We start from the raw sequence: 115,343 nt of genomic DNA, 5'->3' as shown, positions 1-115,343 counted from the left end.
TCTGCGCTATAACCTGTGCCACGAAGACCAATTTGCACAACACGATTACAATCTAAAAGTCCCTCTTCTACCGCTCGTCTAAACGGCGTTCCATGAGCAATTTTTTCACCAAACATCGTATCGTTAATATCCGCATGCGCATCCACGTGAATTAATCCTACAGGACCATATTTCTCTTTCATCGCTCTTAAAATTGGCAATACGATGGTATGATCTCCGCCCAATGTGAGCGGTGTTGCACCGTGCGCTAAGATATTGTCACGATAATATTCTGTGATAATGTCCATGCTTTTGAGAATATTAAAGGTATTAATCGGCACATCTCCGATATCTGCAATTTGTAAGCTCTCAAATGGCGCCGCTTTTGTCGCAACGTTATAAGGACGAAGCATTCTTGATTCATCACGAATCTGTCTTGGTCCTAAACGGGTGCCCGGTCTATTTGAAGCACCAATATCAAATGGCACTCCCACAAACGCAACATCTAATCCTTCGGCATTTGCTTGTGTTGGAAGACGCATCATTGTTGCAATACCGCCACAACGTGGCATTTCATTACCGCCTAATGGCTGATTAAATTTCTGGCTCATAAAGTTTTCCCCTTTCCGTGTGATTAATAATATGGATATTGAATATCGGTTTTTGTTATTTATTATTTACTGTTTATTGCTTGTTGTTTGTTGTTTGTTGTTTGTTATTTTTGCGAAGCAATACTCAATGTCCTGCTTCGGTATTGGCATATATTCGGCGACCTTGTTTGTGGATCATTTGATCGTTTCTTATTGGTGGGATGAATCGCCTTAAGCTCATCTTCATACTAAGCAGATTTATTTCATTCTTCTATAACTAAAATCTTAACTATACATATGGTTTTTTATATACATTCAGAAAATGCCCTCTAACAACATGAAATCGCATTAATAACCCTCTTTTTCCAGATCTACAGTTATAAAAAAACTCCCTTATTAGAAGGGAGTTTCCGAGCATTGCATCTATTCTTATGCCCGATATTTGAGGCGACTTTAGATCAAATTACAATCCTGCTTGTGCATATAATGATGCTTCATCAAGCATAATAATCGTCGGAACATCCCTTTGGTAAGCTTTCTGTAACTCTTCTGCTAAGGTATCAAGACTCGTCAAACTAATCGCTTGGCAACCATATCCTGTGGCAATTTCCATAAAATTCGGCGTATAAATATCCACGCCAATGGCAGAAATACCGGCATTTAACATGCCTCGCTTAATCTCTTGATAACCAAAGTTATTCCAAAGAATCACGGCAATTCCTAGCTTTTCTTCAACCGCCGTTGCAAGCTCCGTTAAGCTAAATTGAATCCCACCATCGCCCATAAGTGACACAACAGGTTGAGCTTCATTTGCCAATTTTGCACCCATAGCTGCCGGCAATCCATAACCTAACGTGCCGTAACCCGTTGCCGAGTTAAACCATTTACGCACCTTATCTGGTTCAAATATAAAGTTACCGGAATAGACGATCTGCGTGGAATCCCCCACAAATACCGTTTCATCATTTTGCGCTTGAATAATATTGAGCACTTCATGTTGCACATTCCATTCAGGCGGAAAACTACCATCAATGCGTGATTTAATACTCTGTGCTAATAACGCGCCGCGACTATCACTACTAAAAGTATTCGATGCCGATTGGCCCGCAATAAAGTTGGAGAGCGAATTCACAAAACTCTTCGCATCACTCACAATTCCGATATTTGATAAATAGTTTGAATGAAGTTGTGCCGGATCGATATCCACACGAATAATGTTCGCATTTAACTTAAATCCTCCATCAAATGCCACGTCATAATCGGTTTCTCCAAGTTCTGTACCAATAGCAAGAATCACATCTGCTTTTGCAATCTCTTCTCGCATTACATCTGTAGTTTGTAATGATCCGATCGACAAAGGATGTTTTGGTGGAAATGCCCCTTTTGCATTAATCGTATTTAATACCGGCATATCGAAGCTTTCAGCAATATGGACTAATTGCGCTTGATCGGCATTAATCACACCACCGCCAATAAAGAGATAAGGATTTTTAGCGCTTTGTAATTGCGCATAGACGTCTTCAATGCCCTGATCGCACACTCGTGATCGATAGATTGTTGCCGGCGGATAGATCGGCATCTCTACAAGTTTTGTAATCACATCCGTTGGAATTTCAATATGCACAGGTCTTGGTCTTTCACTACTAAACACCGCAAATGCTTTTGCTAAGACTTCCGGCAATTCACTGGGACACAATATCGTATGACTGAAAGCACTCACGCCGGAAACCATTTCACGTTGGCTATAAAGCTCGTGAAGTCTTCCCTGTCTCATGCCTAATGTCGAAACTTTATTCACACTTGATATTACGAGCATCGGAATAGAATCTGCATACGCTTGCCCCATCGCCGTTAAGATGTTTGTCATCCCTGGGCCTGTAATAATAAAACATGCCGCTGGCTTCCCTTTCACTCTTGCATAGCCATCTGCCATGAATCCCGCACCTTGTTCATGCCTTGGCGTAATATGGCGCATTGAGGTACGCTCAAGTCCTCGATACAGCTCAATAGTGTGAACGCCGGGAATCCCAAAAATCATCTCAATGCCGTAAGCTTCTAACTGTCTTACTAAATATTCCCCACAAGTTTCAGATCTATTGACCATCATTTCCTCCTAATTCTATTGTTATATCCCTAGAGATTTCTATTCTAGAGTTTGTTTTTTATGATTGATGATTGAATGAGCTTGATTGCTTTACTTATTACAACTTCGTATCTCTAATACAAAAACCCCTTCTATTAAATAAAAGGAGTTTTGTAAATTTTATTAGAAATAAATCTTCCTAAAAAATTCCTAAAAAATTCCTAAAAAATAATATATTTTGTAATGAGAACAATAATCGGTAATCCAATCAGTGTTCTCAATATGAATATCATAAATAACTCTAAGAGATTCAATTTAATTTTCGACTTCAAAACTAATACACCGATTTCTGTCATGTAAATTACTTGAATCACAGAAGTACACGCAATGATGAAACGGGTCATTTCACTCTCAATAGATGCGCCTAATACTGCCGGCAAGAAGATATCTGCAAACCCAACCAATAACGTAGGTGCCGCTTCCTTCGCTTCTGGAACATTAAGCCATTCTAATAAATAATAAAACGGTAATGAAAGGTAGTTAAAGATCTGCGTATATTCAGATAATGCTAAAGCGATCGTTCCAATCGCAAATACCACCGGCATTAATCCCAAATAGACATCCATTAAAACAAATACGCTATTTTTAATCGCATCTTTTAGTGGTAGTGCTGTTTCTGATTTATGAATCGCGCGATCTACGGCATAACGATAGGTAGAGATATCTTTAGGAGCCATTTCAGGAGCCGGCGCTTTACCTGTTAAATACGTATTTTTCTTCAAACTCAGTGGCGGGATTCTCGGCAAAATAATTGCGATAATAATCGCCGTGACAACAACAACGGCATAAAACTGAATAAAATAATGCGGGATTTTCAGCACCGTTGCAATTAAGAAGCTAAAAACCACAGAAGAGATCGCAAAGTTAGTGGCAATGGTTGCTGCTTCTTTTTCAGAGTAAAAGCCTTCCTCATATTGCTGTGCTGTGATAATGACACCCACTGCGGTAGATCCTAACCAAGAAGCAGCCGCATCTACTGCTGATCTTCCCGGTAATTTAAAGAGCTTACTGAAAGGTTTTGCCAGCATCGAACCAATAAATTCCATTAAGCCATATTCCACTAAAAAAGGCATTAAGAGAATGGCAAAGAAGAAGAAAGGCAATAACGTTGGGTTTAAATCATTTAAGATTGTACCACCGGTATTTTTATTGAAAACCCACTCCGGCCCTATTTTGAAATAGATCATCACAATAAACACAGATCCAATCATCCGCAAGATAATCCAAATTTTGGAAGGTAGAAAAATTTCCTGTAACCTACGATTCGTTTGGAAGATTTTGGGTTTAAAAATTAATGCAAATCCGGTGACAAGTGATGAAAATACCACAATAAAGAGCGCTACCGTCGGTAACGTATTTGCCGGCAAAAAGGATTTTAAGATGCCTGCTAAAATTCCAACGCCAACGCCCCATTCGCCATTCCACGGAATTGGGGTAATAAAAAGTAGTAGTCCTATTAATGAAAAAAACAAAAATCGTTTTTTCGCACGATTATCTGTTGGTACAACAACTTCACTCTGTGTATACATATTTCCTCCTAACTTCGATATGAATAAATTATTTTTTTGGCATCGAAGCATCTAATTTGTATTTTGATTATATTTTATGTTTAAAATCAATTATTTAATTTTAAAGTACTCCTTGAAAACATCTCTATAATTCATTGATTCTCACAAACTATGTGTGAGATGAGTTGCGAAATAAATATATTAATTCTTGTAAATAGCCTCTACATTTATAACGTTGGTATCGTAGAGGGAATCAAAATTCGCTGATCCACATCATTAATATCTGTCACTCCGGTAAAAGAGAGACTGGTTTCTAATTCATTTTTCATAATCTCCAATACTTTCGTAACACCTTGCTCTCCAAAAGCACCCAAGCCATATAGATGCGCTCTACCAATCATCGCGCCTTGAGCGCCAAGAGCTACGCTTTTTAAAATATCTTGTCCTGAGCGAATCCCGCTATCTAATATCACTTCGGTGGAGCTTCCTTGAAGCGCTCCCACAATGGAAGGTAATACTCGAATTGTAGAAGGTGCGCCATCTTGTTGCCTGCCTCCATGATTACTCACAATAATGGCGTCAGCGCCTAAATTGCTCGCAATCTTAGCATCGTCTTTATCTAAGATACCTTTGATAATCAATTTCCCATCCCATGCTTTTTGAATCCATTCAATATCTTTCCAATTTAAAGTGAGATCAAATGTCTGTAAGCCATTAGAAATAGAACTTTTTTGATCTGTCACGCCTTCCATATGTCCGACAATATTGCCAAACTGCCGACGTTTCGTTTTTAACATCTGCCAACACCATCTCTGCTTTGTCAGTAAATTCATCCAATTTTTCAATGTTGGCTTTGGAGGAACCGTGAGACCATTCTTAAGATCTTTATGTCGTTGCCCCACCATTTGTGAATCTAACGTTACGACTAAAGCATCACAGCCGGCCGCTTTTGCTCGATCAATGAGCCGATAGGTAAAATCTCGATTTCCTAACAGATAGAGCTGAAACCAAAATGGTGCATTCACTTCTGCTTTAATATCTTCAAGAGAAGCAATACTCATTGTTGATAAGGTATAACGCACACCAAAACTCTTCGCAGCTCTCACAGCTAGTATTTCTCCATCGGGATGCACCATGCCGGCAAGCCCAGTGGGTGAAATAGCTAGCGGAATTGTAGAAGGAATCCCGATCAACTCTCTTGCTACATTTTGGGAAGAAACATCAATTCCCACACGATGGGTTAATTCAATATTCTGAAAATCAATTTCATTCGCTCGATACGTTTTTTCAGTCCAAGCACCAGAATCCACATAATCATAAATCATCTTTGGCACGCGCTTTTTTGCAACCACTCTTAAGTCTTCAATATTTGTCATAATCGCCATTGTATAAATCCTTTTAATCAATGCCAGATAACGGCTCTCTTTAACTAATATTTAACTAATCTGTTTCATATCAAATGATTTTGAGAATAATAGAGATATCTACATAGTAATCACGGATCACCTTTCTGTTCTATAACAGAATGATTATCTATACATATCTAAATTGATATGTATAAAGCATTAGCACCTGTTTTATTTCATATTCTCCGATAGTTAAGACTACTTCTAAGGTGTTTTTATGAAAGGAATAGAAGAATATCTGCTAGATGATTGGATTGAATTAAAAATCGGCTCAAAATATCTCAGGAACATTTTATGAATTAGATAAGAGCTTTTTCATAAAAATTTTAATTAAGGGTGAATTCGGATTTTTCGTAATAAAATGATGGGGGACAGAGTAAGAAAACTCTTCAAAAATCGGCACGATCACGCCTTTTTCCACATAAGGAGTCGCATAATCTAAAGGCAAATATCCGATATGTGTACCCGCCATAATAAAGAGCAATGTTGTTTCCATCTGCTTTGCCGTTGCGGTTAGCTTCAGAGGACGAACGGGAACTATCTCTGGATCTATATTATATCCTCGACGTACCCATGCATATTGCTTCAATAGTTCTTCAACGCTGATCGTAGAATTTTCTGCGAGCGCATGATCTTGACTACAATAGATATATTGACGCTCATCTATGAGCTTTTTATACAAAATTTCTTTCAAATGCTGACTAAAATATCCTATGCCAATATCCACCCGATTATTTAAAATCCTTGATTCAATCTCATGGGGCGATAATATTTCAATATTCAGCGTTACCTGAGAATGCTCTTCATAAAATTTCGCAATCGTATGAGAAATCTGCTTCTTTAACATTAAGGGTAATTCATCAATCAGCGCAATATTCAGCTCTCCGGTAAGGGTGCTACTTGCTTGCTGAATCTGCATAATTTCATCATAAAATTGATCCAAATCTTCTGATAATACCGTGCAAGCATCATAAACTTCTTGCCCTTCTTTCGTTAGAGAGAAGCCACTTCTACCTCGAATACACAGTACAAAACCAAATTGATCTTCTAAATATTTGAGATGATTACTGATAGCAGGTTGTGCCATATCTAAAATGGTTTGTGCGGCGGAAACACCTTGACAATCGGCCACTACCACAAACACATATAATGCGCGTAAATCCCGATAACTTAGCCTTTTCAACATCCCTCTTTACTCTCATTTAGTGATTCTTAATAATAACTTTTATATATTTTTATAATGAGATCACTGTAGATGCTTTTAGAGGATGTTGCACGAAGATTTTATTGAAGGTTATAGATCACTATCGCTGATAGTGAAATATTCAATCTGCGCTATTTTCATATTGCCACTTTATGCTTTTGCCTTACAACAATAGACATACGCCGGCGGAAAGTTTTTCATCACACGTTTTCTTTCCCAATCAAAATAGCGGGAAAGCACTTTTTCCATCTTTTGCGTATATTGAAAGAGAATGAAACTTCCGCCTGTTTCTTGAAGGATTTTAGAGACCGATTGTAAGATTTTTAAGGTCACTTTAATCGGCAACGAGAGAAATGGTAAGCAGGAAAAGATCACATTAAAAGGCGCTTCTAGCTCTTCTGCAGATCGTTTGCAAATCTCTAAACGCTCGTCTCGAATCGTTTCTAAAAGTTTATAAAAACAGGGATTAATCTCATATGCTAAAAGCTTAGAATCTTCCGGCATCACTTTTAAAATATGCCTTGTCAAAACGCCATCGCCGGCACCTAATTCTGCAATTTGTAGATGATGTTGCGACCAATTCATCTCGGCAATCATCGCTTTACAGAGCGAAGATGAGGAAGGAATCAACGTTCCAACGCTTCGAGGAGAATGGATAAAACTATTTAGATACGTCAGATGCTTCTTATAATTGGGCATCATAATGTTGGTTCCCTATGATTTTAAGAGAAATATTACAGCTCTTGTAAAAGCTGTCAGGTATGTATTATAAAATACTTTGGAAAATTGGATCTAAAAATTCTAATAATATTTAACATTATTGATCTTTTCCATACATATCATCGCACATTTTTACTGATATCTATTAAAACATATAATTAGCTCAATACTATAACAATCCACAAAATAGATATTAAAAAACTCGCAATCCCCCAAATTCCGCTTGATTAAACTCTGCTCGGCCTCATGTAGTTAAAACGTAGTTTCAAAGCATAATTTATGGCATTATAGTCAGATTGTTAAAATTCAAGTTTCAGGATTCAAGTGGCTTTACCCAAGATTGAGAGATCTTTCACTTGAATTCACTTAGAGAATTAAAAGTATCCCAATAAGAATTAACGATTAATTTCATACTAAAAGGAGTATTTATGACAACGGATTTCCGTATTGAAAAAGACACCATGGGCGATATGCAAGTTCCAAATAATCAACTTTGGGGCGCACAAACTCAACGTTCTTTACAAAACTTCCGTATCTCAAATGAAAAAATGCCGGTGGCATTAATCGAAGCTTTAGCGATCGTTAAAAGATCAGCAGCGAAAGTAAATATGGATCTTGGTCATCTTGATCCTGCGAAAGCAAAAGCGATCATCGCTGCCGCTGATGAAGTTTTAGCAGGCGTGCACAGCACAGAATTCCCGCTTTCACTTTGGCAAACAGGTTCAGGCACACAAACGAACATGAACATGAATGAAGTCCTTGCAAACCGTGCAAGTGAAATTCTTGGTGGCGTTCGTGGCGAAGAGCGTTTAGTGCATCCGAATGATGATGTGAACAAAGCGCAAAGCTCAAACGATACATTCCCAACAGCGATGCATATTGCTGCGGTTCTTGAGATCAAACGCCTTCTTCTTCCTGAATTAACACGTCTTCGTACGACTTTAGGTAACAAAGCAGAAAGCTTTAAAGACATCGTGAAAATCGGCCGTACGCATCTTCAAGATGCAACGCCATTAACACTTGGTCAAGAGATCTCAGGTTGGGAAGCTATGCTTGGTTACAACTTAGATCACGTCAATAACGCACTTCCACATCTTTGCGAGTTGGCGCTTGGCGGAACAGCTGTTGGAACAGGCTTAAATACACATCCTGAATATGCAGTTCGTGTTGCAAAAGAGATTGCTGATTTCACAAAAGTACCGTTCGTTTCTGCACCAAACAAATTTGAAGCATTAGCAACAACGGATGCGCTTGTGCAAGCTCACGGTTCATTAAAAGGCTTAGCAGCATCATTAAACAAGATTGCGAATGACGTTCGTTGGTTATCTTCAGGCCCACGTTCTGGTATTGGCGAAATCACCATTCCTGAAAATGAGCCAGGTAGCTCAATCATGCCAGGAAAAGTAAACCCAACACAATCTGAAGCATTAACAATGGGTTGCGCGCAGGTATTTGGTAATGACGTTGCAATTAACATCGGCGGCGCTTCTGGTAACTTCGAATTGAACGTTTTCCGCCCGATGATCATCAACAACTTCCTTCAATCTGTTCGCATTTTAGGCGGCGGAATGGAGAGCTTCAATGACAACTGTGCTGTTGGTATCGAGCCAAATCATGATCGTATTACAGAATTAGTGAATAACTCACTCATGCTTGTAACGGCGCTCAACACGCATATTGGTTATGATAAATCAGCGGCAATTGCTAAAAATGCACATGCAAAAGGAACAACATTAAAAGAATCAGCTCTTGAACTTGGCTTCTTAACAGAAGAAGAGTTTGATGCATGGGTTGTTCCAGGCGAAATGGTGGGTTCTTTAAAATAAGTATCTTTCAGATCGAACTTCATTCATGAATGAAGTTTGAAATATACAGTACATACAAAAGCTATCTTTCGAGATAGCTTTTTTTATTGCCGGCAGTTTTTATAGATTTTTTTATGGCTTCTTATATAGGCTGATGCATCGCTGGGTCGAATGCTTGCATGCTTTTATATATCTCGCGCCAGCAATTTGGATTCTTTTGATATTTAAAATCTGAAATCACTATAGAAACCTTCTCAGCGGGCGAGTGGTTTTTCTATGAGTGCAGGCTTTCTATCCCGCACTGATTCAGATTTTCTTAGAGCTGATTTTTCAAAAAAACTCATTTTTTTAATCTTTTCAAATCATATTCAGATAGTAAAAGGATCTTTTTTGAGATCTAGAATCTTCATATCTTCTAATACATAAAATCTATCAATATCACTCAAACTGATCTCGTTAATATCCTCTGCAGATGATGCTCAATAATTGAACTTCTATTATTGTAATCCCATGCTTTCAGTGCTATATCTCGTTCATGTATATCCATCACGAATGTTAAACCATAATGTTCGTCATACATTTAGATATTACAAATATTTATAAAAGAACTGATAAAAACAATTTATTAAAAACCACAATAATAAATGGAGGATCAATTTATGCTCTCACGCATTTTGTCTGAAAAAACACTTCCCGATATCACGCCGGAAGCCTTTTTTCCGCTCATTAGTGAAACCTATTTAGAAGATGAAGCTGTTACTTTACAAAGATTATTAGATTCCCTACAAATCTCGCCTGATCAAGCAGAAAAGATCGAAAAAGCGACTCATGATGTGATTCAAACGATTCGTAATAAGCCCGATATTGAAAGCTCGCTCGATGCACTTCTTCGAGAATATAATCTTTCCACGCAAGAAGGTTTAATCCTGATGTGCTTGGCGGAAGCGTATCTTCGAATTCCCGATAAGGAATCTGCCGATGCCTTTATTCAGGATAAAATTGCCGGTATTGATTGGAAAAGTCATAAAGGTAATAGCGATAAATCCTTAGTGAATTTTGCCACTTGGGGTTTAATTCTCACCGGCAATATTATGGATACGAATGAAGAGAGTTCGATCTTTAAGAAAATGACGCATAAACTCAGCGAGCCCGTGATTCGTAAAGCCGTATATCAGGCGATGAAGATTATGGGCAAACAATTTGTGCTCGGCGAAACCATTCAAGAAGCTCTGAAAAATGGGCAGAAACTTCGGCAAAAAGGTTATACCTATACCTTTGATATGCTCGGGGAAGCGGCGCTTACGGAGCAAGATGCCGAGCGCTATTTTGAAGATTACAGAGCGGCGCTCATCAATGTTGGCAAAGAATCTACGCTTGCCAATAGCCCAAAACCTTCTCTTTCCATTAAGCTCTCTGCCCTGCATTCTCGTTATAATGCCGCAAATGAAGCACTCGTGATGACGGAACTTTTTGAAAGAGTAAAAGCTTTAGCACTATTGGGTGCTGAATTAGATGTAGAAATCAGTATTGATGCCGAAGAAGCCGATCGCTTAGAAATCTCCCTGCAACTTTTTGAAAAACTTCTCAATATCGAAGAGATTCGCCAATGGGGCGGACTTGGGCTTGTGGTTCAAGGCTATGCTAAACATGCAATGCCGGCGCTCATATGGGCGACACTTCTTGCGAAATCTCACAATACTACGATTCCGATTCGCCTCGTAAAAGGCGCTTATTGGGATACGGAAATCAAGGATTCTCAAGTTCGAGGGCTGAATAACTTCCCGGTATTTACCCGCAAAGAGAATACGGATATCTCTTATCTTGCCTGCGCGCAATATATGTTATCTCCCATGGCGCAAGGTGCATTAAAACCGCAATTTGCCACACATAATGCGCAGACTGTCGCTTCGATTTTGAGCTTTGCTGAAGAGATGGAGAATGATCAATTTGAGTTTCAGCGCCTTCACGGCATGGGCGAAGCGCTTTATGATGAAATCATTACTAATACCAACAAAAGTATTCGCATCTATGCGCCCGTTGGGAAACATCAAGACCTTCTACCCTATTTAGTACGAAGATTACTGGAAAATGGTGCGAACTCTTCTTTCGTCCATCAACTCGTCGATCCCAAAGTGCCCATTGATTCATTAACGCAATCGCCAATGGCGCTTCTTGCAGAACAAGATTCTTACAAAAATCCGGCGATTATCTATTCAGACCATCTCTATCAAAATCATAAAAACTCGCGTGGCTTAAATACCAATATCAGCGCCACTTGGAAACCTTTTGCAGCGCAATATCAGCACTTTTTACAAAAAACATGGCACGCAAGTCCCATTATTAATGGTAAAACCATTCATCATCATACCGGTCAAAATGCGGATGCAAACAGTGTCCAAACGCTAGAGATTGCCGAAACCTTTGATCTCATCTCACCGACAGATCTCACAACCATTGTTGGAACCGTGACAACGGCAACGCCGGATGATATTGAAATAGCGATTTCAAGCTTACAAAATGCATGGTTTGATTGGAATAAACAAGGCTTTACAAAACGAGCGTTGATATTTGAAAAAATGGCTGATCTGCTCGAAGAAAACCGAACCGAACTCATCGCTCTTTGTAGCTTGGAAGCCGGAAAAACCATTCAAGATGGTATTGATGAAGTACGAGAAGCCGCCGATTTCTGTCGTTATTATGCCAGTGAAGCAAAAAAATATGATGCTGAGATTATCTTTCCAAGTGCGAGTGGAGAACGTAACAGCTTCTTCTATAGTGGAAAAGGCGTGATTGCGTGCATTAGCCCTTGGAATTTCCCGTTAGCGATCTTTTTAGGACAAATCACGGCAGCGCTTGTGAGTGGAAACACGGTGTTAGCAAAGCCCGCAGAAACAACGCCGCTCATTGCATTTCGTGCCGTTGAGCTCCTATTTGAAGCCGGTTTACCCGCTGATGTCATTGCGCTACTTCCCGGCAGTGGCAAATTACTCGGCGATATTTTCACGAAAGATCCGAGAGTTGCTGGCGTTTGCTTTACAGGTTCTACTCAAACGGCAAAGCATATCAATCTGAACCTTGCTCAAAGAGAAGGAGCAATCCCGATGCTCATTGCCGAAACCGGCGGACAAAATGTGATGTTTGTGGAAGCAACAGCGCTTCCGGAACAAGTGGTCAGAGATACATTGCAATCTGCGTTTGTAAGCGCCGGTCAAAGATGTTCTGCCCTTCGAGTGCTCTATCTGCAAGAGGAGATTGCCGATCGTATTATCGAGCTACTGCAAGGCGCTTTAGAGAATTATGTCGTCGGATTGCCCTTTAATTTGGAAACCGATGTCAGTACCGTGATTGATGTTCGCTCAAAAGAAGCGCTTAATTCTCATATTCAAGCACTCAAATCTACAAACCGCGTATTAGCGGAAGCGCCCTTAAATAGTACGCTTACGGGAAATTATATTGCGCCGATTGTATGCGAGATTGATTCTATCTCTGATCTAAAAAAAGAGCATTTCGGCCCAATTCTACACGTCATTCGCTACAATAGACGCGATCTTCATAAATTGATCCAAGAAGTGAATGAGTCCGGCTACGGTTTAACCATGGGAATCCATACGCGCAATGATACGATTATTGATGAAATTATCGCCAATGCTCGTATCGGCAACTTCTATGTGAATCGTAATCAGGTGGGCGCGGTTGTTGGCGTTCAGCCATTTGGCGGACTTGGGCTTTCCGGCACAGGACCAAAAGCCGGTGGACCTAACTACTTGCCTCGCTTTATGAATGAACATGTTATTTCACTGAACACAGCAGCGATTGGCGGCGATGCGGCACTTTTTAAAAATGCCTATCAAAAACATGAACCACACGATAATTCTCTTGAAACTAAGCTTTAAAGGCTTTGAAGGATTTAAAGGATTTAAAGGATTTAAAGGATTTAAAGAACAATAATTACATACGATTTATTTTGGTTTAATCATCTCGAAAGAATCAATACTGCTGGCACGGGATATTTGGAAGAATGCAAGCATTCGAACCCGCTAGCTTTAAGCCTATATTGATATAATTGACATCTTTTAAACCGATTCCACGATACAAACTCTTGAAATCAAAAATACAAATCAACAATTAAAAATTACAATTTAAGGAAGTAAGGAGATTCATTATGGGTTCATTGCAACCGATACATATTACGTTTTTCATCTATATTCTTGCCATGATTGGCATTGGCTTTTATGCCTATAAATCGACAAAAGATTTATCGGATTATATTCTCGGCGGACGAAGCCTAGGGAGCGTTGTCACAGCGCTTTCTGCCGGCGCTTCTGATATGAGTGGTTGGTTACTCATGGGACTTCCCGGCGCGATTTTTGTTGCCGGTATTTCTGAATCATGGATTGCCATTGGTTTAACGCTCGGTGCATATCTTAACTGGCTTTTTGTTGCCGGCAGATTACGCATGTTTACCGAAAAAGCTAATGATGCACTTACGCTTCCGGACTATTTTTACGGCCGATTTGATGACAAAAGCAAGCTTCTCAAAATCTTTGCGGCAATCATCATTCTCTTTTTCTTTGTGATCTACTGTGCTTCCGGCGTTGTCGCAAGTGCGCGCCTGTTTGAATCCACGTTTGATATGAATTACGATACGGCGATTTGGGTCGGTGCTTTCGCAACAATTGCCTATGTATTTATCGGCGGATTCTTGGCAGTGAGCTGGACCGATACCGTTCAAGCAACGCTCATGATCTTTGCCCTTCTCCTTGTGCCAACCGTTGTGATTTTAAAGATGAATAACGTTGGAGAATTTGATGTTGCCGGCGCTATTGAAACTGTACGAAATGCAAGCCCGTCACATCTCAACTTTACCCATGGTTTAACATGGATTGCAATTGTTTCTCTCATTGCTTGGGGCTTAGGTTACTGCGGTCAGCCACATATTTTAGTTAGATTTATGGCGGCAGATTCTGTAAAAACCATTCCTAACGCTCGCCGTATTTCTATCGCTTGGATGGCGCTCTGTTTACTCGGTGCGGTATTAGTGGGTTTCTTCGGTTACGCTTACTTTATCGAAAATCCAGAGGAAGGCATTAATGTTCTCGGCGGTATCACGGCAACTGGTGAAGTTGTGAAAGGAAACCCTGAATCTGTCTTTATGGAACTTGCGAAAGTGCTCCTCAATCCTTGGATTGCCGGCATTGTGCTTTCTGGGGTTTTAGCGGCCGTGATGAGTACATTGAGCTGTCAATTACTTGTATCATCCAGTGCTTTAACGGAAGATCTCTATAAAGGATTTCTTCGCCCGAAAGCCACAGATGGGGAACTTGTATGGATTGGACGCGCAATGGTATTTGTTGTTGCAGCAATCTCTATCTTCATCGCTTATGATCCAAACAGTAAAGTTTTAAGCCTTGTATCTTACGCTTGGGCTGGTTTTGGGGCGGCATTTGGTCCTGTTGTGATCTTCTCTATTTTCTGGAAAAGAACTACAAGAAACGGCGCGCTTTTAGGCATGATTACCGGTGCACTTACTGTGATTATCTTCCCGAAAATCAAAGATTGGTTAGCAGCAAGTAACGGCGTTGAAGTGTCTGAAATATTAGCAAACTTCCCGCTCTTAGGGCTTTATGAAATTATTCCAGGCTTCATTTTGGCATGTTTCATGATTGTAGTTGTGAGCTTACTTGGCAAACCTTCACAATCGATTATGGATAAATTCGAAGCAACGTCTGCGGAATATAAAAAGGCGATGAAGTCTTAATAAAATTAAGATGTTATTGAGATATTTATATAAAATCATAGTATAAAAACAATATAAAAGCGATCGGAACAATACAATGACCGATCGCTTTTTTGTTGATTGTTTGTTGATTAAAAATCAATCTTAATCCCTAAAACAGGGCCTTTATGTTTGATATCATAAGTAAAGCCTCGTCGATGCAGATCGACTTTACTCATTCTGTAACCTGCCATTAATGAAACATCTCTGGAAATAGACCAATTGGCAGCAAGAGATACATCCCAATCAGATTTAGCCGCACCTTTCCCCCACATTCCCCAACCATCTATGGCGAACTTATCATTAAATCGATATTGCGCTTTGAGTCCTGCAAGTCCATCGACCCACGTTCCATTCTCTTTTCCGTGCCCTGCTAATCGATTATTCGCATAAATATCAAAATCAATATTAGCATGCCAGATTTTTGCACCACCTACGATCTGTAAGCTAAGATTTTGAGTTTCATAAAAGGTATATCCCAATCCAAAAAATGCAGAAGAAACACTCCCTTTTGTATGTAGTTTTTTAGATACAAACTTAGAAGATGGCAAATTGTAATTCAGTTTACTGCCGATATACGTCAAGTCAGTATGTAAACTAAAATTTCCTTTTCGTGCTTCGGCTTGTAACATGCCCATAAAGCGAACGTTATCCCATATTTTTGAAAAATCCGCCTTCACAGCATGCGTTCCTACGTGGCGATGCCCTAAATTCCCATTAAGACTGGCAGCCCAGAAATAAGGAGTAATGCTAAACCGCCATTCATCTTGAGCATTATGCGAGATACTTCTAGCTTTCAATTCATCCGCTTGAGTAATTGCGGAACATCCTAAGGCTAAAAAACATATAAAAATTAGCTTCTTGCCACTCTTCTGCTCGATCATATTGGAATCCTTGCCCATTAAATATTATCAGATATGCAAATAATAAATGAATTTAAATAACTCATATTTTATTTATAATAATTTAATTGATATATTTTTATATGTAAATAAATATAAATAAAACAACTTTATTAAAATGTAATTTATTTAAAATTCACAGGAAATTGAAGCTCAAAAAAAGCTCGCTGAAGCGAGCTTTAACTTTTTTAAGTATTAGTTGTATTCAAAGATTATTTGAAGCTTTCTGTATCTATTACAATACTTTTGTAAGATCGTATCTAACAGTTGTTACAAAACTCTTGAGAGAACAATGGATTATTTTAATTCTCTTTTTTCATCAAATAATCTACATCAATATCTGTTGGGCGATGACGATGATGATCTACTTCCCCGAAAATAATCACGGTATCTTCTGGTCCTACTTGAACGCCGCGCCAATCTTTACGACCAATTTCTACTTCGATCTCACCTGTTGCATCTTTAAAGAGATATTGTTTTCCACCTAAGTGCTTCACAATATTTCCTTCTAACGTCACTTTTGTATCATCTCTTAATGTTTTTGCATCTGTAACAGTCGTGATTGTTTTTTCGCCTGTAAAACCCCCTGTTGCTGTATCTCCAGTGAATTGTGCAAAGGCTACTGAAGAACCTAAAACTAATGTCGTCACTAATAATAATTTTTTCATATATAAATATCCTTTTTCTAATTGAAGAGACCTACTTTTTAACTATGGCTATTTAATCATTAAAATCTTAATAGAATCTTAAGATCAAAAAATAGAGAGATAACATTTTTAAAATAAAAGATGTTTACTTAAAAACACCAATAAAAATATTAACAACAATATTAATAGAAATACTTACACTAAATCATACACTAAAAATCCCATATGTCATTTAATAACTTTACGATCAATATGTTAAAAATATAATGTAGTTTTTATCAAGCATACAAAGGAATGATAGATGCGCTCCGAGATTCAACACAACATTACACAAAAAATCCTAGAATTTAAGACTAATAACCCAATTCTTACGAAACAAATCCACTCTATTTCAAAAGAAGATGAGTCCCAGCTCTTCACTCTGATCGCAGATATTTTATGTTATAAGCTCAATCCCTACATCCCTGCCGTGATTGACGACATTAGATTACTTTTTTATCAAACTTATTCTCAAGATGATATTCAACAGCTCATCATTCAAGATATTGTCGCCATTAAAGATCGAGATCCTGCTTCCAAGCATTTTTTGAATATTATACTGAATTATAAAGGATTTCATGCGGCCTGTTTACATCGGATTTCTCATACTCTTTGGCAGAAAGGAAATGCCGACTTAGCACGCTTTCTATCGAACTTATCATCTTCTATATTTGCAGTTGATATTCATCCTTCTGCCACAATAGCGCGTGGTTTTATGATGGATCACGGCACTGGCATTGTGATTGGAGAAACAGCTGTGATCGATGAAAATGTCTCTATTTTACAAAATGTCACATTAGGTGGCACCGGAAAAGAGCAAGGAGATCGTCATCCCAAGATTAAAAGTGGCGTTTTAATTGGCGCAGGCGCTAAAATATTAGGCAATATCACTATTCATAAAAACTGCAAAATCGGGGCTGGAAGTATTGTACTGCAAGATATTCCGCCCTATTCCACCGCTGTAGGAATTCCTGCTAAAGTCGTTTCACACAATGCACCAGAAATTATCCCCGCAGTTGTGATTGACCAATCTTACTAAAAACACAATACTATCCACCGTAGTACTACGATAGACCATCTTTAATGGAAAGGAGCTTTTATGACAATCCGGCAAGCTTCGCCGAGTTTCTTCATGCGTTGTTTAAATAAAATCGAATTTTGGGGAAACAAACTACCTGATCCCGTCATGATCTTTGTCGGATTATGTGTGATTACCATTCTTGCATCAGCTTTACTGAGTGCACTCGGTGTTTCCGCATATAATCCGGTCACAAAAGAATCTGTCCATGTCATTAATCTTTTAACAATTGATGGTTTAACACAGATTATTACCAAAGCAACCACCAACTTTACCCAGTTTCCGGCATTAGGCGTTGTCCTTGTTGTGATGTTTGGAATCGGCGTTGCGGAACAAAGTGGCTACTTTAAAGCACTGATGATTTCTACTGTCGAAAAAGCGCCTGTGAAGCTCATCATGCCGGTGATCATCTTAGTCGCCATGCTAGGAACTGTTGCGGGAGATGCATCGCAAATAGTTGTACCTCCCCTTGCAGCAATGATCTTTCTACGCTTAGGCTATCATCCTATTGCCGGCTTAGTGATGGCATATGCCGCAGCGCTCGGCGCTTTTGCCGCGAATACCGTTATCGGTATGGCAGATGCTTTAGCACTCTCATTTACAGAAGCCGGTCTAAAAACCATTGATGTTGATATTCCTCTAAATATCGCCATGAACTGGTACTTTATGACCGCTTCCATGTTTGTACTTCTTTTCGTGATTCTCTTTGTGACACAAAAAATTATTATTCCCCGTTTAGGTGTCTATCAGCCCAATCATCAAGAAGAATCTGTGAATGATCTCACGCAAATTGAGCGAAAAGGCTTAAAATGGGCGAATCTTTCTCTTCTTCTGATCTTAGTGTCCATCGCTCTTTTAGCGATTCCCTCTTCAAGTTTTCTTCGTAATCCTGAAACCGGTAGTTTAATTGATGGTCCACTGATTCAAGGCGTTGCCGTTGTCATTGCGCTCATCTTCTTTATCCCGGGATTAATCTACGCCATGATTACAAAAAGTGCGAGATCCTCCAAAGATATTGTCAATATGATGAACACGTCTATGGCGGGCATGAGTACCTTTATCGTCATCGTATTCTTTTCAGCGCAAATGATTGCGCTCTTCTCTTGGAGTAATTTAGGATTAATTATTGCCATTAAAGGTGCTTCTCTATTAGAAAATCAGAGCGGATTTACCTTGATCATTGGCTTTATTTTCCTAACGAGTGTGATCAATATCTTTATCGGAAGTGCATCTGCAAAATGGGCGTTACTTGCGCCGATATTTGTACCCATGTTTCTCTTCTTGGGATATCACCCGGCATTCACGCAAATGCTCTATCGCATCGGGGATTCCATTACCAATCCTATTACGCCGATGATGCCTTATTTGCCACTTCTTCTCACTTTTGCTAAAAAGTATGATAAGGATATGGGATTGGGCACGTTGATTTCAAATCTCTTCCCGTACACGTTAGCGCTAGGAATTGTTTGGACAATTTTTGCATTAATATGGTATTGGATTGGATTCCCTGTAGGTCCCGGCGGTCCGATTCATTTAGATCAAAGTTATTTTTAATGACTCTAATATCAATCATTTCGTAAAGGATGACATTCATGGATATTATTACTCGAGAGCAATTACAGGCTTATGAGCCACAATTATTAAAATATCGCCGTTACCTTCATGCGCATCCGGAATTGTCATTCCAAGAGTATGAAACGGCGAAATATATCGTGGAAAATATGAGCCAATTAGCACATGCCGAGATTATTCGCCCTGTTGGCACTAGTGTACTTGTGAAATTTACAACAGGAAAACCGGGTCCTAAAATTGGTCTTCGTGCAGATTTTGATGCATTAGCGATTCATGAGGAACGTCCTGAACTTCCTTTCCAATCTGAAAATGACGGCGTGATGCATGCTTGTGGCCATGATATTCATACGGCAATGCTCATGACGGCTTGTCACTATTTTAATGATCATTTTGATTCATTAACGGGAGAAGTCTGGGCAATCTTCCAACATGCCGAAGAGCTATTGCCGGGTGGCGCGCAGGAAATGGTAAAAACGGGGCTTTTTAATGAGCTCGATTTTATTTATGGACAACATATTGCTTCAGGACTTCCTGTGGGAGTGGTTGATATTAAAGAAGGTCCTGCGAGCTCTAACTCTGATACTTATATCATTAAGATTCAGGGAAAAGGTGGTCATGCTTCTGAGCCGAATGACACGATCGATCCGATTATCATCGGTTCTATGATCGTTCAAAAATTACAAACCATCGTTTCTCGTATGGTTTCACCACAAGATCCGGCGGTATTAAGTAATACGGTATTTGAAGCCGGCAGAACAAGTGCACTGAACGTGATACCTGATGTCTGTACATTAGGCGGAAGCGTGCGTTCATCAAGTGATGAAGTGCGAGAAATTCTGAAAAGTAATATTGAAAAAATGGCTCATTCTACTTGCGCTGAATATGGTGCAACCTGCGAAATTAACTACACCGTCGGTTATGGCGTGACCTTTAATAACCCACAAAAAACGGCATTTGTAAAAAGCGTAGCAGAAGAGATGAGCGATACCACGATTATTACTGAAAAATGCATGCTCGGCGGAGAAGATTTCAGTGCATTCTCTAAAATCGTTCCTTCCACATTTGTCTTTGTGGGCGGTAGAAATGAAGAGTTAGGATTTACCTATCCGCATCATCATCCAAAATTTGGCATTGATGAAGATGGTATGCTCTACGGCTTGCAATTACTCACAAATGTTGTGGAACAATATCCCGCTTATTTCCAATAAGTGCGAATAAGTACCATAAATCTTGTAATTATTTCAACTAATTCATAGTGAAGGCATTATCTAAAAAATAATGCCTTTTTTATTGAACTCTCATCTTGGGAAGTTTTCTTGCAAAACAGAGGCAGATTCATAGCTGATTCGAATACTTGCATGCTTCTAAATATTTCGCACCAGCAATCTCAATCCTTTTTAGATTTTGCAACCTAAATTTGTTATCGTTCTAAGAACATTGAAAAATGATTAAAACTATTTACAAGCCTAAAATAGCGATCACAACAATAATAAAATGATTCAAAATCATAAAGGATTTCTTGGTGCAACCTTCTAATCAGACGCTTAAATTGGCGCTTCCCATTTTACTCATTATCGGTAGTACACACTTACTGAACGATTTTATTCAATCGATGCTGACAGCGATCTATCCAATGCTTCAGCATAGCTTTGCGTTAGATTTTGCTAAGATTGGATTAATCAGTCTTGTCTATCAAATGACGGCATCGATTTTACAACCTTGCATTGGCTTTTGGACAGATAAACACCCAAAACCACTACTTTTGCCACTTGGAATGTTGATGACCACAAGTGGCGTTGTACTTTTGAGCTTCGCAACGAGTTATACGCATCTTTTAATCGCTGCTGGCATGATGGGAATTGGCTCTTCCATCTTCCATCCTGAAGCGGTTCGTTTAACCCGCATAGCTTCCGGCGGAAAATATGGTTTAGCACAATCTATTTTCCAAGTAGGCGGCAATATGGGATCAGCATTCGGTCCTCTTGTTGCCGGCATTCTGATTGTGAAATATTCCAATCAAGGCAATATCCTGTGGTTCGCATTAGCAGGATTAATCGCTGCAAGCTTACTGTTATATCTTGGTCTTTGGGGGAAGAAATACCAGACAGGAAACCGTAAAAAACCAGCGGGATTTGTCACATTTCCCTATGGCAAACGCCAAACTATTTGGGCGCTCACGATTTTAGCGACTTTAATCTTTGCGAAATATTTCTATATGTCGAACTTCACAAACTATTTTAGCTTCTATCTCATTGAAAAGTTCAAAGTCGAACCTTCCAATGCCGTGATTTTAGTCTTTGTGTTTTTGGCAGCAATTGCTGTTGGAACCTTTGCCGGCGGACCGATCGGCGATAAGATCGGGCGCAGAACCGTGATCTGGTTCTCCATGATTGGCGCGATTCCCTTCTCTTTAGCGCTACCGCATTTACCCTTTATCGGCGTGATTATTGCCTCCGTATTTATCGGATTAATTCTCGCTTCGGCATTCTCAGCCATTGTAGTATTTGCGCAAGAACTCGTGCCGGGAAATGTGGGAATGATTGCCGGCATTTTCTTTGGTTTAATGTTTGGAATGAGCGGGATTGGCGCACTCTTTTTAGGATGGCTTGCGGATGTTACGAGTTTACAAACCGTGTTTATCTTAACGTCATTTTTACCGTTTTTTGGCTTTCTAACATTTTTACTGCCCAAAGAAGAAGATAAATCCTAAGCCTAATCTCCTTATCAAGGCTTTCTTATTCCAGAAATCCCCTCAAATCAAAGTGATTGCCGTATAATGTCGTGATAAATATTTAAAATATATTCATAAATAAAATATATTCAGAACACCAATTCTGAAATTTGATTGGAGAACTATGCAAAATTTCCCGCCTATCTTTGCAACGATTAAAGCAGGATTACAAAAACTTGGCGCGCGGATGCTACAAAATAGACGTACGCGCCGACTCAGCGCACAACTACTCGCACTGATTCCAACCGTTTTATGGCTTGCGATCCATTCGCCTATTACAAATAGCATCTCGTTTTTAAGCCTCGTTTTCGCCATTCCTATTGCCTATTTTATCTTTACGATGCTCTACGTGGCGCTTCTCTCCTTTATTAAGCGCACATTGGTCTATCGCAAAAGAACCCGCAATATCTCCCCAATCTATAAACGCTTAACCACAAAACAGAGCCTATTTGTCATGGCCATTTTAGCCGTGCCCATGCTTCTGATTTTGTCGCTCCTCTTTATTGATCTTATCTCGCTAGTCGCACAAGTTCCGCCCTCTAAACTTTACGGCGGAGAATATACTTTCCTAACCTCGCTCTACTTTGGCGCTTTTGTGGTGCTCGGTTTTGGCGTTTCTGCATATGTGGCTTCTGTTCGTCATCGCTCCCTTCGTCAATCAGAGAAACGCTTAGAATATACCCAGCAAAAAGATCGGGAAAGTGAAGTGGATCGCCGAATGCTAGAAGGCATTAAGCTCCTTGGCGATAAGAATGAATCGGTACGTTTAGGCGGAATCTATATCTTATGGGAAATCGTTAAAGATGCCTCAAAAGCATTGCCATATCTTGATCAGCGCCATTACAATGTTTACTTTCATCGCTATAAAGATCATCCCATTATTCCTTATCGAACCTCAAAACCGCTTCCTCCTGCGGAAATGAAAGGTCAAAAACACCTTCGTGAACTCTATCTAAAAAGCAATCGAACCGATCTTGCGCAGATCAAAGCGTATCACAAGGCGTTCTCTCTTCATGAGCAAGTGCTCAGTATTCTCTGCGGACATATTCGTACGCTGACAAATTCTGAAGAGTATCTTCTTACATACTATCCATCCCTTGCCATTTCTCGTTTCTCAAAAGCGTATGCCGAACGTTACGATGATGATTCAAAAGTGATTCGTCCACATGAAGAAGAGCCCGGCAATGAGATTCAGATTCTATTTCGCCTCTTAAGTAAAAAAGAGTATTCCCAAGATAAAACATTAGTGCGTGCGCTCAATTTTAAGATGAATTTAGCCAGTGCCATTTTAAAAGGGGCTTATAGCGATCATGCCGATCTTTCTGATGCCAATCTTAGAAATGTAAATTTTTCCTATGCGCAGGCGAACTACGCCACATTTGATAACAGTAGCTGTATTCATGCCAATTTCGATAATGCCACGCTCAATATCTCCAGCTTTACCATGACAGATTGCACTTCCGCTTCTTTTCGCAATGCGCAAATAACCAATACAAGCTTTAAATATGCCAACTGTATTCGTGCCAAGTTTAATAACATCTTCCATAGAGCGAGTTTCTACGGTACCACAATGCTTCATACTAAATTTTCGTATGAAGATTTCATCAATAACCGCATTGAATTTGCCGGCATTAATGGTTTACCTGGGTTTGCAAACTCCTCGAGCTTAGAGCAAGAAGCCATTATTGAGCTGAATAAAGATGAGGAAACTATCTATATTAATCCTAGTCATTTAGAAGCGATTGAAGCTGATCCTGTTCTCTATCAAAAATATTTGGAGCTGATCGAGCAACCCACTTGGCGCATTCCGATTGTGGAAGCAAAGCTCGCACATGAAACACTCATGCGAAGTGGCTCAAACCAACAGCCCGGCGAAGCATATCACGGTCATCGCACGTTAGAGCAGATTAAAACGCGCGATAATCTCGCAGTTTTCCATCGAATGTTTAAAGAGAAAAATCGAAACTCGCCGGCATTTTATGAATCTCTAAGCGATAAAGAGAAAGATTTAGTGACGAAGATGTTCTCCGATTTTGATCTCTTAAAAAAGCGTGAAGAGCTCGGCGGAAAAGTTGATCAATCGGATAAGATTCTTTAACAATCCTCTAAAATTTTCCTAGAACATTTTCCTCGAATATTTTTCATACTATAAACCACTCTCAGATCGTTCTCTAATATCACAGAATCGGTTTAAAACTTTCAAAAGTCCTCAAAAATGACACAAGAACTTCTCTTAATTGGCGACTTTGCCGGCGTTGGTAAAGTCTCATTTTCGGTAATCTCCCCGATTTTAACCAAACAAAATCGCACGTTAAATTACCTTCCCACAGCCGTTGTTTCCAATAGCTTTGATTACGGCGATGCCGTTGTCCATGAATTAACAGAATTTATGGATCAGAGCGTCAAAATGTGGCAAACCCACGATTTTCAATTTGATTTAGTAACAACTGGATTTATCTTTTCACCCAAACAAGTGGAGATTATTCAAGATCTTTTACGCTCGCAAAAACAAAAGCCATTTCTCATTGCCGATCCGATTATGGGCGACTTAGGCGAACTTTATGCAGGATTAAGCTTAGACCTTGTTGCCGGTGTTCGAGCGATGCTTCCACTGGCCGATCTGATGATTCCCAATCTCACAGAAGCCCTACTGATTCTCGGCGAAGAAGATCAATATCAGGATGTGACCGAAGAAAAAGTGCATGATTGGTTACGAAAGCTCCATCATCTCGGCGCAAAGTCCATTCTTATCACAAGCGTTGCGCTCCATGGCGAATTTTTCATCTACGGCTTTAGCAATGATGAACAGCGGATTTTCAAAGTAGCCTATACAATGATTCCCATCCACTTTGGTGGTGCCGGCGATATCTTTACGGCATTAATGGCCAATGAATTCTTAGAAAACCCTAAAGCATCTTTGCAATCCATGGTGGAACGCTCGGCAAAAACCATTAGCGACATCCTCACAGAAGAAGCCAAACGCCCAAGAGAAACCATTGATGAAGTCTATGTGCAGAATTATTTAGAAGTGTTGCAGAAATCCTATCAATGATCTCTGATCCCTCCTCTATTAAAAGCCTTATAAACACGATCAGTAAAAACTACGCCATAAAAAATCCCAATATTTTCTACTGAAATATTGGGATTGATACTATATATCATCTTTCTTATATAAAGATTTCTATATAAAGATCGACTTCATCTTTTGATACGGTTAATTATTGATATACCGTACAACTAATGGCGTAAGGTCCTGATTGAATTGTCTTGAGAGAGCGCATATATACATGCCCGTGAGCGCCTTCCGGCAAATAGAAGCTTGCACCGATAATTTGCAATGTCGCATTCCCCTTAATAGAACAATTCTGATTATAATCATGCAATCTCGGATCTTGCAGGTTTTGATTAAATTCTAAAAAGTAATCTGCATCTTCTAACGCTTCCATCGTCATGCTGTGATATTCATTCAATACAAAAGGATAATTGGGTTCAATACCAATCTTTTGACTGCTTGCAACATTTGGTGTGAATGAAATTTGAAAGCCTTCATCCATCTCATTATAGAAAACGTTTATCTCGCCTTCTAATATTTGTGATCCTACAAAATAGGCATAATCTGCTTCTTGATATGCCACTGTCAAAGGAATCTCTTGAATACCTAAAGGTGCTTGTGGCGCTGATACCGGCGTTTGAGTATTCCCTGTTTGGAATTCTTCACATCCAAATTGAAGCTGTTTTCGTGCTTCCAAGTTATAACCAATCGTAATCTGATCGATCTTTTCCCCTTTTAGCGCATTGGAAGCAACATCACTATATTTATACGGCTCACAATTATAACGCCCTTCCAATACCCAATCTTCACCCTCTTTGGTCATCATCGTATCGCGCCATTTCGATCTCGCTTCATACGAATCACTGACTGAACTCAAGAGCAATTCTCTAAAACCTTCCGCTCTAGAACCTTGATAGAGCTCATGCACGGCAGGATCATAAGCATTTCCGCAAAGATATAGGCAATCAGCGTAATATGTTCCCATTCCTGTCATGCCAAACACAACTTTATTACTAGGAATCGTTTCATCATAGGAAATAATATCTTTTAACGGGAATTGACAACGATCTGTTAAATCAACCGATAAAGTTTCGATAGATTGCCCGTTATAACCTACTTCTAGATGACAACCATTTACAACATATTCTTTTGTATCGTTATAGGTATTCGTTTTGCGTGCAATGCCGATAATACTCTCTAAATACGCAAGATCTGTACCAATCATATCGTATGAGAATACTTCCTCAATTTTGCTATTTGCCACAGCAAAAGGCATGCTCATTACCATTCCTGTACCGACTATCCATTTTAATAATCTCTTCATTATTCCATCATACCTTCTGAAAAAATACGTTAAAGTCACTAAAAATATCTATGAAGATTGAAGTTTATCATTAATAAAAACTGATATTAATTTAATAGTAAAAATAAATATTTAAATTTAACAAGAGATATAATCAATAATCGATACCTATTGAAATATCCTTTATGATGTCAAAAATAATGTTAAAAAAGAATGCTCAATGTTTTCTATCTAAATATTAATCCGATCTGGCTTAATATACATAGTTCAAAACTCAAAAAGACAACAATTCAGATTATGACAAACCACGATGATTTCGCACACCAAGTTTACGCAATTATTGCGAGTATTCCCGAAGGAAAAGTCACAACATACGGCGCAATCGCAAGATTAGCCGGCGTTCCCACTTACGTTCGGCAAGTATGTGCCGTTCTTCGCACCATTCCAAAAGATAGCATTCTTCCTTGTCATCGTATTATCAGCGGACAAGGAAAAATCACGGTTACCGGCGAAAGTTATCTGCGCCATAAAAAGAAACTTCTCAAAGAAGGCATTGTTTTCAATGAGCGAGATAAAGTCGATTTTAAGGTGTTTGGGTGGAATTATCCGTATTAGATTCTCTTTATTCCTACTCTATTTAAATAAGCACCGACTAAATATTCATTCCATACTTTGAATGCTATCGCTCATAAGAGAGCTACAATCATTTTTAAACCTTGACTATCTACCTACTAGTAGATAAGTTATCTTTATTATTGATTTATAGAGGTATATATATGTCGAGACATAAAGAGATTTTACATTTAACAAGCCGATATATTCGATCATACGGGTATAGTAACTTTAGCTATGCAGATCTTGCCAAAGAAATTGGTATTACAAAGGCAAGCCTACATTACCATTTCCCGACTAAAGAAAATTTAGTGATAACTTTATGCCAAAGTATTCAAGAATCCTGGGAAAAAAAACTCCATGAGATCATCTCAGAAAACAGTCAACGCTCCCATCTAGATCAAATGTCTCTGTTTATTACAGCCAATACTGATTCTCTTGAATGCAATCAAACTTGTGCCTTAGTTGCTCTACTGAATAATTATGAAACGCTCCCTGAAGATCTAAAAAAACAGGTCACTGAGCTCTCTCAGTATGAGTATGCGCTTTATCTCTCCTTTATCCAGAAAGCGATTCAAGCCAAAGAGCTCAAAAGCTCTTTAAATGCTGATCTTTGCGTCGTCGAGCTGATCTCTTTGATAAAAGGTTCGTTAATCTATAAACGATTATATTCAGATATTGGAGAAAAATTTAATTGTGTAGACCTCATTCTACAAAACCTACTTCGAACATGGAGGAATCAATAGTATGACTCTTAAGAAAAAACGTATTGTAATCACAGGTACCGGTCTTGTGACCCCATTGGGTTCCGATGTTGATACCGTTTGGCAGCGACTCATTAATGGAGAATCAGGCATTGACTACTTACCACCTTTGTATGATGGCTGCGGGGTAAATATTGCAGGGATTGTCAAAAATATCCACCAAGATCCTATCGCTGGGTTTAATCCAGATATTTCTATCTCTCCAAGAGACCAAAAGCGCATGGAACGCTTTATTTTATTTGCGCTTGTTGCTACAGAACAAGCGCTTAAAGAGGCTAATTGGCTGCCTGAAACAGACAATGAAAAATTGCGTACAGCAACCATTATTGCATCAGGAATTGGTGGTCTAAAAACCATTCAAGAAAGTGCTATTTCTCTTTACGAAACACCTACTAAAAAGTTATCTCCCTTCACAGTCCCTTCCTTTTTAGCAAATTTAGCAGCTGGACAAGTTTCCATTAAATATCAATTTAAAGGCTCGCTAGGAACTCCTGTAACTGCCTGTTCAGCGGGGATTCAAGCCATAGGAGATGCTGTTAGAATCATTCAAAATAGTGAAGCTGATATCGCTATTTGTGGTGGAGCTGAATCATGTATCGATTCTGTGGCGCTTGCAGGATTCCACGCAGCTAGAGCTTTAACCACAGAATTCAATTCTCAGCCTCATCGTGCATCCCGCCCTTTTGATACTGATCGTTCAGGTTTTGTAATTGCTGAAGGATCTGGAATTTTAGTCATAGAATCTTTAGAGCATGCACTCAATAGAGGCGCAAAACCCATTGCTGAAATAGTTGGTTACGCAACAACAGCTGATGCATTTCATATTACCGCTTCTTCTGACGATGCTGATGGGGCTTATCGTTCTATGAAAAATGCCATTCATATGGCAGATATCTCTCCAAATCAAATTGATTATATCAATGCTCATGCGACCTCAACTCCTCTTGGGGATATCAGTGAAATAACAGCTATCAAAAGATTATTCAAAAATCATAAAGTTGCCATTTCTTCTACAAAATCCTCAACAGGACATCTGCTTGGTGCCGCCGGAGGGATAGCGGCTATTTTTACAGCGCTCTCTCTAAAAAACCAAATAGCTCCGATTTCTTTAAACTGTGACAATATCGATCCTATCGCTCAGGATCTCAATATTATTCATGAAAGATCTATGCCTATGCCAATACAATATGCCTTGTGTAATGGCTTTGGATTTGGTGGCGTCAATGCATCTTTAGTGATGAAAAAATGGATTGATGCATAAAATGACTCGTCATGAAAAAAGCCAGCAATTGCTGGCTTTCTCATTCGTGACATTCATCACAACTAAAATAATGATTAAAATGATTAAAGGAATCGATCTAATGATCGTTTTCCAAATATTCTGGTTCTTTCGGCAATGCAAAACTACAGAAGAAACAAACGACAAGCATAATGGAAACATAGATAAAGAAGTATTCCGCATGCCCAATATTTTTAAACTCTGTGGCAATCGATACTGCCGTTCCTCCAAACATCGCATTTCCAAAGGCATAAGATAATCCAACACCTAAGGCTCTTACCTCTGTCGGGAACATTTCTGCTTTTACTAAACCACTAATTGAGGTGTAAAAGCTTAAGATAAAGAGCATTAACACTAAAAGAATTCCAAGCATCCATACGGAGTCTTTCATTGCCGGCATTGCTAAACCCATAATCGGAAAAATTGCGAGAAATCCTAATGCACTGAAAAGAAGCATCGAAGCTCTACGCCCGATTCTATCGCCAATCGCTCCAAATAGTGGCTGACTAATCATAAAGACAAATAAACCTGCCGTCATAATATATCCCACCACTTTATGATCCACGCCCATTCCAATCATGTAGTTTCTAGAATAAACCGTAATTGTATAGAACGCTAATGATCCTCCGGCAGTGTAACCCACGACTAATAAAAACTGCTTCCAATAGCCTCTAAAGAGCGCAATTAAACTTCCCGATTCTTTAGATTCTCGTTGCTCTGCTGTCGTAGTTTCATCAATCGTTCGGCGAACCCAAAGAGAAACTAGTGCGGCTAATCCTCCGATAAAAAATGGAATTCTCCATGCGCCGGCTTCCAATTGCTCAGTTGAAAGGAACGTCAAAAGTACAACGCCCAATAAGCTTGCAAGTAATTGTCCACCTGAAAGCGTGACATATTGGAAAGAAGCATAAAAACCTCGACGACCCCGAAGTGCAACTTCACTCATATAAGTTGCAACGGCACCATATTCTCCGCCAACGGATAATCCTTGGAACATTCTGACTAAGAGCAATAATATCGGCGCCCAAATCCCTACTTGTTCATAGGTTGGTAAAATTGCAAAGCAGAAAGATCCTGCTCCCATCATCACGATTGAAATCAACATCGATTTTTTGCGTCCATATTTATCCGCAATCCAACCAAATAACCAACTACCTAATGGGCGCATAAAAAAACTAAGCGCAAAAGCACCCCAAACTAAAAAGGAACCTTTCGTTCCATCTTGTGGGCCTGTTAGAGCAACCGTAAAGTAAGTGGCAAAAACGGCATAAATATAGAAATCAAACCATTCAACGAGATTTCCTGATGCGGCTCCCACGATTCCAAAGATTCTCTTACGGCGCTCTTCCGGCGTATATTGTGCAACTGTTTTATTCATAACAATGATCCTAAAAAATAAATATTGCTATGAATATACAAGAAGTTATTTATAGAAAAGTAAATGACCAGAATCAAAATGTACTCGGCTAATAAATCGATAACACATCAATCTAAAACAACATAACTAATTGATATAAGATAATTAAATAAAATCATATTCTGTTAATATCCTCCTATTAAAAATAGGATTCTTGATTAAAAAATCAGAATTAAAACCCTAACCATTTTTATTAACTCCAAAATTACTAAGTTCGTGAATCCTTTTTTAGAGATATTTATAAACTATGAATCCATCAAACAATTCTCAATCCTCTTCACGTTTTTTCCTATTATTTAGGATTGTGCTTTTCGTTGCGGCAATTCCTGTCGCAATAGGCGCTATGTTGATAACTCTCTTAGCCGCTATCTGGAAAGAATCTGAGCCGCTTTTAATCGTCATTATCCCAATTGTCATTGCATTAACCTATTTACTCTATTGTTTGTTATTCCATAAAGGCGTTGCGAAATTTGTGAAGGTTTTCATCTCAATTGTACTCACAATCATTCTGAGCTTTATATATATCCAGTTGTATTATCACTACTATTAATGCCGGCGAATGAACCACTATTTTCAAAAAACGAGAAACTTAGGAATTCCCATGGATCAATCTCAAAAAAACACTTCCCCATCAGCCTCAGTGCAGTTATTCAATATTTTTCTCTTTATCGGTGCAATATTTGGTATTGGCTCTGTCGCTTTTGTAATCTCGTTTATCGCGCTTTATTATCAAAATATAACGATTGTTTTTGCCATTATCCCAATCTATCTCGCCATAATATATGGGTTATTTCTCTTACTGTTTAATGCAAAAGTTCCTGCCTTCGTCCGAACTACTACTTCTGTTTTACTGACGATTATTCTGATTTTGATTGCGATTAGTTGGAAATTTATCGTAGATTAGTTTTATTTTCAAAAAGTTACTAATAACATACTAATACACCTAAGAAGGATTAAAAAGACACTATGAACTCCAATAATAATGATAAAACCATCTGGGCATGGATTCGAGTTTTAAGAATCTTCATATTTATCATGATTGCGATTCCTGCAGGATTTTTTAGCGTGATATTAGGAATGATTTCTATATCAACCCCATTCATTATCGCGATTGTTATTTTTTACCTGCTTTTCTTGGCGTTGTTATGGGTTTCTCTGTCTTCTCAGGAAATATCTCTAGATAGGAAAGTTATTTTATGGTTCCTTTATATTGGTTTCGCCATCTTCACAGCTTTAGTCTTATAATTTGCGAAGTATTGACTCATGCTCATTCTTGGAATTATCTCTCTGTTTCTTTGCTTAATCGTTATTCTCTATTTTACAATTTTCAATAAAGAAATTTCGCTCATCATAAAAGTCCTCATATTGATTTGGTTCAGCATTCCCATAATCGTACTTTGTAGCCTATTGATTGAATAGTAGTATTAAAAAACACATCTACTATCGTCATCTCGTTATCAGTAATTGAATCTGCACTTCTAAACCAATTTCAAGAAAACTCTAAATACTCTACTTTTAAACGGCACTAAAAATAGGAGAATTACAACAACCTATGAAACATTCAAAAAAAATTATAGCCGAAAAAGTAGGTATTTTTATCATGGCCACTTTTTTTTCCGCTGTTATCGCTTATGTTTTACTATTTCTCGCTGCTCTTGCAGGTAACAAAGAACTTTTGATTACCATTCTTATAGGCTTTGGGATACAAACTTTATTGCTCTTCATTTCCTTGTTTATAAAAAGGATCTCTAGAAGGATAAAACTATATTTATGGCTAATCTTTATGATTGCCATTGTGATCGCTCCGTTTATCGATATTCAGCAGAAAAAACATTATTACAATTTAGCAACTATTAATGAACAAGCCTTTGAAATTATGGCTTATAGCCCTTTTAAAAAGGGGAATATTACAGCAAAACTTGATCAACCGAGTACGCTTTCTCTGAAAGAAAACTTACCCATTTTAGATGGTGCAAGAGCGTTATATCCTGTGTATGCGGCATTTGCACAAGCGGTTTATCCTAAGGGAAATTATGATTTCAAAAATAGTGCAGTCAGCTATTACAATACAATTGAAGCTTATCAGCGACTGATCTCCCATCAAGCCGATATGATATTTGTTGTAGAACCTTCGAGTGCCCAAATTCAAGATGCAAAAGATGCCAATGTGGCCTTCGATTTAACGCCCATTGGTAAAGATGCTTTTGTCTTTTTTGTGAATAAAAACAATCCTATCCAAAATCTCACAAGCGAACAAATTCGAGATATCTACTCAGGGAAAATTACGAATTGGCAACAACTAGGCGGCAATAAAGAACCCATTCGAGCATTTCAGCGTAATGAAGGAAGTGGTAGTCAAACTGCTTTTTTAAAATTTATGCAAAACACTCAACCAGTAGAAGCACTACAAGAGGATATTTCCAAAGGAATGGGAAGTATCATCCAACAAACGGCAAATTATCGTAACCACGGCAATGCCATTGGGTTTTCATTTAGATTTTTCGCCCAAACGTTAATCGCTAATGGAGAGATTCGTTTTTTAAGTATTGATGGTGTTGCACCTTCTGTTGAAACCATTCAAACCGGAGAATACCCTTTAACAGCAAACTTCTACAGCGCTGTTTTAGAAGAGAATACAAAACCGCATATTCAAGAATTACTGGATTGGATTCTCTCAGAACAAGGGCAAGAATTAATTGAAAAAACCGGATATGTACCAATTCAGTAACGAAATAATTAAAGGATGTCATGACCAATGTCTAAAAACAGATCTCGAAAAAAGCATAATAAAATCATCTCTTTCCTCATTTTTACGCTAATAAGTAGCTTTTACGTCATGCTGCTTATTTCAATCGTTGGCTGGCATCAAAATACGACTTTTCAAGTCTTACTGTTAATCTACTATCCTATTTTTCTTCTGCTAATTTTGTGCTCGTTATATACAAAGATTATTAGTAGGCATCAAAAATTTTGGATGTGGTTATTGATTATATTGATATTAGTCGCACTACCATTTTTGATAAATTAATCTGAAATACTCATCAATTAAATTACGCATAGCTCAAAATGAAAATCCCCGTAAATACTCTATTTACGGGGATTTTCTATGAGTTTGTAATCATTGATTCACGATCTCTAGTCTATTAATATTTCTCTACTATTTCTCAAGTACTTTTTAAAAACTACTTCAACATCAAATCATAAATCAAAATGCCGGCAGCAACGCCTACATTTAAGGATTCTGCTTGTCCGAGCATCGGGATTTTCACTTTGGTGGTCGCTAGCTTTTGAATATTCGGATGAACGCCTTGCCCTTCATTCCCCATGATTAATGCGCATTTTTGAGGTTTTGGAAGCTCATTGTAAAAGGTGGCTTCTTCTAAAGTTGTTACCCATGATTCATAACCGGCAGCATGCAGTTCCGGCAAAATATCGGCGAGGTTTCCTCGCAAAATCGGTAACTGAAAGAGCGCACCTTGTGTTGCGCGAATCGTTTTATCGTTAAAGAGATCCGCGGATCCTTCGCCGAGAATCACTGCCGTAAATCCCGCCGCTTCAGCGGTGCGAATCATAGTGCCCACATTGCCGGGATCTTGCACATTATCAAGTAGTAACAGATGCGGTAATGCTCTTTTTAGATTTGCTCTATTATCTGAGTTTTCAAGATGAAAGGATTCCTTCGAGCCTTTACTAGATGCTGTTTCTGCAATCTGTAATATAGTTTCCAAAGAGTGTTTTGGTTGTTTTAATACCGCAATAATCCCTTGTGGCGCCGGCGTTTGGGAAAGGGTTGTTACTATACTTTCCGTAATCATGATCATCTTAATAGCGTTTGGGAAAGCATCTGCATTTTGCTGTAATAATGCTTCAATGCCGGCAAGTGCGGATTTGTCGCAATTGTCCGCAAACAAAATAGCTTCAATCTCTCCGTGATGTTGAATCGCTTCAATGACTAAATGAAACCCTTCAATCACAAAGCGCCCTTCTTTATCTCTTTGACGCTTCTGCTCAAGCTTTTTAATCGCCTTAATCTTAGAATTTACGGCAGAAGTGATTTCTGAATAATTGATCTTCATAAAGGATAATCCGGTGCTCTATCTGATAAGTGGAATGCCGGCAATTATAGCGCGAAAGCGAATCAATGTCGGCATTATTCCATTGTTTGTTCATTAGGATTAATTTGCTCACTTCTAAATCAAAGCTGATTCACGGCGGGAGAGAATGTTTGCATGCTTTTCACAACTTCTCGCCCGCAAGTAAGATCACTATTTCTGAAGTTTAATGCCGGAAAAATGACAGATTCCATATTTCAGCAAGCAACAAAAGAGCTTAAGCAAAGCCAACAATGTCGGCGCACGAACTTGTGAAAGCACAAGAATCGTTATATCCGACATCATGCAAGTGCTTTAGAATCCAGATTACAATCCGAGTTTGCATCTTTTATAACGCTGAAAGAAAGCTGATTCATGGCGGGAGAGAATGTTCGCGTGCTTTTCGCAACTTCTCGCCCGCAAATGAGATCACTATTTCTAAAATTTTAATGCTGGTATTTGATCATAAAATCTTAAAATTCAATATTCAAAATTTAAAATGCCGGAAAATGATAAATCCCAAATTTCAACAAGCAACAAGAGAGCTTAAGCAAAGCCAACAATGTCGGCGCACGAACTTATGGAAGCGCAAGGATCGTTATATCCGACATCATGCAAATGCTTTAGAATCCATTCTTTCATCTTTGATAATGCGGAATAAAAGCTGATTCACGGCGGGAGAGAATGTTTGCGTGCTTTTCACAACTGCTCGCCCGCAAGTAAAATCCCTATTTCTGAAACTTCACGCCCACAATGTCGGCGCACGAACTTATAGAAGCGCAAGAATCGTTATATCCGACATCGTGCAAGTGCTTTAGAATCCGTGACGAAAATTCCTAAAACTCCTCTTCCACAAATTCCATCGCATCTTTGAGGTTTACCGATACTAAACGGGAAACGCCGGGTTCTGCCATTGTGACGCCGATGAGAGAATCAGAAATCGTCATGGTTGCTTTATTGTGCGTGATGAAGATGAATTGTACTTTTTCACTCATTTCATCAATGAGTTCACCGAGTCTTCGAACGTTGGCTTCATCTAACGGCGCATCGACTTCATCGAGCATACAGAACGGCGCTGGGTTTAAATTGAAAATCCCAAATACGAGTGCCATTGCCGTTAAGGCTTTTTCTCCGCCAGAAAGAAGATGGATCGTTCCCGGTTTTTTGCCCGGCGGATGGGCGATAATATTGACGCCACTTGTAAGCGCATCATCATCAGTGAGTTTGAGGTATGCTTCTCCGCCACCAAACAGACGTGGGAATAATCTTGAGAAGTCGGCATTCACGGCATTAAAGGTTTCCATAAAGCGCATACGAGTTTCATCATCAATCTCTTTAATGGCTTTTTCGAGCATTTGTAGCGCTTCTTCCAAATCGCTATTTTGCGTATCTAAATACTCTTTTCGCTCACGAAGTTCTTCCGCCTCCGTAATCGCCACTAAGTTTACGGCGCCGATTTTCTGAATGGCAAATTGCTTCTCTTCAAGCTCAGCTTCTAACATCGCAATGGATTTATCAGCATGATTGGTTTCTGCTTCCAAAATCTCTTCTTGGCTAATTTCAACGAGTAATCCGCCCCATTGTTCTAGAATCATCGCTTGCTTGGTTTTAAGCTCCGCTTCTTTAATGGAGAATTGATTGAGCTGATCTTTCTGTACGCTAAGCGCTGATTCATATTGCCCTTTCTCCGTTTCAAGCGCATTCAACAACTCTTTCGAAGTTTCAAATTCTGCCCGAATTTCAATTAAACTTGATTCAAATTGCGATAAATTCTCTTCGGCAATGAGCTTTGATTCTTCCGTTTCTCTGATTTGCTTTGCATAGTTGGTTTTATCTTGTTGCAATGCCATGCGCTGACGTAAAATCGTTAATTCTGATTCCGCACGGAGCTTTCGTTCTTTCACTTGCAATAAAGAGCGTTCCACCGCATCTTGATGACGTTTTTTCTCTAAATGAAGATTTCGCTGATGATCGAGCTGTTTTTTATCGGTTTCATAGCGAAGCTTCAAAGATTCATAACGCTCTTGAATGGCTTCCCAACGCTCATTTTCGGCAATGAGCGTGAATTCTTTGGTTTCGATTTCCGCTTTAAGATCCGTCAATAAGGTTTGCGTGATTTCATCTTCTTTTAAAAGCTCATGTAATCTACTTTCAATACGATGTTGCTCTTTTTCCTGATGGGATTTCGCTTGCATGAAAAGGCTCAATTTTTTCTCTAATTCAAAGAGTTCTCGTGAACTTTTTTGAACTGTTTTTTGCGCTGTTTCAATCTCTGCTTGAAGCGCCGTTAATGCTTCATCTTTCTCATAGAGCGTTTCATCTAAAATCTCTAAACGCGCATCAATATCCGCCATTTCTAAAATGGCATTTTCTAAAGAGCGCTGTCTTGCAAGAATCCCAAAGTTTGCATCTTCGCTACTGTAAATCGCCCAATCGAGTCCAAAAATAAAGCCCGATTTTGTAACGATGATTTCATGCAACCCAAGGGATTCACGAAGCTCGATAAATGCCGGCTGTTTCTCAATCGCAAGCGGATCAATCTCGGCATCATCAAACACATAAATATGCGATAAAAGCGAGCCTAAACCTAAATCACTCTCAAGGTAAAACCCTAAATGTTTGGAACTAAATTCAAAGGTTTTTTGCCCCAAAATATAGCTTTTGCCGGCACGTTTTTTGGTATCCATTAAGAGCTGTTGATTCAAAATAGAATCCACCGCACCATTCCAACCATCTTTTACCTGAATATGCTCAAATAGCGGAGATTGGTTCACTTTCTCCTCTGAAACCACCATCTTTTCCAGCATGCTGACTTCGCCGGCAAGCTGATTGCGAGATGCCGATAATTGACGCTGTTCCACTTCTAGAGATTGTAATTCTCGCTTCAAGATCAGATGCGATGCTTCTTTCGTTTCAATGGTTTGATTGAGTTGTTCTACTTCGCTTGTTTTGAGAATCAGCGTTTCTTCCAAAATCATCGCTTCGCTATCGTCATCGGATGAAATCGTGAAAGCGCCGGCACTTGCTTGTAAACGAGTGCGTTCATCAAGGGATCTTTCCGCTTTCTCTTCCTGATATTGCAAACTATGACGATTAAGTTCGAGTTTCTGTTCAAGGGTTTTCAGGCGATCTTTCACTTCTGAATACTCTTTCTGCGCTGAATCTACGGAAGTTTGAAGTTCTGTAATGTTCTCTTCGCCTTGCCAAATAATATCCGCTTCCGATTCGAGGATAAATGCCGATTCATCGAACGTGGTTTGCAATGTTTCAAGCTCTAAACTGCTTGTTTTAAATTCTTCTTCTAAACGAATGCCGTTCTCTTGCCATTCCGCTTGCGATTCTAAATCCCGCTGTTCAAGGGCTTTAATGCGAATGAGCTCATGGGCTAAATGATCTACCGCTTTTTTATAGGGATAGAGCTCTTCATTTTTCTTCGCAACCACTTGCTCTAAGGCTTCAAAAACTTTCTTCTGATCAAAAAGTTTTTCCGTGACCTGATTTAAGCTTTCTACCCGCTGTTGAAAGATTTCATATTCCGATTCATGGCTATCGAGCAAGCTCTGAATTTCCAGCTCCATTTCTGACTTTTGCAGATGCAATTCGGCATAAAACAGCGTGCGCTCTTCTCGGCGTAAGAATTGATATTTGCGAGCCGTTGCCGCTTGTTTTTCAAGCTTTGAAAGTTGTTTTCCAAGCTCTAAACGAATATCCGTTAAGCGCTCTAAATTCGTTCTTGTATGATCAATGCGAAGCTCGGTTTCATGCCGGCGTTCTTTATATTTGGAAATATTCGCTGCTTCCTCAAAAAAGGTGCGAAGCTCTTCCGGTTTCGATTCCACAATGCGGGAAATCATACCTTGCTCAATAATCGCATAAGAACGTGGCCCAAGCCCTGTTCCTAAGAAGATATCAGTAATATCTCGTCGGCGACAACGCGCGCCATTTAAGAAGTATTGGCTTTTGCCATCTCGATCGAGCACTCTGCGAACGCTAATCTCACGATATTCCGCCCATTTACCGCCAAGCTTGCCCTCATCATTATCAAAAATCAGTTCAATGGATGCCATTCCTGCAGGTTTCCGGCGCTCTGATCCATTAAAGATCACATCCGACATGGATTCGCCGCGAAGTTGCTTCGCCGAAGATTCTCCCATCACCCAACGCACGGCATCAATGATATTAGATTTACCGCAACCATTGGGGCCGACAATGCCGTTGAGCTTTCCTGTCAGCACAAAGGTTGTTTGATCCACAAATGATTTAAATCCTGAGAGCTTTACTTTACTTAATCGCATATTTCTTCTTTTAACGGCTTTTGATTTGATGATTTTTTGATAAAGATTTCGGCTAATTCACGCCTTATTGAACGCTGAATGCTTACGAATGACGAGCCTTTTATCGAGTATTTTATGAACGCTATAAAATAGCATAGATTCTCTATTCTAAGAACGGTAATGATTAATCGCTTCTCTCTTTTCCTAGAGTTTTCTCTTTCAATGAAAATAGAGAATAAGACCTCAAAACTCTAAATCTAACTCTGAATCCGAACCTGAACCTCATCAAATAGCACGTATCAAATAATGCTTGTTAAAAACTGTTGAAGATTGCCTCTTTTTAACACGAGCATGGATTTTTATCATACATAACATATATACTATCGATGCAAATTTACATTCATAGTTTAAAACCGTCTTGCCAAGCTGTCTTAGGAGCCGAAATATGCCGGATACAGATACCTCAAACGCCCTTTTTAGCGGCGCTTTTTTTGAGAACTTTTTAGCCATTTCAAGATATGAAACCATTCTATCTTTAGTGGTATTACTCGTTGCCTTTTTTGTGATCTATCAATTACAGAAACGCAAAGTGAGCTTTTTTATCAGAATGTTCGCAGGGCTCATTTTAGGAGCCGGCATTGGGCTTGGTATTCAGGCTTTGGCAGGATTTCCGGATGGTTCAACCGTTGTGTTAAAAGAAACGAGCACTTGGTACGGCTTATTTGGACGCACGTTTATTGCCTTTATTCGTATGCTCGTGATTCCCCTTGTATTTGTGTCGATCGTGAAAGTGATTTTAGATTTTGGTGGCGACAAACAGCTGACGAAAGTGACGCGCCGAGGGATTTTCTGGCTTCTATTTACCACCGGCATTGCGGCGATTCTTGGCATGATTTTAGCATCGATTATGGGCTTAGGAAAAGGCGATGAAATCATTGAAACCGCTGCAACCCAAAGAGAATACACAACGCTTGTCGATACTTTCGTAAATCTTGTGCCGAACAACATTATTAGCGCCATGAATAGTAATAATATTATCGGGCTTGTGATTTTCTCAGCGCTGATCGGTATAGCCGCAAATCGCATGGCACCGAAAGTGCCGGAAGCAATGAATATCTTTAAACTCTTTATTGATGCGCTTCACAAAATCGTGATGAGTATTACGATGACCATTATCAAATATATGCCGTATGCCGTGATTGCACTCCTTGCCGGCACGATTATTTCTAATGGGATTCCGGCACTGAAAAAGGTATCGAGCTTTGTGCTTGCAATCTATATTGCGTCTTTTGTGATGATCCTCATTCATCTCATTATTATTGCGGCGCACGGTTTATCGCCGATGATGTTCCTGAAAAAATCTCGTGATACGTTAGTAATGGCATTCTCTAGTAGATCCTCTGTGGGAACGCTTCCATTAACAATCTCTACGCTGACAGAACGCATGGGCGTTTCCGGCGGTACGGCCAACCTCATTCCATCGCTTGGCACTACAATGGGCATGAATGGTTGTGCAGGCTTCTTCCCGGCACTTCTCGTGATGATGGTGGCGAATATGGTGGGGATTGAGATGAATTTACAGTTCTACATTATGCTGCTTATTGTGATTGTGATCGGTTCAATCGGCATTGCCGGCGTTCCGGGAACCGCAACGATTGCGGCAACTATTGCCCTTTCAGGAATGGGAATGGGCGAATATTTCCCACTGATTGGCATGGTACTCGCTATTGATCCTGTGATTGATATGGCAAGAACGATGACGAATATCTCCGGCGCAATGACTTCGGCAGTTGCAACGGATAAAGAGCTTGGATTACTCGATCAAGCTAAATTCAAAGATGGCAATGCAATGCTTGAGGATAGAGTTTCGTAATCTAATCAGTCATATCTTTAGTCACATCTTATAAGTCATATTTCTTGGGATATCATGACTTGTAGAAGGTTTCTAGGGACTTTTACCACACATAGTTGACACTTTTCACAATAGTCATAATAATCGGCAATATAAGTAAATGGATAAATGGATTCATTACATTATATTGCCGATTTTTACATTCTGAATGAGCCTTTCGGGTATTTCATTCTATGAATCCATCATCAATATTCAGTATTCATGCATCACTTAATGCATCACTTAATGCATTAAAAATAAAAGATCAGAAAAATAAAAAATAAGAGTTAATACTCTACCCCTTGATTTTACTCGTGACTGACGAAAAAGGATTTTCTTCATGCGCATAAAAAAAATAGAAAACAAAGAACAACAACGATTCAGTTGGACATTTGCGATCACTATTAGCTTTATTTTTGTAACTTGGATTGTGGCTATTTATCTCACTTTCAAAAGCCCAGATAACGAAAGTATATTTTTTGATGCCATTGTGGCGCTCTTTACCGGCGTGGCATTTACCGGTGTAATCTATTCTCTTCATTTACAGCGTCAAGATTTACAGCTCAATCGAGAAGAATTACAAATTAATCGTAGTGAGATTGCACGCGCACGCGCAGAACTGAAAGAACAGAATGCAAGTTTAGAAAAGCAGACCTTTGAGCAACACTTTCAATTTATGCTACTCACATTCTCCAAAAAAACAGATCTCTTATCAGAAAACTACTCGACCAACGAATATTTGGCAGATTTAAAGATTATTGAATTGCCAGAGAGAATTGTGTTCCCAGAACCTGACTTTATTGTGAAATTTACGCCAGAGCGTTTAAACGCTATCAAAGCTTTTAGCGATCTTTTAAGCTATTACGATCTTCACTATAAATTTGATGACAAAACCCATTCAACGGCGCTCTATATTGCGAAACTTTCTATTACAGAGCAATTATCGTCACTGATGAAAGTGGTCAACAAACTCTCTTTAGAACATGAGAATTTCACGTATCTTCAACCTTCCATCAAAGAAGCGATGAAAAATGGATTATTTTTAGCGCAAAAATATCAGCTGATTCATTTCAAATAAAACAGTTTCAATCAGCTGATTCACTGATTTAGATTTAGATTTAGATTTAGATTTAGATTTAGATTTAGATTTAGATTTAGATTTAGAGATGCAGGATACAGCGGGCAAGAAGATTGACATGCATTGTTATTTAACTTATTGAAATTATTTAAAAATACTGATTCGGATCTTCTTCCCTCTAAGTGAAATGCTAACCATGACGTTTTTAACGCTTTAGATTTAACCCCAACCACGATAGTTTAGAACTTCATCCCGTGCTAATGAGCAGATGGGAAGCACATCGCTATCTGATGATTCACAAATCAGTTTTTGGGAACGATCTTTCCCACGATATTTCTTAGCAACCATACAAACTTCTACACTTGCTCTTGCATGAGTAATTTGAATAGGATCAATGCCACCAATTTGCGCACTAATTCCTTTTTCAACTTCATCTGCCGCTTGCACACAGCTATAAAAATCTTGCTCAATGGCTTCCTGTGCTTTTTTTGCACCTTGGTGATTTGCCATCTTAGTAGCATTCTCACTTTGCCAAAGGGTTGGATTATACCAAAGTGCAGTTTCGTAATATTGATCTTGCGCCTCTTTTGGCATCTGACGTTCTTTCTCAAGCTCGGCACGATAATGATCCATTGCCCTATTTTGTGAATCGGCAACAGAGGCGCAACCTGCAATCCAGAGCGATGCAAGCATGAGAATGGAAGCTTTTATACAGTGATTCATCTTGATACATTCCTTTAGGTAACTCTTATTCTGACTAAACTATACCCGAAATCCGTTGTTGTCTATTTCCTTTGGAAGAAAATCTCTTTTTCGTATATAATACGGGGTTAATTTTTACACTTCATGAAGGATATACAAGTGATTGATCCACGCCTATTAAGACAAAATTTAGATGATGTTGTTCATGCGCTTGAAAAACGCGATTACAAAATGGACACAGCACGCTTTAATGAACTTGAAGAAAAGCGCCGTGTGTTACAGATCTCCTTGCAAGAGTTGCAAAATGAGCGTAATACCACTTCCAAGAAAATTGGAATGGCAAAAGCGAAAGGCGAAGACGTATCTGAGATCTTGGCATCCGTTGCCCAATTGGGAGATAAGCTCTCTGAAGCTGAAACTACTCTCAATGGCATTAGTGAAGAATTAAATGCAATGCTCCTTGATATGCCAAACATTCCGAACAGCGAAGTGCCTGTTGGGAAAGATGAAGATGATAACGTTGAGATCAAACGTTGGGGAACGCCGAGAGAATTTGATTTCGAACCAAAAGATCATGTGGCATTAGGCGAAAATAGTGGCATGGATTTTGAATCTGCGGTGAAAATCAGTGGATCACGCTTTGTTGTTTTAAAATCAAACATGGCAAAACTTCATAGAGCATTAGCGCAATTCATGCTTGATACGCATATTGAAGAGCATGGTTACACAGAAGTAAACGTGCCGGTGATTGTGAATCAAAAGAGCCTTTACGGCACAGCGCAATTACCAAAATTCTCTGAAGATCTCTTCAAGCTTGAAGATGAGCGTAATTTCTACCTGATTCCTACGGCAGAAGTTCCCCTTTCAAACCTTGCACAAGATGAAATTTTAGAAGAAGCAGAATTGCCAACACAGCTCGTAGCACACAGCACATGCTTTAGATCAGAAGCAGGAAGCTACGGCCGTGATACTCGCGGAATGATTCGTCAGCATCAATTTGAGAAAGTAGAACTCGTTCACTTCACAAAACCTGAAGATTCTTATGATGCGCTTGAAAGATTAGTCACTCACGCAGAAACGATTTTAGAAAAATTAGAACTCCCTTATCGCCGTGTTGTACTTTGCACCGGAGATATGGGCTTTTCAGCAGCAAAAACGTATGACTTAGAAGTGTGGCTTCCAGGACAAGAGAAATATCGTGAAATCTCTTCATGCTCAAACTGTGAAGATTTCCAAGCTCGCCGTTTAAAAGCACGTTTCAGAAACAGTGAAACAGGCAAACCTGAGCTTCTTCATACGCTTAATGGTTCAGGATTAGCAGTGGGTAGAACGCTTGTTGCGGTTCTTGAGAACTATCAAGAAGCTGATGGTCGCATTCGTGTGCCGGAAATACTTAAACCTTATATGCGCGGTGTTGAGTATATCTAATAGTAATAGCTAACGGCTAACAATAGATCATTCTCAACTCGAAGCAGTAAAGGAAGGTTCGATCTTTCTGATCAACCTTCCCTTTTCAAAAAAATATCATCAATTCCATCTAGATTTCTGTTTCTATCCTTAGTTTTTATATCACTAATACATGAACTTATTATGAATGTTAGCGAGAATCACGATAAAATAGAGATTCGGATGAGTCTTGACCCTTTTAGTAACGAATCAAATTGTGAGTTTTACATTCACAATAAAAAGCTGAAAATCAATCATGATCATCAGCCCAAATCCGTAATATTTAATTTAAGATAACTCCCTTCATCCGTGGAATTATCTGTTATTTTAGGAGAAATTAATCATGGCATTAATGATTACAGATGAATGCATTAACTGTGACGTATGTGAACCAGAGTGCCCAAATGAGGCGATCTCAATGGGTCCTGAAATCTATGTGATCGACCCAAATAAGTGCACAGAATGCATCGGTCACTTCGATACACCACAATGTGTAGAAGTTTGTCCAGTGGAATGTATTCCAAAGAATCCAGATCATGTAGAATCTGAAGATGACTTAATGGAAAAATTCCATAAGCTTCAACAAGGTTAATAAATAATTGCAATGGATTGCTATTTAACGACCGTAAATCCACGCTTTTAGAGAGTAGTTTATGACAATGAGACGTTTCTTATTATCCGCAAGCCTACTAATTTCTGTCGCTGTTGCCCAAAAACATGTTGAATATACTCAACCTGAAAAAGGCAACGATCTTATCGGCGAAATTATGTATGTCACACCCATTAAACATGAATCATTAGCAGATTTAACCATTCGCTATGAGATGGGTTATGACGAATTGCGCTGGGCAAATCCCGGCATTAATGCTTGGCTATTAGATGATAAAACGCCTTTCATTCTTCCAACACAATTTATATTGCCGGAAGGAAAGCGTTCAGGAATTGTCTCTAATATTCCTGAAATGCGCACCTACTATTTTCTAAAAGGCACGGATAAAATCTATGTATATCCTGTCGGCGTTGGGCGTATGGATTGGAAAACACCCATAGGTTCATGGGCAATTACCCGCAAACAAGAGAATCCACCTTGGTATCCACCTGAAAGTATTCGTAAAGAACACGCAGAGATGGGACGTGGAACGCTTCCTAGAATGGTACCTGCAGGACCTGAAAATCCGCTGGGCACTCGCGTATTGCGGTTAGCACTTCCAAGTTATTTATTACACGGAACGAATGAACAAACCGGCATTGGTATGCGAGTAACCCATGGTTGCATGCGCTTCTACCCTCAACATATTGAACATCTTTATGAGATGGTTCCCACGAAAACCATGGTCACTTTCCTGAATGAGCCTGTGAAATATGGTTTTTTAAATAACGATCTCTACATGGAAGTTCATCCGCCGTTAGAAGAGGATGAATTATCGGTCGAGGGTTTACGAGAAAAAGCGCTTACGCAATTAGAGAAATTCCTAAAGCCTTACCCTAATAGCATTATCAACTATGATATTGTCAATTTAGCGGTACGACAACAAACGGGAATTCCTGTCAATATCGGGCAGAAAGAAACTTATCGAGCGCCACAATTCCCCGTGAATCAAAGCCCTCAAATAGAGCTCTATTCTGAACCACTGCGAAATACAACAGCGCCATATAGCGTTCAGCAATCATCGCCTCCGAAACTTGTGGTTCCTTCAACAAGTCCACGAGATCGTAACACAACGATCAACTCAAAAGAGATTCGGTTAACTCCAGATCCCAGAACAATTATCGTCCCTGAAAGTGTTTCTGAAGAAACAGGCGAAGTCATTTTTCCAGAGCCTTCTTCTTATCGCTTTCAGTATTAAACAATATTAGAAAATATGAAATTTCATCCGTTTTAGGCTTAAGACTGAGATGCCAAAATCAGCATTCGTAGAGTTAAGCGTAAAATTCAGTATAAAATTTAACATCAGAATATTACAAATAGAGATCTCTAAAGTATTTGATTCATCTGTTTTGACACATTTTTAAAATGTAAATAAAACATGTGCAATATCTAAAAATAGATAAAACCGATGACATAGTTCAAAACTAAAATCATTTCGAGATCTCTATCCTTTACTTCAACCCGCACTCTTGAAGTAAAGTCACAATAGAGAGTGTAAATCCATTTTGAAAAAAAGTTAGGATAAAAAATATGGCAACCATTGAAGAGAGTCTAGAGATTATTCAACGCGGTACTGACGAAGTTATTTCTATTGAGGATTTGACTGCAAAACTCAAAGAAGGTCGTCAACTTCGCATTAAAGTAGGCTTCGACCCTACAGCTCCAGACCTACATCTCGGACATACCGTTGTAATCAACAAAATGCGTCACTTCCAAGATTTAGGACATGAAGTTACATTCCTAATCGGTGACTTTACCGGCATGATCGGCGATCCATCAGGTAAAGATGTCACCCGCAAGCCTTTAACACGTGAACAAGTTTTAGCAAATGCGAAAACGTATGAAGAGCAAATCTTTAAAATCTTAGATCGCAATCTCACAAAAGTAGCATTTAACTCCTCATGGTTAAATGAGCTCGGTACAGCTGGCATGATTCAACTTGCTTCACGCCATACCGTTGCAAGAATGCTTGAGCGTGATGACTTTGAAAAACGTTATAAATCTCAGCAACCAATTGCAATTCATGAGTTTATCTACCCACTTCTTCAAGGTTATGACTCTGTAAGTTTACAAACAGACGTAGAACTTGGTGGAACAGACCAAAAGTTCAACCTGTTAATGGGTCGTGATCTTCAACGTGCTTACGGCAATAATAAGCCACAATGTGCAATCATGATGCCGTTATTAGTGGGTTTAGATGGTGTGAATAAAATGTCTAAATCTCTCGGTAACTACGTAGGAGTTGACGAAGCGCCGGATGATCAATTTGGGAAACTTATGTCGATCTCTGATGACTTAATGTGGAACTACTTTGAACTTTTAAGCTTCCGTTCAAACGAAGATATTGCACGCTTAAAACAAGAAGTAAAAGATGGCCGTAATCCTCGTGATGTAAAATTTGAGCTTTGTGATGAGATCATTACTCGCTTCCACGATAAAGCAGCTGCAGAACAAGCACAGCGCAACTTCATCGAACGTTTCCAAAAAGGAAATCTTCCTGAAAACATCGAAGATAAAGTTGTACAATCTGAAGATGGCGTGATCGGAATCGCTCATGCAATGCGTCAAGCGGGCTTAGTGAGCTCAAACTCTGAAGCATTCAGAATGATTACTGAAGGCGCGGTTCGTATTAATCAAGAACGCATCGAAGACAAAGCTTTAAACCTCAATCAAGGCGACGAAGTGATTATCCAAGTGGGTAAACGCCGTATCGCAAACGTGATTGTAAAATAAGTAAAATAGCGCCCTACACTGAACTCAATCCAATTTAATCCATCCTAAACGGAGCCATTAAAGTTATGACATTTGTTGTTACCGATAACTGTATTTTATGTAAATACACCGATTGCGTGGAAGTCTGTCCTGTTGATTGCTTTCATGAAGGGCCTAATTTTCTTGTCATCGATCCCGATGAATGCATTGATTGCACCTTATGTGAACCGGAATGTCCGGCAGGTGCAATTCTTGCTGATGATGATTTAAGGGAAGATCAGATGATCTTCCTTGATCTCAACGCCGAACTTTCTCGTAAATGGCCGGTGATTACCGAGCAGAAAGAGCCGCTTCCTGAAGCTGCAAAATGGGATGGCGTTGAAAATAAACTTCCCCATCTTGAGCGTTAATAGCCGATGAGTCGCCGTTTAACGAACCAACAAAAACGTCTTCTAGAAACAAGACGTGAAGAGATTCTCTCTAATGAAGATCTCGATCATGCCCTTTCTGGAAGAGTTGTCTCACAACATGGTCAGCATGTAACACTTGAAGATCAAGAACTCAACCTCCATAAAGCAGCCGTTCGCCAAAACTTAGGCGCCATTGTCTGCGGAGATTATGTCTATTATCTGTTAGAGCAAAATGAACCTGTTGTCATTACACGATTACCTCGTGAAAATCACTTTTCTCGTATCGCTTTTGGCGGTGCTGAAAAAATTCTAGCAGCAAATATTGATCGACTATATGTCGTGATCGCACCGCAACCTGCACCGAGCCCTTCTCTTATTGATCGCTACCTCGTTGCCGCAACATTCTTTGATATTGAGCTTGCATTTATCGTCAATAAAAAAGATGAAATCCATAATCCTGAAGAGCTCGCATTTTTAGAAGATTATCAAAAACTCGGCATTGAGTTTCTCTACACTTCTATCTTTGATGAAGATTCTGTAAAAGCATTAGAAGCGCATCTTACCGGCAAGACCTCTATTTTCGTAGGGCAATCTGGCGTTGGTAAATCGTCTCTAACGAACAAACTCATTCCGGAATTAGAGTTACAAACCCAAAAGATTAATGCCGCAACAGGGCTTGGAAATCATACAACTTCAAGCACAACACTCTACCATCTTCCCATGCCGGAAAGTTACCTGATCGATTCTCCCGGTGTTCGCAGTTTTAATATTGAGCATTTACCACTTGAAGCGATCGATGAAGGATTCCCTGAATTTAAAAGCATTACAGAACCTTGCCGTTTCAGTAATTGCCGGCATTTAGATGATCCCGGATGCAGCTTCCAAGAAGCCATCAGCGCCGGCATTATCTCCCAAAGACGATTAGATAGTTATCTGCAAATCAAAAGCAGCATGACCAAAAGCATTGAACGCCAAGTAAAAAGTGGAAGAAAACGATAAGATCAGCATTTAATAGCAACTCATTATTTAATGATCTTTGATACTCGAAACTGACACAAAGAAACCTTTTAGAAAAAATCCTAATGGATAACTCTAAAAGGTTTTTTATGTTTAAAGATTTCTAAAAGGCTTTCTTCCGCTGGCACGAGATTTTCAGAAGTATGCAAGCATTCGATCCAGCCATGAATCAGCTTCTATTTGACAATTGAACTTTATTAGACCGATTTGACATCAGGCTAACTTCAATCCAGATTCTATTAATCTCTGTCTTTATAGAGCCAATATTTTAAAAGCAGACACAATGCAGCGATCAATGCCGGCATTGCTAAGATAAAGAAAATCTCTTCAATACCCAGATTCCACTGAATTAATCCTGCTACTAAAAATGATCCAGCAATCCCGCCAAATCGTCCGATTCCGAGCATCATAGAAACTCCGGTCGTTCGCCCTTCTGTGGGATAAAAGTTTGCTGCTAATGCCGGTAATGATGATTGCGCCGTATTCATCACAATGCCGGCAAATAAAATGATCGCGATTAATAACGCTAAGGGTGCTGAGATCAAAACGCCGATCAGCGCTACAGAAATCGCCGTTAAAACCGCAAAAAAGGCAATGAGTAAAACACCATTAAAACGATCCATCAACCAGCCATTTCCAATAGCGCCTAATCCGCCTAATGCGAATAACCCCGTAATCATGGATGCTAAACCGCCGGACATCGATACTTCCTGAAATAGCGTCGGCATCCAATTCATCACGCCATAAAAAATCACTAATCCCATAAAATATGCAATCCATAACAGAAGCGAGCCTTGCCAATAATTACGTGAAAGCACCAAACTTAAACCTTTCTTTTCCGTCACAATCGCGCCTTCATCTAAGGTAAATTGTGAGATATTTTTCGCAGAAAGATCAATTTTTTGGAGAATCACTCGCATTTTTTGCAGCGAAGATTGATCACTCTTTCTCACCAAAAACCGCACCGATTCCGGCAAGTAAACAATCATTAATAACGAGAGAAAGAGCGGAATTGTTCCGCCAAAAATTAACGTAGATCGCCAGCCAAAATGTGGAATTAAATAAGCCGCAATAAATCCACCCAAGGCTGCGCCTAATGGAAATCCACAAAACATGGTGTTCACAATCATTGAGCGCTTTTGAAGCGGAGAATATTCCGACATTAAAGTCACGGCATTCGGCATTGCCGCACCTAATCCTAATCCTGTGATAAAGCGTAAAAGCTCTAATTCGCCTAATGAGGAAACGCCGGCAGAAATTGTCGTTCCTATGGAGAAAATCATGACAGAAAGGATCAATACTTTTTTACGCCCAAAGCGATCAGCAATGGGCCCAAAAGTAATCGCTCCAATGGCAAGCCCTAACAGCGCCGCACTTAACACCGGCGCTAAATGAGATTTCTCAATTCCCCATTCTACCAATAAGCTCGGCGCAATATAGCCAATAACGGCGGTATCGTAACCATCAAAAAACGCAATGAGAAAGGTAAAGAGAAACACCGACAATTGAAGCTTTGAAAATCGATGTTCATTTAAAAATGTTTGAATATTCATAAACCTTTTCTCTAACTATTGATTGTGACTTGTGATTTGTGACTAAATATATTTTCAGCTAAAAATGACAAAAAATCGCTTTCTTAAGATTACTGTCATCTTTCATCCCTATAATGCGACGTTATTTTTTCAAAAGAAGTTTAACTATAAAGGAATTGGTTATGAAATGTCCTATTTGTAAAGATGTTACTTTAGTCATGAGTGCTCGTCAAAATGTAGAAATTGATTTCTGCCCAGAATGCCGTGGCGTTTGGCTCGATCGTGGAGAATTAGATAAAATTATTGAGCTATCAAATCAAGCACAAAATCAGCCAATTCAACAAGATCACTCAAGACGTGATCAAAGTCATAGCCAAGATTATGAGCGTCACCATGATCGCAGACATGATGATCGTGATTATGATCGTTCTGACGATAAACGTTATCGCAAACGCAGTTTCTTAATGGATCTTTTTGATTAATATCCAACAGAAATAGACGTGAATAACGTACTGTAAGAAACTATAAAAAAGCCGATAAAGTGTCGATAAAAAAGCATCTAAAAAGAAGATCCTTCTCATTTAGATGCTTGTTTTGATCGAATCAATCTACTCGTTACTTCGGTCTTTCCATAAGAAATAGATCTTTATTTTGCGAATACCAACCTCTGCCGTGCATTCGGCTAATCAGATTCATTTTTTCGGTATCCACATAAACCGCATTACGATCTAGCAAAAACTCATCGGCAATATGACAGATTTTTACTTCCCCTAAAATGACATATTGCGAAGCGCCCGTTTGCACTTCAGAAATGGAAACGCATTCAAAACTCACTGGCACATCTTTAATAAGTGGCGCTTTTACTAATATTGCCGGCATTGTGGAAATATGACCGATTTCTAGTTCATTGTCGTCCTCTGAATATTCTCGGCTCGTTTCATTCATCGATATCGCCATATTATGTGGCACAAGATTGACGACAAACTCTTTCGTATCCAAAATATTTTGCGTTGTATCTTTAAGCTTTCCCCCGACTTTTCCTTGCAAGCCCACAGCCACAACCGGCGGTTCACTGCCCATCATATTAAAAAAGCTAAAAGGCGCTGCATTCACAACGCCTGTTTTAGATTTCGTGGTAATCCAAGCGATAGGTCTTGGAACAATGGTAGAAGCCATCAGCTTATAGATTAAATCTGGGGAAATATCTCGAAAATCGTATTGCATGATTGGCTCCTAAATATCTATCATTCCGCTATTTTTCCACTTATTATTCAACAATCTTTTCATAATCGTTTTCATAATAGGTTTATTGAATGATCATGACATAGTTTTGATGCAAAAAGCGATCTGAAAAACTTACCACCAACGATAAAAATGATGTGTTGGACCAATTCCCTTGCCGACATCAAGCTTATCGGCATTTGCAATCGCACCATCAATATAGGTTTTCGCAAGTTTCACGCTTTCACTTAAACCATGCTTTGGCACAAGCGCTGCAATTGCCGCAGATAATGTGCAACCCGTTCCATGGGTATTTTTCGTTGCGATTCTTGGACTCACAAATTTTTCAACGCCGTTCTTTGTAATTAAGAAATCAGGACTGAGATCTGATGATAAATGCCCGCCTTTCATCAATACCGATTTTGGTCCTAATTCCAATAATGCTTGCCCTTGCTGAATCATCTCTTCTTCTGTGGTAGCTTCTGATGTTTCTAGAAGCGCCGCAGCTTCTGGAATATTCGGCGTAATAATATCAGCTAATGGAAGCATTCGCTCACGAATGGCGCTCACTGCATCATCGACTAAAAGTGGATGACCACCCTTTGCAATCATTACCGTATCTAATACCACAAACGGAATCGGATACTTCGTTAAAAGATCCGCAACGCAGTGAATCACTTCTTGATTCACAAGCGCTCCCAATTTGGTGGCATCTGCCACAATATCGTTATACAGCGTGATGTATTGCTTTTCAATAAACTCTATCGGCACCGGCAAAACGCCGTCCACACCTTGCGTTGATTGCGCCGTTAATGCCGTTAAGATCGACATTCCATACGCGCCGAGCGCAGAAAAAGCTTTTAAATCCGCCTGAATGCCGGCACCGCCACTTGGATCTGATCCGGCCATTGTCAAAATTTTATTCATCAATATTCCCTATCAATTTCACTAACTGTTTTGTCGCAGTAGCCACATCCTCTTGGCCACAAATCGCAGAAACAACGGCAACGCCGTTCACTTTTGTCTGCATCACTGATTCTACATTGCCGGCATTAATTCCACCAATCGCCACTTTCGGAATCGCTCTTGCTGCGACAATTTTCTGCAATCCTTCAATGCCCATTGCCGGTCTTGCATTCTTTTTGGTGGTTGTTGCAAATACAGGTCCAACGCCCACATAATCTACTTCATGCGGTTTTACGGCAAGTAATTCGCCAATAGAACCCACGGATAATCCTAACAGCTTATTCGGACCAATCATTTTACGCACCGCTTCCGGCGGTAAATCATTTTGTCCGATATGAACGCCATCGGCGTCAATAGCAAGTGCAACGTCAATATGATCATTCACAATTAACGGCACATTATAATCGGCAAGCACCGCTTTAATCATCACGCCCGCTTCATACCAATACCGTTTATTGACCTCTTTTTCAGAGCGCAACTGAACGCACGTTACACCATTTTCAACAGCTTCATAAACTGTTGCTGCCATGCCGGCAATCCCACCACAAAGTTCTGGATCTAATACTAAATAGAGCGATAAATCGAACGATGTTCGGCTAATATTGTTACGAATGATTGGGTAACCCATCTAATTTCTATCTCCTAGATATTTTTTATTCTGATATCTGTTTTGTCTGCGTTTTTATTTGTTTGTATGTGTTTTGTGTTTGCTGCTTATCACAAACTTTTCTTTAATCAATCTCTTGATTCCAATCTCTTGACTCCAACCCCTTGATTCCAACCCCTTGATTCCAAGCTATTAATTTGCATACAACTATTCGTCGAAAGCACCTTCTGATTTGGCAATGGTCATCAATTCATCCGGCGTCATGAACGATAATTCATCTAAATAATGCATTTGAAAGGAGCCTAATCCTGCACCTTTCTCTGCGGCATTTTGTCCTGAAAGTGCCGAGATATAGCAAGCGGTTGCAGCTGCTTCTAACACATCTTCCGTGGTGCTAATCATGCCGGCAACGAGTGCGGATAATGCACATCCTGTCCCCGTCACTTTTGTGAGTTTTTCTGTACCAACAGAAATAATATAACTTCGCTCGCCATCGGTAATAATATCTTCAGCGCCGGTCATGACGACAATTGTCTGAAAATCTCTTGCAACTTTTTCGGCATATTGGAACGCTTCCCTCGCATCTTCTTCTGATTCCACGCCTTTAGACTGCGCATTCACGCCGGCAAGCACCATAATTTCAGAAGGATTGCCTCGAATCACCGTTGGGCGATGCTTTAACAGATCATTCACAATCGTCGTTCGATAATAGAGTACAGAACCAATTCCCACAGGATCTAGCACCCACGGCGTACCTGTTTCATCGGCAACTTCTGCAGAATGAAGCATTGCCATTGCTGATTTTGCCGTTAATGTGCCAACATTGACTAAAAGTGCACTCGCAACTTGCGTAAATTCCCCACATTCCTGAATCTCGGGAATCATTGCCGGGCTTCCGCCAGTTGCTAAAATGACATTTGCCGTAAAATTTTGCACCACATCATTCGTCATACAATGAATCAACGGCGATTTATCTTGATATTCCATTAAATAAGGAATGGCGTTCACTGCAGAAAAAGGGATATACATTCTCTAACTTCTCCTTGAGATGAATGAATTGCGATAAAGATTTCGATTTTTTCATCTATTTATCAGCTTGAAAGACAACTATCCGCTCATCAATGATCAAATCGCAATCAAGTAATAATGAAAAATAGCATCATAAACTTTTAGGTATATTACCTTATAACGTTATAAAAAAGGATCTATGACAGGATATTAAACGTTCGAATATTAAGCATTTTCCTGAAACGCAAACCTAAAATTCACTCAAAAAATAGGCGCTATTTCTAACAATAATATTTTCCCAAAAAAACATATCAACCTGCTGAATTTCATCATATAAATCTCCATTAAAATAAAAACCCTCAATTACACTCATTCTTTAAACAGCTCTTTTCTGAAAAATATTTTTCGAAATATTTATTTAAAAAAGTAAAAGAAAAACTTGCTATCAACATCCTCTTAAGTGTTAAGATGCTGAATGTGTGGGTATTTGTGAAAAACATGTTTTATTCACAATATCGTTTTATAAACTCGTAATATTCAAAAAATATTACAAACACAATCAACTTATTATTTATAAGAGAGGTTTTATGAAATTATCCCGTTTATTAGTAACGCTTTCAGGTGCATTAATGTTCTCTTTTGCTTCAGCAAATAGTGCTGATACTTTAAAACCCTTCCCAGTAGCAGAAGAAGGTTCTGTGCGTTATGTCATCGAACTTCCTGAACTCAGTGATGAAAGCGCTGTTAAAGTGCAACTCATTGCCGGTAAGACAATTGAAGTAGATTGTAATCGTCAAAGCTTTGGCGGAAAATTTGCTGAAGAAAACCTAGAAGGTTGGGGATATAACTATTACAGCATCTCAGAATTAACAGGTCCTATGTCAACGTTAATGGCTTGTGGCGATGATGCAAAACACGAAACGTTTGTAGAAATGCAGGATTCTCCGCTTGTGCGTTATAACAGTAAATTACCAATCGTAATCTATGCACCTGAAGATGTGACTGTAAAATATCGCATTTGGCAGGCAAACGTTTTAGAAAACGAAGCAACGAACAAATAACTTTCATTCTCTAAATATAGAGATATCTCTGTTATCCCAAATATAAAAAAGCCCGAAATGTGATCGGGCTTTTTCTATTTTAAAACGCTTATTCAAATTGCTCTTTCAAACTTTATTGCTTCAATGGAGATATTCACAATAAAGCTGATTATTTAAATTTGCATAATAGAGTTTTATAAAATTTTTTTGTTTCAAAAATAAAAAGAGCTTTAGAAATGGAGTTTAAAGACCCTTTTTTATGGTATCTGAAATTCTGCTAGGAACATTCATATAGAACCAATATGCAACATTCTACCATTACATATCTACAAAATTTTACAAAAATTTGACTTTAATCATGCATAAAAAGCAAATTGATTGCTATTTCAATAAGTTACTGTATTTAAATTATTTATCAATTCGTTTTAAAATATCTATCAAGCCCATATAAATATATCCCTACCTACGATAATTTAGATCTCTTGCACCTTTTTAGATAAACTCTTTTCCCTAAAAAATGATAAGCTCTCTCAAGAAAATATTACAGCGATTAAGAAGCATTACCTATGAAAGACATTTATATCAATACTCAAGAAGCGCTCGATTCTTGGTGCAATACACAATTAGAAACCATTGAATTACTCGCCCTTGATACGGAATTTATGCGAGTAAAGACTTACTTTCCTAAATTGTGTCTAATACAGCTTGCAACAGAAACGGAAGCTGTTTGTATCGACCCCTTAGTCTTACAAGATTTTACTTCTCTCATTGCATTATTGAGCGCACCACATATTACAAAAATTATTCATTCTGCAAGCCAAGACCTTGAAGCAATTGTCCATGCCTTAGATATTTTGCCAGCGCCTGTATTTGATACGCAGATCACTGCTAAAATCACGCAAGACAAAAGTGTCGGTTTAAGCTATCACGATTTGGTTTTACAATATTGTGATGTTGATCTCACAAGAGATCAAACCCGTACACAATGGGATTTAAGACCATTAACAAGCGAACAACTTAAATATGCCTATGATGATGTGCACTACCTGATTCCGGCATATCGTAAATTAATGGCTGAGATTGAAACGAATCATCAACAAGGTTTACTTAAAACAAATCATCAACCATTAACGGAACGTGAGCGTTATGAGCCAGATCCTGAAGGCGCATGGAAAAAAGTCAAAGGTTATAAAAGATTGCGGGGAAGTTCAAAACAGTTGCTTCGCTCTCTTGCTAAAATGCGAGAATTAATCGCTATTCGTAAGGATCTTCCGAAACGTTGGATTATTAAAGATGATATTCTCATCCATCTTTCAGAACGTTACGCAAAAAAATCTTCTAAACTATATGAAGATTATGCAGTTACAAGCTATAACGAATCAATTCAGACTCAAATCATCAAAACCGTAGAAAATTTCTGGGATAAACCTCAGTCTGATCATTCTGCGGAGGACACAGATATCGATACGGAACAGTAGATCTATAAGAGATAAGATCTATTTAACACATTTTTTACCCTTCATTCCTATCCGGCTCTTGATTCAAGAGCCAAATATCATCCTTTAAAATAGGAATAACTCCTTCGACTTCTAAAAACGCATCCGGGAAAAGATAATCTCCCGGCATTCCGGGAACTTGCATAGGTTGCCACCTTAATGTTAGCTCTGGTTTAAGAATTTGAAGTGGCTTTTCCAATAACGTTGTGCAGTACAGATTTTCTAACTGGCGACTTCTCAGCAAATAAGGTTCCCCTTCCCGCTCTGCGATATTGCCGGCAAAAACAATCTTTTCTTCTAAGGTTAAAAAATTAGGTCTTGCAATGAGGTACGTCTTTGCATAAGTGGGCGATAGAAAATCTGTAATAGGTGTCACAAGCACCTGATTCATTTTTTCAGGATGTTCATTCGTTGTGGCATGAGTTACTTCTATCTCGGGATTCAGGGCAGTAATGACCGCAATATGCGAATATTCCCCATCACTTACTAGCTGAATCATGCGACTCTCTTTCCCGTAAGCTGTTCTAAAGACCATATCCCCAATTTCAAGCTGATGTGCATACGGCGATTGCCAGGGTTTAATTTGCGCATACTGCCGAAAAGGATTCACTTCAAAGTATAATCCGATCGCAGTCACAAGACTCATAAGTACTATAAAGATGATCAGAAACGCTCGTTTACTAATTTTTAACTGTCTCATCATCACAACAATCCACTCACTCTGGGCATTAAACTGATCACAATCTTAAATGTAAATTAACCATTATAAAAATAAAAATGCCGTAATGACCTTTACGGAAATCACGGCATTTTACATATTCTTCAAACAAACTAGAGTTCAGTTCATCAGATTAACGATATACAGACTCCTAATCATCAAAACATCTTTAAAGTCCGACTAGAGTTCTACTTTCCAACCATCTTTCGTATTAATCGTCGTTACTTCATCAGGACCTGAAACTTCACCATCTTTGTAAGTTACGATTAAATATACTGAAGCTTTAGATTTATCATCATTATATTCGACACTATCTACTTTAATATCTTTGATTCCGCCTTTCGCATCTAATTCAGCTTTTGCCATGCCCACCATCATCTCAAGTTTCCCTTCGATCATTGCTTTTGCTTCTGGATTATTATCAGCATCTGAAATATAGATGATATCTATTAATTTCTTACTATCCCCTTTTGCAAAGACTTCCATAAACTCAGTAGCAACAGCTTCTGGAGTTTTAGAAGCTCCACCACAAGCAACTGCAATTACTGCGAAAAACGCGACCATCATAAACATCTTTAATTGTTTCATCTCATACCCTTTATATATAGCGAATATTAACCCGAACATCTTGTGCGAAGATTATTACACAAAAGCTTTATCAGTAACAATTATCTCATTGAATATTATTTATATTACCTATAACCAATTGATAATTAATATTAAAAAACCAAATTATTTGAATTACAGATCAAAACCGCTCCTGTAATCAAAATGAAGGCAATTCCTTATCTATTAACGAGCAATCTATGAGTGTATTGAGTGGAAATGCATACTAATGAACTATCGACGTATGAAAAAACTCTTCCCCTCTTTGACTTTTCCGTCTTTAATCTAAAACTAGGGAATAATCCACGTATGTTTAACTAGTAATACTTAAAAGCATCATACCGATCATCATTTCTTAGTATCCTTATCTTGGTATCTTTAAGATGCATTAACGATCCATACAAAAACAAGATGACTTGAGATTTCGACTATTTGCATTAATATCGATCATCTTTAGATCCTAAAATCGAGCTTTAGAGTGCTTAAATGTAACGTTGTTTCGTATTACTCCGTAAAAAAACACTCTAAAAACCATTTTCTTACTTCCGAAAATCATTGTAATCATGAGGGGAAATCAAATTCGATCATTATTACTACAACTTCAAGGCTTGTAATTTCTCAAAAATATATTATCATTCTTCCTCGTAGTTAACGTTGTTCACAACTTGTTTCAAACAAGCAGTTTCTAAAGAATTTAATTCTTGACAAGACATAGAGAAAACGTATAATTGACGACTTATGCGAGCGTGGCGAAATTGGTATACGCGCTAGACTTAGGATCTAGTGGTTCATCCGTGAGAGTTCGAGTCTCTCCGCTCGCACCATATTCAGTTATGGTGACACGAGATCACCTTAATAAGTAGTTTAAAAAGGTGCTTTACTAAAGCACCTTTTTTTATATTTGCAATTTTAGATTCAAACTTATAATCGGGTATAAAATTATGTCAGTAGAAACATTAGAAGGCCTTAAGCGCCGCGTAGTGATTGAACTTGATGAGCAACAAGTTAAAAAAGATGTTGAAGATCGTCTTCAAAATCTCGCTCGTCGTGTACGTGTTGATGGATTCCGCCCAGGAAAAGTTCCAGTAAAAGTTGTTCGTAGCATGCACGGCGATGAAGTTGAGAACGAAGTTATTGGTGAAGCTATTGGCAAAAAATACCAAGCGATTCTTACAGAACTTAAATTAGAACCAGCTGGCCAGCCAATTATCGATGTGCCAAACGCAGAGAACAAGTTCTCTTTCACTGCTGAATTCGAAGTTATGCCAGAAGTAAAGCTTGATAACTTAGACAAATTAGAAGCTGTTAAATTTGAAGCTGAAGTTACAGATGCTGATCTTGATAACATGCTTACAACGCTTCAAAAACAGAGCCAAACTTGGGCTGAAACTGAAGAAGCTGCAGCTCTTGATAACCGTGTAAACATCAACTTTGTTGGTCGTGTTGACGGCGTTGAGTTTGATGGCGGTAAAGCTGAAAATACTCCTTTACTTTTAGGTTCAAACTCAATGATTCCAGGATTTGAAGATCAAATCGTTGGAATGAAAAAAGGCGAAACTAAAACAATTAAAGTAACCTTCCCTGCAGAATACCAAGCTGAAAACTTAGCAGGTAAAGAAGCAGAGTTTGATATCACTGTAAACAGCGTTGAAGCTGGTCAATTACCAGAATTAAATGCAGAATTTGCAGAACGTTTTGGTATTGAAGGTGGAGATGTTGAGAAATTACGTTCAGAACTTCGTAGAAACATGGAACGTGAATTAAACAATGTGATTCATAACCGTTTCAAATCTTCTGTTCTTGAGTCACTTGAAAAAACTCATGAAGTAGAAGTGCCGGAAGTAATGGTAATGTCTGAAGCGCAAGCAATGGCTCAACAATCAAACTTCCCACAACCGCAAAATCAAGAAGAAGCAACTCAATTGATGGAGCTTGTGAAGCAAATTTTTGCAAAACAAGCTGAACAAAAAGTTCGCTTAAGTCTTCTTGTAAGCCAATTCATTGAAGATAACAAAATTACTCCTGATGAAACTTATGTTGATAAACGTTTAGAGCTTATTGCTTCAACATACGAAGATCCAGCAGAAGTTATTGAGCACTTCAAAAAAGATAAAAACAGTATGCAAAATATCCGCAATATTGCTTTAGAAGATCAAGTTGTAGATCTCTTAGCTGAAAAAGCGGCAGTTGTAACTGAGAAGAAAACTTTCGATGAGCTTATGAATCAACAAGCTCAAAGATAAGTAAAATATTCATGAAATAGCTTCTATCATTGATATATTCTCTGATAGAAGTTAAAATAGTGAATTCGTGTTCTTATTAATATCTTGGTGATATGAATTAAGAGCAATTTATTTAAACTTTATATAATTGAGGTGATGTTCAATGCCTTCCGTCAAGATTCGTGAGAATGAACCATTTGACGTTGCTATGCGTCGTTTTAGACGTGCTTGCGAAAAAGCAGGTATCGTATCTGAGGTGCGTGCACGTGAGTACTATGAAAAACCGACAACTGAAAAAAAGCGTAAGAAGGCTGCGGCTCAGAAACGCCATTATAAACGTATAATGCGCGAATCTAACCGTAGAATCCGTTACTACTAATCGTTGTTTAGTTGTTAATAGCTACTCAATGTGAGTAACGATAAAACCCTAGATTTTTATAATCTAGGGTTTTTTATTACCTGCTTTTAATTTTTATCGATTCTGTTTTATGATTAACTTTTTAATATGGATTTTTACTTGCGAAGTATATCGTTCAACGTAAAATATTCTTCATAGTTGAAATTTTACATATTTAAACAATAACCATATCACTACGATGCTTATCGCATTCCCTACTTTGGGCAATGACAATTGATCAATCATAGGTATCATTCAGTTTCATAGAATAAATTTATAAGGAATTCCTATCCATGAATATCAAAGCTACACTTCTCATTACATCCCTATTTTTCTTAACAGCGTGCGCTTCTGGCAGCAATAATAAAACTCAAGACGAATATTCCAATAAAATGTATGGCAGAGTCGCTTACGGATACAACTACAGTAAATAATAATAATCATTTACAATATACAATCCCAAGATCAGATCATTGAAGATACTCAACGAAGTGTATTCAGTAATCCTCTCTATTACCTCAATCTATACCACGATTGGGATTACGGCATTTGTGACTTTAATACTAGAAATTAATCTTCCTGTTTTTTGCGAATAGACATTCACATCCCAAACATGAGTTCTTCGACCTTTATGAATTAAGTCAGCTTTTGCGATGACAATATCTCCAAGCGTTGCCGATGAGAGATGACTTGCACTAATCTGCATCCCAACACATCCTTCCTCTTCCGGAAGGATGGCATAAGAACCAATGCCAGCAATTGTTTCCGCTAATGCAATTGTTGCACCACCATGTAAGAAGCCCATCGTTTGCTGATGATCTTCTGTTACCGGCATCACGGCTTCTGCAAAATTCTCATCTAATGCAACAATGTTGATTCCTAATGTTTTTAATAAATTCTTACCTTCATATTCATTAATACGCTCAACTGTGATTTCACCAATCATCATTTATTCCTTTTTACCCATTATCAAAACAATGAGTTATAAAATTATGCGTTAAACTCGCCAAATTACTGCATCCCTTTGAATTTTTGAGATACAATACACAAAATATATTCTTATTTACCTGATGTAAAGGACAACATATTTATGAACATCCAAATTTGGTCTGATTTTTCTTGCCCGTTTTGCTACATTGGCAAGCATAACTTAGAACAAGCCATCATGCTTCTTACAGAAGAAGAAATGGCTCAGATCAAGATTCAGTATCGAAGCTTTGAGCTCGCTCCTGATGCACCGCAATACACAGATCAATCACTCGATGAAGTGCTTGCTGAACGCTATGAAACCACCGTTGAAAAAGCAAAAGAACTTACTATGAATTCTGCAGGAATGGCGGCAACAGTAGGGTTAACCATTAATACAGATAAGATCGTTCCAACGAGTACCTTTAAAGCTCACCAACTTTTACACTATGTTGCGAACAAAGCACCAGCAAAAATTAAAGCATGCGCAGATCTCCTCTTTAGAGCGTATTTTGAAGATGGTGTTAATCTTAGCGATATCGTTGCATTAATTGAAATTGCTGATAAATTGCTGTTGGATTTAACCGATGTAAAAACAGCTTTAGATGATGAAACTTATGTCAATGCTGTACGTGATGATGAAGCCATTGCTCATAGAATTAATATTCAGAGCGTTCCTTTCTTCGTCATTGATAATGAAGTTGCCATTCAAGGCGCACAAAAAGTTGAAGATTTTCACAGCTTCTTAGTAGATTATCTACAAGAACAACGTAATAAAATTGATGCTTAAGGTTTAATACTTTTAATAAAATAGGAAGGAGTACAATCATGGAATTGATCTTAATTAGTGCAATATCGGGTATTGCAGTCGTAGGCTACATTATCTCTCTTTTTGTGCTTTCTAAAGAAGCTGTACGCAAATTATGGCTCGCTATTTTCTTAGTACTCTTCGTCATCTCCTTCGGTACATTATTTTTTATCAATTTTAAAAGTAATCTCTTAGGCTCTCTCAAAGAGATGTCAGAGATTTACTTCGCCTTCTTCACTGTTACTTTCCTACTGATCATTGGAGCAATTAATCTTTGGATTTTTAAAGGGATTATCTTCCGAGTATTTAGAGGAAAAAGCTTAACATTTAGTGATGATAAAAAATAAACCTTCAACTCTATGAAGCTTATTCACTGATATTAAAAGAGTATTTTGAGATACAATCAAAGGCTGAGAAAGAATCTTCTCGGCCTTTTTATATAGATTTAAAATTACGAATAACCCTCTTCAAAAGCCTTCTTACTTGAGAGTCTGCGGTAGTCATTTTATAATCATTCATTCTTGTATCAAGCTTCACCACGATTATTTTAGGAGTTACATGAGTAAGCATCCACAAGATCAGCGTTCGAAACCCGATTTACCTTATTTTTCGTTCGGTTTTTCTGGCAGAATTGGTCGTCTTGAATTTACCAATCGATTTATTACGTATCTTCTATTATTTACAGCCATCTACCTTCTCTACTATTTCGTCATGGAAAAGGGTTTGTTTCCGCTATTTGATAGCAACGATAAAATCACAGAGATGACGATCAATCTAGTAAGACTCATTTTCTATACAGGATTTGCGGGTTCCGCTGTATTACTCAATCTGCGCATGGCAATTATGCGCTTACATGATATTAATCTTTCGGGCTGGTGGTCGTCTGTACTCTTTATTTTCCCATATTGCACAGATCTCACGATCATTATGATGCCAATGACTCTAAGCCCTGCCTTATATCATACGTTATTTTATATCTTCGCAACCATCGGTTTACTCGCGCGATTATTCCCTTTCTTTATGCCAGGAAATTTAAAAACTAATCATTATGGCAAGCCTTTTCCAAAAGGCCATCCTATCGGCGCAATTTTGCTGAGTATTTTAGTCATTGCCGGAATTTTCATCTTATATCGTTACATCACATTACAAAGCATCTCTACCCTATTTTTAGGTAATATCACCTCATAAATCTATTCGCTCATTTCTATTTTGATTGTGATTGTGATTGTGATTTTCTATATTGAAGGAGCATTACCTTTGCTTTCATGAATTACATACAATAAAACCGCAAGAACTCATCTATTCTTGCGGTTTTATTATTGATGACTCTAAGACAGTTTTAAAACTTTTTCACAAAGAAATGTCTCATTAATTACTCATTCATATGTAAGCATGCCACATAAATCGCACCAAAACTCGCTACGATCTACGCTTACTAATCGCTTTCTTAATCAAGAAACCAATGTAAAGTACAACAATCCAAATCGGCATTACAATCACGGCGTACATCATATTTCCCGATTGTGTCATCATCACTAATAGCAATACTAAAAAGGCTAATGCAAAATAGTTACTATACGGATAGAAAGGCACCTTAAAAGTGAGCGCTTTTACGTCAACTTGCTTTCTAAAGCGATATTGTACGATCACGATTAAGCCCCAAGTGATCGTCGCCGCCGCAACCGCTAACGACATAATGCGCATAAACGCACCCTCCGGCACCACAAAGTTAATCACAACTGCCACCAACGTACAGAGCGATGAGAACAATATTGCGATAAAAGGTGCTGAATTGCGGTTCAGTTTCATAAAGAATTTAGGCGCATTTCCCTGCTCCGCCAAACCAAACAACATACGGCCATTACTGTAAATTCCGCTGTTATATACAGAAATTGCTGCCGATAAAACTACCACATTAAAGAATGTTGCCGGAATATTAATCTCGCCAAGCGGTGTATTCACAACCCCAAAACCCATCTCTTTAAAGATAATCACAAATGGGCTGCCATCCGTTCCGATTTGATCCCAAGGATGAAGAATCATTAATACCGCAATCGATAGAACATAGAAAAGCAAGATTCTCCAAATCACCTGCTTGATCGCTTTAGGAATGGATTTCTTCGGATTATCCGCTTCTCCTGCCGTAATTCCAATCAGCTCCGTTCCGCCAAAAGAGAACATCACAATGATCAAGGAAAGTAAAAATTCCTTCAAGCCAAAAGGAAAGAATCCACCGTAATTCCAAAGATTAGAGATTGAAGCGCCATCAACGCCGGCAATAATGAGATAAATGCCGAGAAGAATCAGCAAAATAATTGCTAAGACCTTCACCAATGCAAACCAGAACTCAAATTCCCCATAAATTTTAATGGAAAACAGATTAATAATCGTAATGAGAATGAGCACCGTTAATGACGAAACCCACATGGGAATTTCCGGAAACCATACTTGTATATAGATTCCGATTACGGAAAGCTCCGCCATGCTGACTAATATATAGAGAAACCAGTAATTCCAGCCCGCTAAAAATCCTGGGAATTCGCCCCAATATTTATAAGAGAAATAGCTAAATGCGCCGGCAACAGGTTCATGCGTCGACATCTCTCCCATCATTGTCATAATGAGATAGATAACAAATCCACCTAAAAGATACGATAACAAAATCGCAGGTCCCACAAGCTTTATCGATTCCGCAGAACCATAAAACAGCCCTGTTCCAATCGCACCACCGAGCGCAATCATCTGAATATGACGATTCTTTAATCCCCGTTGAAGCTTCCCATTATTTTCTTTGATTTCAGACATGATTCTCTCACTTCTTGTGTCTAAACTGATCCAGCGATACTGTGATAGATAATTTTAATTCTTTGCTTAAAGTTATATCTCCCAAAAGAGATATAAACAGAACGCCTTAGTATAGCAACTTTCCCTAAATGCCGGCAGAAAGCTTTCCCGAAGCAATCTTTTACAATCGCCCAGAATCCAACGTAGGATTACCGGCATAATTCGTATAATATATCGCTTTAACTTTCTCATCTGCGCATCTCATTTTTTGAATCCGTTTTTGTATTAAAAGGCATTAAAAATGCAATAAATGAAGCGCTAGAAAAACCTCTGAAAGAACCACCTTGAAAAGGATGCAAATTATGACAATTGGAATTATTGGCGCAATGGAACAGGAAGTTTCTCTTCTTGCTTCGATGATAGAAAATGCAAAAGAGACAAATATTGCCGGCGTTCGTTTTATTCAAGGAAATCTTGCCGGAAAATCTGTGGTACTACTGCGTTCCGGCGTGGGTAAAGTGCAAGCAGCAATGGCAACGACGCTTCTTCATGAACATTTTCAGCCCGAAAAAGTCATCAATATTGGTTCTGCCGGCGGTTTAATTGAAGGCATGGAAATTGGCGATATTATTATCTCTGATGAAACCGCGCATCATGATGTGGATTTAACGCCTATTGGGCTTCAGCCTGCAACCTTGCCGGGATTGCCACAAACGTTTCCTTCAGATGCAGCTCTCATCTCCATTACAAAAGAAGCGCTACAAGAGCTGTCTATCAATTTTCAAATTGGGTTAGTGGGAACAGGCGATGCATTTATTGCCGATCAATCTCGTATTGAAACCATCAGAGCTATTTTCCCCAATATTAAAGCGGTGGAAATGGAAGCGGCAGCCATTGCTCAAGTTTGCTATCTCTACAAAACGCCCTTTATCGTGATTCGTGCGCTATCCGATTTACCTGATAAAGAGATGCCGATGAGCTTTGTAGAATATCTCGATTTAGCAGCAAAAAATTCGGCTAATATCGTGTTAGAAGTTTTGGCTAAAATACCCGCATAAATACAACCGACTTGAGAATTCAATTCTTAAAATCAAAAAGGCCGATCTGTACGATCAGCCTTTTTTATACCACCTACAGCGATATCGATTTATAAAAAATTACTAAAAATCACTATACGGATTACGCCATGATTCATTACGCTAAAAATGCCTTCTCAAAATTCGCTTCTGAAAAACCGATCACGGCTGAATCGCCGTTAATAATTAAAGGGCGTTTCACTAAAGTTGGATGCGCTTGAAGGATTTCAATGGCCGTTGCCGGCACTAATACCGCTTCCTTTTCACTCTCTGAAAGCGCGCGCCACGAAGTGCTACGTTTATTCACGATTTCAGCAAGATCTGCAATCTTCAGAATCTCTTGAAGTTCAGTATCTGTTAATCCAGGCTTACGATAATCCTGAAACGTATACGCAATATGATGGTTATCGAGCCATGTAAAAGCCTTTTTCATCGTATCGCAATTTTTAATTCCATAAACAATCATCATCTCTTCCCTATTTCATCTAAGTTTTAATCTCAGCTTTAAGCCAAGCTTCAATCATAATCTGCATTGAGCGTTATTGTAACACCTCTTTTTTAATAAAAAACAGATCGTCCATCATCCATTCTCTAAACCCGACATTGAATACTTGCAGATAACAGACGTCTAATTTACGATGAATCATTCAAGTAAAAATAACTATAAACTATCACCATCAGATCATTTTTAAAGATACTCCCTTAAAGACATTACTAAGAACATCAAGGACGGACATATGGAACTGAACTTCTCTCCCCTCATTCAAGCAGATGAGCTTCAATATTTACTACAACAAAAACTTGAGGAGCAAAATCCTCACCTGAAAATTTTAGATGCAAGATTTGACCTTGCGAATCCTCAATATGGAAAAAATGCATTTTTAATAGCAAGAATTCCCACAGCACAATTTTTTGATCTTGAAATGGATCTCTGCACCGAAAAAACCGGTCAAAATGGTCGCCATCCTTTGAAATCGCAAGAGGAACTTCTTGAGCTATTTAAAAATGCAGGCATTCATAATGAAGATCATATTATCGTTTATGATGATAAAAGCGGTATGTTTGCCAGTCATCTTTGGTGGATTTTAAAACATCTTGGACTGGAAAAAGTACAGGTTTTAAACGGCGGTTTAGATGCTTGGAAGAAGCTCAATAAAGATTTAGAAACTTCAATGCCGGCGACCGATTTCCCTTCTGGCAATATCTCCTTCAGAGAAAATGATTTCGAGCTTCTGTTAATAGATGAAGTTCTGGATAAAATACAGGAAAACCTCGCTAAGAATGCTTTGGAAGCTTCCCATAACCTGCCTAAAATACAAGTTATTGATGCAAGAGGAAACGCAAGATTTAATGGAGAAGTAGAACCATTAGATCCTATTGCCGGACATATTCCGTCTGCGATTAATTATCCTTTTGAGAATAATCTTAATGAAGGAGGCTATTTCAAATCAAAAGAAGATATTAAAAAGGACTGGTTAGAATTTTTAGGAGAAACGCCTATTGAACTCATTGTAAATCAATGTGGTTCCGGCGTTTCTGCATGTCATAATCTCTTCTCGCTCTATTATGCCGGCTTAGGTGCAACGAAGCTTTACCATGGTTCTTGGAGCGAATGGTGCGCAGATCCCTCAAGACCGATGATCACGAAAGCGGATTAATACTTTACAGTTTCTTCGATTTAAATTTCTTAAAAGAATGAATATTTCGGGTGCGAGATATTCTGAAAAATGTTCACTGAGAATGTTTCAAAAAAGAGCAGATATTTCTGCTCTTTTGATTTTGATTTTGATTTTGATTTTGATTTTGATTTTGATTTTGATTTTGATTTTGATTTTGATTTTAATAGAAGCAATGAGTCTCTTCATTACATCAATTGAAGATTTTTCAGCCCTTTCGCGGACTTCAAATCCATAAAATACTGTTTAGGATTATTTGGCAAAATAAGCACCGGTATTTTCATCCTCTTTTTTAAAAATCGAGAGGGATTATACGTTAAAGGTTCGCTTTTGAAGTGATAAATCAGATTGTTTTCTCTATCTAACCACTGCGTTCTAATGATAAAAGGTTGCCAACCATTAATGGAATAGGATGCTCTAATGACATCCACAAATTCTGTTTCAATGATGATTCCTCGTCGTAATACTCTCCATTTCATCAGACGCTTTCGAATAAACATCCCTAAAGGAATGGATCCCATTAAAAATGTAATAGCGCCCGTTCCCACTAAAAGCCAAATATCTGTTGTTGCCGTCGTTCTCAAAATAGACAATCCTGGAATCAACATAATCAATCCCAGAACACTAAATACGATCGTTAACAGAAAAAAAGTGAAACGAACGCCTCTTGGCATATCTTGCTCCTATACAATACGTCAGTTCAATCTCTTTGGTAAAAATGAAAGATCCATATAGTTATGATAAAAATTCTTAGGATTTACTAATACCGTAATATATTTCACATTTTTTAGCTCTTTCTTAGGGTTATACCAAAGTGTATTACTAGAAAAGTAGTACAAGATATTATTCTCTTCATCAAGCCACTTTGTTCTAACAACATAGCCTGATTTATCATTTAACTCCATCTTGCTTCCAATAATCTCCATAAACTCTGTACGAAGCGCAATTCCACTTTGCTGTACTTGTCTTTGAATATATAATTTTCTCGAAAAAAAGAATACAGGACACCAACCCACTAATGAAAAGATCACACCCACGACCAATAATGAAGGATCTCCAACATTAAAAAATCCTATGAAAAGTCCGATACCAACAATACCAAATATTGAGAAAAAGAAGATAAATACCTTTTCCATACATACCCTTAAGATGCCAAAGTTGGTAGAGATGATAAATCAACGACATATTTTTTATAATCTTGTCGGCTAATTTTGACGGGAATCTCTTTTCCTTGTAAAAATTTTGTAGGATCAAATCGAATATAATCACTCTTAAAATAGAAAACTGCACCGCCATCGGGATCCACCCATTTCGTGTGAACGTAATAATAATTCTGATCCATATCTTCTACATGATCTAAAGTTGTCATAACTAGATCGAAATCCTCTTCCACTAATGCATAACGCTGAGCTTTTCTCATATTCCCAATAGGAACAGCGACTAAACATGCCGTAATCAGAAGCGCAAAAAAACCGGTTACAAATACGCCAACTATCTCCCCCGAAGAAAACAACTCAGCCACAGCCCACCAAAGTAGACAAGCAATTGCTAACAAGAGCAAATAAAAAAAAGAATTCACATTAGGTCTCCACAAATAAAAAATAGGCAGAACATGAGGATTCAAAACTACCCTCTTACCCAAAAACAGAAACCAATAGATTACCAATATTATGAATGAGATACCATGATTTCCGAAAACAATGCACCCGATTCAGCATTCTAGGCAATATTTCGTACTTACAATAATCTATGTATGCAGATAATCTACCAACAATCTACGAACCCCTTCCCCCTTCCCCCTTCCTTTTTGCAATATACACTCATCACTATCAAATAATACGATACAAAATATTTCCAAGCACAACTTTCACGGAAATCATATCGCCACAAAACATTCATAAAATATTTTCATAAAATACCCATAAAAAAACCCTTAAGAGCTTTTAATCGCTCTTAAGGGGTATATTATTCATGGTTTATCACTATTCAAATAGCGATAAACCTTTAAACATCACGCTTAATTTCTGACACGCATATGCGGGAATAAAAGCACATCTCTGATAGATGGCGCATCTGTAAAGATCATGACTAAACGGTCAATCCCAATTCCTTCGCCCGCTGTTGGTGGCATGCCGTATTCAAGTGCTGTTACGAACTCTTTGTCGTAATGCATTGCTTCATCATCGCCAGAATCTTTATCTTCTACTTGTGAGATAAATCTTTCATGCTGATCTTCGGCATCATTTAACTCCGAGTAACCATTCCCCACCTCACGGCCACCGATAAAGTATTCAAAACGATCTGTGACAAGTGGATTTTCATCATTCTTACGTGCAAGCGGAGATACTGCTAACGGGTAACCTGTAATGAAAGTTGGCTGTAAAAGACTCTCTTCCACTTTCTCATCAAAGATTTCCATGAGAATTTTACCCCAGCAATCATTCGCTTTATCGTATTTGATATGGAAATGATCTGCTAATGCCGAAACGCCTTCTCTAGTGTCTAAATCGTATTCTTTTGCTTCTTCACAATGTTGCAAAATTGATTCTTGAACCGTCATACGAGTTGCCGGCTGACTGAAATCGATTGTGTAACCTTGGTATTCTACTTCTGCAGAACCCTCATTGACGTTGAGTGCAATTGCGTGCATCATGGCATCTGTCATATCCATCATGTCTTTGTAATCTGCATATGCCCAGTACCATTCCATCATGGTGAATTCTGGATTATGACGTGTAGAAACCCCTTCGTTACGGAAGTTACGGTTAATCTCATACACACGTTCCATACCGCCCACCACTAAACGTTTGAGGTAAAGTTCCGGCGCAATACGCAAATAAAATTCCATATCAAGCGCATTATGATGCGTGACAAATGGTTTTGCATTTGCGCCACCTGGAATAGAGTGCATCATCGGCGTTTCTACTTCTTCAAACTGACGTTCATCCATGAAAGTACGGATTGTACGAAGAATCAGATTACGCTTACGGAATGTATCACGAGATTCTTGATTCATAATCAGATCAAGATAGCGCTGACGATAACGTGCTTCCACATCCGTTAAACCATGGAATTTATCTGGCAATGGACGAAGTGATTTTGTAAGAAGCGTTAAAGTATTCGCACGAACTGTGAGCTCGCCTTTATCAGAACGAGATACTTCCCCTTCAACGGCAATAATATCGCCCACATCCCAAGTCGTGAAATCATCAAATGCTTCCTGACCGATTAATCCTGTATTCACAAAGATTTGAACATCGCCAGATTGATCACGAAGGCTTGCAAATCCACCTTTTCCAAAAAGACGTTTAGCGACAATACGACCCGCCATCTTCACAATCTTTCCCTTTTCTTTAAGCGCTTCACGATCTAAGCCTTCCATCTCTTTATGGAGCTTCTTCGCATCAGTGTCTTTTCTAAAGTTATTTGGGAATGCAACCTGCTTCTCCTCACGAATCTTCGCAAGCTTTTCACGGCGCTCTGTAATTAGATGATTTTCAGTTTGATCGTGATCGTTCACTACAGTCTCTTTTGTCATTATGTTTTCTACTTCAAATAATGGTAAACATCCTTAGAACTCCTAAATGCCGGCATTTCCACAATGCATTCACGGCGATTTCAAATCGAGCTCTACCCTAATTTCTTCTGATTTTAATGGATTTTAATGGATCTGCATGCATCGCAATATCATTGATATACCTTATTGATAAAAGATCTGATGCACTTTTAGAATCTAATAAAATCATAAAATCCCGAAGATCACTCTTCGAGATTTTCTTCGCAAAATAGCGAATGAATCAACCGACTATTATCCACTATTTTGCTTTAAATTACTTTAAATACCGAAATTAATTTTCGCTATTTACTTTATTACTCATCCATTCACGGAGATAGATATATTGGAACCGCTTCTTTTAATAATGTAATCAGATCTTCATCCATATACTGATAATCATCAGGTATCTCTAGCACAATTATTTTCTTAGATGTTAGATCTCGCCGAAATTTCTCTTGAATTGCCTTTTTATGATGATACTCCATCACAAAAATCAGATCCGCCCAAGAAACATCTTTACTAGAAATCACATGCTTTGCATTGCGACTTGTTCCTGCTGATCTCGTATTAACACCGTAATCCACTGCAAAAACCCTTTCTGCAGTTGGACTACGCCATTTATTCTGACTACATACAAATAAGATATTCAAGCGCAACTCCCCTAAAAAATAGTATTGTTTTACTTCAATATCTTATCATTAAAACCGCGTTAAAAATTAACGTGAATAGTTTGGTGCTTCTTTTGTAATGGTAACGTCATGAACGTGAGATTCGCTCATTCCTGCGCTTGTAATTTCTACAAACTGAGGTTTTGTATTCATCTCATCGATTGTCGCACAACCCACATAACCCATACCTGCACGGATTCCGCCCATCAATTGATGAACGATTGGTGATGCTGAACCTTTATAAGCAACACGCCCTTCGATACCTTCTGGAACAAGTTTATCTGCACTTGAACCTTCTTGGAAGTAACGATCTGATGAACCGGCATTCATCGCACCCAATGAACCCATACCCCGGTATGATTTGTACGCACGGCCTTGGTAGAATTCGATTTCGCCTGGTGACTCATCTGTTCCCGCTAAGATTGAACCTACCATGATAGAGTTCGCACCTGCTGCTAATGCTTTTACCATATCTCCAGAGTAACGAATACCACCATCAGCAATCACTGGAACACCTGTACCACGAAGCGCTGCTGCAACGTTTGAAATTGCACTTACTTGTGGGAAACCGATACCGGCAATGATACGTGTTGTACAGATTGAGCCTGGACCAATTCCAACTTTAACGCCATCTGTTCCCGCCGCTAAAAGTGCTCTTGCCGCATCTGCAGTTGCGATGTTTCCACTGATTACTTGAAGCTCTGGATATGTTTGTTTAACCCAACGAACACGATCAATCACCCCTTTTGAGTGACCATGTGCCGTATCAACAATAATCACGTCAACACCAACATCGACTAATTGCTCAATACGCTCTTCAGTACCCGCACCTGCGCCCACTGCCGCACCACAGAGTAAACGATCTTCATCATCTAACACTGCATTTGGGTTTTTATCAGTATGAGATAGATCTTTTACCGTGATTAAACCACGAAGTTCGTTATTATCATTGACAACAACTAAACGCTCTAAACGATGGGTACGTAAACGCTCAATGATCTCTTCACGAGTTGCGCCTTCATGGATAGTAATAAGGCGATCACGGTTCGTCATCGCCTTAGTAATATTTTGTGATAAATCTGTTTGGAATCGTAAGTCACGCGTTGTGATAATTCCCGCAACTTTTCCGTCTGTTGTTAACACAGGAACACTAGAAATGTTACGTCCACGCATGATATTCCGAACTTCTTCAAGCGTGACTTCTGTTGTGACCGTAATAGGATCCGTTAACACACCGCTTTCAAAGTTCTTTACTTTACGCACTTGACGAGCTTGCTCAGCTGGCGTAAGGTTTTTGTGAATAATCCCAATTCCACCTTGTTGCGCAAGGGCAATTGCCATCTTACTCTCAGTCACTGTATCCATAGCTGCAGAAAGTAGCGGAATATTCAAAGCGATCTTTTGTGTTAGTTGCGTCCTAAGCGACACATCTCGCGGAAGAACTTCAGAGTAATCTGGAACTAATAATACATCATCAAAGGTCAATCCCTTTTCCATTATTCTAAGCATATGTCTCTCTCCAAGAACGCCGATTTAAAAGAGGTGTATTCTAACATATTTATTTGTCAAATGATGGATTTTATCAGGCATTTGAGCATTTGTTTTTTTTTGATATAATGATCAACGGCGCCTAAGAAAATGACCCCGAGGAGTTAATATTACATGAACCTTCCAAGCCTCATCACTTGGTCTCGCGTTGTTGCGATTCCTATCTTTATCCTATGTTACTTCCTCCCAACTCCTCACAAAAACCTAGTGTTATCGCTCCTATTTATGGTTGCGGCATTTACCGATTGGTTAGATGGATATTTGGCACGAAAATGGAATCAAACCTCTAGTTTTGGGGCTTTTTTAGATCCGGTTGCTGATAAATTATTAGTCGCTGTTGCGCTTATTGCCATTGTCGATCACAACCCTGATCAATGGTTTTTAACGCTTTCTGTTATGATTATTATTAGCCGAGAAATTACGATTTCTGCACTTCGTGAATGGATGGCAGGCATGGGAGAACGTGGCGTTGTTGCGGTTTCTTGGATAGGTAAATGGAAAACAGCTTTCCAAATGGGCGCCATTACCTTTCTTCTCTATGAACAAAATCTCTTTGGTTTACCGCTCTACAATATTGGCTTGATCTTCCTTGTCATTGCAACCTTCCTGACACTTTGGTCAATGGTGCAATATCTATACTCCACATGGAAAGTCTTAAGCGTTAAATAACCAAAATATTACTCTCTGCAATAATATTTCCGAGAAATTTTAAGATAAGTTCGATTAGAATTAAATTACGATTCCGGTTACTTATTAAATATACTGATTTATTCTTTGTGAATTTTTGTTCTATATCAGTTTGATCTACACAATTTATCTTATTAGCTACTATTTAGAATCTCATTGAAGATTCCCTCAAATATCAAAGCCCTTTAAGAATATATCCTTAAAGGGCTTTTTAGTGTACTTCCTATGAAGTTTATATGATTTATACAAGTTCTACCGGCAAATGATGGTACTGAATATCATCGTTAACCCATTGCGTTCATATATTCTACTTATTTCTACTTATTTCTACTTATTTCTACTTATTTCTACTTATTTCTACTTATTTCTACTTACTTATTAATAGCATTTTGAATATCATCTACCATTTTACCTGTAGATTTCACGCCGCCGCCAGATAAATACCACACATTTGGATCTAAATAGATAATTTTGTCATTTTTATAAGCATTCGTATTTTTCACAAGATCATTTTCAACCACTTGTTTCGCAGACGTTTCGCCATTCCCGACAACTGCACTACGATCTACTACAAAAATGTAATCTGGGTTTAAATTCATCACATATTCAAAAGAGGCTGTTTGACCATGTCTTGAAACTTGAATGGATTTATCCGCAGGTTTAAAACCAAATTCATCATGAATAATCCCAAAGCGTGAGCCTGAACCGTATGCACTGATCTTGCCATCATTTACCATAAGGATTAACGCTGTATCATCCATATTTGCTGTGCTTTCACGAAGCTTATTCACTTTATCTTGCAAGCCTTTTAGTTCGGTTGCAATTGCGCCTTCTTGCTCAAACACTTCCCCAACAATTTTAGAATTGCTATTCGTTGAAGCAATGTAGTTTTGCTCATCTAATGTTAAGTTAATCGTTGGCGCAATTTCTGCAAACTGATCGTAAAGTGGCGCTTGACGTAAAGAGATGATAATTAAATCAGGTTTTGCTGCATGAATTGCTTCAAAATCCGGTTCTTTTAAACTTCCGAAGTCACCATATTTATCAGCTTTATACGCTGATAAATAATCAGGAAGATTCGCTTTCGGCAAACCGAGAATATCTACATTGATTGTTTCTAATGTATCAATCGTTCCAAGGTCAAAAGAGATCACTTTGCTAGGATTTACCGGCAATACAGTTTCGCCAGATGCATGAGTGACTGTGATTGTTTTAGCTGCTACTTGCTCCATTGTTTCCACTACTGAGCTTTGCGAGCTTGAAGTATCTGCGGTTGCTTTTTTCTCATCACCACAAGCAGCCAACACCAATGCTAACGCCGAAGCGATTACGACTCTTTTAAACATTTTTGTTTTCATCAAAAACCTCTTTTCTATTTCAAATATCTAGTTTTAATTTTTTATTACAATCCCCATGTAATCCACATATTCATAGGTAGCGAGGATATGAGGAATGGGAATATGTGTACCGTTTTAAATAACCTTAAAGTCGCTTTAAAATTTCTTCAAACAATCTACATTTAATTTTCTAAAAGCTACTATAAACCATTTGATACTTAATCGCCTATTAAATTGAGAATCATTTACATTCAGTAGTTATAAAAAAAGGGGGAAATCCCTTTCAATCTCTAAAAATCTATTCTCTAGAGATCCCTTTTAATAAAGTATGTTTTAAATGACTTATGAAAAATAGACACAAATACGACGATCATCAATCATTTGGATCGGAATTTCCATATCATAAATATCGCGCAAGATATTACTATCAATGATTTTCTCCGTTGCGCCTTCATGCATTAATGCACCATTTTTCAGAGAAATAATATGATCTGAATAACAAGATGCGAAGTTAATATCATGAATCACGATCACAATCGTTTTATTTTTCTCATCCACAAGCTTACGAAGCACTTGCATGATCTCCACTGAATGCTTCATATCTAAGTTATTTAGCGGTTCATCCAAGAAGATCACTTCTGTATTTTGCGCTACAACCATTGCGATAAATGCACATTGTCTTTGCCCACCGCTGAGCTCTGACACATATTTATCTTGAAGTTCAGATAGCCCCATATATTCAATGGCTTCATCAATAAAGGTTTGATCTTCTACCGTTAAACGGCCTTTACTATGAGGAAATCTGCCAAATGCCACAAGCTCTCTTACGGTAATGCGTAAATTAATATGATTGGCTTGCTTTAAAATAGAGATTTTTTTCGCAAGATCATCACTCTTCCAATCATTAATAGAGCGCCCTTCGATGGAAACTTTCCCGGTATCTGGCGTTAAAAGTCGGCTCATCATGCCTAAAAGCGTACTTTTACCGGCACCATTGGGACCAATTAAAGAGGTGATTTTATTCTTCGGAATCGAAATAGAGACATCATCGACAACTTTTTTCTGCCCAAATAGCTTAGAAACATTCTCAACAATTACCATTATTTGCTCCCTCTTAATAAAAGATACATAAAATAGATTCCTCCAATAAAGTTGATAATCACACTCAACGTGGTGGAGAAGCTAAATACTCTTTCTACTAATACTTGCCCGAAAGATAGAGCAATAATACTGACTAAAACCGTTCCAACAAGAAGCACTGAATGCCGGTACGTTTTAAATATTTCATAACCTAAGTTTGCAACTAGCAAGCCTAAGAATGTTATGGGTCCAATCAGCGCCGTAGAAACAGCCGTAAAAATTGCCACAACCACTAATGTCATCATTACAATCTTCTGATAAGACACGCCTAAATTCAGCGAATGATCTCTCCCTAAAGAGAGTACATCAAGATATTTGATAAACGGAATATACGCAATAAACGTTGCGCCTAAAATACCGAGCGCCCACCATAACAATTTCACTTGCACATTATTAAAGCTCGCAAACATCTTATCTTGCACGATCATAAATTCATTAGGATCGATCAGTACTTGCATAAAGGTCGCTAAACTTTGGAATAACGCGCCTAAAACAATCCCGATCAATAACAGAAAATAGACCGATCGCCCTTCTTTGCCTAACACTGATTTAAACAGAATCAGAGAAAAAAGTACTAAAACGCCAACCGACAGCAAAAACAGCCACTCATTACTAATCATCGTGAAGCTTTTTGCACCTAAGAAAAAGACTAGTAAGGTTTGCACTAACAGATAGAGCGAATCCAATCCCATAATACTCGGTGTTAAAATTCGATTATGCGTGACGGTTTGGAAAATTACCGTAGAAAATGCAATGGCACTGCCGGCAACAATCATCGATGCAACTTTATATCCTCGGCGTGGCAATACATAATCCCAATTGGCACCCAGCTGATAAAAGAGATACAACGACACGCTCAAAATAGTGAGCGAAAATAGAATCACGAGTTTTAAACGATTACTCATGCTGTTCCCGCCTTTTTAAAGAGTAACCAGATAAACACGGCACTGCCGATAATGCCAATCATCACACTAATTGGAATCTCATAAGGAAATATAATTAATCGCCCTACGATATCGCATACTAAGACAATAATTGCGCCTAAAATTGCCGTAAATGGCAACGTTGTACGAATATTATCGCCTTTATAGAGCGACACAATATTGGGAACAATCAATCCTAAAAATGGAATCATTCCCACTGTTAAAATCACGGACGCCGTGATCATCGCCACAATGGCTAAACCAATATTCACAACTTGCTGATACTTTAATCCTAAATTCTTTGCAAAATCCAGCCCCATGCCGGCAATGGAAAATTGATGCGCATAGAGATATGCCACAATCATAAGCGGAATGGAGATATAGATCAGCTCATAGCGCCCTGACATCACCATTGAGAAATCCCCGATGAGCCAAGAAGATAAATTTTGAATCAGATCATATTTATACGCTATAAATGTCGAAATCGAACCAATAATTCCGCCAAACATTAAACCGATCAACGGCACGAAAATAGCATCTTTATAACGAATATGATTGAGAAGCTTCATAAATACAAACGTTCCCAAAAGTGCAAAACCAAAGGCTAATGCCATTTTAATAATGGGAGAAGCGCCGGCAAAAAAGAGAATCGCGATTAATATTCCAAGCCTTGCTGATTCCATCGTTCCTGCGGTTGTCGGCGATACAAATGGATTTTGACTCAGCTTTTGCATGATTAAACCACTAATTGAAAGGCTGGCGCCGGCAATTAAGATCGTGATCAATCTTGGAATGCGACTAATTAAAATAGTCTGTTTTTGTGCATCCGTTAAGTTAAACAGGTCATTCACAGAAATATTAATGACTCCAACAAAGAGGGAGATCAACGATAATACTAAGAGAATGAGAACCCAATACCGTATTCTCATGTTAATAAAATTAGCCTTTCACAAATGAAACATAAATCCGAATGATAATGATTGCTATCTTACATTGATATTTAAATTTTTCATAGGTGAATTAGATGTTTTAAATGAGATTGCGCAATAATTGCCGAGTTTTTAAACAAATATCAAAAAAAGGGCAGATATATCTGCCCTTTTAATTCAAATATGCTTCACAAAACTTCAAAATATTTCTAGTAAATACACTCAATTAATGCGTGGAAAGTTTCGCTCGGCGATATCTTATCGTTTAATAATGACAATCATACGATATCCCTCTATGCAAATCGCCATAGAAGCTTTTTTAATAGAAGCCCGTTAATTTCTCATTAAAACTAATATAGATATTTTTCTTTTGAGTATACGCATCTAACATCATTTTATGCGTTTCTCGCCCAACACCAGATTTTTTATATCCCCCAAAAGGTGCATGTGCCGGCAATTCATTATAAGTATTGACCCACATTCTTCCGGTTCGCACAGCTTTGGCTACTCTAAATGCTCGGTTAATATCTCGCGTCCAAACGGCGCCACCTAATCCATATTCCGAATCATTTGCCCAAGTAACCGCTTCCTCTTCCGTATCAAAGACAATAATGGCAACGACGGGGCCAAATACTTCTTCCTTCTCAATACGCATATTCGGTTTCACATCCACAATTGCTGTCGGACATAAAAATGCACCATTATCATGCGCACGCTTACCACCGGTTAATATGGTTGCGCCTTCCTCTTTCGCAATATCCACATATCCTAAAATTTGCTTCAACTGCTTCTCATTAATTTGCGCACCCATTTGCGTATTCGGATCTAAAGGATCGCCGACTTTCACGCTTTCAAACTTCTCTTTTAAGCGGGTAATAAATGCATCATAAATTGTCCGCTGTACAAATAATCGTGAACCGGCACAGCATACTTGCCCTTGGTTAAATAAAATTCCCATGAGCGCACCATCAATCGCTTTATCAATTTGTGCATCTTCAAACACGATATTTGCAGATTTGCCCCCGAGCTCCAACGTTGCCGGAATCAGTTTTTCAGCCGCCGCTTTTGCCACGTTATACCCAATTTCCGTAGATCCTGTAAATGCAAACTTACTAAAACCTTCATGCTCTAAAATCGCATTTCCTGTAGTTGAACCACCGCCAGTTAAAACGCTCACAACCCCTTTCGGCAATACTTCATTGAGAATTCTACCTAGCTCTAACACAGAAATAGAAGTATCACTTGATGGTTTAATCACAATACAGTTTCCTGCAGCTAATGCCGGTGCAATTTTCCAAGCGCCCATTAGAAGCGGGAAGTTCCAAGGAATAATTTGCCCCACAACACCAATCGGCTCACTTAAAACAATACTTAAACTATCTTTATTAATGAGATTTGCTTCATCGCTTTCAGCACGAATCACACCGGCAAAATAACGAAAATGATCAACCGCCAATGGCACATCCACATTTGTGGTTTCACGGATTGGCTTACCATTATCTAACGTTTCTAACGTTGCAAAACGCGTCGCTTCTGCTTCTAATCGATCTGCAATTTCTAAAAGGTACTTAGAACGCTCTTGAGGCGACGTTTGACTCCAACTATTAAACGCTTCCCACGCCGTTTCTACCGCACGATCCACATCTTCTTTTTCCGCAATTGCAATTGTCGCAAGCTTCTCTCCTGTTGCAGGATTAAAACTATCAAATGTCTTCTTATCGGCACCATCTGTCCAAACACCATCTATCAATAATTGATAGGAATCTTGCGGACGTAGGTTTGATGCAATATCAGCCAATTTTTTCATAATCTGTTCTCCTAAAGTCAATATTTTAGAAACCATTAAAAAACAATGAAGCCTTCTAAGAACATATCTGTTTTGAGAATTATTATCTATTCTTGTTTACATAAATATTTACTTTAATGAAAAATATTGACCTATATTACATTGACTAAAAACACTCTTGATTCAGCCTCACTCCCCTCAAATCACGCTATTTGATCTTCTGAATCATCCAACTTCCTATTTAACCTATTGAATCTAATATTAATCAAAGCACAAAAAAAGACGAGTATCTCGTCTTCAATTTTGCTGATATATGTTATTTTCACTTTGCTATCTTTCCAAGATTAATTACTTTATTACCCGATAGATAACATCATCAAAAATCTCAAATCACATATTAAGGAATAATTAACTGCGTTCCAACCGGCACTCGTAGCTGGTTATCTGGCAGTTGATTCACTCGTTTAAGCTCATTCACATTGACTTTAAATTTTTCCGCAATAGCTACCAAAGAATCTCCCCTTAAGGTGACATATTCTCTAGTGGCAACTTCCTCTGAGATTAAATTCAATGCCGGAGGGGTTGCCGTTGGTTCTGGAAACTGTACGCCAATTGTCACTGGTGGGGATATGGTATTACCAACCGGCCCACTATTTTGACTTCCTGACTCCAAACGCAGCTCTGGAAGATTTACCTCTGAAATGGCATTCCCTTGTGGTCTCAATTGATGCGGCGTCTGAGTTAATACTTGCGCCGCACTATTATCCGTTTTCTGAACTACTGTCGTATACACAAGCTCTGTTGCCGGACGATCTTTATAATACGCCTTAACACCGCCCAAAATATCATCCGCTAAACGCGTCTGATGTCTCTTATTACGTAAGTTTTGCTCTTCTTTAGGATTAGAAATAAATCCTGTTTCTACTAAGACAGAGGGAATATCCGGCGCTTTCAATACTGCAAATCCCGCTCTTTCTACCTGTTTTTTATGAAGATTTGCGTGTTGGCTCAATTTCTTTAACAGATGAATACCAAGCGCATTCGAAGATTCAATTGTCGCCTCTTGCGATAAATCTAACAACATCGACGCAATCGCATCATCTTTATCTGATATCTTCACACCACCAATTAAATCAGACTGATTCTCTGCTGTTGCAAGCAATCTTGCGGCTTCACTGGAAGCGCCACTCGTAGAGAGAATATACACTGATGCACCGCTTGCCGTTGCTGATCCGGCATCGGCATGAATGGAAATAAACATATCTGCTTTGTGACGTCTTGCAAACAACACTCGCTCCCGAAGAGGAATAAATGTATCGTTATCTCTTGTTAAAATCGCTTTCATATTTGGTTCACGATTAATTTTTTGTTGTAAAATTTTCGCAATCTCTAATACAACATTTTTCTCTCTTGTACCCGCCTTTCCACTAGAACCGGGATCTTTTCCACCATGCCCCGGATCGAGTACAATGAGAATGTTTTTCTTCGGCACTGTCTTAGCAACTTGAATTTCCTGAGGTGTTGTAATCACTGTTTGCCCAGATGAAGCGAAATCTTTTTGAATATTTCCTGCAGAAGATCCAACGACAATTACTAACTCATAACCTCTATTACTTCTTACTACAGCAGCACTTGCCGGCACGGAAGCTTGCCTTAGATCAATGACAATACGAAGATCCGTTCCTTGTTGCGTTCCCAACCTCACACCTGACACTAATGCCGATGAAATCGGCAAAGAGGTCATTTTTGTTTGCAACTGTGCATTGGGAATATCTACTACTAATCGATCGGGGTTTTGCAATCTAAAACTATTAAACTTGATCTGCTGACTAAGGGGGAAAATAACCTGTAATTCGCCATTACGACTTTCTGCTCTCCCGGCTCCCACAGTTGTTGCGGCAAACACACTATTTAGAAAAAAAAGAGAAAGCAATAGGAAACACAACCAACTCACTCTCTTTTTTAACCAGTTTTTCATCATTTGTTGCATTACTCTATCCACTCAATATTCTCTTTTAAAATCTGTTTCTTCTCTGAGTTACCAAAAAACAGATTAAACTTATGATACAAGGATTTCGCTTTATCAACTTCCCCAAGCGCATCTAAAATTACAATGTAATGTGCAATAATTTCAGGATCTTTATTCTTTTGATATGCCTTTTCAATATATTTTTTTGCTCGAAGCAAATCATTTAAATGAAAATATGCCCACGCCAAACTATCTTCAATAAAATCCTGGTTCGGTAGTAATAAATTAGCTTTAGAAATATATGGAAGTGCTACCAAGGCATTTGCAGGATCTACCTCTAATAAAGAAAATCCTAGAGCATTATAGGCAATTGCATCTTGTGGATTTGCCTTAATTTCCGCTTCAAAAACGTTCTGCATTGTTTCATAATCGCCATGCCCATAAGCACTCATTGCTTTCAGAAATGCTAAATGAGCAGATTGTTCTTGTGCTAAAAATTGACCACTCAAAGCAATTTCTCGATCTAATCTCACAAACTCTTTTGCTTCTTGTAGCATCATCATTTTTTTCAAAGCAATACCGGCGTCATTATAGATATCTAACGCTTTAATCTGCTCAAAAAGCTCATCAAACGCCGAATAATTTTTCTCAGATAATGCAATCTTTGCTTGAATCGTTAAGATAGCTTCTGCATATTGCGGAACTGGATTTTCAATCACAGGTAATACCTCTAACAATTTTTCGCTATTACCTAAAATTTCTGAAAAGTAGAAAAGATTCAATACTGCATTTGTGAGCTGTTCAGGTTCACTTAAACGTAACATCAGCATATCTCGAATATTATCGTAATTCCCCATTGCATATGCCATACCGATAAATCGCTCAAATACAACCGGCAATTCATCTGTCATGATCATGAGTCGAACTAACAGTTGATACGCTTCCTCATATTCAAAATTTGAAATCAGCGCATTTGCAAGTTCAAAACCAATCTCCGGATCTGGATACTGAGCATATGCATGCTCTAAAATCGCAATCGCTTTTTCCGGCGCACCAATATTCCAATACACATATGTATATAAAGTATAGATTTTAGGATTTGCGGGATTAATCTGAAGCGCTCTTTCCAAATAACTTTCAGCTTCAGAATAACGCGAGTTATCAATTAAAAATCCCGCTAAAATTACAAGTGGGAAAGTATCTTGATTTTCTAACGCAGCTAATTGTTTAAAAATTTCTAATTGCTTTTCAAGAGGTAATTCAAACTCATGGAATCTCTTTAAAATGGCAAGATATGGAGAATATTCAACAACTCCTTGATTCGTTAAATACACCATTTCCACTAAATGATGATACGTTTTTGCCGCATATTCAATGTCATCCATCAACACATAAGCTTCTGCTAGTAAATTATAAGTTTGTAAATTAGTCGGATCTTGAATCACTAATTTTTGAATAAAGGGTAACGCTTCCGCAATATTCCCCTCTTCTAAATCTAATTGAATTCGACGTTCTAAAACTTTCGGGTGTCTTTTTTGCTCTAAGAACTGATCAAAATCCTTTTTAGCGCCATCCCAGTTTTCTCTTTTTTCAGCAATCTCAGCTGCTAAGAAATCATAAACTTCTCTATTTTCATTATCGTTATAAAAACTAGGATCAGAAGCAAGCAACTCTTTTTCTATCTCAGAAGAGGTCTTATTTATGTCATTATCATCAGCAAAAGCCAAACTACCTGTTACACAAAGTGACATTACAAATAGATTCAAAAACTTCTTCATACCGCCCTGAACTCCTTAATTCTTGTCATTCATCGACATTTTTTTTATTCTGCTTTCTATAACGCAGACTGATTTAACCCAAACATTTTAACGTAAAACGCCTTCCTGTGTTAATTATTACGATCTCTTCTAAAGGAGTAACAATTTATGAAAAATAGACATTTTGCTTTAATTCTTGCTGGTTGTGGCCATCTTGATGGCGCTGAAATTACGGAAGCTGTTGCACTAAATATTGCGCTATCTAAAGCAGGCTATCAAGTGGATTTTTACGCACCTAATCGACTACAACAACACACTGTCAACCATCTTGAAGGAAGTGAGCTTACCCCGAATCGATCTATTTTAGAAGAAGCAGCAAGAATCGCCCGTGGTAAGATTCAGCCGATTGATGAGCTTGATCTCTCTCAGGTTGATGGCATTGCGATGGCAGGAGGTTTTGGAGTTATTAAAAATTTCACAAACTATCTGACAGAAGGTAATAACGCTTTATTGCAAACCGACATTGGAGATAAAATCAAAGCCGCTATCACACTCAAAAAACCGATCATCGCTGTTTGCGCAGCACCAATGGCAGTTGCCATTGCCCTAAAAGAGCTCAATATTCACGATGCAACCCTTACCTTTGGGCAATCATCTAATGCCGGAGATTTCTTACCGGCACTTCAAGTATGGAATATTTCCCATGTTGAAACAGATACTCATGAATCCTTCAAAGATCCAAATTACCCTATTATCACTTCTGGGGCTTATATGGATGGTAATGCTACCCCTTTTGAAGTATTTTCCGGCATAGAATCATGTGTAGATACATTACAAGAGATAATCCCGAATCCTTAAAAATATATTCTTAACGATCTATTCTTAAGAACATATTCATGAAGACATTTATCAATCAAGTGTAGGAATAAAGACTCATAATTATATTTCTATATGCCTATTTCCATGTATTCATACCAACAAATATGTGGAAATTAAACATTCTATGAAGTATTCGGTTACATATACCAAGAATACTTTTCTCTTATTGGTATCTTCAGAGATATATCTTCAAGGATAAACCCTCTTCAATAAAAAACTGATGCTAGATAATTACTTCACCTCACTTAACTTCGTAATTAACTAGCATCTTTTTATAATTTAAAATATATTACTGCCTCTATCGCTCTCAAAAAGAGCTGAAAAATCAAACTACATCATCTATTCAATAAAATTGACCAAGATATGTGCAAGTTTTCCACTTTCTAAAAAATCAGGTAAACTTAAAAAAAGGGTATTTGTAAAGCAAAACTACAAACAACTGTACTCTTTTCAATCCTTAATGATCCTTACAGAAACCTTTGGCTTCTGATATAAATCATTGCTGTTCATTAATCATTGGAGAATTAATAGTTATCATGGAGCCTCTTAAAGTAGGACTTATTGGTCTTGGCACTGTTGCCTCTGGCGTTGCCTCAGTATTATCAAAAAATCAAATTGACATCTCTCGTCGCATTTCCCGAACACCGATGATTGAAAAAGTGTTTGTGCGCACCCTAGATAGAGAAAATCCCCATCAGTTAAATCTCACTGATAATATTGATGAGATTATTAACAACCAAGATATTGATATTGTCATTGAACTTATCGGTGGTATTGAGCCTGCATTTACCTACATTAAAACAGCGCTTTCAAATGGTAAATCTGTTATTACCGCAAACAAAGAACTCATTGCAATTCACGGCAATGAACTCTTAAAAATTGCCGAAGACAACAATGTTTTCCTTCGCTTTGAAGCATCCGTTGCCGGTGGTATTCCTATTCTCAAAGTATTAAGAGAAGGCTTAGCAGCTAACAGTATTGATTCTGTGATGGGCATTATTAATGGCACTTCTAACTATATTTTGACAGAAATGACAGACAAAGGCTCTGAGTTTGCAGATTGTCTGAAAGATGCTCAAGCACTTGGCTTTGCAGAAGCGGATCCTACATTTGATATTAAAGGGATTGACGCTGGGCATAAGCTCACAATTTTAGCCTCTACCGCTTTTGGAATCCCTCTCAATTTTGATGCACTTGTCACAGAAGGTATCGATACTGTTACAAAAAATGATATCGAAATCAGCGCGCAAGAAGGATATACCATTAAGCATTTAGGTATTGCTCGTCGCTCTGAACAAGGTGTAGAACTTCGCGTCCACCCTGCGCTCGTTCCTTCAAAGCATGCTTTTGCAAATGTAAATGGTGTTCTTAATGGTGTTTTCATCCAAGGAAATGCTGTGGGAGAGCAATTTTTAAGTGGCCGTGGTGCTGGTAGTGAAGCAACAGCATCCGCTGTTATTGCAGATTTAATAGAGATTATTCACAACCAAAATATTCATAACAGTGCACCAGCATTGGGATATAAAGTGAACAATCTTTCAACACTCCCAATTATTCCCAAATCAGCATTTCAATCAAATTATTATATTTCCTTCGAATATGATGAAAAGGCTGATACCTCAACTCTTTTGACGCAATTACAATCTTCAGCGACAAATGACTTAAATGCACCATTTGAAATTAAATTTTACAATACAAATCAAAGAATTATCATTATTTGTGAAAAAACATTTGAAGAAAGTGTAGAAAATCTTATTAATAATGCTATGTTAATTGAAGGCGTCAAGGATGCTAAGTTAATTCGGATAGAGAATTTTTAAAAATCCCACCAATTAACATTTGATGCCAATTAACTTAAATACTTCGACTAAAGCATTTAAATACACGATAAAAATAAATAAATGGGATTTTATACCTCCTCCATACTGCATAATGTAAACTCTGCAAATTTAATTATAATTATAAATTAATACCTTATACTTATATTCACTCTGGCAGTCGTTTACAATCCTGAAATATGGAGGTTTACGAAATACTCATACAATTGATGATTCATATATATTTAAAAGAGGAGATCCTGTGAAATTAAGTGGTGCAGAAATCATCATCCGCTCCTTAATCAAGGAAGACGTAGAATGTATCTTCGGCTATCCTGGCGGTGCCGTATTACCTTTATACGATGAGATTTATAAACAAGACAAGATTGAACACATTCTAGTCCGTCACGAACAAGCAGCAACTCATGCGGCTGACGGCTATGCTCGTACAACAGGAAAACCTGGTGTTGTCCTTGTGACTTCGGGCCCTGGTCTTACTAATGCCGTCACTGGTATTGCTACCGCTTACATGGATTCCATTCCAATGATTGTCCTATCTGGACAAGTTGCAACAGGTCTTATCGGAAATGATGCCTTCCAAGAGGTTGATACTGTAGGAATTACCCTTCCTTGTGTGAAACATAACTTTTTAGTAAAAGATGCTAAAGATCTTGCTAGCACTATCAAAAAAGCTTTCTATATTGCAACAACAGGCAGACCCGGCCCAGTTGTAATTGATATTCCAAAAGATATTACTGTCCATCAAACCGATTTTGAGTATCCTGAAGAGATCTCAATGCGTTCTTATAATCCAACGGTAAAAGGTCACTCTAAACAGATCGCAAGAGCCTATGATCTGATTATGAAAGCAGAAAGACCCATGATTTATACCGGTGGTGGAATTATTATTGGCGAAGCACACAATGAACTTCGTCAGTTTGTAAAAGATCTAAACCTCCCTATTACTAGTACATTAATGGGCTTAGGTGCTTACGAAGGAACTGATAAACAATTCCTTGGTATGCTCGGAATGCATGGAACCTACGAAGCAAATATGGCAATGCATCATTGTGATGTTTTGGTTGCTTTAGGCGCTCGCTTTGACGACAGAATTACCGGTACTTTAGAAACATTCTGCCCGAATGCAAAAATTATTCATGTGGATGTTGATCCATCTTCTATTGCCAAAAATGTCGCTGTAGACTTACCCATTGTAGGTCAGTTACAACCTGTTTTAGAAGAACTCAACAATATTCACAAACAACAAAAAGGCCAACTTGATCAAACTGCTCTTAAAGCATGGTGGGATCAAATTGAAGAGTGGCGAGATATGCGTTCTCTTGATTATGAAAAGAGCGATGTCATTATTAAACCACAATTTGTGGTTGAAAAACTCTTTGAAGTCACGGAAGGAAAAGCGATCGTAACTTCAGATGTTGGTCAGCATCAAATGTGGGCAGCACAATATTACCCCTTTGACGAACCTCGTCAATGGCTGAATTCTGGTGGTCTTGGCACAATGGGCTTTGGGCTACCAGCAGCAATGGGTGCAAAAATTGCTCGTCCTGATAAGGATGTTGCATGTATTACAGGTGATGGAAGTATTCAAATGATGCTTCAGGAACTTTCCACAATGCTACAGTATTGTTCACCTGTAAAAATTATTAACCTTAATAATGGTTATTTAGGAATGGTTCGCCAATGGCAAGAGTTTTTCTTCCAAAAGCGTTACTGCATGAGTTATTTTGACTCTCTTCCTGATTTTGTAAAACTTGCAGAGGCTTATGGTCATAGCGGGATTCAAATTCACAAACCAAGTGATGTAGAACCAGCATTAAGAGAAGCTTTCAAACAGAAAGATAAGACTATATTCCTCGATTTTATCACCGATCCCAGCGAGAATGTTTACCCAATGATTCCCGCCGGAAAAGGTCATCACGAAATGATCTTAGCGGGTCGCGATAAAATGGAAAATACGTTAGCTGAAGGCTTAAGCCAAGTTTAAGGGAGAAATCATGACATTTAATACTGAATCTTCGCGTCATATTATTTCGATCTTAATGGAGAACGAAGCCGGCGCACTATCTAAAGTAGTAAACCTATTTTCTGCACGTGGCTATAACATCGATAGCTTAAGTGTTGCTGCAACTGATGATCCTTCTCTTGCGAGATTGACATTAGTGACGATTGCAAACAATCATGTTGTTGAACAAATCGTAAAGCAATTGAATAAACTCATAGATGTTGTCAAGCTCACAAATCTTTGCGATAGTGCTTACGTTGAAAGAGAAATGATGCTGATCAAAGTTCAAGCCGAAGGCCAAAACCGATCAGAATTATTCCGAATCAACGAAATGTTCAGAGGTCGAGTTATTGACGTCACTCCACTTTCTTACACAATTGAAATGACAGGTACTCAAGACAAGCTCGATGCATTTATCGTCGCTGTCACTGAACTTGGAATTATTGAAATTGTACGTTCTGGTGCGCTAGGACTTGTTCGTGGAGCAAAAGGTTTAACACTCTAATAGCTTGTAAACTTATAGCTACTAAAATTATTAATTAATAGAGATATCAGTAGTACAACTCAAAACTCATACTATTGATAACTCATAACAAAAAAGAATTACTTAAAGGATATTTTAAAATGAATGTTTTTTACGATAAAGATGCCGATATCTCGTTAATCAAAGATACAACTGTTGCAATCATTGGGTATGGTTCACAAGGTCATGCACATGCACAAAACCTTAAAGATTCAGGCGTCAATGTTATCGTGGGTCTCCGTAAAGGTGGCGCATCGTGGGACAAAGCTGTAAACGCAGGTCATAACGTAAAAGAAATTGCAGATGCAACGAAAGAGGCTGATTTTGTAATGGTTCTTCTTCCTGATGAAAACCAACCAGCTGTTTACCGTGACTCAATTGAGCCAAACCTTAAAGAAGGTGCAACTCTCGCTTTTGCTCATGGTTTTAATATCCATTATAACCAAATCATTCCACGTAAAGATCTTGACGTTGTAATGGTTGCTCCAAAAGGTCCTGGTCACACTGTTCGTTCTGAATATGTAAAAGGTGGTGGTGTTCCAACACTTATCGCTGTTTATCAAGATTCAACTGGTAAAGCTCGTGACTACGCATTATCATATGCATCTGCAAATGGTGGCGGTAAAGCTGGCGTTATCGAAACTTCATTCCAAGAAGAGACTGAAACGGATCTTTTCGGTGAGCAAGCAGTTCTTTGTGGTGGTGCGGTTGAACTTGTTAAAGCAGGTTTCGAAGTACTTACAGAAGCAGGTTATGCACCAGAAATGGCATACTTTGAGTGCTTACATGAGTTAAAACTCATCGTAGACTTAATGTATGAAGGCGGTATCGCTAACATGAACTACTCAATCTCAAACAATGCTGAGTATGGTGAGTATGTTACGGGTCCTGAAGTTATTACAGAAGATACTAAAGATGCAATGCGTCATGCTCTTTATCGTATTCAATCTGGTGAATATGCAAAAATGTTCATTCAAGAAGGTATGACTAACTATCCTTCAATGACTGCCATTCGTCGCTTAACAGCTGAACATCCAATTGAAAAAACAGGCGCTAAACTCCGTGCAATGATGCCATGGATTACAGAAAATAGCCTTGTTGATCAATCTAAAAACTAATTTTCATACTTCTTGATTTAAAATCAGAGTACTTTCATATAGTTGAAAGTGAAATTTAGAACCGATGTTAAGATGCCTTAAGCCTTAAAACTTAAGGCATTTTTTATAAAAATAATTCAATCTACAGTTTCATTATAGATTTATAAGTAACCTTTAAAATACAAATAGGAATATATTATGAGCCAGATTTGGACCCCATCTAGTTGGAGAGATTTCCCGGCAGTTCAATTGCCAAATTACAAAGATGTAACAGCGCTAAAATCTGTTGAGGATCGTCTTCGTAAAGCTCCACCACTCGTTTTTGCGGGTGAAGCAAGATCTCTAAAAGCACAACTTGCAGATGCGGTATATGGTAAAGCATTTTTACTTCAAGGCGGAGATTGCGCTGAAAGTTTTGCTGACTTTAGCTCTGATAACATCCGTGATACATTTCGTGTTTTATTACAAATGGCCGTAACTCTAACATTTGCAGCAAGCAGTCCTGTGATTAAAGTCGGTCGAATTGCTGGACAATTTGCAAAACCTCGCTCTTCCGATACAGAAACAATTGATGGTATTACTCTACCAAGCTATCGTGGAGACATCGTCAATGGCATTGATTTTACCGCCGAAGCAAGAGAACCAGATCCTGAAAGATTATGGCAGGCTTATGCACAATCTGGTTTAACTTTAAACCTTCTACGCGCCTTTGCAAAAGGAGGGTATGCCGATCTTCACAGGGTTCAACGTTGGACAATGAGCTTTGTTGGAAATTCTCCTCAAGCAGAACGTTATATTGATCTTGCAACACGCATCCAAGATGCCCTTAAATTCATGCAAGCATGTGGCGTTGATCCTAATAATGCCATTATTCGTGAAACGGAATATTTCACATCTCATGAAATGCTACTCCTTGGCTATGAAGAAGCAATGACAAGAACAGACTCCACTACTGGAGATTGGTATAATACATCAGCTCATATGGTATGGATTGGGGAGAGAACCCGTCAATTAGATGGCGCTCATATTGAGTTTGCTAAAGGTATTGCCAATCCTGTCGGCGTAAAAGTGAGCCAAAAAATGAGTGAAGATGAATTAATTCGTTTAATTGATGCTCTCAATCCAAATAATGAACCTGGAAAATTAACATTAATTACCAGAATGGGCGCGGATAACATTTTAAAACATCTCCCTAGATTACTACGAGCAGTTAAAAATGAAGGTCGTCATGTTGTTTGGAGTTGTGATCCTATGCATGGAAATACGATTACGGAAAATCGCTATAAAACACGTCCTTTTGATAGCATTCTAGCTGAGGTCATTAACTTCTTTGATGCTCATAATGCAGAAGGAACTTACGCAGGTGGTGTTCATTTTGAAATGACAGGAACGGATGTAACAGAATGCTTAGGTGGCGGACAAAACATCACCTCAAAAGAACTTGAAGATCGCTATCATACCCATTGTGATCCAAGATTAAATGCTCAACAAAGTCTAGAGCTTGCATTCCAGATCTCATCAAAACTAAAAGAACATCGCGAAAAAATTCCTGCTAGCGTATAATTCTTTAGCTTACTATTACGTTAAGATATGGTATTTTATAGGACATATCGATTTTCTTAGGAGTATTGTGTTGAATACGAATTACCTCGATTTTGAAGCTCCCATTTATGAGCTTCAAACTAAAATTAATGAGCTACAAAATTGGGCTCAAGATGCTGATATTGATGTTACAGACAAGATTGATGCATTAGAAAAAAAGAAAAATGCAAAGTTAGAGCAAATCTTCTCTAAGCTTTCATCTTGGGAAGTAACACAGCTTGCACGCCACCCTCTTCGCCCTTATACATTAGATTACATCAATCTCATCTGTGATGATTTCCAAGAGCTTCATGGAGATCGTGCTTATGCTGATGATGCCGCGATTGTTGGTGGATTAGCTAGAATCGATGGTCGTTCTGTGATGATTATTGGTCATCAAAAAGGTCGCGATACTAAAGAGAAAATTAAACGTAATTTTGGAATGCCAAGACCGGAAGGTTATCGTAAAGCGCTTCGCTTAATGAAACTTGCTGAGCGCTTTAATGTTCCAGTAGTCACTTTCATTGATACTCCTGGTGCTTATCCTGGAATTGGCGCTGAAGAGCGTGGTCAAAGTGAAGCGATTGCTCGTAACTTACTTGAAATGAGTAAGCTTCGTGTTCCAATTATCTGCACTGTCACAGGTGAAGGTGGATCTGGTGGCGCTCTCGCAATTGCTGTAGGCGACCGCGTTATGATGCTTCAATACTCAATCTATTCAGTGATTTCTCCTGAAGGCTGTGCTTCCATTTTATGGAAAAGTGCAGAAAAAAACAAGGATGCCGCTGAAGCGATGGGTGTTACTGCTGATAAAAACATAGATGCAAAACTCATTGATAAAATCATCTCAGAACCTAAAGGGGGAGCACATCGCCATTACAAGGAGATGAGTGATAATATCAAAAAGGAAATTAACGCAGCCTTAGATCAATTGACTGCGCTTCCTACGGATGAGCTTCTGCAACAACGATATGACAAGATAATGGCTTACGGTCAGTTTAAGACTAAATAAGCGACACATAATACTAAGACGATTTTATTCATATAAAATCGTCTTTTTGGTTTTAAAGAGTATTTTCAAGCAAGCCTTTAGTAGAGGATCTTTACGATGAATCAACTCCTTCCCTTCTTACAAAAAATTGCCGATGCAATTGATCGCTTAGAGCCTTTATTTCCCCCTGATAATCAAAACATTAACTTTAATGAATCTTCAGCCTTTCGTTGGGAAAAAAAGTCCTACTCCACATTTGGGACATTAGCTCCAATCATGCATCCCGCATCCATTAATTTTGAGCAGTTAAAAGGGATTGATAGACAAATCTCCTTAATTAAAAACAATACCGAACAATTTTTAAATAATTTTCCCGCAAATAATATTTTATTAACAGGCTCTCGGGGTACTGGAAAATCTTCCATTGTAAAAGCGGTATTAAAAACTTATCACCACCACAATCTTAAAATGATAGAGATCGATAACAATGATCTCAATGATCTTCCGGATTTATTAGAGATCTTAGAAAATCAACCCCATTATTTCATTATCTTCTGTGATGACCTCTCTTTTGAAGCGAATGATCCTTCATATAAGCCTTTAAAAGCGATGCTTGATGGTTCTCTTTCAAGTCCGGCGAGCAATATTTTATTATATGCAACGTCTAATAGAAGACACTTACTTCCTGAATCGATGCAAGATAATTTAAATCAATATGACGCCGGGGAAATCCACCCTCAAGAAGCCATTGAAGAAAAAATTTCTCTCTCTGAACGTTTTGGGTTATGGGTTAGTTTCTACCCATATTCACAAAGTGAATATTTAACCATTGTCAAAAGCTGGATCAATGAATTTGATCCTAACATTCTATATACTGAACAACTCGAAAGAGATGCACTACAATTCTCTCAAACCCGAGGCTCTCGAAGCGGGAGAATCGCCTACCAATTTTCTAAAGATTATATTGGTCGTTATTACATGAACAATATACAAAAAGACTAATTATTGCCTAGATAACCACAAAGGAAAAAATCATGTCAACATACATGGCGAAAGAAATTTTAGATATTCCCAATGTCCTTGAAAAACAACACCAAGACAACACAACCGTTCTTATAGAACTCGCTGAATATCTCAAAAAATCTAAACCTAACCAAATTATCACATTAGGGCGAGGAAGTTCTTATAACGCTTCTGTTTATGGCAAATACCTCTTTGAAACAAAACTAGGAATTCCTGTTTCGGTAGCTGCACCCTCTCTTTCTACCATTTATAAACAACCTCTTCTTGTCGATAATGCTATTTTAATAGTGACGTCACAATCTGGAAAAAGCCCCGATCTCGTTAGTTTTGCCATGATGATGAAAGAACGAGGCACGAAAGTTATCGGGATTATCAATGATGAAAATTCTCCTTTAGCAAAAGAGTGTGATTTTCTATTTGGTATTAAAGCAGGTGAAGAAAAAAGTGTTGCTGCGACCAAAAGCTTTGTAGGAAGTCTTGCGATCTATGCGGCGATTGTAGCGGCTTGGAATGAAGATAATGATTTAGCAGATGCACTGCTCAACCTACCTTTGACTTTAGATCAAGTCGTAAATAGTGAATGGCCAGAACTCATTGAACATTTATCTCATGCAAAAGATCTTTTCGTGATTGGCCGTGGCGTTGGCTTAAGTGCCGCAGTGGAAGCCGCATTAAAATTAAAAGAGACCTGCCAAATTCATGCGGAAGGTATTTCTGCATCTGAAATTTTCCACGGATCTGTATCACTCATTACTCCACAATACCCTATTATCAGCTTTGTAGGTTCTGATGTTTCTAGAGATTCATGCCTTGCAATCAACAAAAAGCTAGAAGGTTATGGTGCAAAAGTATTCTCTCTGGATTATGAAGCCAATGATGGCACCTTAGTCATTCCAAAGGTTCATCCTTTACTTCAGCCTCTTGTCCAGATAACAGCGTATTATAGAATAATTGAACAGTTATCTAGACATCGTGGATTAGATCCTGATGTACCGCCAAATCTTAAAAAAGTTACAGAAACTTTATAAAAGTACCTAGTAGCCCCAATCAATAAATAGAGGTTAATACTGATGTTTCAACATCGTAATGGTATTAACCTTTTTATTATCTACTGAATATATGAATTTTAAATCTTCTTTTAATAAATCAAATCTTATGAACCAAGAAAAGTTAGCCTATGTAGCACCCGTTATATTCGATGGGGAAACACTTCATCGAAACAGAGCGATCTTAGTCGATCACCAACAAATCACAGCGATTGTCGCTAAACACCAAATTCCTACAGATTACAAAATAGTTGAAATTAAAGGCACAATACTTCCAGGATTTCTAGATCTGCAAGTCAATGGTGGCGGAGGGGTTTTATTTAATGATCAACCTAACATCGAGGGCTTAAAAACCATTATTCAAGCCCATCAAAATCTTGGAACATCCGCCATTCTTCCCACATTAATTACAGCTGATGATCAGACGATTTCTAAAGGATTACATGCCGTTCAAAAAGGGATCGAACAAAATTTAAGTGGATTACTCGGAATACATATTGAAGGACCTATGATTAATCCAGAGCGCAAAGGCATTCATAAGCTCAGCAATATCCGAATATTATCAGATACCTTAATTGATGAAATTTGTGCTCATCAAGAATTTACGCGCCTAATCACATTAGCGCCGGAAATGGTATCTCTAAAGCTCATCGAGAAGCTGAGTAATACCGGCGTTATTGTCTTTGCCGGACACACGGAAGCTTCCCCAGAAAGGTTACAAGAAGCTGTCTTAGCAGGACTGCAAGGATTTACGCATCTATATAATGCGATGCCACAAATGGAATCCCGCAATCCTTCAACCACAGGCTTTGCCATTCAATCTAAAGAGACTTTTACGTCTATTATTCACGATACTTTCCATGTAGATCCATTAATGGTCAAACTGGCCTACCAAAGCAAACCTAAAGGCACATTGTTTCTAGTCAGCGATGCCATGAGTTCTATTGGAAGCGATCAAGAACAATTCATTTTAGATGATCAAACCATTTATGTGCAAGAAGGAAAGCTCACCAATGCCACAGGAACTCTTGCAGGCGCGCATGTAGATATGGCAACTTCCGTGCTCAATAGCATCTCATATCTTGATATTTCTGAAAGTGAAGCATTTACAATGGGAACGAGTATTCCTGCAACTGTCATCCACTCTCAACAATATGGGTTTTTAAAACCCGGATTCAAAGCATTCCTGAATCAATATCACAATAATAAGATCCGCCCTATCTGTTACTAATTGGAGATTTATCATATATACTCAAGTCACCTTGAAAACCAATTTTGCGACATGTTTGACGAATCATAGGGAATGGTCATGAATGGCATTATTTTAATCATTACATGCTTAATTGCCGGAAAAATCCTCACAAGATCTATCTCTTGCAAAGCTGAATTTATCTACTCTTTAAATAGAGTTGCAATTATGATTGCTCTGCCGGCACTTATTTTAGATAAGGTCCATTCTCAAGCATTCTCTGCTGAAGCCATCTTCCCTCTCCTTTCCCCTTGGCTCCTATTCCTTCTGACGATTATTCTTGTGTATATCGTGAAAATATTTGTGCCCATGTCCCACATCACAACAGGCACTTTAATTCTATTAGCAGGAACTGCAAATACTTCATTTGTTGGAATCCCACTTATCCAAGCAATGATGGGAACCGAGGAATATTTAGGAATTGCACTTTGGGTCGATCAATCAAATTTCATTTTACTATTTACTTTAGGAGTATTTGTTGCAGATTTTTATAGTGGGTCCAAAACCTCTATTTCAAAAAATTTACGATCCTTAGCGACTTATCCTCCTATTATTGCGCTCATTTTCGCTTTTTTATTGAAGCCTTTTACCTATCCGGCATTTATCAGTTATACCTTAGAAACTCTAGGCTCACTCATTACCCCTTTGACCATGATATCTGTCGGGGCAAGTTTATCTCTTCCTAGAAATAGACGTGTCATCACTTATCTCAGCATTGGACTCAGTATAAAACTCATTATTCTGCCTCTCGCTGTGCTCACTACGCTCTTGTTTATCTATGCATCGCCCAATATTTATATTAACCAAATCGTTCTGATGCAAGCTGGAATGGCTCCGATGGTCGTTGCCGCTATCATTGCCGTAGAAAGAGGATTAGATGGCGAATTAGCTTCGATCATGACGGCGATTGGCATTCCTATCTCATTTATCACCATTCCACTTTTTTATTATTTAGTCATTTAATCAAAACTACATACAAAGTAGATAAAAATGAATCAGATGGATTTCCATGTTCACTTTATGGTGGAATGGATTTGAGAAAGCGAAGTTTGTATGAACGATAGATTGATACTTAATTAGTTCGAATACTTTGCTTCTTTTAGATTTTAGAGCCAAAGTGACTACGGAAGCCTTCTAACACTTTTTGAGCTGTTGGCGGTGGAGTATGTGACATTTCTTGATACGCTTTCTCCAAATTCGTGATAAATGAGTTTGAAGGAGGATTTCCCGAAAAGTCATCTAAGCTTGGCGAAAATTTAATCCCTATGACTTCACACATCACTTTCTCAAGTCCTTGTGGTCTGGCTTCTACTTCTTCAAATAATAATTGCTCTTCAGCCGTTCTACCACATGGAAAATACCAATATCCAAAATCATCTAATTTTCTGCGTCTATCTCCCGCCAAGCAAAAGTGAGATAATTCATGAAGTAGACTACGAGGATAATTATCTCTAAAATAAAGAATCGCTTTTTGCCCTTCTTTAGCAGATTCATAAAAAGGTTCTTCAGCACCTCCTTGAATCGTTAAATCAGGCAATATTCCGGATAAAACATCAATTAAAAGCGCACTCAATTCATCATCTGTTAAAACTTGATTCATTACTACAATATCCTAATAACGTCTTTATTTAGAGAACGATAATTGTCGCATAATTTTCAAGAAAATATTTAAAAGAAGATTTATCTCGCTAAATTTCTCAACTTCTCTTGATTAATATCCTATTTAGCCCGATAGTTATTTTTCCCTCATATTAATATCACGGCAACCCAAAGAACTTCCCCAACATGTCTACCACTTTTACCCCTACGCTCAATAACCGATCTTCCCTTATCAAAATGTCTATCGCCATGATCCTTTTTGGCTCAGTAGGCTTTTTCTCTGAAAGAAGCGGTGTTCCGGCATTGGAACTCGTGTTTATCCGCTGTCTCTGCGCTACGTTATTTTTAGGATTTTTTTGGTGGAAATCAGGACAACTTCGAACAGAACATTGGGTAAAATCAGAAGTCATTCGGATTTTAATCTGTGGTGTTTTCCTCATTCTAAACTGGGTCTATTTCTTTAAAGCCATTGAAGAATCTGGCGTAACAGTTGCTATTTCCATCTATCACTTAGCACCTGTGATTGTTATGGTTTTGGGGGCTTTTATTTACAAAGAACGATTAACTCTGATTCCAATTTTAGCAATTATTGCCTGCTTTTTAGGAACGCTTGCTATTTCCGAAATTAATAAAAGTGCCTCCTTTTCTGAGTTTTTCTCTAAAGGATTAATCTTCGGATTACTCTCGGCACTATTTTATGCACTATTAACGCTACTCGGAAAAGGTTTTAAATATGCAAGCTCTTATGCGATCACAACCATTCAAGTTGCTTTTGGCGTAGCACTACTCTTCCCTTTTGTCGATCTCTCTCTTTTTGAAGGATTAACTCCCAAAAATTGGACATTCATTCTGATTACCGGCTTTGTTCATACAGGCATTGTCTTCTATCTCTTCTTTGATTCTATTCGCCATCTAAGTACACAAGTCATTGCCATTCTTGTATTTTTAGATCCTTTAGTTGCGATCATTATGGATATTTTCATTACAGGATTTATTCCATCTTTTGAACAATGGTTAGGCATCATCTTAATCTTCGGTGGTATGGCATTAACTCTAAGACCTAAAAGAAAAATTGCTTAAAAACCATGTGTAAAAATATTACATCAATCAGTATTGATCATGATATGATCGCAATCATTTACAATATTCTTTTAATGTTCATTCGTGAGCGACAAAAACCCATAAATCCATGACTATAAAAGTCATTATGATTCACTTTTAAAGACCTTTAAATAACATATGATTCATTCTCGTCGTGGAATTTTATTCCCGTTAATCTGCCTATTTACGGCGATGATTTCCATTCAAGGTGGCGCAACACTTGCCAAACAGCTCTTCCCTATTGTCGGCGTAGAAGCGGTAACGGCTTATCGCTTAGGTTTTAGTGCCATTATTCTGTTATTCGTCTTTAAACCTTGGAAGCGAAAACTACAAGTCGGATATCGCCGATATTTAGTGTTTTACGGCATCTCTTTGGGTACGATGAATTTTCTCTTCTATCAGTCAATTAAGACGATTCCTTTAGGAATTGCCGTGGGATTAGAGTTTACGGGGCCACTTGCGGTTGCGCTCTTTGCTTCTCGAAGAAAAATCGATTTTTTATGGATCTTTTTAGTGATTATTGGCATGTTGGCATTGATCCCATTTACCGGCGAAAATAATATGGATCTTACCGGCACACTATTCGCATTAGGTGCAGGTGTTTGTTGGGCGCTCTATATCATATTTGGACAAAAAGCCGGTCATTATTACGGCACAGCAACCGTGGCCATTGGTTCCGCTGTCGCAGCCATTGTTTACGTCCCTATCGGAGTTGCTTCCGGTGGGATTGGTATTTTCGCACCGGAATATCTCCCAATCGCCTTAACCGTTGCAGTATTAACATCTGCGATGCCTTATGCTTTAGAGATGATGGCACTCACACGAATGCCCGCAAAAACTTTTGGTACTTTAACGAGCCTTGAGCCTGCAATTGGTGCAATATTTGGGTTTATTATCTTAAGCGAAGTTTTAACACTTCTACAAATTGCCGGCATTTTTGCCATTATTGTTGCCTCGCTTGGTGCCTCCCTCTCTTCACAGAAAAAAATTGAAACTGTTAAAAAGGCCGATTAACAATGAATAGAAATGCACAAGATAGATCAGCTCAACTAGAAAATCATTCCAATAAAAAAGGGTCAAATATTCTCATAAAGCTCCTTATAGGTATCATTTCAATCTTTCTACTCCTTTTTATTATGAATTATTTGGTAAAAAAAGAGGTTTATTCTCTTCTAGAAAACCAGCAAATTCCCCCCCAAATAAAATCTTCCGAACAGAATTCTAATCCCTAGATTCATAAGGTTTATTTACAATAAGCCCCAAATTTAAAAAATCATAATATAATTAAATTTTACCTAACTTTTTGATATTTATATCATAAAAAAGTTGACAAATTTCTGTGGCAATATGACAATATAATTCTTATTAACTACCCGAACTTATATATGTGTGCTTGTAACCCACAGCAGTACAATTCTTCATCCTTTTTTATCGCTCTTTTTTGCATCCTCTGCTATCGGCGTCCTCACGTGTAGCTCGGTAAGCTCATCTATTGCTTATCTATATGAATTTAACTTCTAATTCTAAATTCATATTTCAAAACATCTCAAAAAAATTCAAAAAATTTCAATCTAAGTCAGTAATTTAGATCCCTTCTTGGCATCTTCAAATTACTACTTGTCAAAAACTAGTTAAAAAACGGATATATTATGAATAAAGCGTGGATATATGTTGCGCTAACCTCAATTTTTGAGCTTTTCTGGCTCTTTGGATTTAACGTTGCAAGCGCATGGTGGCATTGGGTTATTATTGGCTCTTTTGTTCTTCTAGATCTTAATTTTCTTGCTAAAGCCTGTGAGGGATTACCTACCGGCACGGTATATGCAATTTTCGCAGCAAGCGGTACAGTGGGCGCTGCTTTAATGGATTATTTTATTTTTGATGAATCCATTTCAATGCAAATGCTCTTCTTTATGGGAGTTATTCTCGTTGGCGTGATTGGTTTAAACCTATCGGATGTTAATACTAAACATAACAATGAGGAGAAAGCATAATGAGCGCACCTATTGTTATTGGTTGGATCTTTGTCGGATTAGCTGCACTTGCAGAGCTCGTAGGCGTATTTGGTCTTAGCTTATATAGTCAGAATCGTAATTTTATCAATAGAATCTTGTACTATGGAGGCATCTTCCTAGCATTCGCATTACTCTATTTTTCCTTTAGATATTTACCATTAAGCATTGCTTATACAGTATTTACAGGAGCAGGAACTGCCGGAGCGATTATCTTAAATATTGTTTTCTTTAAAGAATCAAAAAATATTAAACGACTTATCAGCTTAACAGCAATTATTATTGGTGTTGTTGGCCTACAGTATGTTTCTTCAATGAATTAAGATTCAAATAGATTGTAGCTATTTCTGAATAAACAAGATTAAAGATTAATAACTATCATCATCGATGATTTGTTATTAATCTTTTTTTATGAGCTCTTCTCCTCTTTTTTAAGAAAACTCAATTGTGAAATAGAGGCCGATTTACCGCTAGCTAAGATGTTTAAACTTTTATGAAGATCAAGTACCAACAGATCAATTCTTTTTAAAATTTCAAACCGAACAGCTATATAAAACAGATATCTCTATAGAGCTTGAATGGATTCAAAAATAAATAATCCTAACTGATAAGCAATAAATAGCATCATACATCCAATCAGTGCATTCAATATTTGCCAAGTTCGAGGCTTTCTAAAAAGTGGTGCTAATTTTGTTGCGCCAAATGCTAAGCTATAAAACCATATTGCCGAAGAAGTTAAAACACCCATGAGAAAATAGAGTTTATGAGCAGATTCTAAAGTCCCGGCAATTCCTCCAATAATCACAACCGTATCCAAATAAACATGTGGATTTAACAATGTAATCGCTAAGGCTCCTAAAATAGCTGTTTTTACAGCAGTAGGCGTATTATTACCTTGTGTTAATTCTAAATGTTGAGGGGAAATAATACTGCGAAAAGACTGCCATGCAAACCATAAGATATAGAGCATACCAAAAGTTGCTAAGGATAGTTGTACAAATATATTTTTAGCAACAAATGTACCTACTCCTAATATCCCTAAGGACATTAAAATAAAGTCACATAAAAAACAGACGGTTGCGACCACAAAGACACATTGCCCTTGAATACCTTGCTTTAAAACATAAGCATTCTGCGCACCAATTGCGATAATTAATCCCGCAGACAATAAAATACCCTCTAAATAAACCGCTAGCATGTCATCTCCCAGTTAGATTCTCAACAATGTAAATATCGCATTGCGTAGAATACTACTAAATAAAAGATTCATGAAGGTTTAAATGAGGGTAAATAATAGTATTTCTTAAACCATTTGAAATATCTTAAAATATTTTCAAACACCTTAAAAGTATTAACGTTTATGACTTACGATATAACCTTGGTCAATCGCTCTTGCTAGATCATTCACTGCATTTCTTAGAGCCTGATCTACCACATAATCATCTATCTGATCTGCACTTGGGGCATTTTTATCTGCACTATTCATGCGATACTTCCCTTCTGCGGTATAGATCACATTTTTTGCCGCATCTTTAATGACGAGCTCAATCGTTGCGGATGTTGTGATAGATTTTGCTTCTCCAAATACTTGAGCTACATGAGTATCTCCTAAAACTTTATCATTCAGAGATACCAAAGAAGCCTCTAATACTAACGGTTCAGCATAGTTGGTTTTAATAATATTTAGTTGATTATTCTTCAGATCTAATTTTTCTGGAGTAATCATAAAACGCCCAGTTCTATTTAAATACTCTTGCAATACCATATTACTATTTTGCGTTAACGATACAGTAGGACCACTTCCTTCCCTTACTTCCAATACACCATTTTCTGTTTTAACGTTTAATAATACCGGCACGGCTGTTACAAATTCTACTTTAGTGATGAGAAGTTTAGGACCATCATACGTCGCTTGCATTGCATCCACAGGCGGAAAATGAATTGGCTTTGTTGAATCTAAAGAGCAACCTACAAGCCCTAATGTTAATAAAGCAGGTAATAAAAGTAATTTCTTCATCATAATCCTTAATGCATTTTAAATTAATTTAAAAGATGATTTATAAAAACATATTAATTAATACACTAAAAATACACTAATTTTTAATATTAATCTATAAACAAAAGAGTATTTACTGTTTTATATAATAAAACAACAAATACTCTTTCTTATTTTCTTAACTATTTGAAGAAATTACAAAATTTCCAACTTTATTAGATTTCTCTAGCAAGTTTCTCAGCAACACCTACATAAGTTGCCGGTGTTAATGCTTTCAACTGCGCTTTAACTGCATCATCTAATTCAAGCGTATCAATGAATTGACGCATTTCATCAATGTTAATACGTTTTCCACGTGTGAACTCTTTGAGTTTCTCGTAAGGATTTGCAATACCATCACGGCGCATGACCATTTGTACTGCTTCGCCTAATACTTCCACGTTTGCATCTAAATCTTTAAGTAAAGTTTCAGCGCTCACTTCAAGCTTGCTGTGACCTTTTAAAAGGCTGCTGAAACCAATCAATGTGTACCCAAATGCTGAACCTACGCTACGAAGAACTGTTGAGTCACTTAAGTCACGTTGCATTCTTGAAACTGGAAGTTTCTCTGCAAAATGCGTGAAAAGTGCATTGGCAATACCGAAGTTTCCTTCGCCATTTTCAAAGTCGATTGGGTTTACTTTATGTGGCATTGTTGAAGAACCTACTTCGCCAGCAATCGTACGTTGTTTGAAGAAGTTATGGCTGATGTAGTTCCAAACGTCACGTGACCAGTCAATTAAGATTGTGTTTACACGTGTCATTGTATGAGAGAACTCTGCAATGTAATCGTGACATTCAATTTGCGTTGAATATGGAGTGAATGTTAAACCTAAATCATTTTCAATAAAGTCTTTCGCAAACGCTTCCCAATCAAAATTCGGATATACCACTGAATGCGCATTGTAGTTACCTACTGCACCATTGATTTTTCCTAAGTATTCTGTGTTTTGAAGCTGCTTTACTTGACGCTCTAAACGGTAGATCACGTTTGCAACTTCTTTACCAAGCGTTGTTGGTGTTGCAGGCTGACCATGTGTTCTTGAAAGCATTGGGATTGCCGCAAATTCATGCGCCATATCACGCATTGAAGCAATTACCGCTGTAAGCTCAGGAAGCACAACATCATTGATGGTGTTTTTGAACATTAAACCGTATGAAAGGTTATTAATGTCTTCTGAAGTACAAGTAAAGTGCGTGAACTCTGAAGATGCTGCTAATTCAGGATGATCTTGAACTTTGTTTTTAATCCAATATTCAACCGCTTTCACATCATGGTTTGTCGATTTTTCAATGTCTTTTACAGCCATTGCATCTTCTGGTGAGAAGTTTTCATAGAGTGAAATTAAAAATGCTTTTGCATCTTCACCAAATGATGGAATCTCTGTGAAATGTGGCTCTGAAGCAAGCTTAATTAACCACTTAATCTCTACCATTACACGATATCGAATTAAACCATACTCACTAACTTCTGTTGTTAATGGTTTTACACGGCTCGCATAGCGGCCATCTAAAGGAGAAATGGATAATACGGAATGAACACTCATAATATTTCCTTTACTAAGAACGAATACGGGTTGAAGCCATTGCTGCACTCACGAGCAGTAACCAACCCACAATAAAAAAGAGACCACCGATAGGCGTAATTAGCCCTAAATTTCTCACAGAAACGAGCGCAATAGTATACAGGCTACCGGAAAAGAGAATGGTTCCAATTAAAAAAGCAAAACCTGCTAAAAGCAGGAGTTTTCTAGAATTCAATAACAGCAATAAGATGCCAATAAGGATTAACGCAAATGCGTGAAACATCTGATATTGCACGCCGGTATTCCAAATCGCTACGCCACGTTCTGTAAGGCTTTCACTCAAAGCATGTGCGCCAAAAGCGCCAAATAATACAGACAATCCCGCAAGGGTTGCGCCTATTACGATAAAAAATCGGCTCAGTTCCATATTATTTCCACGCTCTTGCAAGAAGATGATCAATCGCTGACACATCAGGACGTGCAATTACGGCATAATCTTCAAAGACAACAATCGGTCTTTCAAGAACGATCGGGTTTTTCACCACAAATTCGATTTTTTCATCTTCAGACCAGGTAAACCACTCAAGTGCAATCTCTTGAAATGGCGCTTCTTTACTTCTCACAACGCCATCAATGCCAAGCCCAAGTTGGCCCAAAATCGTTTTAATCATGAGCGGTGTCAGTGGCGCTTCAAGGTAGTTAATCACATCATAGGTGATGCCCTTTTCATCTAAATACGTTCTTGCTGCACGCGCTTTTGAACAATCACCATTATAATAAATTTGCCACATAACTATTTTACCTTTATCTGTTACCTTAATCCGATGAAATCCCCATCTTCAAAAGGCTTGTTCAGCTATCCTTTTGTTTTTATGGATAGTTTTTAATAGTGCGATAATCCCACTGCTTCACAGGATGAATTTTGCGTATAGAGTACCATTTTTCAATGCTTTTAGATACCCAGAAAAATACTCTTTCCGCGATAATTATTCACTTTTAAAATAACTATAATGAATCATCAATTGTGGGAATCACGTTATAAAGCCACGCTTTCCCTTCAGAAATTTTCACCCGTATTTTTTCACAAAGCGCACGATTAGAATAGGTTAATCCTCGCCCTAAAGGTAGATGAAAATCGTCTAATTCCCATTTTACGCCGTGAAGGGTTAAGCCTTTGAGTTCTGTGAGCGCAATCACGCTCACTAAACTATTTTCCATCACCGGAATTTCATAGGAAATGCCGGCATTTAAATAGGTTAAAGTCTGCTCCCCATTGGTATGGGTAAATGCAACTCCCGCATATTGGCAAGGCAGAAATAGAAGCGCCGCTTGATGATCTAATCGCCCGCCGATGCCGCCCAAAAGCAGAATTTCGGTAGCACCTTTCTCAAGTGCATACGAGATGGCAAGCTCCGTATCAATCTCATCTTTATCTACAGGATAAGGAATTTTTTCTCCAAACAGCGACGATTCCACCGTTAAATTTTGGCTAGAATCAAAATCTCCCATCCAAAAATGCACGCCATTTTCAAAATGATGCGCTTTATCAATGCCTTTATCCACGGCAATGAGAAGGCTATCTTCAAACCAATCGCCGTAAGTTTCTTTCAGTAATGGAAAATTCACAAATCCCGGCAATAGGAAAATCGCCCGCTTAAAACTTCCTGTTTCAGCCGGCGTTATCGTAGATTCTGATATTGATACTTTTTCTGATTGTGTCACTAAATTCCTTTTCCTATCTCACTTCCAACTAATGTGCGCTTATAGATCAACCTGAAGATTCATTCTGAGTTTGCCGGCATTTCTCTATCGCTAAATCTATGCGCAAACAATTCAATGATGAATATTTGAATATTGATGAATAAATACAGGTTCATAAACATAGGCTGATTCAAAGCCGGTTCGAATGCTTGCATTCTTCTCAATATCTCGTGCCGGCAATACAGATTCTCTAAATACATCTTATTAAGATTTTAAACCAATATTTTTCAATATTGTTTCGATAGTTTTTTAACCGATATTTCAATCTCAGCGATATCCCTCCCTAACTACGGCATAAATCCAAAGAGTACCGAGCAACCTTTCGCTACTTATAGTAAAACATCTCTAGACAACTTATCTCTTACTCTTTCGGCAGATTTTCAAGGACTCTTTTTGCCGGAATATCAGAAATCACTTCTGCTCGTTTCGGCGTGAAAATCAGCGTTGTAAGCTCCGCATTTAACGGTACCCATTCCAACGTTTTAATACGCATTAAGGCAATGACTGATACATGCACGGCATTTGCTAAATGCATGACCGCTGTTTCCACGGAAATAATGAGATCGCTCTCTTTAAGCATTGCCGGCAATTGGAAGAAGTTATCGAGCGCACTAAACGGCTTTGTATTTTGAAGATGATGCGTTGCAATCAATGCTTCAATCTCTGGGAAAATTTCCGGAATACCATTAATAATAAAAAAGGAATTTTGCCATTTGGGATCCGCTTGCATGAGTTCGATCAGCTCTCGCACTTGATCCAGCTTCCATGATCTTCTTGGATTTTTGGCAATATGATTGATGAAAATCACCGGCTGATCCGGTTTCACGCCCCATTTTGCTAATTGCGCTTTGGCATTCTCTTCCCACTTTTTTGGAATATTCACAAAAGGATAATGATCTTCTTTAAACATCATTACCCCGGCAATTTGTGAGAACCAATAACCATAATCATCACTAATATGGCGCTCTTTTCCTTGATGCGGTTTAACGATATCAATCACAGCATCGAGCTTTTTAAGATCGCGTTTTTGCGCTAGTTGATACCATTTGTAACGAATATCCATTCCCATGGCAAAGCCGTTTTCACCGGCAATTTCACGCGCTAATCCGGCACCATTTAAAGAGGCGAGCGTTTCAATGGAAATCACAATCGGATAGGCTTCTAATCTCGCTTCTAAAATACTCGCTTCTCGTAATGCCGGCGAGTAGTTTTCTGAATAGACTTTATTGAAAAAATCACAGGTTTCCACCCAATCATAAAGGGAATATTTCTTTAAGAAAGGCCACTTTTTCGGATCGTTTGTACAACGCACTTCTTCAATAAAGAGATCCATTTTCAGATGTGGATATGCTTCTTTAAACGCTTTGAAAGCATTTTGCAAATAGGTAAAATCGCCGATAGCAAGGTGGGCGATAAAGAGGATTTTTTTCGATTGATCGAGCAGATCTGCCGGCACTTTTCCTAAGCTTAAACTTCTCGACATTAAAATATGCGGCTCGCCCTCTTCAAGGAAAATCTCGCCTTCTGTTTTAAAGCCGAAATTCTCATACAGACCTTTTGCCGCAATTTGTGCATTCAGTACAACTCGCTGACTCAAAGCAAGCACCGAACATTTCTTTAAGGCTTCTTTCATAAGAAGCTTGCCGAGCTTTTTCCCACGGTATGATTTTAAAATGGAAACGCGCCCAATTTGATATTCGCCGGCATCATTGAGGAAAAAGCGTAATGTTCCAACAGGAAGTGGCTTTTTATCTGAAATAGAATTCTCGGCATTTTCAAAATTTTCATCATAAATGACTAATTGCCAAGCTTTCACATCCATCTCATCATGATCAATATCCGCAGGATAACCTTGCTCTTTGGTAAAAACCTCTTCACGAACCCAAAGTGCATCTTGGAAAATGAGGGATTTATCCCCTTGAACCCAGCTTAATTTCATATTGATCACCCCTTCAAAATAATCGTTTAATGCTACCAAAAATGGATACTTTTTGCAGTTAAAATACGGCTCTTCCGGAAAATCTGTATAATTGAGCCGATGAATAGAAATGTTCACTATTATTTTTGGATTTACCCCCAAAATTGCCGGCATTTTTCGATGCCACAATTTTGCAATTATTTCACTATCGACTGTTATAAGAGGCTAAAAATATGAGTTTCGCCAAAGTTCCAGCTGCTAACGATTTAGCAACCCTTACTGAAGATTTTAACTGCATCATCGAGATTCCTGCGGAATCTGATCCTGTAAAATATGAAGTAGATCACGATACAGATCTTATCTGGGTAGATCGCTTTGTAGGCACAAACATGCGTTACCCTGCAAACTACGGTTTTATCCCAAATACACTTTGCGATGATGGTGATCCACTTGATGTTTTAGTCATCACGCCATTCCCACTCATCCACGGTGCAGTCGTTCGTTGTCGTCCATTAGGCGTTCTCAACATGACTGATGAATCTGGTGGCGATGCGAAATTAATCGCGGTTCCAATCAGCAAACTTTGCCCAATGTATGATGCGATCCAAGATCTTAAAGATCTTCCACAGCTTCTTGTTGACCAAATTGAGTTCTTCTTCCAAAACTACAAAGGTTTAGAAAAAGGCAAATGGGTTAAATTAGATGGTTACGGCGATAAAGCAGCAGCTGAACAAGAGATCATCAACTCACTTGAACTCTTCAATCGTAAACATATCTAATTCCTAATAACTTCTAGTCTTAAGATTGAAGATTAAGGATTCATATTAGGTAAAAAGACAAAAGTCCTTTCAAATTTGAAAGGACTTTTTTGTATAGCTCTATTTTTATATAGCTCTACCAATAAACTTCATTCATATAGAAATCATTCAACAATCAATTAGTCATCTTGAAGATCTTAAAATTTAATGACTTAAAAAATTTAAAGAGTATCTCACTTAATCTACTGTTTCTGCCGATTGTTCTAAAATAATATCCTGCGCGGTCGCAATAGAATCTAAAAATTCTGCAAATGTAATATCAATCGCTAAACCTTCTTTAAATTCACGATCATATCTATCTGCAGATGGACGTTCTTCTTTGATATCATCAAAACGAATGATATGAAACCCATTTAATCCCGGGTTCACTTTCGGGCTCATTTCTCCAACCTCTAGTTGCTTTACCGCAAGTGTAAAGGGATGGTTTGGAGAGAGTTGCACCCACGCACCTTGCGCAACTTTTCCTCCGTGACCTTTCGTTGAGATATCCAATGTGTGCTGTTCTGCGGCAACTTCAAAAGAGATCTCTTGATTTAAGATTTGCGCTAAGATCTCTTCTGCTAACGCTTCATCTTCCACATAAATGTGCGCGAGCTTATAATAATGATGATCTTGTTCTGCCAACCATTTTTGATAAATCTCTTCTAACTCAGCATCTGTAAATTGCAAATGATCTTCATAATCTCTTTTATAGAGCTCTGATAAATAGCGTTGATGATGGAATTTCATCTGATTAATGAATATCTCATTTTGATCTAAACCTTGCTCTTTAGCAATTTCAACCAATTTAGCTACTTTCAAATATTCAAGCGTGAGATATTTTAATTCCGCTTCTTCAAGCTCCTTTTCATCCCCATACAGTTTTCGCTCACTTAAAACTTCTTTCATGACAACTAAAAGTGGTAACGATACTTCTTGATCCAGATTGTCATCAAGCTTTGCTAAATCCGCTAATATCTCTTGATTTATCTGCACTTCTCTTGCTAGCTCAAGATCTGCCATTAATTGATACTGCTCCCTCGCCTCTTCTGAATCTCCTAATCCTTTTTCTATTGCGAGCTCTGCCAATTTTTGCTGGCCAAAATAGCTATATAATAAAAACATCAAATCTTGTGTTTGAATCTCTGACAGATCGGTTTCTCGTTTAAAATAATCATCTACAAATGGACTAAAGTCTGATTCTAAAATCTTTTGGTCCTTCACAGTCGCAATCACACTCTCTGCTTCTGGCGTAGCGCCTTTATCTGCGAATGAAAAGGTTGAAAGACTCATACTCACTAAAAAAGCACATATTGATATTTTTAATCGCAATTTCATCTCTTATTATCCATTTTAAGTAATACAAAACACTATCGAAATATAACATATAAATTAAAATATTATTAATGCATTAATAATAGAAATATGAAAATATAAAAATTAATTTAATTCAATAATTCAATAATTCAATAATTCAATAATTCAATAATTCAATAATTCAAGTTTATTAAATCATCTACCCGTTATTCTGTATTCGGCGCTTTTTGTATAAAACTTTTTTGAAACAACAAGAAAGCAATTCCTAAGATGTCACATCGGGAAAAATCACTTAAAGAAGTTTACGAGTTTCATACCTACAACCATTGCTATCACGAAAACCACCCCTTCCCATAACCCCCTTGCTAATAAGAGTAAGGCTGGTGCTGGGCAGATTCCAACTAATCCCCAACCTGCGCCAAAAATTAATCCACCTAATATTAAATCTCGATTAATTTTGCTATTTTTAGGAAAACTTAATTCTGTTCCCAGCATTGTCTTTTTTCTATGACGCGCAATCAACACACCGATAAAAGAGACGGATAAAGCACCTACCATCACCCATAAAAGTGCAGGATTCCAATCCCCAAAAGGATCTAAAAATCCCTGCACAATGGCAGGATTCGCCATCCCTGAATAGAGTAAACCGATACCGAATAAAAGACCGGCAATAAACGGAGTGATCATTCTCATCTTATGCTCCTACATTCATTAAATGTCTGAGAACAAAGACAGAAGCACCACCTGCCAACATAAAAATCACAGTGATGATCAACGATCCCGGTGCGAACCTCGCAATACCGCAGATACTATGCCCGCTTGTACAGCCTGATCCTAATGCCGAACCTACACCTACGAGCAATCCGGCCGCAATAAGAAGTGTTGGAGAATGAGTCACCTCAACGGCAGAAAGTTCTCCGGAGATAAGATAGTAAATCCAAGGCGATAGCAATAAACCTGCCATAAAAAGTAAACGCCAATCTGTAAATCCTGATCGTGTTAATAAATTACTGACAATGCCACTTACACCCATAATTCTACCGATACCGAGCAAAAAAATAACCGATGCAAGTCCAATTAATGCTCCCCCAAGCAGGGCGGGTAGCGAAAACCAATTCATAATGATGCTTTCTCCAAAGGACAAAATATTTGATAAATACATTTTAGAAGCAATAACACATCAGGATCATCCACACTATAGTAAATCCACTTCCCTTCTCGTCGTGTCTTTACTAAATTATCTTCACGGAGAACGCCTAATTGCTGAGATAAAGTCGGTTGTTGAATCCCAGTAATTTCCTCAAGCATCGAAACCGAATACTCTCCTTGGCTTAAGTGACAAAGTAGTAATAATCGATCCGCATTACCAAAACGTTTCAAGAAATTGGTTGCCTCAACCGCTCCTGATTTCATCTCTTCAACATTTAACTTCATCTTCAGATCCTTCTGCTCTAAATGCTACCCACATCCTGCGGGTAGAAAATTATTCTATATAATTACAATATATTTAAAAGTATTTTGTCTTTAATTTGCGCAATCCATCAAAGCATTTGATGCTAGATACGAAAAAAGTCTATTCATTGAGAATGAATAATCCATAAAAATCATATCTTAGCTATTCACTCTCATAAACGGGACTTATTGAAATAACACTAAATATTGACCATATCCAGCCTCTTCCAAATCGTCTTTCGCAATAAATTTTAATGCTGCCGAATTAATACAGTAACGCAATCCTCCAAGCTCTTGAGGACCATCCTCAAACACATGCCCCAAATGAGAGTTTGCGGTTTGACTTCGGACTTCTGTGCGGTGATAACCATATGAATCATCATCATGTTCTGAAATTTCAGACTCTACCAAAGGTTTAGAAAATGCCGGCCAACCGCAACCTGCATCAAATTTATCAAGCGATGAAAATAGTGCCTCTCCTGATACGATATCGACATAAATTCCTGGAGCAAAATGCTGATCAAATTCGTTTTTAAAAGGAGGTTCTGTTCCATTTTCTTGCGTTACATAATATTGCATCTCTGTTAAACGCTGTTTTAAATCATCTTGCTTGCTCATATTCTTTTTCTTATCTCTTATCAAAATTTAATCGTAGAATCACCTTTATGAATATCCATTCTACCGAAATCTTACCGTAATCATCATATTTCTAATGAATGATTGATGATTCTTTAGAGTTCATCCATATACTCATCTTCAAAACACTCATATTAATGCAGTCTGTAAAATACCAACAAACCCGCATTATGATAATCTCAACATTAAAGTATTTACAGTTAATGATTAATATAATTATATTATTACAATAATTCAATTGTTTCTGCAAACATAAACTATGCACTCACTATAAAACAGAATTACTTTACAATATTGTAAAGTAATATAAACATTGAGTTTTCCTATCTAACGCACCGTGATAAAATAGAGGTTTACTCATTCTCAGGAATTATTTCTCAATGTTAATTATCGATGTAAGAACCCCCGAAGAATTTGCTTCAGGTCATTTAAAAAATGCCATTCAAATTGAATATCAAAATATCTTGCAAGAAATTTTCAAATATATTGAATCAAAAGATGACGAAATCGGTCTATATTGTGCTGCTGGTGCAAGATCTGGTTTTGCTGCTTATGTATTAGAACAAAATGGATTTACGAAAGCCGTAAACCTTGGTGGATATCACGATATTTTATATCAACATCCTGAATTAGCAGATCAGTAATATTTCAAATATATACGTTTCAGCTTCAAGCCGTTCTAGCACTTTACAAATAGCGACAATTTACTATGAGTATTTTTATTACGATCTTCGTCATTATTTTATTAATTGCGCTTTCCAGTACGATTAATAAAATTCTTCCCTTTAAAATGCCCTTGCCTTTTATTCAGATTATTTTAGGGGCGATCGTTTCATGGCCACATAATGGATTCCATGTGACGTTTGATCCAGAGCTCTTCATGCTCCTATTTATTCCGCCTCTTCTCTTTGAAGATGGTCGAAAAATGCCGCTACAAGACTTTTTTCATTCTGGAAGAGAAATCGCAAGCTTGGCATTAGTATTGGTATTTGTCACGGTTATTGGGCTTGGATATGTCATCTATTTCTTTATGCCAGAAATGCCGCTTGCCGTCGCTTTTGCCTTAGCAGCCGTTCTTTCTCCCACAGATGCTGTTGCGCTCTCTAGCATCGTCGGTAAAGGCCGATTATCTCATCGGATTATGCAGGTTCTAGAAGGCGAGGCGCTCATGAATGACGCTTCGGCATTAGTATCGCTTAAATTCGCAATCGCAATTGCTCTCGGTGTTACGGCACTTTCTACCGCTAATGATTATGTGATTTTAAGCGTCACCTTCTTAAAAATGGCGGTTGGTGGCATTATTATTGGTATTGCATTTGCATGGCTCTACATCAAATTCATTCTTGTCATTAGTAAAATACAAGGGGATGAAGTAGGCTCTCAAATGATCCTATTTTTACTACTTCCCTTCGGTGCTTATGCCATCGCTGAATTATTAGATTTCTCAGGTATTTTATCAGCGGTCGTTGCCGGAATGACAGTCAGTTATTCTAAATTCTTCCAAACAACGCCTGTACAAATGCGACTTCGCGCCAATAGCACTTGGGGTTTATTAGAGTATCTCTTAAATGGTGCTGTCTTCTTAATGCTTGGTTTACAAATTCCAGCCATATTTAAAGAGACATATTCAGATACGCTCATTGACCCCTCCACAACTTTCACAACTCTGTTAGGCGATATTGTTCTTATCTACCTCGCACTCATGTTGCTCCGTTTCCTCTGGATACTATTTCTGCGCGGCATTAGTCCTTTCACGGCATTTAAAAAACCGATGATGTTTTCTAATCTCACGTTAAAAGAAGTTGTGATTATGACCTTCTCCGGCGTTCGTGGAACTGTGACATTATCCGCAGCCCTCTCCATTCCTTTACTACTTTCTAGCAATCCTGATATTCCATTCCCTGCTCGCTACCAAGTCATCTTTTTAGCTGCCGGCATTATTATTCTTTCCCTCTTAAGTGCGGCAATCATTTTACCGCTATTACTTCGTAAAAAAGAGACTCAAGAAGCACCGATTGCGATAGAATCCAATAGTGAAGAGAGTGATATTCGGGAGGAAATTGCAACCGCTGCCATTGACGCAATTCATTCTACTGCTGCAAATTTACAAGAAGAGAAGAAAGATAATGAAGAGGAGCAACGATTCATTACTCAAATCATGAACCTTGTGATTGGTGAAATTGAACAGGTGAATAATATGGTTCAAGATACAAAAGAGAATGAAGCCATTGAAGTTCATATTCGTTTAGCAGCTGTTCGTGCCGAAAGACGCAAACTCTATGAACTCAACTCTCAGCATCGCTTAAGTCCGGAGCTCTATTCTAAATTACTCTATGAACTCGATCTTTCAGAAACATTGATTTTAGGCCGATCTCCGATCCACCCTAATCACTAGTTACTCACTAATAAGATCTTATTCCTTTTGATATCGTCAGATCAATCGTGAAATAGTTGAATAATGAAATTCATTAAAAAAGCACATTAAAAAAGTATCTATATTGTCGTATAGATACTTTTATGTTTTTTAAGATCTCATTGTTAAATGTTATTTTTGAAGTACTGCTTTTTAGTGCTTGAGATAGCAATCAGGATCTCAAATACTAAAAAAGATTAGGGTCTGTTGAACATTCATAATTTCAACCAAATATAAGCACAGGCTAAAGCAACATTACTGATATAGCTATTTTTCAACTTATCATATCGTGTTGCTAAACCTCTGAAATGCTTTAAAGTTGCAAAC

At 38.2% G+C, this 115,343-nt stretch carries 105 protein-coding genes, 1 tRNA gene and 1 pseudogene (1 of these 107 running past the window's edge); 55 read left to right on the top strand and 52 right to left on the bottom strand.

What is annotated here, in order from left to right; translation table 11 throughout:
- The 6 genes from speB to ACYSN2_RS02365 all read right to left on the bottom strand — a co-directional run.
- Nucleotides 1-590, bottom strand: the 5' portion of a protein-coding gene (gene speB / locus ACYSN2_RS02390) for an agmatinase (protein ID WP_461748665.1). It extends 367 nt beyond the left edge of the window; 590 of the gene's 957 nt are visible here — the first part of the coding sequence; the start codon lies at nt 588-590; its stop codon lies off the left edge, out of view.
- 442 nt (nt 591-1,032) lie between these two features.
- Nucleotides 1,033-2,676, bottom strand: coding sequence for a 5-guanidino-2-oxopentanoate decarboxylase (locus ACYSN2_RS02385; RefSeq protein WP_461748664.1), 1,644 nt, complete (start codon nt 2,674-2,676; stop codon nt 1,033-1,035).
- Between the two features lie 197 nt (nt 2,677-2,873).
- Complete coding sequence (locus ACYSN2_RS02380; protein ID WP_461748663.1) at nt 2,874-4,241, bottom strand: YjiH family protein; 1,368 nt, start codon at nt 4,239-4,241, stop codon at nt 2,874-2,876.
- Between the two features lie 206 nt (nt 4,242-4,447).
- Entirely contained in the window at nt 4,448-5,605 is a 1,158-nt protein-coding gene (locus ACYSN2_RS02375) for an alpha-hydroxy acid oxidase (RefSeq protein WP_461748662.1), read from the bottom strand.
- 313 nt (nt 5,606-5,918) lie between these two features.
- Nucleotides 5,919-6,812 carry a LysR family transcriptional regulator gene (locus ACYSN2_RS02370; protein ID WP_461748661.1) on the bottom strand — a complete coding sequence of 298 codons (894 nt, stop codon included), beginning with the start codon at nt 6,810-6,812 and terminating at the stop codon, nt 5,919-5,921.
- A gap of 168 nt (nt 6,813-6,980) precedes the next feature.
- Complete coding sequence (locus tag ACYSN2_RS02365) at nt 6,981-7,532, bottom strand: class I SAM-dependent methyltransferase (RefSeq protein ID WP_461748660.1); 552 nt, start codon at nt 7,530-7,532, stop codon at nt 6,981-6,983.
- 446 nt (nt 7,533-7,978) lie between these two features.
- On the opposite strand from ACYSN2_RS02365, the gene fumC reads away from it, so the two are divergent.
- The 3 genes from fumC to putP all read left to right on the top strand — a co-directional run bounded on the left by fumC (nt 7,979) and on the right by putP (nt 15,113).
- Complete coding sequence (gene fumC / locus ACYSN2_RS02360) at nt 7,979-9,376, top strand: class II fumarate hydratase (RefSeq protein WP_461748659.1); 1,398 nt, start codon at nt 7,979-7,981, stop codon at nt 9,374-9,376.
- 638 nt (nt 9,377-10,014) lie between these two features.
- On the top strand, nt 10,015-13,248 hold the full coding sequence (putA, locus tag ACYSN2_RS02355; protein ID WP_461748658.1) for a bifunctional proline dehydrogenase/L-glutamate gamma-semialdehyde dehydrogenase PutA: 3,234 nt from the start codon (nt 10,015-10,017) through the stop codon (nt 13,246-13,248).
- A 269-nt stretch (nt 13,249-13,517) separates the two neighbouring features.
- On the top strand, nt 13,518-15,113 hold the full coding sequence (gene putP, locus ACYSN2_RS02350) for a sodium/proline symporter PutP (RefSeq protein ID WP_461748657.1): 1,596 nt from the start codon (nt 13,518-13,520) through the stop codon (nt 15,111-15,113).
- Between the two features lie 110 nt (nt 15,114-15,223).
- Here putP and ACYSN2_RS02345 read toward each other — a convergent pair whose 3' ends face one another.
- Together ACYSN2_RS02345 and ACYSN2_RS02340 are read right to left on the bottom strand one after the other, a co-directional pair.
- Nucleotides 15,224-16,015 carry a hypothetical protein gene (locus tag ACYSN2_RS02345; RefSeq protein WP_461748656.1) on the bottom strand — a complete coding sequence of 264 codons (792 nt, stop codon included), beginning with the start codon at nt 16,013-16,015 and terminating at the stop codon, nt 15,224-15,226.
- Nucleotides 16,016-16,335: 320 nt separating this feature from the next.
- On the bottom strand, nt 16,336-16,701 hold the full coding sequence (locus ACYSN2_RS02340) for a YgiW/YdeI family stress tolerance OB fold protein (protein ID WP_461748655.1): 366 nt from the start codon (nt 16,699-16,701) through the stop codon (nt 16,336-16,338).
- 280 nt (nt 16,702-16,981) lie between these two features.
- Here ACYSN2_RS02340 and cysE point away from each other — a divergent pair, with 280 nt between their 5' ends.
- The 6 genes from cysE (at nt 16,982) to ACYSN2_RS02310 (ending at nt 25,152) form a co-directional block, all read left to right on the top strand.
- On the top strand, nt 16,982-17,758 hold the full coding sequence (gene cysE, locus ACYSN2_RS02335) for a serine O-acetyltransferase (RefSeq protein WP_461748654.1): 777 nt from the start codon (nt 16,982-16,984) through the stop codon (nt 17,756-17,758).
- Nucleotides 17,759-17,818: 60 nt separating this feature from the next.
- A complete protein-coding gene (locus ACYSN2_RS02330; RefSeq protein ID WP_461748653.1) occupies nt 17,819-19,351 on the top strand; it encodes an AbgT family transporter in 1,533 nt (510 codons plus the stop codon).
- Between the two features lie 38 nt (nt 19,352-19,389).
- Nucleotides 19,390-20,577, top strand: coding sequence for an amidohydrolase (locus ACYSN2_RS02325; RefSeq protein WP_461748652.1), 1,188 nt, complete (start codon nt 19,390-19,392; stop codon nt 20,575-20,577).
- 314 nt (nt 20,578-20,891) lie between these two features.
- Nucleotides 20,892-22,079, top strand: a complete 1,188-nt coding sequence (locus ACYSN2_RS02320; protein WP_461748651.1) for an MFS transporter — start codon at nt 20,892-20,894, stop codon at nt 22,077-22,079.
- 145 nt (nt 22,080-22,224) lie between these two features.
- Nucleotides 22,225-24,198, top strand: coding sequence for a pentapeptide repeat-containing protein (locus ACYSN2_RS02315; RefSeq protein ID WP_461748650.1), 1,974 nt, complete (start codon nt 22,225-22,227; stop codon nt 24,196-24,198).
- A 117-nt stretch (nt 24,199-24,315) separates the two neighbouring features.
- Nucleotides 24,316-25,152, top strand: a complete 837-nt coding sequence (locus ACYSN2_RS02310; RefSeq protein ID WP_461748649.1) for a PfkB family carbohydrate kinase — start codon at nt 24,316-24,318, stop codon at nt 25,150-25,152.
- A 166-nt stretch (nt 25,153-25,318) separates the two neighbouring features.
- Here ACYSN2_RS02310 and ACYSN2_RS02305 read toward each other — a convergent pair whose 3' ends face one another.
- Nucleotides 25,319-26,476 (bottom strand): hypothetical protein, encoded by a 1,158-nt coding sequence (locus ACYSN2_RS02305; protein ID WP_461748648.1) that lies wholly within the window; start codon nt 26,474-26,476, stop codon nt 25,319-25,321.
- Between the two features lie 276 nt (nt 26,477-26,752).
- Between ACYSN2_RS02305 and ACYSN2_RS02300 the strand changes: the two genes are divergently transcribed.
- The 3 genes from ACYSN2_RS02300 to fabF all read left to right on the top strand — a co-directional run bounded on the left by ACYSN2_RS02300 (nt 26,753) and on the right by fabF (nt 29,092).
- Entirely contained in the window at nt 26,753-27,070 is a 318-nt protein-coding gene (locus ACYSN2_RS02300; protein WP_461748647.1) for an MGMT family protein, read from the top strand.
- A 161-nt stretch (nt 27,071-27,231) separates the two neighbouring features.
- Entirely contained in the window at nt 27,232-27,813 is a 582-nt protein-coding gene (locus ACYSN2_RS02295) for a TetR/AcrR family transcriptional regulator (protein ID WP_461748646.1), read from the top strand.
- Between the two features lies 1 nt (nt 27,814).
- Nucleotides 27,815-29,092, top strand: a complete 1,278-nt coding sequence (fabF, locus tag ACYSN2_RS02290; RefSeq protein ID WP_461748645.1) for a beta-ketoacyl-ACP synthase II — start codon at nt 27,815-27,817, stop codon at nt 29,090-29,092.
- A gap of 97 nt (nt 29,093-29,189) precedes the next feature.
- Here fabF and ACYSN2_RS02285 read toward each other — a convergent pair whose 3' ends face one another.
- Entirely contained in the window at nt 29,190-30,488 is a 1,299-nt protein-coding gene (locus ACYSN2_RS02285) for an MFS transporter (RefSeq protein ID WP_461748644.1), read from the bottom strand.
- Nucleotides 30,489-30,774: 286 nt separating this feature from the next.
- Here ACYSN2_RS02285 and ACYSN2_RS02280 point away from each other — a divergent pair, with 286 nt between their 5' ends.
- The 4 genes from ACYSN2_RS02280 to ACYSN2_RS02265 all read left to right on the top strand — a co-directional run bounded on the left by ACYSN2_RS02280 (nt 30,775) and on the right by ACYSN2_RS02265 (nt 33,255).
- A complete protein-coding gene (locus tag ACYSN2_RS02280; protein WP_461748643.1) occupies nt 30,775-31,077 on the top strand; it encodes a hypothetical protein in 303 nt (100 codons plus the stop codon).
- Between the two features lie 51 nt (nt 31,078-31,128).
- Nucleotides 31,129-31,431 carry a hypothetical protein gene (locus tag ACYSN2_RS02275; RefSeq protein ID WP_461748642.1) on the top strand — a complete coding sequence of 101 codons (303 nt, stop codon included), beginning with the start codon at nt 31,129-31,131 and terminating at the stop codon, nt 31,429-31,431.
- Nucleotides 31,432-31,493: 62 nt separating this feature from the next.
- Nucleotides 31,494-31,772 (top strand): hypothetical protein, encoded by a 279-nt coding sequence (locus ACYSN2_RS02270; protein WP_461748641.1) that lies wholly within the window; start codon nt 31,494-31,496, stop codon nt 31,770-31,772.
- Nucleotides 31,773-32,310: 538 nt separating this feature from the next.
- Nucleotides 32,311-33,255, top strand: coding sequence for a PstS family phosphate ABC transporter substrate-binding protein (locus ACYSN2_RS02265; protein ID WP_461748640.1), 945 nt, complete (start codon nt 32,311-32,313; stop codon nt 33,253-33,255).
- A gap of 454 nt (nt 33,256-33,709) precedes the next feature.
- Here the strand turns inward: ACYSN2_RS02265 and ACYSN2_RS02260 are convergent, their stop codons facing one another.
- From ACYSN2_RS02260 to ACYSN2_RS02250, 3 genes are all read right to left on the bottom strand, one after another.
- Nucleotides 33,710-34,603 (bottom strand): TrmH family RNA methyltransferase, encoded by an 894-nt coding sequence (locus tag ACYSN2_RS02260; protein ID WP_461748639.1) that lies wholly within the window; start codon nt 34,601-34,603, stop codon nt 33,710-33,712.
- A gap of 189 nt (nt 34,604-34,792) precedes the next feature.
- The gene (locus ACYSN2_RS02255; protein ID WP_461748638.1) at nt 34,793-34,924 is read right to left on the bottom strand and encodes a hypothetical protein; all 132 of its coding nucleotides are present in this window, start codon (nt 34,922-34,924) and stop codon (nt 34,793-34,795) included.
- A gap of 530 nt (nt 34,925-35,454) precedes the next feature.
- Nucleotides 35,455-38,913 carry an AAA family ATPase gene (locus ACYSN2_RS02250; protein ID WP_461748637.1) on the bottom strand — a complete coding sequence of 1,153 codons (3,459 nt, stop codon included), beginning with the start codon at nt 38,911-38,913 and terminating at the stop codon, nt 35,455-35,457.
- A 424-nt stretch (nt 38,914-39,337) separates the two neighbouring features.
- On the opposite strand from ACYSN2_RS02250, the gene ACYSN2_RS02245 reads away from it, so the two are divergent.
- Complete coding sequence (locus tag ACYSN2_RS02245; protein ID WP_461748636.1) at nt 39,338-40,765, top strand: cation:dicarboxylate symporter family transporter; 1,428 nt, start codon at nt 39,338-39,340, stop codon at nt 40,763-40,765.
- A 358-nt stretch (nt 40,766-41,123) separates the two neighbouring features.
- Nucleotides 41,124-41,861, top strand: coding sequence for a hypothetical protein (locus ACYSN2_RS02240; RefSeq protein WP_461748635.1), 738 nt, complete (start codon nt 41,124-41,126; stop codon nt 41,859-41,861).
- A gap of 219 nt (nt 41,862-42,080) precedes the next feature.
- Here the strand turns inward: ACYSN2_RS02240 and ACYSN2_RS02235 are convergent, their stop codons facing one another.
- Nucleotides 42,081-42,584, bottom strand: a complete 504-nt coding sequence (locus ACYSN2_RS02235; protein WP_461748634.1) for a hypothetical protein — start codon at nt 42,582-42,584, stop codon at nt 42,081-42,083.
- A 138-nt stretch (nt 42,585-42,722) separates the two neighbouring features.
- On the opposite strand from ACYSN2_RS02235, the gene serS reads away from it, so the two are divergent.
- The 6 genes from serS (at nt 42,723) to rsgA (ending at nt 48,779) form a co-directional block, all read left to right on the top strand.
- On the top strand, nt 42,723-43,991 hold the full coding sequence (gene serS / locus ACYSN2_RS02230) for a serine--tRNA ligase (RefSeq protein WP_461748633.1): 1,269 nt from the start codon (nt 42,723-42,725) through the stop codon (nt 43,989-43,991).
- Between the two features lie 361 nt (nt 43,992-44,352).
- Nucleotides 44,353-44,601 (top strand): YfhL family 4Fe-4S dicluster ferredoxin, encoded by a 249-nt coding sequence (locus tag ACYSN2_RS02225; protein WP_461748632.1) that lies wholly within the window; start codon nt 44,353-44,355, stop codon nt 44,599-44,601.
- A 61-nt stretch (nt 44,602-44,662) separates the two neighbouring features.
- The gene (locus tag ACYSN2_RS02220) at nt 44,663-45,856 is read left to right on the top strand and encodes a L,D-transpeptidase family protein (RefSeq protein WP_461748631.1); all 1,194 of its coding nucleotides are present in this window, start codon (nt 44,663-44,665) and stop codon (nt 45,854-45,856) included.
- Nucleotides 45,857-46,188: 332 nt separating this feature from the next.
- Entirely contained in the window at nt 46,189-47,391 is a 1,203-nt protein-coding gene (tyrS, locus tag ACYSN2_RS02215) for a tyrosine--tRNA ligase (RefSeq protein WP_461748630.1), read from the top strand.
- Nucleotides 47,392-47,456: 65 nt separating this feature from the next.
- Nucleotides 47,457-47,780: a ferredoxin FdxA gene (gene fdxA, locus ACYSN2_RS02210; protein ID WP_461748629.1), complete on the top strand. Its 324-nt coding sequence runs from the start codon at nt 47,457-47,459 to the stop codon at nt 47,778-47,780.
- Nucleotides 47,781-47,786: 6 nt separating this feature from the next.
- A complete protein-coding gene (gene rsgA / locus ACYSN2_RS02205; RefSeq protein WP_461748628.1) occupies nt 47,787-48,779 on the top strand; it encodes a ribosome small subunit-dependent GTPase A in 993 nt (330 codons plus the stop codon).
- A 257-nt stretch (nt 48,780-49,036) separates the two neighbouring features.
- On the opposite strand, the gene ACYSN2_RS02200 is transcribed toward rsgA, so the two are convergent.
- Nucleotides 49,037-50,350 carry an MFS transporter gene (locus ACYSN2_RS02200; protein ID WP_461748627.1) on the bottom strand — a complete coding sequence of 438 codons (1,314 nt, stop codon included), beginning with the start codon at nt 50,348-50,350 and terminating at the stop codon, nt 49,037-49,039.
- 161 nt (nt 50,351-50,511) lie between these two features.
- Between ACYSN2_RS02200 and ACYSN2_RS02195 the strand changes: the two genes are divergently transcribed.
- Nucleotides 50,512-50,811 (top strand): TFIIB-type zinc ribbon-containing protein, encoded by a 300-nt coding sequence (locus ACYSN2_RS02195; RefSeq protein ID WP_461748626.1) that lies wholly within the window; start codon nt 50,512-50,514, stop codon nt 50,809-50,811.
- A gap of 133 nt (nt 50,812-50,944) precedes the next feature.
- Here the strand turns inward: ACYSN2_RS02195 and ACYSN2_RS02190 are convergent, their stop codons facing one another.
- The 5 genes from ACYSN2_RS02190 to ACYSN2_RS02170 form a co-directional block, all read right to left on the bottom strand.
- Nucleotides 50,945-51,553, bottom strand: a complete 609-nt coding sequence (locus ACYSN2_RS02190) for a flavin reductase family protein (protein WP_461748625.1) — start codon at nt 51,551-51,553, stop codon at nt 50,945-50,947.
- A 132-nt stretch (nt 51,554-51,685) separates the two neighbouring features.
- Nucleotides 51,686-52,477, bottom strand: a complete 792-nt coding sequence (thiD, locus tag ACYSN2_RS02185; protein ID WP_461748624.1) for a bifunctional hydroxymethylpyrimidine kinase/phosphomethylpyrimidine kinase — start codon at nt 52,475-52,477, stop codon at nt 51,686-51,688.
- Nucleotides 52,470-53,144, bottom strand: coding sequence for a thiamine phosphate synthase (thiE, locus tag ACYSN2_RS02180; protein ID WP_461748623.1), 675 nt, complete (start codon nt 53,142-53,144; stop codon nt 52,470-52,472). Before thiE ends, thiD begins: the two co-directional genes overlap by 8 nt.
- A 186-nt stretch (nt 53,145-53,330) precedes the next feature.
- A complete protein-coding gene (gene thiM, locus ACYSN2_RS02175; RefSeq protein WP_461748622.1) occupies nt 53,331-54,152 on the bottom strand; it encodes a hydroxyethylthiazole kinase in 822 nt (273 codons plus the stop codon).
- Nucleotides 54,153-54,381: 229 nt separating this feature from the next.
- Nucleotides 54,382-54,504: a hypothetical protein gene (locus tag ACYSN2_RS02170; protein WP_461748621.1), complete on the bottom strand. Its 123-nt coding sequence runs from the start codon at nt 54,502-54,504 to the stop codon at nt 54,382-54,384.
- Nucleotides 54,505-54,718: 214 nt separating this feature from the next.
- Here ACYSN2_RS02170 and eco point away from each other — a divergent pair, with 214 nt between their 5' ends.
- Both eco and ACYSN2_RS02160 read left to right on the top strand, forming a co-directional pair.
- The gene (eco, locus tag ACYSN2_RS02165; RefSeq protein ID WP_461748620.1) at nt 54,719-55,192 is read left to right on the top strand and encodes a serine protease inhibitor ecotin; all 474 of its coding nucleotides are present in this window, start codon (nt 54,719-54,721) and stop codon (nt 55,190-55,192) included.
- A gap of 545 nt (nt 55,193-55,737) precedes the next feature.
- Entirely contained in the window at nt 55,738-56,649 is a 912-nt protein-coding gene (locus ACYSN2_RS02160; RefSeq protein ID WP_461748619.1) for a ribonuclease D, read from the top strand.
- 34 nt (nt 56,650-56,683) lie between these two features.
- Here ACYSN2_RS02160 and ACYSN2_RS02155 read toward each other — a convergent pair whose 3' ends face one another.
- Complete coding sequence (locus ACYSN2_RS02155) at nt 56,684-57,370, bottom strand: C40 family peptidase (RefSeq protein ID WP_461748618.1); 687 nt, start codon at nt 57,368-57,370, stop codon at nt 56,684-56,686.
- Nucleotides 57,371-57,565: 195 nt separating this feature from the next.
- Nucleotides 57,566-57,973, bottom strand: a complete 408-nt coding sequence (locus tag ACYSN2_RS02150; RefSeq protein WP_461748617.1) for a DUF4878 domain-containing protein — start codon at nt 57,971-57,973, stop codon at nt 57,566-57,568.
- Between the two features lie 758 nt (nt 57,974-58,731).
- On the opposite strand from ACYSN2_RS02150, the gene ACYSN2_RS02145 reads away from it, so the two are divergent.
- From ACYSN2_RS02145 to ACYSN2_RS02130, 4 genes are all read left to right on the top strand, one after another.
- Nucleotides 58,732-58,815 (top strand) — tRNA-Leu (locus ACYSN2_RS02145).
- Between the two features lie 117 nt (nt 58,816-58,932).
- Nucleotides 58,933-60,234 carry a trigger factor gene (gene tig, locus ACYSN2_RS02140; protein WP_461748616.1) on the top strand — a complete coding sequence of 434 codons (1,302 nt, stop codon included), beginning with the start codon at nt 58,933-58,935 and terminating at the stop codon, nt 60,232-60,234.
- Between the two features lie 142 nt (nt 60,235-60,376).
- Nucleotides 60,377-60,592, top strand: coding sequence for a 30S ribosomal protein S21 (gene rpsU, locus ACYSN2_RS02135; RefSeq protein ID WP_461748615.1), 216 nt, complete (start codon nt 60,377-60,379; stop codon nt 60,590-60,592).
- Between the two features lie 311 nt (nt 60,593-60,903).
- On the top strand, nt 60,904-61,044 hold the full coding sequence (locus tag ACYSN2_RS02130; RefSeq protein ID WP_461748614.1) for a hypothetical protein: 141 nt from the start codon (nt 60,904-60,906) through the stop codon (nt 61,042-61,044).
- 89 nt (nt 61,045-61,133) lie between these two features.
- On the opposite strand, the gene ACYSN2_RS02125 is transcribed toward ACYSN2_RS02130, so the two are convergent.
- Nucleotides 61,134-61,559 carry a PaaI family thioesterase gene (locus ACYSN2_RS02125; protein WP_461748613.1) on the bottom strand — a complete coding sequence of 142 codons (426 nt, stop codon included), beginning with the start codon at nt 61,557-61,559 and terminating at the stop codon, nt 61,134-61,136.
- A gap of 141 nt (nt 61,560-61,700) precedes the next feature.
- On the opposite strand from ACYSN2_RS02125, the gene ACYSN2_RS02120 reads away from it, so the two are divergent.
- The 3 genes from ACYSN2_RS02120 (at nt 61,701) to ACYSN2_RS02110 (ending at nt 63,572) form a co-directional block, all read left to right on the top strand.
- Nucleotides 61,701-62,366, top strand: coding sequence for a DsbA family oxidoreductase (locus ACYSN2_RS02120; protein WP_461748612.1), 666 nt, complete (start codon nt 61,701-61,703; stop codon nt 62,364-62,366).
- Between the two features lie 38 nt (nt 62,367-62,404).
- Nucleotides 62,405-62,731 carry a hypothetical protein gene (locus ACYSN2_RS02115; RefSeq protein ID WP_461748611.1) on the top strand — a complete coding sequence of 109 codons (327 nt, stop codon included), beginning with the start codon at nt 62,405-62,407 and terminating at the stop codon, nt 62,729-62,731.
- Between the two features lie 211 nt (nt 62,732-62,942).
- On the top strand, nt 62,943-63,572 hold the full coding sequence (locus tag ACYSN2_RS02110; protein ID WP_461748610.1) for a DUF805 domain-containing protein: 630 nt from the start codon (nt 62,943-62,945) through the stop codon (nt 63,570-63,572).
- A gap of 231 nt (nt 63,573-63,803) precedes the next feature.
- On the opposite strand, the gene ACYSN2_RS02105 is transcribed toward ACYSN2_RS02110, so the two are convergent.
- Nucleotides 63,804-65,189 (bottom strand): amino acid permease, encoded by a 1,386-nt coding sequence (locus ACYSN2_RS02105; RefSeq protein WP_461748609.1) that lies wholly within the window; start codon nt 65,187-65,189, stop codon nt 63,804-63,806.
- Nucleotides 65,190-65,530: 341 nt separating this feature from the next.
- On the opposite strand from ACYSN2_RS02105, the gene ACYSN2_RS02100 reads away from it, so the two are divergent.
- The gene (locus tag ACYSN2_RS02100) at nt 65,531-66,226 is read left to right on the top strand and encodes a 5'-methylthioadenosine/adenosylhomocysteine nucleosidase (protein WP_461748608.1); all 696 of its coding nucleotides are present in this window, start codon (nt 65,531-65,533) and stop codon (nt 66,224-66,226) included.
- A gap of 136 nt (nt 66,227-66,362) precedes the next feature.
- Here the strand turns inward: ACYSN2_RS02100 and ACYSN2_RS02095 are convergent, their stop codons facing one another.
- The gene (locus tag ACYSN2_RS02095; RefSeq protein ID WP_461748607.1) at nt 66,363-66,713 is read right to left on the bottom strand and encodes a Spx/MgsR family RNA polymerase-binding regulatory protein; all 351 of its coding nucleotides are present in this window, start codon (nt 66,711-66,713) and stop codon (nt 66,363-66,365) included.
- Nucleotides 66,714-66,981: 268 nt separating this feature from the next.
- On the opposite strand from ACYSN2_RS02095, the gene ACYSN2_RS02090 reads away from it, so the two are divergent.
- Nucleotides 66,982-67,902 (top strand): sulfurtransferase, encoded by a 921-nt coding sequence (locus ACYSN2_RS02090; RefSeq protein ID WP_461748606.1) that lies wholly within the window; start codon nt 66,982-66,984, stop codon nt 67,900-67,902.
- A 206-nt stretch (nt 67,903-68,108) separates the two neighbouring features.
- Here ACYSN2_RS02090 and ACYSN2_RS02085 read toward each other — a convergent pair whose 3' ends face one another.
- From ACYSN2_RS02085 to guaB, 6 genes are all read right to left on the bottom strand, one after another.
- Entirely contained in the window at nt 68,109-68,594 is a 486-nt protein-coding gene (locus ACYSN2_RS02085) for a hypothetical protein (RefSeq protein ID WP_461748605.1), read from the bottom strand.
- Between the two features lie 21 nt (nt 68,595-68,615).
- Nucleotides 68,616-69,056: a hypothetical protein gene (locus tag ACYSN2_RS02080; RefSeq protein ID WP_461748604.1), complete on the bottom strand. Its 441-nt coding sequence runs from the start codon at nt 69,054-69,056 to the stop codon at nt 68,616-68,618.
- Nucleotides 69,057-69,064: 8 nt separating this feature from the next.
- Entirely contained in the window at nt 69,065-69,499 is a 435-nt protein-coding gene (locus ACYSN2_RS02075) for a hypothetical protein (RefSeq protein WP_461748603.1), read from the bottom strand.
- Nucleotides 69,500-69,937: 438 nt separating this feature from the next.
- Nucleotides 69,938-71,458 carry a lysine--tRNA ligase gene (gene lysS, locus ACYSN2_RS02070; protein ID WP_461748602.1) on the bottom strand — a complete coding sequence of 507 codons (1,521 nt, stop codon included), beginning with the start codon at nt 71,456-71,458 and terminating at the stop codon, nt 69,938-69,940.
- A 344-nt stretch (nt 71,459-71,802) separates the two neighbouring features.
- On the bottom strand, nt 71,803-72,126 hold the full coding sequence (locus tag ACYSN2_RS02065) for a low molecular weight protein tyrosine phosphatase family protein (RefSeq protein ID WP_461748601.1): 324 nt from the start codon (nt 72,124-72,126) through the stop codon (nt 71,803-71,805).
- 66 nt (nt 72,127-72,192) lie between these two features.
- Nucleotides 72,193-73,653 carry an IMP dehydrogenase gene (gene guaB / locus ACYSN2_RS02060; protein ID WP_461748600.1) on the bottom strand — a complete coding sequence of 487 codons (1,461 nt, stop codon included), beginning with the start codon at nt 73,651-73,653 and terminating at the stop codon, nt 72,193-72,195.
- A 153-nt stretch (nt 73,654-73,806) separates the two neighbouring features.
- Here guaB and pgsA point away from each other — a divergent pair, with 153 nt between their 5' ends.
- Complete coding sequence (gene pgsA / locus ACYSN2_RS02055) at nt 73,807-74,361, top strand: CDP-diacylglycerol--glycerol-3-phosphate 3-phosphatidyltransferase (protein WP_461748599.1); 555 nt, start codon at nt 73,807-73,809, stop codon at nt 74,359-74,361.
- A 389-nt stretch (nt 74,362-74,750) separates the two neighbouring features.
- On the opposite strand, the gene ACYSN2_RS02050 is transcribed toward pgsA, so the two are convergent.
- From ACYSN2_RS02050 to ACYSN2_RS02020, 7 genes are all read right to left on the bottom strand, one after another.
- A complete protein-coding gene (locus tag ACYSN2_RS02050; protein ID WP_461748598.1) occupies nt 74,751-75,737 on the bottom strand; it encodes a siderophore ABC transporter substrate-binding protein in 987 nt (328 codons plus the stop codon).
- 321 nt (nt 75,738-76,058) lie between these two features.
- Complete coding sequence (locus tag ACYSN2_RS02045) at nt 76,059-76,817, bottom strand: iron ABC transporter ATP-binding protein (RefSeq protein WP_461748597.1); 759 nt, start codon at nt 76,815-76,817, stop codon at nt 76,059-76,061.
- On the bottom strand, nt 76,817-77,761 hold the full coding sequence (locus ACYSN2_RS02040) for an iron chelate uptake ABC transporter family permease subunit (RefSeq protein WP_461748596.1): 945 nt from the start codon (nt 77,759-77,761) through the stop codon (nt 76,817-76,819). The genes ACYSN2_RS02045 and ACYSN2_RS02040 overlap by 1 nt, the downstream gene beginning before the upstream one ends.
- A complete protein-coding gene (locus ACYSN2_RS02035) occupies nt 77,758-78,708 on the bottom strand; it encodes an ABC transporter permease (RefSeq protein ID WP_461748595.1) in 951 nt (316 codons plus the stop codon). Before ACYSN2_RS02035 ends, ACYSN2_RS02040 begins: the two co-directional genes overlap by 4 nt.
- Before the next feature lie 319 nt (nt 78,709-79,027).
- Nucleotides 79,028-80,515 (bottom strand): aldehyde dehydrogenase family protein, encoded by a 1,488-nt coding sequence (locus ACYSN2_RS02030; RefSeq protein ID WP_461748594.1) that lies wholly within the window; start codon nt 80,513-80,515, stop codon nt 79,028-79,030.
- Between the two features lie 376 nt (nt 80,516-80,891).
- Nucleotides 80,892-82,484, bottom strand: coding sequence for an N-acetylmuramoyl-L-alanine amidase (locus tag ACYSN2_RS02025; RefSeq protein WP_461748593.1), 1,593 nt, complete (start codon nt 82,482-82,484; stop codon nt 80,892-80,894).
- Nucleotides 82,484-84,241 carry a tetratricopeptide repeat protein gene (locus ACYSN2_RS02020; RefSeq protein WP_461748592.1) on the bottom strand — a complete coding sequence of 586 codons (1,758 nt, stop codon included), beginning with the start codon at nt 84,239-84,241 and terminating at the stop codon, nt 82,484-82,486. The genes ACYSN2_RS02025 and ACYSN2_RS02020 overlap by 1 nt, the downstream gene beginning before the upstream one ends.
- 147 nt (nt 84,242-84,388) lie before the next feature.
- On the opposite strand from ACYSN2_RS02020, the gene elbB reads away from it, so the two are divergent.
- The 11 genes from elbB (at nt 84,389) to ACYSN2_RS01965 (ending at nt 97,412) form a co-directional block, all read left to right on the top strand.
- Nucleotides 84,389-85,078 carry an isoprenoid biosynthesis glyoxalase ElbB gene (gene elbB / locus ACYSN2_RS02015; RefSeq protein WP_461748591.1) on the top strand — a complete coding sequence of 230 codons (690 nt, stop codon included), beginning with the start codon at nt 84,389-84,391 and terminating at the stop codon, nt 85,076-85,078.
- Between the two features lie 557 nt (nt 85,079-85,635).
- Nucleotides 85,636-86,919: a homoserine dehydrogenase gene (locus ACYSN2_RS02010; RefSeq protein WP_461748590.1), complete on the top strand. Its 1,284-nt coding sequence runs from the start codon at nt 85,636-85,638 to the stop codon at nt 86,917-86,919.
- A gap of 259 nt (nt 86,920-87,178) precedes the next feature.
- Nucleotides 87,179-88,921 carry a biosynthetic-type acetolactate synthase large subunit gene (gene ilvB / locus ACYSN2_RS02005; RefSeq protein WP_461748589.1) on the top strand — a complete coding sequence of 581 codons (1,743 nt, stop codon included), beginning with the start codon at nt 87,179-87,181 and terminating at the stop codon, nt 88,919-88,921.
- 10 nt (nt 88,922-88,931) lie between these two features.
- Nucleotides 88,932-89,444 carry an acetolactate synthase small subunit gene (gene ilvN / locus ACYSN2_RS02000; RefSeq protein ID WP_461748588.1) on the top strand — a complete coding sequence of 171 codons (513 nt, stop codon included), beginning with the start codon at nt 88,932-88,934 and terminating at the stop codon, nt 89,442-89,444.
- Nucleotides 89,445-89,563: 119 nt separating this feature from the next.
- Entirely contained in the window at nt 89,564-90,580 is a 1,017-nt protein-coding gene (gene ilvC, locus ACYSN2_RS01995; RefSeq protein ID WP_461748587.1) for a ketol-acid reductoisomerase, read from the top strand.
- A 177-nt stretch (nt 90,581-90,757) separates the two neighbouring features.
- Nucleotides 90,758-92,122: a class II 3-deoxy-7-phosphoheptulonate synthase gene (locus tag ACYSN2_RS01990; RefSeq protein ID WP_461748586.1), complete on the top strand. Its 1,365-nt coding sequence runs from the start codon at nt 90,758-90,760 to the stop codon at nt 92,120-92,122.
- Between the two features lie 70 nt (nt 92,123-92,192).
- The gene (gene accA, locus ACYSN2_RS01985) at nt 92,193-93,152 is read left to right on the top strand and encodes an acetyl-CoA carboxylase carboxyl transferase subunit alpha (RefSeq protein ID WP_461748743.1); all 960 of its coding nucleotides are present in this window, start codon (nt 92,193-92,195) and stop codon (nt 93,150-93,152) included.
- 96 nt (nt 93,153-93,248) lie between these two features.
- The gene (locus ACYSN2_RS01980) at nt 93,249-94,133 is read left to right on the top strand and encodes an ATP-binding protein (RefSeq protein WP_461748585.1); all 885 of its coding nucleotides are present in this window, start codon (nt 93,249-93,251) and stop codon (nt 94,131-94,133) included.
- Nucleotides 94,134-94,165: 32 nt separating this feature from the next.
- The gene (locus ACYSN2_RS01975; protein ID WP_461748584.1) at nt 94,166-95,182 is read left to right on the top strand and encodes an SIS domain-containing protein; all 1,017 of its coding nucleotides are present in this window, start codon (nt 94,166-94,168) and stop codon (nt 95,180-95,182) included.
- Between the two features lie 127 nt (nt 95,183-95,309).
- Complete coding sequence (gene nagA, locus ACYSN2_RS01970) at nt 95,310-96,431, top strand: N-acetylglucosamine-6-phosphate deacetylase (protein ID WP_461748583.1); 1,122 nt, start codon at nt 95,310-95,312, stop codon at nt 96,429-96,431.
- A gap of 78 nt (nt 96,432-96,509) precedes the next feature.
- The gene (locus tag ACYSN2_RS01965; RefSeq protein WP_461748582.1) at nt 96,510-97,412 is read left to right on the top strand and encodes an AEC family transporter; all 903 of its coding nucleotides are present in this window, start codon (nt 96,510-96,512) and stop codon (nt 97,410-97,412) included.
- Between the two features lie 136 nt (nt 97,413-97,548).
- On the opposite strand, the gene ACYSN2_RS01960 is transcribed toward ACYSN2_RS01965, so the two are convergent.
- Nucleotides 97,549-98,049 carry an elongation factor P hydroxylase gene (locus ACYSN2_RS01960; protein WP_461748581.1) on the bottom strand — a complete coding sequence of 167 codons (501 nt, stop codon included), beginning with the start codon at nt 98,047-98,049 and terminating at the stop codon, nt 97,549-97,551.
- 185 nt (nt 98,050-98,234) lie between these two features.
- On the opposite strand from ACYSN2_RS01960, the gene ACYSN2_RS01955 reads away from it, so the two are divergent.
- From ACYSN2_RS01955 to ACYSN2_RS01940, 4 genes are all read left to right on the top strand, one after another.
- On the top strand, nt 98,235-99,128 hold the full coding sequence (locus ACYSN2_RS01955) for a DMT family transporter (RefSeq protein ID WP_461748580.1): 894 nt from the start codon (nt 98,235-98,237) through the stop codon (nt 99,126-99,128).
- 159 nt (nt 99,129-99,287) lie between these two features.
- Complete coding sequence (rhtA, locus tag ACYSN2_RS01950) at nt 99,288-100,163, top strand: threonine/homoserine exporter RhtA (protein ID WP_461748579.1); 876 nt, start codon at nt 99,288-99,290, stop codon at nt 100,161-100,163.
- Nucleotides 100,164-100,798: 635 nt separating this feature from the next.
- Nucleotides 100,799-101,143: a DMT family transporter gene (locus tag ACYSN2_RS01945; RefSeq protein WP_461748578.1), complete on the top strand. Its 345-nt coding sequence runs from the start codon at nt 100,799-100,801 to the stop codon at nt 101,141-101,143.
- Nucleotides 101,143-101,484, top strand: a complete 342-nt coding sequence (locus ACYSN2_RS01940) for a DMT family transporter (protein ID WP_461748577.1) — start codon at nt 101,143-101,145, stop codon at nt 101,482-101,484. Before ACYSN2_RS01945 ends, ACYSN2_RS01940 begins: the two co-directional genes overlap by 1 nt.
- A gap of 242 nt (nt 101,485-101,726) precedes the next feature.
- Here ACYSN2_RS01940 and ACYSN2_RS01935 read toward each other — a convergent pair whose 3' ends face one another.
- The 7 genes from ACYSN2_RS01935 to ACYSN2_RS01905 form a co-directional block, all read right to left on the bottom strand.
- On the bottom strand, nt 101,727-102,359 hold the full coding sequence (locus ACYSN2_RS01935) for a LysE/ArgO family amino acid transporter (protein ID WP_461748576.1): 633 nt from the start codon (nt 102,357-102,359) through the stop codon (nt 101,727-101,729).
- Nucleotides 102,360-102,512: 153 nt separating this feature from the next.
- Nucleotides 102,513-103,181, bottom strand: a complete 669-nt coding sequence (locus tag ACYSN2_RS01930; protein WP_461748575.1) for a hypothetical protein — start codon at nt 103,179-103,181, stop codon at nt 102,513-102,515.
- Nucleotides 103,182-103,372: 191 nt separating this feature from the next.
- On the bottom strand, nt 103,373-104,743 hold the full coding sequence (gene purB / locus ACYSN2_RS01925) for an adenylosuccinate lyase (RefSeq protein WP_461748574.1): 1,371 nt from the start codon (nt 104,741-104,743) through the stop codon (nt 103,373-103,375).
- A 13-nt stretch (nt 104,744-104,756) separates the two neighbouring features.
- Complete coding sequence (locus tag ACYSN2_RS01920; RefSeq protein ID WP_461748573.1) at nt 104,757-105,149, bottom strand: DUF423 domain-containing protein; 393 nt, start codon at nt 105,147-105,149, stop codon at nt 104,757-104,759.
- Nucleotide 105,150: 1 nt separating this feature from the next.
- The gene (locus ACYSN2_RS01915) at nt 105,151-105,513 is read right to left on the bottom strand and encodes an ArsC/Spx/MgsR family protein (protein WP_461748572.1); all 363 of its coding nucleotides are present in this window, start codon (nt 105,511-105,513) and stop codon (nt 105,151-105,153) included.
- Between the two features lie 214 nt (nt 105,514-105,727).
- Nucleotides 105,728-106,444, bottom strand: a complete 717-nt coding sequence (locus ACYSN2_RS01910) for a thiamine diphosphokinase (RefSeq protein ID WP_461748571.1) — start codon at nt 106,442-106,444, stop codon at nt 105,728-105,730.
- Nucleotides 106,445-106,844: 400 nt separating this feature from the next.
- Nucleotides 106,845-108,422 carry a GNAT family N-acetyltransferase gene (locus ACYSN2_RS01905; protein WP_461748570.1) on the bottom strand — a complete coding sequence of 526 codons (1,578 nt, stop codon included), beginning with the start codon at nt 108,420-108,422 and terminating at the stop codon, nt 106,845-106,847.
- A 212-nt stretch (nt 108,423-108,634) separates the two neighbouring features.
- Here ACYSN2_RS01905 and ppa point away from each other — a divergent pair, with 212 nt between their 5' ends.
- Nucleotides 108,635-109,180 (top strand): inorganic diphosphatase, encoded by a 546-nt coding sequence (gene ppa / locus ACYSN2_RS01900; protein ID WP_461748569.1) that lies wholly within the window; start codon nt 108,635-108,637, stop codon nt 109,178-109,180.
- 216 nt (nt 109,181-109,396) lie between these two features.
- On the opposite strand, the gene ACYSN2_RS01895 is transcribed toward ppa, so the two are convergent.
- The 5 genes from ACYSN2_RS01895 to msrB all read right to left on the bottom strand — a co-directional run bounded on the left by ACYSN2_RS01895 (nt 109,397) and on the right by msrB (nt 112,585).
- On the bottom strand, nt 109,397-110,536 hold the full coding sequence (locus ACYSN2_RS01895; protein WP_461748568.1) for a peptidylprolyl isomerase: 1,140 nt from the start codon (nt 110,534-110,536) through the stop codon (nt 109,397-109,399).
- A gap of 267 nt (nt 110,537-110,803) precedes the next feature.
- Entirely contained in the window at nt 110,804-111,208 is a 405-nt protein-coding gene (locus ACYSN2_RS01890) for a DUF6691 family protein (protein ID WP_461748567.1), read from the bottom strand.
- Nucleotide 111,209: 1 nt separating this feature from the next.
- Nucleotides 111,210-111,635 (bottom strand): YeeE/YedE family protein, encoded by a 426-nt coding sequence (locus ACYSN2_RS01885; protein WP_461748566.1) that lies wholly within the window; start codon nt 111,633-111,635, stop codon nt 111,210-111,212.
- Complete coding sequence (locus tag ACYSN2_RS01880) at nt 111,632-111,949, bottom strand: metalloregulator ArsR/SmtB family transcription factor (RefSeq protein ID WP_461748565.1); 318 nt, start codon at nt 111,947-111,949, stop codon at nt 111,632-111,634. Before ACYSN2_RS01880 ends, ACYSN2_RS01885 begins: the two co-directional genes overlap by 4 nt.
- A 204-nt stretch (nt 111,950-112,153) precedes the next feature.
- Nucleotides 112,154-112,585 (bottom strand): peptide-methionine (R)-S-oxide reductase MsrB, encoded by a 432-nt coding sequence (msrB, locus tag ACYSN2_RS01875; protein WP_461748564.1) that lies wholly within the window; start codon nt 112,583-112,585, stop codon nt 112,154-112,156.
- Between the two features lie 398 nt (nt 112,586-112,983).
- On the opposite strand from msrB, the gene ACYSN2_RS01870 reads away from it, so the two are divergent.
- Together ACYSN2_RS01870 and ACYSN2_RS01865 are read left to right on the top strand one after the other, a co-directional pair.
- Entirely contained in the window at nt 112,984-113,247 is a 264-nt protein-coding gene (locus tag ACYSN2_RS01870) for a rhodanese-like domain-containing protein (protein ID WP_461748563.1), read from the top strand.
- A gap of 65 nt (nt 113,248-113,312) precedes the next feature.
- Nucleotides 113,313-114,998, top strand: a complete 1,686-nt coding sequence (locus ACYSN2_RS01865) for a Na+/H+ antiporter (protein ID WP_461748562.1) — start codon at nt 113,313-113,315, stop codon at nt 114,996-114,998.
- A 233-nt stretch (nt 114,999-115,231) separates the two neighbouring features.
- On the opposite strand, the pseudogene ACYSN2_RS01860 reads toward ACYSN2_RS01865, so the two are convergent.
- A pseudogene (locus ACYSN2_RS01860) lies at nt 115,232-115,343 on the bottom strand (IS5/IS1182 family transposase); the annotation flags it as partial.

Source organism: Ignatzschineria sp. LJL83, from assembly GCF_054871845.1.
This window is presented reverse-complemented; position numbering and strand designations above follow the sequence as displayed.

Coding starts and splice junctions, on each gene's coding strand:
- ACYSN2_RS02090 (WP_461748606.1), top strand. CDS start 66,982: ATGGAACTGAACTTCTCTCCCCTCATTCAAGCAGATGAGCTTCAATAT.
- ACYSN2_RS02315 (WP_461748650.1), top strand. CDS start 22,225: ATGCAAAATTTCCCGCCTATCTTTGCAACGATTAAAGCAGGATTACAA.
- guaB (WP_461748600.1), bottom strand. CDS start 73,653: ATGCTTAGAATAATGGAAAAGGGATTGACCTTTGATGATGTATTATTA.
- ACYSN2_RS02050 (WP_461748598.1), bottom strand. CDS start 75,737: ATGAAAACAAAAATGTTTAAAAGAGTCGTAATCGCTTCGGCGTTAGCA.
- thiE (WP_461748623.1), bottom strand. CDS start 53,144: ATGGGTTACCCAATCATTCGTAACAATATTAGCCGAACATCGTTCGAT.
- ACYSN2_RS02235 (WP_461748634.1), bottom strand. CDS start 42,584: ATGAATCACTGTATAAAAGCTTCCATTCTCATGCTTGCATCGCTCTGG.
- rpsU (WP_461748615.1), top strand. CDS start 60,377: ATGCCTTCCGTCAAGATTCGTGAGAATGAACCATTTGACGTTGCTATG.
- ACYSN2_RS01955 (WP_461748580.1), top strand. CDS start 98,235: ATGTCTACCACTTTTACCCCTACGCTCAATAACCGATCTTCCCTTATC.
- ACYSN2_RS02365 (WP_461748660.1), bottom strand. CDS start 7,532: ATGATGCCCAATTATAAGAAGCATCTGACGTATCTAAATAGTTTTATC.
- elbB (WP_461748591.1), top strand. CDS start 84,389: ATGAAAAATAGACATTTTGCTTTAATTCTTGCTGGTTGTGGCCATCTT.
- ACYSN2_RS02240 (WP_461748635.1), top strand. CDS start 41,124: ATGCGCATAAAAAAAATAGAAAACAAAGAACAACAACGATTCAGTTGG.
- fabF (WP_461748645.1), top strand. CDS start 27,815: ATGACTCTTAAGAAAAAACGTATTGTAATCACAGGTACCGGTCTTGTG.
- ACYSN2_RS02035 (WP_461748595.1), bottom strand. CDS start 78,708: ATGAGAATACGGTATTGGGTTCTCATTCTCTTAGTATTATCGTTGATC.
- putP (WP_461748657.1), top strand. CDS start 13,518: ATGGGTTCATTGCAACCGATACATATTACGTTTTTCATCTATATTCTT.
- ACYSN2_RS02120 (WP_461748612.1), top strand. CDS start 61,701: ATGAACATCCAAATTTGGTCTGATTTTTCTTGCCCGTTTTGCTACATT.
- ACYSN2_RS02285 (WP_461748644.1), bottom strand. CDS start 30,488: ATGAATAAAACAGTTGCACAATATACGCCGGAAGAGCGCCGTAAGAGA.
- ACYSN2_RS02040 (WP_461748596.1), bottom strand. CDS start 77,761: ATGAGTAATCGTTTAAAACTCGTGATTCTATTTTCGCTCACTATTTTG.
- ACYSN2_RS02085 (WP_461748605.1), bottom strand. CDS start 68,594: ATGCCAAGAGGCGTTCGTTTCACTTTTTTTCTGTTAACGATCGTATTT.
- ACYSN2_RS02095 (WP_461748607.1), bottom strand. CDS start 66,713: ATGATGATTGTTTATGGAATTAAAAATTGCGATACGATGAAAAAGGCT.
- ACYSN2_RS02045 (WP_461748597.1), bottom strand. CDS start 76,817: ATGGTAATTGTTGAGAATGTTTCTAAGCTATTTGGGCAGAAAAAAGTT.
- ACYSN2_RS02080 (WP_461748604.1), bottom strand. CDS start 69,056: ATGGAAAAGGTATTTATCTTCTTTTTCTCAATATTTGGTATTGTTGGT.
- ACYSN2_RS02325 (WP_461748652.1), top strand. CDS start 19,390: ATGGATATTATTACTCGAGAGCAATTACAGGCTTATGAGCCACAATTA.
- rhtA (WP_461748579.1), top strand. CDS start 99,288: ATGATTCATTCTCGTCGTGGAATTTTATTCCCGTTAATCTGCCTATTT.
- ACYSN2_RS02160 (WP_461748619.1), top strand. CDS start 55,738: ATGAAAGACATTTATATCAATACTCAAGAAGCGCTCGATTCTTGGTGC.
- ACYSN2_RS02130 (WP_461748614.1), top strand. CDS start 60,904: ATGAATATCAAAGCTACACTTCTCATTACATCCCTATTTTTCTTAACA.
- purB (WP_461748574.1), bottom strand. CDS start 104,743: ATGAGTGTTCATTCCGTATTATCCATTTCTCCTTTAGATGGCCGCTAT.
- ACYSN2_RS02170 (WP_461748621.1), bottom strand. CDS start 54,504: ATGAGTGTAATTGAGGGTTTTTATTTTAATGGAGATTTATATGATGAA.
- ACYSN2_RS02010 (WP_461748590.1), top strand. CDS start 85,636: ATGGAGCCTCTTAAAGTAGGACTTATTGGTCTTGGCACTGTTGCCTCT.
- ACYSN2_RS01965 (WP_461748582.1), top strand. CDS start 96,510: ATGAATGGCATTATTTTAATCATTACATGCTTAATTGCCGGAAAAATC.
- ACYSN2_RS02220 (WP_461748631.1), top strand. CDS start 44,663: ATGACAATGAGACGTTTCTTATTATCCGCAAGCCTACTAATTTCTGTC.
- fumC (WP_461748659.1), top strand. CDS start 7,979: ATGACAACGGATTTCCGTATTGAAAAAGACACCATGGGCGATATGCAA.
- ACYSN2_RS02270 (WP_461748641.1), top strand. CDS start 31,494: ATGAACTCCAATAATAATGATAAAACCATCTGGGCATGGATTCGAGTT.
- ACYSN2_RS01935 (WP_461748576.1), bottom strand. CDS start 102,359: ATGCTAGCGGTTTATTTAGAGGGTATTTTATTGTCTGCGGGATTAATT.
- thiD (WP_461748624.1), bottom strand. CDS start 52,477: ATGAATAAAATTTTGACAATGGCCGGATCAGATCCAAGTGGCGGTGCC.
- rsgA (WP_461748628.1), top strand. CDS start 47,787: ATGAGTCGCCGTTTAACGAACCAACAAAAACGTCTTCTAGAAACAAGA.
- ACYSN2_RS01890 (WP_461748567.1), bottom strand. CDS start 111,208: ATGAGAATGATCACTCCGTTTATTGCCGGTCTTTTATTCGGTATCGGT.
- ACYSN2_RS02030 (WP_461748594.1), bottom strand. CDS start 80,515: ATGAAAAAATTGGCTGATATTGCATCAAACCTACGTCCGCAAGATTCC.
- ACYSN2_RS02265 (WP_461748640.1), top strand. CDS start 32,311: ATGATTGCCATTGTGATCGCTCCGTTTATCGATATTCAGCAGAAAAAA.
- ACYSN2_RS02025 (WP_461748593.1), bottom strand. CDS start 82,484: ATGCAACAAATGATGAAAAACTGGTTAAAAAAGAGAGTGAGTTGGTTG.
- ACYSN2_RS01945 (WP_461748578.1), top strand. CDS start 100,799: ATGAATAAAGCGTGGATATATGTTGCGCTAACCTCAATTTTTGAGCTT.
- ACYSN2_RS02190 (WP_461748625.1), bottom strand. CDS start 51,553: ATGCAATACGATTTTCGAGATATTTCCCCAGATTTAATCTATAAGCTG.
- ilvC (WP_461748587.1), top strand. CDS start 89,564: ATGAATGTTTTTTACGATAAAGATGCCGATATCTCGTTAATCAAAGAT.
- ACYSN2_RS02200 (WP_461748627.1), bottom strand. CDS start 50,350: ATGAATATTCAAACATTTTTAAATGAACATCGATTTTCAAAGCTTCAA.
- ACYSN2_RS02380 (WP_461748663.1), bottom strand. CDS start 4,241: ATGTATACACAGAGTGAAGTTGTTGTACCAACAGATAATCGTGCGAAA.
- ACYSN2_RS01895 (WP_461748568.1), bottom strand. CDS start 110,536: ATGAAATTGCGATTAAAAATATCAATATGTGCTTTTTTAGTGAGTATG.
- ACYSN2_RS01905 (WP_461748570.1), bottom strand. CDS start 108,422: ATGAAATTAAGCTGGGTTCAAGGGGATAAATCCCTCATTTTCCAAGAT.
- ACYSN2_RS02345 (WP_461748656.1), bottom strand. CDS start 16,015: ATGATCGAGCAGAAGAGTGGCAAGAAGCTAATTTTTATATGTTTTTTA.
- ACYSN2_RS01980 (WP_461748585.1), top strand. CDS start 93,249: ATGAATCAACTCCTTCCCTTCTTACAAAAAATTGCCGATGCAATTGAT.
- ilvN (WP_461748588.1), top strand. CDS start 88,932: ATGACATTTAATACTGAATCTTCGCGTCATATTATTTCGATCTTAATG.
- ACYSN2_RS01960 (WP_461748581.1), bottom strand. CDS start 98,049: ATGAATCAAGTTTTAACAGATGATGAATTGAGTGCGCTTTTAATTGAT.
- tyrS (WP_461748630.1), top strand. CDS start 46,189: ATGGCAACCATTGAAGAGAGTCTAGAGATTATTCAACGCGGTACTGAC.
- ACYSN2_RS02020 (WP_461748592.1), bottom strand. CDS start 84,241: ATGAAGAAGTTTTTGAATCTATTTGTAATGTCACTTTGTGTAACAGGT.
- ACYSN2_RS02275 (WP_461748642.1), top strand. CDS start 31,129: ATGGATCAATCTCAAAAAAACACTTCCCCATCAGCCTCAGTGCAGTTA.
- thiM (WP_461748622.1), bottom strand. CDS start 54,152: ATGTATATCCCTTTTTCTGCAGTGAACGCCATTCCTTATTTAATGGAA.
- pgsA (WP_461748599.1), top strand. CDS start 73,807: ATGAACCTTCCAAGCCTCATCACTTGGTCTCGCGTTGTTGCGATTCCT.
- ACYSN2_RS02370 (WP_461748661.1), bottom strand. CDS start 6,812: ATGTTGAAAAGGCTAAGTTATCGGGATTTACGCGCATTATATGTGTTT.
- ACYSN2_RS02195 (WP_461748626.1), top strand. CDS start 50,512: ATGAAATGTCCTATTTGTAAAGATGTTACTTTAGTCATGAGTGCTCGT.
- ACYSN2_RS01885 (WP_461748566.1), bottom strand. CDS start 111,635: ATGAATTGGTTTTCGCTACCCGCCCTGCTTGGGGGAGCATTAATTGGA.
- ACYSN2_RS02105 (WP_461748609.1), bottom strand. CDS start 65,189: ATGTCTGAAATCAAAGAAAATAATGGGAAGCTTCAACGGGGATTAAAG.
- lysS (WP_461748602.1), bottom strand. CDS start 71,458: ATGACAAAAGAGACTGTAGTGAACGATCACGATCAAACTGAAAATCAT.
- ACYSN2_RS02150 (WP_461748617.1), bottom strand. CDS start 57,973: ATGAAACAATTAAAGATGTTTATGATGGTCGCGTTTTTCGCAGTAATT.
- ACYSN2_RS02260 (WP_461748639.1), bottom strand. CDS start 34,603: ATGAAGATCAATTATTCAGAAATCACTTCTGCCGTAAATTCTAAGATT.
- ppa (WP_461748569.1), top strand. CDS start 108,635: ATGAGTTTCGCCAAAGTTCCAGCTGCTAACGATTTAGCAACCCTTACT.
- ACYSN2_RS02375 (WP_461748662.1), bottom strand. CDS start 5,605: ATGGCGATTATGACAAATATTGAAGACTTAAGAGTGGTTGCAAAAAAG.
- ACYSN2_RS02340 (WP_461748655.1), bottom strand. CDS start 16,701: ATGAAAAAATTATTATTAGTGACGACATTAGTTTTAGGTTCTTCAGTA.
- ACYSN2_RS02330 (WP_461748653.1), top strand. CDS start 17,819: ATGACAATCCGGCAAGCTTCGCCGAGTTTCTTCATGCGTTGTTTAAAT.
- ACYSN2_RS01880 (WP_461748565.1), bottom strand. CDS start 111,949: ATGAAGTTAAATGTTGAAGAGATGAAATCAGGAGCGGTTGAGGCAACC.
- ACYSN2_RS01940 (WP_461748577.1), top strand. CDS start 101,143: ATGAGCGCACCTATTGTTATTGGTTGGATCTTTGTCGGATTAGCTGCA.
- ACYSN2_RS02155 (WP_461748618.1), bottom strand. CDS start 57,370: ATGATGAGACAGTTAAAAATTAGTAAACGAGCGTTTCTGATCATCTTT.
- ACYSN2_RS02125 (WP_461748613.1), bottom strand. CDS start 61,559: ATGATGATTGGTGAAATCACAGTTGAGCGTATTAATGAATATGAAGGT.
- ACYSN2_RS02305 (WP_461748648.1), bottom strand. CDS start 26,476: ATGAAGAGATTATTAAAATGGATAGTCGGTACAGGAATGGTAATGAGC.
- ACYSN2_RS01990 (WP_461748586.1), top strand. CDS start 90,758: ATGAGCCAGATTTGGACCCCATCTAGTTGGAGAGATTTCCCGGCAGTT.
- ACYSN2_RS02110 (WP_461748610.1), top strand. CDS start 62,943: ATGAGTAAGCATCCACAAGATCAGCGTTCGAAACCCGATTTACCTTAT.
- ACYSN2_RS02255 (WP_461748638.1), bottom strand. CDS start 34,924: ATGATGTCGGATATAACGATTCTTGTGCTTTCACAAGTTCGTGCGCCG.
- ACYSN2_RS01915 (WP_461748572.1), bottom strand. CDS start 105,513: ATGTGGCAAATTTATTATAATGGTGATTGTTCAAAAGCGCGTGCAGCA.
- ACYSN2_RS01865 (WP_461748562.1), top strand. CDS start 113,313: ATGAGTATTTTTATTACGATCTTCGTCATTATTTTATTAATTGCGCTT.
- ACYSN2_RS01975 (WP_461748584.1), top strand. CDS start 94,166: ATGTCAACATACATGGCGAAAGAAATTTTAGATATTCCCAATGTCCTT.
- ACYSN2_RS02100 (WP_461748608.1), top strand. CDS start 65,531: ATGACAATTGGAATTATTGGCGCAATGGAACAGGAAGTTTCTCTTCTT.
- nagA (WP_461748583.1), top strand. CDS start 95,310: ATGAACCAAGAAAAGTTAGCCTATGTAGCACCCGTTATATTCGATGGG.
- ACYSN2_RS02280 (WP_461748643.1), top strand. CDS start 30,775: ATGAATCCATCAAACAATTCTCAATCCTCTTCACGTTTTTTCCTATTA.
- fdxA (WP_461748629.1), top strand. CDS start 47,457: ATGACATTTGTTGTTACCGATAACTGTATTTTATGTAAATACACCGAT.
- ACYSN2_RS02115 (WP_461748611.1), top strand. CDS start 62,405: ATGGAATTGATCTTAATTAGTGCAATATCGGGTATTGCAGTCGTAGGC.
- ACYSN2_RS01920 (WP_461748573.1), bottom strand. CDS start 105,149: ATGGAACTGAGCCGATTTTTTATCGTAATAGGCGCAACCCTTGCGGGA.
- cysE (WP_461748654.1), top strand. CDS start 16,982: ATGCGCTCCGAGATTCAACACAACATTACACAAAAAATCCTAGAATTT.
- ACYSN2_RS01930 (WP_461748575.1), bottom strand. CDS start 103,181: ATGATGAAGAAATTACTTTTATTACCTGCTTTATTAACATTAGGGCTT.
- ACYSN2_RS02300 (WP_461748647.1), top strand. CDS start 26,753: ATGACAAACCACGATGATTTCGCACACCAAGTTTACGCAATTATTGCG.
- ACYSN2_RS02310 (WP_461748649.1), top strand. CDS start 24,316: ATGACACAAGAACTTCTCTTAATTGGCGACTTTGCCGGCGTTGGTAAA.
- ACYSN2_RS02245 (WP_461748636.1), top strand. CDS start 39,338: ATGCCGGATACAGATACCTCAAACGCCCTTTTTAGCGGCGCTTTTTTT.
- ACYSN2_RS02385 (WP_461748664.1), bottom strand. CDS start 2,676: ATGATGGTCAATAGATCTGAAACTTGTGGGGAATATTTAGTAAGACAG.
- ACYSN2_RS02225 (WP_461748632.1), top strand. CDS start 44,353: ATGGCATTAATGATTACAGATGAATGCATTAACTGTGACGTATGTGAA.
- ACYSN2_RS01870 (WP_461748563.1), top strand. CDS start 112,984: ATGTTAATTATCGATGTAAGAACCCCCGAAGAATTTGCTTCAGGTCAT.
- putA (WP_461748658.1), top strand. CDS start 10,015: ATGCTCTCACGCATTTTGTCTGAAAAAACACTTCCCGATATCACGCCG.
- tig (WP_461748616.1), top strand. CDS start 58,933: ATGTCAGTAGAAACATTAGAAGGCCTTAAGCGCCGCGTAGTGATTGAA.
- ACYSN2_RS02295 (WP_461748646.1), top strand. CDS start 27,232: ATGTCGAGACATAAAGAGATTTTACATTTAACAAGCCGATATATTCGA.
- eco (WP_461748620.1), top strand. CDS start 54,719: ATGAAATTATCCCGTTTATTAGTAACGCTTTCAGGTGCATTAATGTTC.
- ACYSN2_RS02250 (WP_461748637.1), bottom strand. CDS start 38,913: ATGCGATTAAGTAAAGTAAAGCTCTCAGGATTTAAATCATTTGTGGAT.
- msrB (WP_461748564.1), bottom strand. CDS start 112,585: ATGAGCAAGCAAGATGATTTAAAACAGCGTTTAACAGAGATGCAATAT.